Origin of the sequence: Moraxella sp. ZY210820 (genome assembly GCF_030674635.1) — a bacterium.
Classification (GTDB): domain Bacteria; phylum Pseudomonadota; class Gammaproteobacteria; order Pseudomonadales; family Moraxellaceae; genus Acinetobacter.
Genome location: NZ_CP089978.1, coordinates 1,499,461 through 1,614,803, shown reverse-complemented (window position 1 = coordinate 1,614,803; position 115,343 = coordinate 1,499,461). Strand labels below are relative to the sequence as shown.

The 115,343-nt window shown below is 35.4% G+C and carries 102 protein-coding genes, 4 tRNA genes and 1 pseudogene (2 of these 107 only partly in view); 79 read left to right on the top strand and 28 right to left on the bottom strand.

Features of this window, described 5'->3' with window-relative positions; all coding sequences use genetic code 11:
* Window positions 1-180 carry the start of a tRNA preQ1(34) S-adenosylmethionine ribosyltransferase-isomerase QueA gene (gene queA / locus LU301_RS08010; protein ID WP_305269573.1) on the bottom strand. It extends 861 nt beyond the left edge of the window, so 180 of the gene's 1,041 nt are visible here — the first part of the coding sequence; its start codon is at window positions 178-180; the stop codon falls past the left edge of the window.
* A 101-nt stretch (window positions 181-281) separates the two neighbouring features.
* Between queA and LU301_RS08005 the strand changes: the two genes are divergently transcribed.
* From LU301_RS08005 to LU301_RS07915, 19 genes are all read left to right on the top strand, one after another.
* Window positions 282-1,838: an ATP-binding protein gene (locus LU301_RS08005; protein ID WP_305269571.1), complete on the top strand. Its 1,557-nt coding sequence runs from the start codon at window positions 282-284 to the stop codon at window positions 1,836-1,838.
* A 125-nt stretch (window positions 1,839-1,963) separates the two neighbouring features.
* Window positions 1,964-2,050 (top strand) — tRNA-Leu (locus tag LU301_RS08000).
* Between the two features lie 177 nt (window positions 2,051-2,227).
* Window positions 2,228-3,760, top strand: coding sequence for a fumarate hydratase (locus tag LU301_RS07995; RefSeq protein ID WP_305269569.1), 1,533 nt, complete (start codon window positions 2,228-2,230; stop codon window positions 3,758-3,760).
* Window positions 3,761-4,042: 282 nt separating this feature from the next.
* Window positions 4,043-4,759: a response regulator gene (locus tag LU301_RS07990; RefSeq protein ID WP_305269565.1), complete on the top strand. Its 717-nt coding sequence runs from the start codon at window positions 4,043-4,045 to the stop codon at window positions 4,757-4,759.
* Between the two features lie 134 nt (window positions 4,760-4,893).
* Window positions 4,894-6,534, top strand: coding sequence for an ATP-binding protein (locus tag LU301_RS07985; RefSeq protein ID WP_305269562.1), 1,641 nt, complete (start codon window positions 4,894-4,896; stop codon window positions 6,532-6,534).
* 577 nt (window positions 6,535-7,111) lie between these two features.
* Complete coding sequence (locus LU301_RS07980) at window positions 7,112-7,642, top strand: NADH-quinone oxidoreductase subunit A (RefSeq protein WP_305269559.1); 531 nt, start codon at window positions 7,112-7,114, stop codon at window positions 7,640-7,642.
* Window positions 7,643-7,660: 18 nt separating this feature from the next.
* A complete protein-coding gene (locus LU301_RS07975) occupies window positions 7,661-8,338 on the top strand; it encodes a NuoB/complex I 20 kDa subunit family protein (RefSeq protein WP_305269556.1) in 678 nt (225 codons plus the stop codon).
* A gap of 72 nt (window positions 8,339-8,410) precedes the next feature.
* Window positions 8,411-10,198, top strand: a complete 1,788-nt coding sequence (gene nuoC, locus LU301_RS07970) for an NADH-quinone oxidoreductase subunit C/D (protein ID WP_305269554.1) — start codon at window positions 8,411-8,413, stop codon at window positions 10,196-10,198.
* Between the two features lie 12 nt (window positions 10,199-10,210).
* On the top strand, window positions 10,211-10,720 hold the full coding sequence (nuoE, locus tag LU301_RS07965; RefSeq protein ID WP_305269551.1) for an NADH-quinone oxidoreductase subunit NuoE: 510 nt from the start codon (window positions 10,211-10,213) through the stop codon (window positions 10,718-10,720).
* Window positions 10,717-12,045: an NADH-quinone oxidoreductase subunit NuoF gene (gene nuoF, locus LU301_RS07960; protein ID WP_305269546.1), complete on the top strand. Its 1,329-nt coding sequence runs from the start codon at window positions 10,717-10,719 to the stop codon at window positions 12,043-12,045. Before nuoE ends, nuoF begins: the two co-directional genes overlap by 4 nt.
* Before the next feature lie 12 nt (window positions 12,046-12,057).
* Entirely contained in the window at window positions 12,058-14,766 is a 2,709-nt protein-coding gene (gene nuoG, locus LU301_RS07955; protein ID WP_305269543.1) for an NADH-quinone oxidoreductase subunit NuoG, read from the top strand.
* The gene (nuoH, locus tag LU301_RS07950; protein WP_305269540.1) at window positions 14,763-15,764 is read left to right on the top strand and encodes an NADH-quinone oxidoreductase subunit NuoH; all 1,002 of its coding nucleotides are present in this window, start codon (window positions 14,763-14,765) and stop codon (window positions 15,762-15,764) included. The genes nuoG and nuoH overlap by 4 nt, the downstream gene beginning before the upstream one ends.
* Window positions 15,765-15,783: 19 nt before the next feature.
* Window positions 15,784-16,326, top strand: a complete 543-nt coding sequence (gene nuoI / locus LU301_RS07945; RefSeq protein WP_305269537.1) for an NADH-quinone oxidoreductase subunit NuoI — start codon at window positions 15,784-15,786, stop codon at window positions 16,324-16,326.
* Complete coding sequence (gene nuoJ, locus LU301_RS07940) at window positions 16,326-16,841, top strand: NADH-quinone oxidoreductase subunit J (protein WP_305274027.1); 516 nt, start codon at window positions 16,326-16,328, stop codon at window positions 16,839-16,841. The genes nuoI and nuoJ overlap by 1 nt, the downstream gene beginning before the upstream one ends.
* Window positions 16,841-17,149 (top strand): NADH-quinone oxidoreductase subunit NuoK, encoded by a 309-nt coding sequence (gene nuoK / locus LU301_RS07935; RefSeq protein WP_305269535.1) that lies wholly within the window; start codon window positions 16,841-16,843, stop codon window positions 17,147-17,149. The genes nuoJ and nuoK overlap by 1 nt, the downstream gene beginning before the upstream one ends.
* Window positions 17,146-19,044 (top strand): NADH-quinone oxidoreductase subunit L, encoded by a 1,899-nt coding sequence (gene nuoL, locus LU301_RS07930; RefSeq protein ID WP_305269531.1) that lies wholly within the window; start codon window positions 17,146-17,148, stop codon window positions 19,042-19,044. Before nuoK ends, nuoL begins: the two co-directional genes overlap by 4 nt.
* A complete protein-coding gene (gene nuoM, locus LU301_RS07925; RefSeq protein ID WP_305274025.1) occupies window positions 19,040-20,656 on the top strand; it encodes an NADH-quinone oxidoreductase subunit M in 1,617 nt (538 codons plus the stop codon). Before nuoL ends, nuoM begins: the two co-directional genes overlap by 5 nt.
* A 2-nt stretch (window positions 20,657-20,658) precedes the next feature.
* Window positions 20,659-22,230 (top strand): NADH-quinone oxidoreductase subunit N, encoded by a 1,572-nt coding sequence (locus LU301_RS07920; protein ID WP_305269528.1) that lies wholly within the window; start codon window positions 20,659-20,661, stop codon window positions 22,228-22,230.
* A gap of 155 nt (window positions 22,231-22,385) precedes the next feature.
* Window positions 22,386-23,045, top strand: coding sequence for an RluA family pseudouridine synthase (locus tag LU301_RS07915; RefSeq protein WP_370692189.1), 660 nt, complete (start codon window positions 22,386-22,388; stop codon window positions 23,043-23,045).
* On the opposite strand, the gene ybgC is transcribed toward LU301_RS07915, so the two are convergent.
* The 8 genes from ybgC to LU301_RS07875 all read right to left on the bottom strand — a co-directional run bounded on the left by ybgC (window position 23,029) and on the right by LU301_RS07875 (window position 28,650).
* The gene (gene ybgC, locus LU301_RS07910; protein WP_305269524.1) at window positions 23,029-23,436 is read right to left on the bottom strand and encodes a tol-pal system-associated acyl-CoA thioesterase; all 408 of its coding nucleotides are present in this window, start codon (window positions 23,434-23,436) and stop codon (window positions 23,029-23,031) included. The genes LU301_RS07915 and ybgC overlap by 17 nt on opposite strands.
* A 93-nt stretch (window positions 23,437-23,529) precedes the next feature.
* Window positions 23,530-23,823, bottom strand: a complete 294-nt coding sequence (locus LU301_RS07905) for a Bor/Iss family lipoprotein (protein WP_305269522.1) — start codon at window positions 23,821-23,823, stop codon at window positions 23,530-23,532.
* A 12-nt stretch (window positions 23,824-23,835) separates the two neighbouring features.
* A complete protein-coding gene (locus tag LU301_RS07900) occupies window positions 23,836-24,123 on the bottom strand; it encodes a Bor/Iss family lipoprotein (protein WP_305269520.1) in 288 nt (95 codons plus the stop codon).
* 199 nt (window positions 24,124-24,322) lie between these two features.
* Complete coding sequence (locus LU301_RS07895; RefSeq protein ID WP_305269518.1) at window positions 24,323-24,709, bottom strand: hypothetical protein; 387 nt, start codon at window positions 24,707-24,709, stop codon at window positions 24,323-24,325.
* 283 nt (window positions 24,710-24,992) lie between these two features.
* Entirely contained in the window at window positions 24,993-26,003 is a 1,011-nt protein-coding gene (gene ruvB / locus LU301_RS07890; RefSeq protein ID WP_305269515.1) for a Holliday junction branch migration DNA helicase RuvB, read from the bottom strand.
* 14 nt (window positions 26,004-26,017) lie between these two features.
* Window positions 26,018-27,181, bottom strand: coding sequence for a YbfB/YjiJ family MFS transporter (locus LU301_RS07885; RefSeq protein WP_305269512.1), 1,164 nt, complete (start codon window positions 27,179-27,181; stop codon window positions 26,018-26,020).
* Between the two features lie 21 nt (window positions 27,182-27,202).
* Window positions 27,203-27,817 (bottom strand): Holliday junction branch migration protein RuvA, encoded by a 615-nt coding sequence (ruvA, locus tag LU301_RS07880; protein ID WP_305269509.1) that lies wholly within the window; start codon window positions 27,815-27,817, stop codon window positions 27,203-27,205.
* A 182-nt stretch (window positions 27,818-27,999) separates the two neighbouring features.
* Window positions 28,000-28,650, bottom strand: a complete 651-nt coding sequence (locus tag LU301_RS07875; RefSeq protein WP_305269506.1) for a hypothetical protein — start codon at window positions 28,648-28,650, stop codon at window positions 28,000-28,002.
* A gap of 277 nt (window positions 28,651-28,927) precedes the next feature.
* Between LU301_RS07875 and LU301_RS07870 the strand changes: the two genes are divergently transcribed.
* Both LU301_RS07870 and iscX read left to right on the top strand, forming a co-directional pair.
* Window positions 28,928-31,105, top strand: a complete 2,178-nt coding sequence (locus LU301_RS07870; RefSeq protein WP_305269503.1) for a carboxy terminal-processing peptidase — start codon at window positions 28,928-28,930, stop codon at window positions 31,103-31,105.
* A gap of 17 nt (window positions 31,106-31,122) precedes the next feature.
* Window positions 31,123-31,323: a Fe-S cluster assembly protein IscX gene (iscX, locus tag LU301_RS07865; RefSeq protein ID WP_305269500.1), complete on the top strand. Its 201-nt coding sequence runs from the start codon at window positions 31,123-31,125 to the stop codon at window positions 31,321-31,323.
* A gap of 95 nt (window positions 31,324-31,418) precedes the next feature.
* Here iscX and LU301_RS07860 read toward each other — a convergent pair whose 3' ends face one another.
* Together LU301_RS07860 and LU301_RS07855 are read right to left on the bottom strand one after the other, a co-directional pair.
* Window positions 31,419-32,504: an autotransporter outer membrane beta-barrel domain-containing protein gene (locus LU301_RS07860; RefSeq protein WP_305269497.1), complete on the bottom strand. Its 1,086-nt coding sequence runs from the start codon at window positions 32,502-32,504 to the stop codon at window positions 31,419-31,421.
* 255 nt (window positions 32,505-32,759) lie between these two features.
* Window positions 32,760-34,694, bottom strand: a complete 1,935-nt coding sequence (locus tag LU301_RS07855; protein ID WP_305269495.1) for an ESPR domain-containing protein — start codon at window positions 34,692-34,694, stop codon at window positions 32,760-32,762.
* Between the two features lie 343 nt (window positions 34,695-35,037).
* Here LU301_RS07855 and ndk point away from each other — a divergent pair, with 343 nt between their 5' ends.
* The 21 genes and pseudogenes from ndk (at window position 35,038) to tmk (ending at window position 57,653) form a co-directional block, all read left to right on the top strand.
* A complete protein-coding gene (gene ndk / locus LU301_RS07850) occupies window positions 35,038-35,469 on the top strand; it encodes a nucleoside-diphosphate kinase (RefSeq protein ID WP_305269492.1) in 432 nt (143 codons plus the stop codon).
* Between the two features lie 196 nt (window positions 35,470-35,665).
* A pseudogene (rlmN, locus tag LU301_RS07845) lies at window positions 35,666-36,820 on the top strand (dual-specificity RNA methyltransferase RlmN); the annotation flags it as partial.
* Between the two features lie 18 nt (window positions 36,821-36,838).
* The gene (gene pilW, locus LU301_RS07840; protein WP_305274023.1) at window positions 36,839-37,663 is read left to right on the top strand and encodes a type IV pilus biogenesis/stability protein PilW; all 825 of its coding nucleotides are present in this window, start codon (window positions 36,839-36,841) and stop codon (window positions 37,661-37,663) included.
* Window positions 37,654-38,451: a helix-turn-helix domain-containing protein gene (locus LU301_RS07835; RefSeq protein ID WP_305269490.1), complete on the top strand. Its 798-nt coding sequence runs from the start codon at window positions 37,654-37,656 to the stop codon at window positions 38,449-38,451. The genes pilW and LU301_RS07835 overlap by 10 nt, the downstream gene beginning before the upstream one ends.
* Before the next feature lie 147 nt (window positions 38,452-38,598).
* On the top strand, window positions 38,599-39,714 hold the full coding sequence (gene ispG, locus LU301_RS07830; protein WP_305269486.1) for a flavodoxin-dependent (E)-4-hydroxy-3-methylbut-2-enyl-diphosphate synthase: 1,116 nt from the start codon (window positions 38,599-38,601) through the stop codon (window positions 39,712-39,714).
* Between the two features lie 34 nt (window positions 39,715-39,748).
* Complete coding sequence (locus LU301_RS07825; protein ID WP_305269483.1) at window positions 39,749-40,639, top strand: cation efflux transmembrane domain-containing protein; 891 nt, start codon at window positions 39,749-39,751, stop codon at window positions 40,637-40,639.
* A gap of 59 nt (window positions 40,640-40,698) precedes the next feature.
* Window positions 40,699-41,589, top strand: a complete 891-nt coding sequence (locus LU301_RS07820) for a hypothetical protein (RefSeq protein ID WP_305269482.1) — start codon at window positions 40,699-40,701, stop codon at window positions 41,587-41,589.
* A 24-nt stretch (window positions 41,590-41,613) separates the two neighbouring features.
* On the top strand, window positions 41,614-42,903 hold the full coding sequence (gene hisS, locus LU301_RS07815) for a histidine--tRNA ligase (RefSeq protein WP_305269479.1): 1,290 nt from the start codon (window positions 41,614-41,616) through the stop codon (window positions 42,901-42,903).
* Window positions 42,904-43,035: 132 nt separating this feature from the next.
* Window positions 43,036-43,770 (top strand): YfgM family protein, encoded by a 735-nt coding sequence (locus LU301_RS07810; protein WP_305269475.1) that lies wholly within the window; start codon window positions 43,036-43,038, stop codon window positions 43,768-43,770.
* 11 nt (window positions 43,771-43,781) lie between these two features.
* A complete protein-coding gene (gene bamB / locus LU301_RS07805) occupies window positions 43,782-44,927 on the top strand; it encodes an outer membrane protein assembly factor BamB (RefSeq protein WP_305274021.1) in 1,146 nt (381 codons plus the stop codon).
* A gap of 3 nt (window positions 44,928-44,930) precedes the next feature.
* A complete protein-coding gene (gene der / locus LU301_RS07800; protein ID WP_305269472.1) occupies window positions 44,931-46,343 on the top strand; it encodes a ribosome biogenesis GTPase Der in 1,413 nt (470 codons plus the stop codon).
* Between the two features lie 380 nt (window positions 46,344-46,723).
* The gene (locus LU301_RS07795; protein ID WP_305269466.1) at window positions 46,724-47,545 is read left to right on the top strand and encodes a hypothetical protein; all 822 of its coding nucleotides are present in this window, start codon (window positions 46,724-46,726) and stop codon (window positions 47,543-47,545) included.
* 18 nt (window positions 47,546-47,563) lie between these two features.
* A complete protein-coding gene (locus LU301_RS07790; protein WP_305269462.1) occupies window positions 47,564-48,382 on the top strand; it encodes a TatD family hydrolase in 819 nt (272 codons plus the stop codon).
* A gap of 105 nt (window positions 48,383-48,487) precedes the next feature.
* A complete protein-coding gene (gene lon / locus LU301_RS07785; RefSeq protein WP_305269459.1) occupies window positions 48,488-50,932 on the top strand; it encodes an endopeptidase La in 2,445 nt (814 codons plus the stop codon).
* Between the two features lie 180 nt (window positions 50,933-51,112).
* On the top strand, window positions 51,113-52,933 hold the full coding sequence (gene lepA / locus LU301_RS07780; RefSeq protein WP_305269456.1) for a translation elongation factor 4: 1,821 nt from the start codon (window positions 51,113-51,115) through the stop codon (window positions 52,931-52,933).
* 11 nt (window positions 52,934-52,944) lie between these two features.
* Window positions 52,945-53,853, top strand: a complete 909-nt coding sequence (gene lepB, locus LU301_RS07775) for a signal peptidase I (RefSeq protein ID WP_305269452.1) — start codon at window positions 52,945-52,947, stop codon at window positions 53,851-53,853.
* A 30-nt stretch (window positions 53,854-53,883) separates the two neighbouring features.
* The gene (locus tag LU301_RS07770) at window positions 53,884-54,252 is read left to right on the top strand and encodes a DUF4845 domain-containing protein (protein WP_305269449.1); all 369 of its coding nucleotides are present in this window, start codon (window positions 53,884-53,886) and stop codon (window positions 54,250-54,252) included.
* 19 nt (window positions 54,253-54,271) lie between these two features.
* Window positions 54,272-54,937: a ribonuclease III gene (gene rnc / locus LU301_RS07765; protein ID WP_305274019.1), complete on the top strand. Its 666-nt coding sequence runs from the start codon at window positions 54,272-54,274 to the stop codon at window positions 54,935-54,937.
* Between the two features lie 27 nt (window positions 54,938-54,964).
* Window positions 54,965-55,960, top strand: a complete 996-nt coding sequence (era, locus tag LU301_RS07760) for a GTPase Era (protein WP_305269445.1) — start codon at window positions 54,965-54,967, stop codon at window positions 55,958-55,960.
* A gap of 34 nt (window positions 55,961-55,994) precedes the next feature.
* Window positions 55,995-57,056, top strand: a complete 1,062-nt coding sequence (gene mltG / locus LU301_RS07755) for an endolytic transglycosylase MltG (RefSeq protein WP_305269442.1) — start codon at window positions 55,995-55,997, stop codon at window positions 57,054-57,056.
* Window positions 57,057-57,059: 3 nt separating this feature from the next.
* Window positions 57,060-57,653, top strand: a complete 594-nt coding sequence (gene tmk / locus LU301_RS07750; RefSeq protein WP_305269438.1) for a dTMP kinase — start codon at window positions 57,060-57,062, stop codon at window positions 57,651-57,653.
* Window positions 57,654-57,716: 63 nt separating this feature from the next.
* Here the strand turns inward: tmk and LU301_RS07745 are convergent, their stop codons facing one another.
* Entirely contained in the window at window positions 57,717-57,944 is a 228-nt protein-coding gene (locus LU301_RS07745) for a hypothetical protein (protein ID WP_305269435.1), read from the bottom strand.
* 404 nt (window positions 57,945-58,348) lie between these two features.
* Here LU301_RS07745 and LU301_RS07740 point away from each other — a divergent pair, with 404 nt between their 5' ends.
* The 8 genes from LU301_RS07740 to LU301_RS07705 all read left to right on the top strand — a co-directional run bounded on the left by LU301_RS07740 (window position 58,349) and on the right by LU301_RS07705 (window position 65,177).
* Complete coding sequence (locus LU301_RS07740; protein ID WP_305269432.1) at window positions 58,349-58,642, top strand: YbeD family protein; 294 nt, start codon at window positions 58,349-58,351, stop codon at window positions 58,640-58,642.
* Between the two features lie 27 nt (window positions 58,643-58,669).
* Complete coding sequence (locus LU301_RS07735) at window positions 58,670-59,278, top strand: RcnB family protein (RefSeq protein ID WP_305269430.1); 609 nt, start codon at window positions 58,670-58,672, stop codon at window positions 59,276-59,278.
* A 42-nt stretch (window positions 59,279-59,320) separates the two neighbouring features.
* Window positions 59,321-61,042: a DNA polymerase III subunit epsilon gene (dnaQ, locus tag LU301_RS07730; RefSeq protein WP_305269428.1), complete on the top strand. Its 1,722-nt coding sequence runs from the start codon at window positions 59,321-59,323 to the stop codon at window positions 61,040-61,042.
* A gap of 2 nt (window positions 61,043-61,044) precedes the next feature.
* Window positions 61,045-62,241 (top strand): lipid-A-disaccharide synthase, encoded by a 1,197-nt coding sequence (gene lpxB, locus LU301_RS07725; RefSeq protein ID WP_305269424.1) that lies wholly within the window; start codon window positions 61,045-61,047, stop codon window positions 62,239-62,241.
* Window positions 62,242-62,437: 196 nt separating this feature from the next.
* Window positions 62,438-63,754 carry a DUF445 domain-containing protein gene (locus LU301_RS07720; RefSeq protein ID WP_305269422.1) on the top strand — a complete coding sequence of 439 codons (1,317 nt, stop codon included), beginning with the start codon at window positions 62,438-62,440 and terminating at the stop codon, window positions 63,752-63,754.
* A gap of 62 nt (window positions 63,755-63,816) precedes the next feature.
* Window positions 63,817-64,185: a hypothetical protein gene (locus LU301_RS07715; protein ID WP_305269418.1), complete on the top strand. Its 369-nt coding sequence runs from the start codon at window positions 63,817-63,819 to the stop codon at window positions 64,183-64,185.
* 90 nt (window positions 64,186-64,275) lie between these two features.
* Entirely contained in the window at window positions 64,276-65,043 is a 768-nt protein-coding gene (locus LU301_RS07710; protein WP_305269414.1) for a hydroxymethylpyrimidine/phosphomethylpyrimidine kinase, read from the top strand.
* A 57-nt stretch (window positions 65,044-65,100) separates the two neighbouring features.
* A tRNA-Ile gene (locus LU301_RS07705) sits at window positions 65,101-65,177 on the top strand.
* Window positions 65,178-65,497: 320 nt separating this feature from the next.
* Here the strand turns inward: LU301_RS07705 and LU301_RS07700 are convergent.
* A tRNA-Leu gene (locus LU301_RS07700) sits at window positions 65,498-65,584 on the bottom strand.
* An 11-nt stretch (window positions 65,585-65,595) separates the two neighbouring features.
* A tRNA-Cys gene (locus tag LU301_RS07695) sits at window positions 65,596-65,669 on the bottom strand.
* A 179-nt stretch (window positions 65,670-65,848) separates the two neighbouring features.
* Here LU301_RS07695 and folD point away from each other — a divergent pair.
* From folD to LU301_RS07660, 7 genes are all read left to right on the top strand, one after another.
* Window positions 65,849-66,697, top strand: coding sequence for a bifunctional methylenetetrahydrofolate dehydrogenase/methenyltetrahydrofolate cyclohydrolase FolD (gene folD / locus LU301_RS07690; RefSeq protein ID WP_305269411.1), 849 nt, complete (start codon window positions 65,849-65,851; stop codon window positions 66,695-66,697).
* Between the two features lie 17 nt (window positions 66,698-66,714).
* Window positions 66,715-67,386: a class I SAM-dependent methyltransferase gene (locus tag LU301_RS07685; RefSeq protein WP_305269408.1), complete on the top strand. Its 672-nt coding sequence runs from the start codon at window positions 66,715-66,717 to the stop codon at window positions 67,384-67,386.
* A gap of 27 nt (window positions 67,387-67,413) precedes the next feature.
* On the top strand, window positions 67,414-67,770 hold the full coding sequence (locus tag LU301_RS07680) for a hypothetical protein (protein ID WP_305269404.1): 357 nt from the start codon (window positions 67,414-67,416) through the stop codon (window positions 67,768-67,770).
* A gap of 17 nt (window positions 67,771-67,787) precedes the next feature.
* Complete coding sequence (locus LU301_RS07675) at window positions 67,788-68,081, top strand: hypothetical protein (protein WP_305269400.1); 294 nt, start codon at window positions 67,788-67,790, stop codon at window positions 68,079-68,081.
* A 12-nt stretch (window positions 68,082-68,093) separates the two neighbouring features.
* Window positions 68,094-68,942, top strand: coding sequence for a class II glutamine amidotransferase (locus LU301_RS07670; protein WP_305269396.1), 849 nt, complete (start codon window positions 68,094-68,096; stop codon window positions 68,940-68,942).
* A 29-nt stretch (window positions 68,943-68,971) separates the two neighbouring features.
* Window positions 68,972-69,793, top strand: a complete 822-nt coding sequence (locus LU301_RS07665; RefSeq protein WP_305269393.1) for an SIR2 family NAD-dependent protein deacylase — start codon at window positions 68,972-68,974, stop codon at window positions 69,791-69,793.
* A gap of 160 nt (window positions 69,794-69,953) precedes the next feature.
* Window positions 69,954-71,405, top strand: coding sequence for a glyceraldehyde-3-phosphate dehydrogenase (locus tag LU301_RS07660; protein ID WP_305269391.1), 1,452 nt, complete (start codon window positions 69,954-69,956; stop codon window positions 71,403-71,405).
* Between the two features lie 164 nt (window positions 71,406-71,569).
* Here the strand turns inward: LU301_RS07660 and LU301_RS07655 are convergent, their stop codons facing one another.
* Complete coding sequence (locus LU301_RS07655) at window positions 71,570-72,034, bottom strand: hypothetical protein (RefSeq protein WP_305269388.1); 465 nt, start codon at window positions 72,032-72,034, stop codon at window positions 71,570-71,572.
* 259 nt (window positions 72,035-72,293) lie between these two features.
* On the opposite strand from LU301_RS07655, the gene LU301_RS07650 reads away from it, so the two are divergent.
* Entirely contained in the window at window positions 72,294-74,567 is a 2,274-nt protein-coding gene (locus LU301_RS07650) for a hypothetical protein (RefSeq protein ID WP_305269386.1), read from the top strand.
* Between the two features lie 208 nt (window positions 74,568-74,775).
* A complete protein-coding gene (locus tag LU301_RS07645) occupies window positions 74,776-75,114 on the top strand; it encodes a hypothetical protein (RefSeq protein WP_305269383.1) in 339 nt (112 codons plus the stop codon).
* A gap of 73 nt (window positions 75,115-75,187) precedes the next feature.
* Here the strand turns inward: LU301_RS07645 and rsfS are convergent, their stop codons facing one another.
* Window positions 75,188-75,562, bottom strand: coding sequence for a ribosome silencing factor (rsfS, locus tag LU301_RS07640; protein ID WP_305269380.1), 375 nt, complete (start codon window positions 75,560-75,562; stop codon window positions 75,188-75,190).
* Between the two features lie 111 nt (window positions 75,563-75,673).
* On the opposite strand from rsfS, the gene LU301_RS07635 reads away from it, so the two are divergent.
* Window positions 75,674-76,492 (top strand): Rossmann-like and DUF2520 domain-containing protein, encoded by an 819-nt coding sequence (locus tag LU301_RS07635; RefSeq protein WP_305269378.1) that lies wholly within the window; start codon window positions 75,674-75,676, stop codon window positions 76,490-76,492.
* Between the two features lie 96 nt (window positions 76,493-76,588).
* Here the strand turns inward: LU301_RS07635 and LU301_RS07630 are convergent, their stop codons facing one another.
* The 5 genes from LU301_RS07630 to LU301_RS07610 form a co-directional block, all read right to left on the bottom strand.
* Window positions 76,589-77,527, bottom strand: coding sequence for a hypothetical protein (locus LU301_RS07630; protein ID WP_305269374.1), 939 nt, complete (start codon window positions 77,525-77,527; stop codon window positions 76,589-76,591).
* A gap of 142 nt (window positions 77,528-77,669) precedes the next feature.
* On the bottom strand, window positions 77,670-78,755 hold the full coding sequence (locus LU301_RS07625; RefSeq protein ID WP_305269372.1) for a 3-deoxy-7-phosphoheptulonate synthase: 1,086 nt from the start codon (window positions 78,753-78,755) through the stop codon (window positions 77,670-77,672).
* Between the two features lie 127 nt (window positions 78,756-78,882).
* Window positions 78,883-79,179, bottom strand: a complete 297-nt coding sequence (locus LU301_RS07620) for a DUF1634 domain-containing protein (RefSeq protein WP_305269369.1) — start codon at window positions 79,177-79,179, stop codon at window positions 78,883-78,885.
* Window positions 79,179-80,756 (bottom strand): PepSY-associated TM helix domain-containing protein, encoded by a 1,578-nt coding sequence (locus tag LU301_RS07615; protein WP_305269365.1) that lies wholly within the window; start codon window positions 80,754-80,756, stop codon window positions 79,179-79,181. Before LU301_RS07615 ends, LU301_RS07620 begins: the two co-directional genes overlap by 1 nt.
* Window positions 80,757-80,770: 14 nt before the next feature.
* Entirely contained in the window at window positions 80,771-81,121 is a 351-nt protein-coding gene (locus LU301_RS07610; protein ID WP_305269361.1) for a hypothetical protein, read from the bottom strand.
* An 835-nt stretch (window positions 81,122-81,956) separates the two neighbouring features.
* Between LU301_RS07610 and LU301_RS07605 the strand changes: the two genes are divergently transcribed.
* On the top strand, window positions 81,957-82,163 hold the full coding sequence (locus LU301_RS07605) for a PIN domain-containing protein (protein ID WP_305269359.1): 207 nt from the start codon (window positions 81,957-81,959) through the stop codon (window positions 82,161-82,163).
* Window position 82,164: 1 nt separating this feature from the next.
* On the opposite strand, the gene paeA is transcribed toward LU301_RS07605, so the two are convergent.
* Window positions 82,165-83,463 carry a polyamine export protein PaeA gene (gene paeA, locus LU301_RS07600; RefSeq protein WP_305269355.1) on the bottom strand — a complete coding sequence of 433 codons (1,299 nt, stop codon included), beginning with the start codon at window positions 83,461-83,463 and terminating at the stop codon, window positions 82,165-82,167.
* Between the two features lie 191 nt (window positions 83,464-83,654).
* Window positions 83,655-84,644, bottom strand: a complete 990-nt coding sequence (locus LU301_RS07595; protein WP_305269352.1) for a LysR family transcriptional regulator — start codon at window positions 84,642-84,644, stop codon at window positions 83,655-83,657.
* 285 nt (window positions 84,645-84,929) lie between these two features.
* Here LU301_RS07595 and LU301_RS07590 point away from each other — a divergent pair, with 285 nt between their 5' ends.
* On the top strand, window positions 84,930-85,136 hold the full coding sequence (locus LU301_RS07590; RefSeq protein WP_305269349.1) for a hypothetical protein: 207 nt from the start codon (window positions 84,930-84,932) through the stop codon (window positions 85,134-85,136).
* 309 nt (window positions 85,137-85,445) lie between these two features.
* Here LU301_RS07590 and mrcB read toward each other — a convergent pair whose 3' ends face one another.
* Window positions 85,446-87,848 (bottom strand): penicillin-binding protein 1B, encoded by a 2,403-nt coding sequence (gene mrcB / locus LU301_RS07585; RefSeq protein WP_305269346.1) that lies wholly within the window; start codon window positions 87,846-87,848, stop codon window positions 85,446-85,448.
* A 295-nt stretch (window positions 87,849-88,143) separates the two neighbouring features.
* On the opposite strand from mrcB, the gene LU301_RS07580 reads away from it, so the two are divergent.
* Window positions 88,144-89,040: an NAD(+) kinase gene (locus LU301_RS07580; protein WP_305269344.1), complete on the top strand. Its 897-nt coding sequence runs from the start codon at window positions 88,144-88,146 to the stop codon at window positions 89,038-89,040.
* Window positions 89,041-89,198: 158 nt separating this feature from the next.
* Complete coding sequence (locus tag LU301_RS07575) at window positions 89,199-89,471, top strand: YeaC family protein (protein WP_305269342.1); 273 nt, start codon at window positions 89,199-89,201, stop codon at window positions 89,469-89,471.
* A 94-nt stretch (window positions 89,472-89,565) separates the two neighbouring features.
* Here LU301_RS07575 and upp read toward each other — a convergent pair whose 3' ends face one another.
* The 4 genes from upp to efp form a co-directional block, all read right to left on the bottom strand.
* Window positions 89,566-90,204 carry a uracil phosphoribosyltransferase gene (gene upp / locus LU301_RS07570; protein WP_305269340.1) on the bottom strand — a complete coding sequence of 213 codons (639 nt, stop codon included), beginning with the start codon at window positions 90,202-90,204 and terminating at the stop codon, window positions 89,566-89,568.
* Window positions 90,205-90,368: 164 nt separating this feature from the next.
* A complete protein-coding gene (gene ahcY, locus LU301_RS07565) occupies window positions 90,369-91,733 on the bottom strand; it encodes an adenosylhomocysteinase (protein WP_305269337.1) in 1,365 nt (454 codons plus the stop codon).
* 197 nt (window positions 91,734-91,930) lie between these two features.
* Window positions 91,931-92,680 (bottom strand): DUF4184 family protein, encoded by a 750-nt coding sequence (locus LU301_RS07560; RefSeq protein ID WP_305269334.1) that lies wholly within the window; start codon window positions 92,678-92,680, stop codon window positions 91,931-91,933.
* Window positions 92,681-92,899: 219 nt separating this feature from the next.
* Window positions 92,900-93,469 (bottom strand): elongation factor P, encoded by a 570-nt coding sequence (gene efp, locus LU301_RS07555; RefSeq protein WP_305269331.1) that lies wholly within the window; start codon window positions 93,467-93,469, stop codon window positions 92,900-92,902.
* Window positions 93,470-93,550: 81 nt separating this feature from the next.
* Between efp and epmB the strand changes: the two genes are divergently transcribed.
* From epmB to rapA, 15 genes are all read left to right on the top strand, one after another.
* Window positions 93,551-94,576, top strand: coding sequence for an EF-P beta-lysylation protein EpmB (gene epmB, locus LU301_RS07550; RefSeq protein WP_305269328.1), 1,026 nt, complete (start codon window positions 93,551-93,553; stop codon window positions 94,574-94,576).
* A complete protein-coding gene (locus LU301_RS07545; RefSeq protein ID WP_305269326.1) occupies window positions 94,573-96,177 on the top strand; it encodes a hypothetical protein in 1,605 nt (534 codons plus the stop codon). Before epmB ends, LU301_RS07545 begins: the two co-directional genes overlap by 4 nt.
* 46 nt (window positions 96,178-96,223) lie before the next feature.
* Entirely contained in the window at window positions 96,224-98,869 is a 2,646-nt protein-coding gene (locus LU301_RS07540) for an EAL domain-containing protein (RefSeq protein WP_305269324.1), read from the top strand.
* A gap of 181 nt (window positions 98,870-99,050) precedes the next feature.
* Window positions 99,051-99,524, top strand: a complete 474-nt coding sequence (locus LU301_RS07535) for a chorismate--pyruvate lyase family protein (protein ID WP_305269321.1) — start codon at window positions 99,051-99,053, stop codon at window positions 99,522-99,524.
* Between the two features lie 461 nt (window positions 99,525-99,985).
* Entirely contained in the window at window positions 99,986-103,180 is a 3,195-nt protein-coding gene (locus LU301_RS07530; RefSeq protein ID WP_305269319.1) for a TonB-dependent receptor domain-containing protein, read from the top strand.
* 207 nt (window positions 103,181-103,387) lie between these two features.
* A complete protein-coding gene (locus LU301_RS07525) occupies window positions 103,388-104,302 on the top strand; it encodes a Slam-dependent surface lipoprotein (protein ID WP_305269316.1) in 915 nt (304 codons plus the stop codon).
* Window positions 104,303-104,462: 160 nt separating this feature from the next.
* A complete protein-coding gene (locus LU301_RS07520; protein WP_305269313.1) occupies window positions 104,463-105,914 on the top strand; it encodes a surface lipoprotein assembly modifier in 1,452 nt (483 codons plus the stop codon).
* A gap of 228 nt (window positions 105,915-106,142) precedes the next feature.
* Window positions 106,143-107,108, top strand: a complete 966-nt coding sequence (locus LU301_RS07515; RefSeq protein ID WP_370692188.1) for a KpsF/GutQ family sugar-phosphate isomerase — start codon at window positions 106,143-106,145, stop codon at window positions 107,106-107,108.
* Window positions 107,108-107,641 (top strand): KdsC family phosphatase, encoded by a 534-nt coding sequence (locus tag LU301_RS07510; RefSeq protein ID WP_305269306.1) that lies wholly within the window; start codon window positions 107,108-107,110, stop codon window positions 107,639-107,641. Before LU301_RS07515 ends, LU301_RS07510 begins: the two co-directional genes overlap by 1 nt.
* Before the next feature lie 28 nt (window positions 107,642-107,669).
* The gene (gene lptC / locus LU301_RS07505; RefSeq protein WP_305269303.1) at window positions 107,670-108,215 is read left to right on the top strand and encodes an LPS export ABC transporter periplasmic protein LptC; all 546 of its coding nucleotides are present in this window, start codon (window positions 107,670-107,672) and stop codon (window positions 108,213-108,215) included.
* Between the two features lie 22 nt (window positions 108,216-108,237).
* A complete protein-coding gene (gene lptA, locus LU301_RS07500) occupies window positions 108,238-108,729 on the top strand; it encodes a lipopolysaccharide transport periplasmic protein LptA (RefSeq protein WP_370692252.1) in 492 nt (163 codons plus the stop codon).
* Window positions 108,729-109,469 (top strand): LPS export ABC transporter ATP-binding protein, encoded by a 741-nt coding sequence (lptB, locus tag LU301_RS07495; protein WP_305269297.1) that lies wholly within the window; start codon window positions 108,729-108,731, stop codon window positions 109,467-109,469. Before lptA ends, lptB begins: the two co-directional genes overlap by 1 nt.
* Before the next feature lie 185 nt (window positions 109,470-109,654).
* Entirely contained in the window at window positions 109,655-112,051 is a 2,397-nt protein-coding gene (locus LU301_RS07490; protein WP_370692251.1) for an LPS-assembly protein LptD, read from the top strand.
* The gene (locus LU301_RS07485) at window positions 112,051-113,337 is read left to right on the top strand and encodes a peptidylprolyl isomerase (protein WP_305269291.1); all 1,287 of its coding nucleotides are present in this window, start codon (window positions 112,051-112,053) and stop codon (window positions 113,335-113,337) included. Before LU301_RS07490 ends, LU301_RS07485 begins: the two co-directional genes overlap by 1 nt.
* A 253-nt stretch (window positions 113,338-113,590) precedes the next feature.
* On the top strand, window positions 113,591-115,343 hold the 5' portion of the coding sequence (gene rapA / locus LU301_RS07480) for an RNA polymerase-associated protein RapA (protein WP_305269288.1). 1,091 nt of this gene lie beyond the right edge of the window; only the first 1,753 of its 2,844 coding nucleotides appear in the window; it begins with the start codon at window positions 113,591-113,593; the stop codon falls past the right edge of the window.

The window sequence follows — 115,343 nt, the reverse complement described above, 5'->3', positions numbered from 1 at the left end:
ATCGTTTAAAATGAGTACATCGCCTGCTTGTAAATAATCAATAATATCAATAAATTGTTTATCTTGATAATGTCCATTGGCGTCAATATGTAATAAACGTGAAGCACTACGTTGTTGCAATGGGTAGCGTGCGATTAATTCATCAGGTAAATCGAAACTAAAGTCAGAAAGTTGTAACATAACAATAAATAGTATAAAAAAATAATATGTCATATTAGCATATTTCGCTGTAAAATGTTAAAATTCAACCTATAACATTGTACAAATATTGAGTGATTTTAATGAAGATGGTCAAAAAGAAACTTCCGATTGGAATTCAAACATTTTCTACGATTCGAGAAAATAATGCTTATTATTATGTTGATAAAACGCAAAAAATTATCGAGATGATTAATCAAAGCAATTATATTTTTTTATCACGTCCGAGACGTTTTGGTAAAAGTTTGACTTTGGATACCATTGCGGAATTATTTCTTGCCAATAAATCATTATTTACAGGATTATATGCAGAACAGAATTGGGATTGGGATAGGCAATATCCCGTGATTCGTATCAGTTTTGGTTTTGGTATGGCGGATGAAAATGCAGATTTTCCTACTTTAATGTCGGATTTGTTTAATTTATTGGAACAACAATGGAAACTAGAACATCAACAACAAACCATTACGGGGCGTTTTAAGTCATTGATAGAGCATTGTTATCATACCACAGGGCAAAAAGTGGTGATTTTGATTGATGAATATGATAAACCGATTTTAGATAATTTATCCAATCCTGAAAAAGCGATTTTGGTGCGTAACCAAATGCGAGATTTTTATAGCGTGATTAAAGATAGTGATAAATATATCCGTTTTGCGATGCTGACTGGTGTGTCAAAATTTAGCAAAATTAATTTATTTTCTGGTTTAAATAATTTATTGGATATTACGCTTGAAGAAAATTATTCAGATTTATGTGGTTATACACAAGCTGAATTGGAAAATACCTTTGCGAATGAGTTAGAAGGTGTTGATTTAAAAGAATTAAAATATTGGTACAATGGTTATAATTGGACAGGTGAAAGTGTTTATAATCCATTTGATATTTTATTGTTTTTAAATAGCAATAAAAAATCATTCAAACCTTATTGGATTGAAACAGGCAATGCGACTTTCTTAATTGATAAGTTGATTAATGAACAAGTGGATATTACGCAAATTCGTCATGGTATTACTGACAGTCAAGTGTTGTCGAGTTTTGAAGTGGGTGATATTAGTGCAATAGCACTCTTATTCCAAACAGGATATTTAACTATTGATAAAGTGATTACCAAACCAAGTGTACGTTATACTTTAAAATTTCCTAATCTTGAAGTACAACAAAGTTTAACTCAATCTTTATTACTTCAATATTTATCAAATCAAAATGATACACTCACTTATCAAAGTTCATTATATGATGCCGTGATAGCACATGATTTAGTGCGTGTTCAACAGGTCATTAAAGCCTTTTTTGCTAGTATTCCGCATGATTGGCATCGTAATAATAAAATTGCTCATTATGAAGGTTATTGGGCGAGTGTGTTTTATGCTTTATTTGCGAGTTTAGGATTTACCACAATTACTGAAGATAGTACCAGTCGTGGCAATGTTGATATGACTTTAATGATTGACAATCATGTCTATATTTTTGAATTTAAGGTCATTCGTAGTGAACATAATGAAGCAAGTGGAGTTGCATTAAATCAAATTCAAGCCAAAAACTATGCTGATAAATATCGTGTGGATGGTCATATTATTCATCAAATTGGTGTGGAATTTTACGAACATAGCCGTGAAGTGATGTTTGATATTGTCTAATGATGCGTATTTTTGTATGTAAAATGTGCAATATAGGCTGATGTGTTTAAAAATAAAGCAACTGAATGATTTTATTTAAAATAATACTTGCTAAAAGAAAAAAATAAGTTTAATATATATCACATGCCCGGGTGGTGAAATAGGTAGACACAGGGGATTTAAAATCCCCCGCCCCCAAAGGCGTGCCAGTTCGAGTCTGGCTCCGGGCACCATATTTTTAAAGCTGAACAATAAGTTCAGCTTTTTTGTTTTGAACTTGTGATTAAAATATTAAAAATCCATCAAAATAAATCCGCACAAATACAATATTTTCTATTATAATGGGCAAAATGTGTAGCCAGCCAAATTAATATCATTACGATATTAAATTTAGTCAGTGAGAAAATGTTATGACCGTTATTAAGCAAGAAGATTTTATTCAAAGCATCGCAGATGCTTTTCAATTTATTAGCTATTATCATCCGACCGATTATATTGAAGCATTGGTTGAAGCCTTAGAAAAGGAAGAAAACCCAGCAGCTAAAGATGCGATGACACAAATTTTAGTGAATAGTCGTATGTGTGCTGAAGGAAAGCGTCCTATTTGTCAGGATACTGGTATTGCCACTGTGTTCTTAAAAGTGGGTATGAACGTACAATGGGAAAGTACCATGACTGTGGCTGATATGGTTAATGAAGGTGTACGCCGTGCTTATAATCACCCTGATAATACCTTGCGTGCCTCAGTTTTAGCTGACCCAGCGGGTAAACGTATCAATACTAAAGATAATACGCCAGCAGTTATTCATATGGAAATTGTCGCAGGAGATAAGGTTGAAGTAACTTGTGCTGCAAAAGGTGGCGGCTCTGAAAATAAATCAAAATTGGCTTTATTAAATCCATCAGATAGTATTGTGGATTGGGTGCTTAAAACTATTCCTGAAATGGGTGCAGGTTGGTGTCCACCGGGAATTTTGGGTATTGGTATTGGCGGTACACCAGAGAAAGCAACTTTATTGGCTAAAGAAAGTCTAATGAGTCATATCGATATTCATGAGTTACAAGAAAAAGCAAAATCAGGTGCGGAGTTAAGCACAACTGAAAGCTTACGTTTAGAATTATATGAAAAAGTAAATGCTTTAGGTGTGGGGGCACAAGGTTTAGGTGGTTTAACGACTGTACTTGATGTGAAAATCTTAGACTATCCTACTCATGCAGCTTCTAAACCTGTAGCAATGATTCCAAACTGTGCAGCAACCCGCCATGTGGAATTTGTGCTTGATGGTTCTGGTCCTGTTCATTTAGAACCACCAAGTTTAGATGTATATCCAGACATCACTTATAGTCCAGACAATGGTATTCGTGTGAATGTTGATGAAATTACCAAAGAAGACGTTGCTCAATGGAAAACAGGCGATGTATTATTATTAAGCGGTAAGATTTATACAGGTCGTGATGCAGCACATAAACGTATGGTTGATATGCTAAACCGTGGAGAAAAATTACCTGTTGATTTTACCAATAAGATGATTTATTACGTTGGACCTGTTGATCCTGTGCGTGATGAAGTGGTTGGACCTGCTGGACCGACAACAGCAACACGTATGGATAAATTTACTCGTCAAATGCTTGAATCTACAGGCTTATTAGGTATGATTGGTAAATCTGAACGTGGTAAGGCTGCGTGTGAAGCGATTGCAGATAATAAAGCTGTTTATTTGATGGCGGTTGGTGGTTCTGCGTACCTTGTAGCAAAAGCAATTAAACAAGCAAAAGTTGTTGCTTTTGAGGATTTGGGTATGGAAGCAATTTATGAATTTGAAGTGAAAGATATGCCAGTAACGGTTGCTGTAGATAGTAATGGTGAATCTGTTCATGCAACAGCTCCAAAAATTTGGCAGGCAAAAATTGGTAAAATTCCTGTTGTTGATGCCATGAAGTAAATCATTTTAGATTGATGAAGGATTGTGTTATCATTGATGGCACAATCTTTTTATTTGGAAGTAAATATAATGAAACTGTTAAAAATATTCAGATTTTATTCATGATAAAGCGGATTGCTACATGAAAATGGCATATTGCAATAAAAAATAAACAAAATTCTATTTTTAGCTATTGGTATTCTGTGAGGTCTTGTTTACAATGTAAATAAGTGTAAGATAAAATATAATTTAGATGGATTATATTTTGTCATTAATTGCTATTTGCACCATAGAGGTATTGCAATGAATCAAGAAGAAAAGTTGCCAAAGATTTTAATCGTTGAAGATGATGAACGTTTGGCATTATTAACACAGGATTATTTACGCCGTAATGGTTTAGATGTTGCGATTGAAGTTGATGGGCAACGTGCTATTCGCCGTATTATTAGTGAGCAACCTGATTTGGTGGTGTTAGATGTAATGTTACCAGGTGCTGATGGTTTAACCGTTTGCCGTGAAGTGCGTCCACAATATCATCAACCGATTTTAATGCTTACTGCTCGTACTGAAGATATGGATCAGGTACTTGGTTTGGAAATGGGGGCTGATGATTATGTCGCAAAACCTGTACAACCACGAGTATTATTAGCTCGTATTCGTGCATTACTTCGCCGTACAGATAAAACTGTTGAAGATGAAGTTGCACAGCGTATTGAGTTTGATAATTTAGTGATTGATAATGGTAGTCGTTCTGTAACCTTAGATGGTAATTTAGTTGATTTTACTAGTGCAGAATATGACTTATTATGGTTATTAGCATCAAATGCAGGACGTATTTTATCACGTGAAGATATTTTTGAGCGTTTGCGTGGTATTGAGTACGATGGTCAAGACCGTTCAATCGATGTGCGTATTTCTCGTATTCGTCCAAAAATTGGCGATGACCCAGAAAATCCAAAACGTATTAAAACAGTACGCAGTAAAGGTTATTTATTTGTGCGAGAAGCCAGTAGCTTTTAATTGATTGATTTTGAATGAAAGGTATTTTATGGATTTATTCATTGAATACCTTTTTTGCTATTTTATAGCATGGAAAAATGAAAAAATAAACTTTATAATATGGCGAGATGAAATGATAATGAAGTTGAGTAAACATGATTAAAAATAATATATTTATTCGAATTTACGCAGGATTATTGGTTTTGGTCGTGCTGATTGCATTGGTTTGTTATTTTTTAGTACAAATTATTAATTATTATCGTGTACAAGCCTACCGTGAAGCATTGACAGATGGTATTTCCTATGTTGTTAGTGAGCGTTTATCACATTTAAATAATGAACAAAAGGAGGGTTGGTTATCTGATGCTTCTTATGTAATTGGTTTTCCTTTATATTTTATTCGTCATGAAGAAGCTAATTTATCATATGGAGAAAAAAAACGTATTGAAAATGATAAAGCAGTTGTACGTTATGATGCCCAAGATGGTGCACAAATTATCTTAAGTGTGAAAGACAAGCCCTATCATTATTTAAGTGTGCCGATTAAAGAAATTGGTGAACGTCAGCTGAAGGCTTTAGCAATTTTTATTGTAGATTATCTATCAGAATATCCAAATCAAGAACAACAAAAAGTAGAAGAAATTCGTCCACATTTTTCTTATGATTTGCAAGTGCGAGAAGTAAATGAATTAAATTTAGATGCAGAGCAATTAGGGCGTTTAAAGCGTGATAAAAGTTTATTATTGTATCGTGATAATACGACTGCACATCGTGGCACGATTTCAGTCATTTCTTGGTTGCCTAATCAACCATCAAAAGTGATGATTTTAGGTGAAATCCCAATTTATAGTGCAATGCCATTACAACTTGCGGGTTTTATTACTTTATTAGCAATGGTATTATTAAGTCTTGGTGTGTATGGTTTGATTGTGCCATTAGAACGTCGTGTACATCAGGTAACGGGTGCATTGGATAAAATGCAAAAAGGTGATTTATCTATACGTTTAAATGTAACTGGTGAAGATGAAATGGCGACATTGGCACATAGTTATGACCGTATGGTGGAGCATATTCAACGTTTGATACAAGCTCAACAGGAGCTTATGCGTGCAGTATCGCATGAATTACGTACACCTGTGGCTCGAATTCGTTTTGCGGTACAAATGCTAGAAGACGAAGACGATTTAGAAGCACGTTTATTGCAGGGCGAATTGATTGATAAGGATATTGAAGAGTTAAATAAACTCATTGATGAAATTATGACCTATGCTAAGTTAGAGCAGGGTACGCCTTCATTTGAATTTGAGCAAGTTGTTTTGCATGATTTATTGGAGCAAGTGGGGAATGAAACGCAAGCTTTAAAAACTGGTAAGATTTTAGAGTTGGATTTACCATCTCCTGAATTGTTGGTTCAAGCGGAGTATCGTTATTTGCATCGAGTGGTACAAAATTTGGTTGGAAATGCGGTACGTTATGCGGAATCTAAAGTGCGTATTTCAGGTGGGATTTTAGCTGATGGTCAGGCTTATGTTTGTGTAGAAGATGATGGTGCTGGGATTCCAGAAGAACAACGTCAGCGTATTTTTGAAGCTTTTGCTCGTTTAGATGATAGCCGTACTCGTGCATCAGGTGGTTATGGTTTGGGGTTGTCGATTGTGGCTCGTATTGCGTATTGGTTTGGTGGTTCGGTTACAGTTGATGAAAGTCCAATTTTAGGTGGGGCGAGATTTATCATGAAATGGTCGATTGAACAAGCTAAAAAAGTGCAAGGAAATTCAAATGAAAAAAATGGATAAGCAAAAAGTTGCTACAAGACTTGAATATATTCAGGGGAATTTTTGTGGGAAGTTTATGCTTATTCTGATGATTTAACCCTCAAATTTTTAGATGCTTTTGTTAAAAGTCATCACTGGTAGATTGTTTGCTTTAATTAAACCATTTTTATCCGCTCATGTTTGTAAATGACTTAAATTTACATTGGGAATAATTAAAGTGTGGTTTTGAATTAAAGTAGTTATTCCCATTCTTTGTTCTTAATATATTTATCATCATATTCACTATCTAAACATTTTAAATTTGTCAATTATTCTAAGCATAAATGATGCTCTATGTTTATGCTTGAATTATGAAGTCAAACATATAAAAACAGATTTTATCTACGACTAAAGTCTATAGTGAAAAATAAAAATCACACATTAGATTAAAAAATAATCTTTGAAATGTGAAAAGCGTGAGTCAAGGTGCTAGCAGAAAATAGGTAAAATAGGTTAAAATATAAAGAGTTTTTTTATGTGTTTTGGTTAAGTATTATTTTAGGCGAACCCGAAACCAAACATATTCTTTTTATAATGGGCTGCCAGGAGCTATCCCCGCATGAATGCCATTACTTCTTATGATTGGGCAATCATTGTTTTTGTATGTATTGTTGCTTTTCTATGTGTCTTTATGCTGACTGTACCTTTGTTATTGGGTGGTAAGTCATGGGGGCGTGCTAAGCAAGAACAATTTGAATCAGGTGTTGTGAGTGCTGGTGGCGCTCGCATTCGTTTGTCTGCAAAATTCTATCTTGTCGCAATTTTCTTTGTTGTATTTGACCTTGAGGCTTTATATTTATATGCTTGGGCAACTTCTGTACGTGAAGTGGGGTGGATTGGCTTCACGGCAGCGACCATTTTTATTTTAATTTTATTTGTTGGTTTGCTTTATGAATTATCAACAGGTGCATTGAATTGGTCTCCAAGTGATAAGCGTAAAGCACAAGGTATTAAACCAAAAATTGGTTCTCCAAAAATGGATATTGCTGAAATTACTCGTTTTAATTCCATCGAAGAATTAGTAACCGACCCTACAGGGCAAATCCCTGCACAATGTTCTGGTCGTGTTAAAGATAAAACGCAAGATTAAGTTTAAGGAAATTGTCAGATGAAATACACTTTAACACGAGCAAATCCCAATGCTGAACAGTATCCAATGCAAGACCGTCTGATTGTAACAGACCCATTGGAAGAAGAAGTCAATCGCAATGTCTTTATGACTCGCCTAGAAGATTTGGCTCATACTGCGGTAAACTGGGGACGTAAAAATTCATTGTGGCCATTTAACTTTGGTACATCGTGCTGTTATGTAGAATATGCAACCACTTTAACAGGTGTACACGATTTATCTCGTTTTGGTGGTGAGGTAATTCGTGCATCGCCACGTCAAGCAGATGTGATGATTGTTGCAGGTACTTGCTTTATTAAAATGGCACCTGTTATTCAACGTCTCTACGAACAAATGTTAGAACCAAAATGGGTAATCTCAATGGGTGCTTGTGCTAACTCGGGTGGTATGTACGATATTTACTCAGTGGTGCAAGGTGTGGATAAAATTATCCCTGTTGATGTTTATATCCCGGGTTGCCCGCCACGTCCAGAAGCACTTATTCAGGCGATTTTAGTATTACAAAAACAAATTCAACTTGAACGCCGTCCATTATCAGCCGTGATTGGTGAAGATATGAAACCAATCTATAAGCCAAAGATGATGCCTGAACGAGACCGTAAAAATGCAGAACGTATGGCAGTGAAAAACTTACGTTCGATGGACGAAATTAAATAAGCTGATGATAATTCGCCCTTTGCCGTTATCATTGTGTTAAACCGAATTTATTTTTGAAATAGGAAGCCAACAATGGCTGAAACAGAAACAGCTATGCCAGAATCGCCAGAAGTCGATTCCCGCCCAGCATTTGCCATTATAGAAGAGCTGAAAGCCAAATTTGGCGACACCTTCTATGTGCAAACCACTTGCGAAAACTTCCCAACCATTTGGGTAGAGCGTCAAAGTGTGCAAGACGTGTTGATGTTTTTGCGTACCGTTGCACGCCCTTATGTGATGTTGTTTGACTTATCTGCGATGGACGAGCGTTTACGTGTGCATCGTGATGGTTTACCACCATCTGACTTTACCGTATTTTATCATTTGCTTTCTATTGAGCGTAATAGTGATATTCGTGTCAAAGTTGCATTAAATGAGTCAGACTTAAATATCCCAACTGCAACCAATATTTGGCCAAACGCGAACTGGTATGAGCGTGAAGCCTATGATATGTTTGGTATCAATTTTGAAGGACATCCAATGCTCCGCCGAATTTTGTTACCAACCTATTGGGAAGGTCATCCATTGCGTAAAGAATATTCTGCTCGTGCAACAGAATATACGCCATATATGCAAAACCAAGCGAAGCAAGACTTTGAACAAGAGCATTTACGTTTTGTGCCTGAAGATTGGGGCTTAAAACGTGGCAATGACGATGAAGACTTCATGTTCTTGAACTTGGGTCCGAACCACCCATCGGCTCACGGTGCGTTCCGTGTGGTATTACAGCTTGATGGTGAAGAGGTTAAGGATTGTGTGCCTGATATTGGTTATCACCATCGTGGTGTAGAGAAGATGGCGGAGCGTCAAACATGGCATTCGTTCATTCCTTATACTGACCGTGTGGATTATTTGGGTGGTTCTGCACAAAACATGCCATATGTGATGGCAGTTGAGCAGTTAGCAGGGATTCAAGTTCCGCCACGTGCTCAAGTGATTCGTATCATGTTGGCAGAATTATTCCGTATGAGTAACCATTTGGTGTTCATCGGTACAGCAATTCAAGATGCTGGTGGTATGACGCCAATTTTCTATATGTTTGCCGACCGTCAAAAAATCTTTGATATTGTTGAAGCAATTACAGGTTATCGTTTACACCCATCTTGGTTCCGTATTGGTGGTACTGCTCATGATTTACCAAATGGCTGGCATAAATTAGTCAAAGAATTATTAGACTGGATGCCAAAACGTTTAGATGAATATCATACCGCTGCATTGAAAAACTCAGTATTTATTGGACGTACCCGCAATGTTGCTCAATATGATGCAAAATCAGCATTGGCATGGGGGGTAACAGGTACAGGTTTGCGTGCGACAGGTATTCCATTTGATGTGCGTAAATCTCGTCCGTATGGTGGTTATGAAAACTTTGATTTTGAAGTGCCTGTCGAATATGAAGGCGATGCATATGCCCGAGTAATGGTGCATTTCCATGAAATCAAAGAATCATTAAAAATTATCAAACAATGTTTAGATCATATGCCATCAGGTGCATATAAGGCCGACCACCCACTTGCAGTTCCACCACCTAAAGATAAGACTCTACAAGATATTGAAACTTTGATTACACACTTCTTAAGTGTATCATGGGGACCTGTGATGCCTGCTGGTGAATCTGCATTTATGGCAGAAGTGGTGAAAGGGGCGAGTACTTATTACGTAACGTCTGATAAATCAACGATGAGTTATCGTACGCGTATTCGTACACCAACATTCACACATTTACAGCAAATTCCGTCAGTGATTAATGGTAGTTTGGTATCAGACTTGATTATTTATTTGGCAACCATTGACGTGGTTATGGCTGACGTGGACCGCTAGGGGTATTTTATTATGATGATTTTGACTGATAAAAAGCCACGAGTGAATGTCGAAGGTATTTTAACGGCTGATGAATTGCATGAAATTGACCATTACATTCATCACTATCCTTATCCTCGTGCTGCCTGTTTAGATGCGTTAAAGATTGTACAACGCCGTAACGGTTGGATTGATGATGCTCAACTCAATGCAATTGCTCAAGTTTTAGGTATGAGTGTTGCTGATTTGGAAGGTGTCGCTACGTTTTATAATCGTATTTATCGCCGTCCTGTGGGTCGCCATGTGATTTTATTGTGCGATTCGATTGCGTGTTTCTTAATGGGTGCTGAAACTTTAGCAGAAGCCTTCCAACGTGAGCTTGGTATTCAATTTGGACAAACCACTGCTGATGGACGTTTTACCTTATTGCCGATTTGCTGTTTGGGCAATTGCGATAAAGGTCCAACACTCATGATTGATGAAGATACGCATGGTCTGGTTGAAGTCAGTTCAATCAAGCAGTTATTGGAGAAGTATGTATGAACCAACAACCAATTCCAATTTATGGTGATGGTAATCCAGAAACTCACCCATTAACATGGCGATTAAGTAAGCATGATTATGTGCATGCCATTGAAGATTATGAAGCACTTGATGGCTATGCAGGCTTTAAAAAGGCTGTATCAATGTCGCCGAAAGATGTGCTTGAAGTCGTCAAAGGTGCAACGGTTAAAGGTCGTGGAGGTGCAGGTTTCCCTGCAGGTATCAAGTGGTCATTAATGGCACCCAATGATAACAGTGGGCCTCGTTATCTCATTTGTAATGCTGATGAGATGGAACCAGGGACATTCAAAGACCGTCTATTGATGGAGCGTTTGCCACATCAACTGATTGAAGGTATGTTGATTGCAGGTTATACGTTAGAGGCAACTCAAGGTTACATTTTTATTCGTGGTGAATACATTGAGGCAGCTAAATATCTTAATGAAGCTTTAGAGCAATGTCGTGCTAAAGGCTATTTGGGTGAAAATATTCTAGGTACAGGTTGGAATTTTGAACTCCATGTACATACAGGAGCGGGACGTTATATTTGCGGTGAAGAAACTGCATTGATTAACTCACTGGAAGGTCGCCGTGCTAATCCACGTACTAAACCACCATTTCCACAAGTGGCTGGTGCTTGGGGACGTCCAACTATCGTCAATAATGTAGAAACCTACAATAATTTACCTGCTATTTTATTACGTGGTGCAGAGTGGTATATCAATTTATCTGCACATAAATCTAAAGACCCGGGTACAAAAATTTATGGTGCATCTGGTAAGGTGCGTTTTCCGGGTTTATGGGAATTGCCTTTTGGTACAACAGCTCGTGAAGTGATTGAAGAACATGCTGGCGGTATGCGTGATGGTTTAAAGCTCAAAGCGTGGTTGCCGGGTGGTGCATCAACAGACTTCTTAACCGAAGAGCATATTGATTTACCAATGGATGCAGAAAGTATTATGAAAGCAGGTTCTCGTTTAGGAACATGTTTGTTGATGGTGGTTGATGAAACACAATGTATGGTGTCTTTAACTCGCAATTTAGAAGAGTTCTTCGCACGTGAATCATGTGGTTGGTGCACACCATGCCGTGATGGTTTACCGTGGAGTGTCAAAGCACTTAAAGCGATTGAAGATGGTGAAGGCAAGATGGAAGATATTCAACATTTGCAAGAACTGACTAAAAAATTGTGGATTGGTAAGACGTTCTGTGCTCATGCTCCGGGTGCAATGGAGCCTTTACAGAGTGCATTAAAATATTTCCGTCATGAGTTTGAAGCAAAGGTTACGGATAAACCAACTCAAACATCAGCGGAACAAGTGTAAGGAATTCGTCGAATGGCTACTATTCATGTCGATGGAAAACAGTACGAAGTAAACGGCTCTGATAATTTATTACAAGCCTGTTTATCTTTAGGTATTGATATTCCGTATTTCTGCTGGCATCCATCTTTAGGGTCTGTCGGCTCTTGTCGTCAATGTGCAGTGAAACAATATACAGATGAAAATGATACACGCGGTCGTTTAGTGATGTCGTGTATGACACCTGCATCTGCACCAAATGGTGATGTCTATATTTCTGTTGAAGACCAAGAAGCAGTAGATTTCCGTGCTTCTGTGGTTGAGTTTTTGATGACCAATCACCCACATGACTGTCCAGTCTGTGAAGAAGGTGGACATTGTCATTTACAAGATATGACGGTGATGACAGGTCATGACCGCAGACGTTATCGTTTCACTAAACGTACCCATTATAATCAAGAATTAGGCTCGTTTATTGCTCATGAAATGAACCGTTGTATCGCGTGTTATCGTTGTGTGCGTTATTACCGTGATTATGCAGGTGGTACAGATTTTGGTGTGTATGCGAGTGCATCTCGTGTGTATTTTGGTCGTCCTGAATCAGGTGCTTTAGAAAGTGAATTTTCAGGCAATTTGACTGAAATCTGTCCAACAGGTGTATTTACTGATAAAACGCATTCTGAGCGTTATAACCGTAAGTGGGATATGCAGTATGCACCAAGTGTGTGTCAAGGTTGTTCATCAGGGTGTAATATTTCACCAGGGGAACGTTATGGCGAATTACGTCGTATTGAAAACCGTTTTAATGGTGATGTAAACCAATATTTCCTTTGTGATAAAGGACGTTTTGGTGCAGGCTATGTCAATAATGCTGACCGTCCACGTCAGCCACAATTCCGTGATGGACAAGACGTAACGACAGTAAGTGTTGATCAAGCACTTGACCGTGTGATTGCGAAATTTGATGATAAGAAAATTTTAGGTATTGGTTCGCCAAGAGCAAGTTTGGAAAGTAATTTTGCTTTACGTAAATTGGTGGGCAATGATAACTTTTCTACTGGTATGAATGCAAAAGAGCAATCATTGGTTGAATTGGCAATCTCGATTATGCAAAGTGAAGGCATTTATAACCCAACAATGCGTGAAATCGAAAGCTATGATGCGGTGCTTATTTTAGGTGAAGATTTAACTCAAACAGCACCACGCATGGCATTGTCAGTGCGTCAATCTGCGAAAAATAAAGCCAAAGAAATGGCGGCAGCTCGCCGTACAGATAGCTGGTTGGCTGAACCTGTACAACGTATCGCACAGAATGAAAAATCGCCGATTTATATTTTAGCAACAACGCAAACTCGTTTATCTGATGTGGCTGAAGCTGAAGTGGTTGCTTCGCCAAATGATATTGCACGTTTAGGTTTTGCGATTGCTAGTGCAGTTAAAAATGAAGTGATTATGGGCTTATATGAGCCAACAAAAGCGTTTGCACAAACGGTTGCTCAAACGTTAAAGTCAGCGAAAAAGCCATTAATTATTTCGGGTACTAGCTTACAAGATGCGAGTATTATGGAAGCAGCGGCTGAATTAACGCAAAATTTACGTCAATTAGGATATGATGCAGGTTTAACACTGACTGTTCCCGAAGTGAATTCGATTGGTGTGGCGTTAATGGGAGGTTTGAGTTTGGAACAAGCTTTTGCCCAAGATTATGATGCTATTGTTGTGCTTGAAAATGATTTATTCCGTCGTTTACCAAGTAGTCAAGTTGAACAAGCATTGGCGAAAGCTCAAACTGTTGTAGTGGTTGATCATAGTAATACGCAAACTGTACAGCGTGCAGATATTGTTCTTTCAGCGTCTAGTTTCGCTGAAGGTGATGGTACTGTTGTTAGTCAAGAAGGTCGTGCTCAACGTTTTTATCAGGTGTATGATCCAAGTTATTATAAGCCTGAATATGCGATTAAAGAGTCTTGGCGTTGGTTACATGCAATTGAAACTGGTTTAAATCATCAGCCTATTCAATGGACAGTGCTTGATGATGTGATTGAGCAAATCGTGGCACAAATTCCAGTATTGTCAGCAATTGAAGATGTTGCACCAGATGCAGGTTATCGTGTTCATGGCTTAAAAATTGCTCGTGAACCACGTCGTTATTCTGGACGTACATCAATTCGTGCACCATTGTCAATTCACGAACCAAAACAACCTAGTGATGTAGATACTGCATTAACCTTCTCAATGGAAGGTTATGTAGGGAATAAAACACCATCATCATTAGTCCCATTCGCATGGTCGGCAGGTTGGAACTCGCCACAAGCGTGGAATAAATATCAAGATGAAGTAGGTGGACATCTAAAAGGTGGTGATAGTGGTGTGCGTTTATTTGATCGTTTAGCAAAACGTCCAGCACGTAGTTATATTGCACCAAATCCATTGCTAAGTAATGAACAGAGCTTCCGTCTAGTGCCAATGCACCATATTTTTGCATCAGGCGAATTTACGGTAAAAACACCAGCAATGCAATCTCGTATTCCAGATCCTGCATTTAGTTTAGGGGAGCAAGATGCACAACGTCTTAATATTAAAGATGGCGAAGTGATTACAATCGTTGCGGGCGATACACAGATTAGTTTAGCAGTAAATGTTATTCCATATTTACCAGAAGGTTATATTGGTTATCCGATTGGACAAGCACCAACGATTTCATTAGCTGAACCTGTATCACTTAAAGTAGGAGTATCAGCATGAACCATGTCATTATGATACCTGAATGGGCAAAAGGTTGGGAAACGGCTTATTTAATAGGGCAGGCTGTTGTTATCTTATTGGTGGTCGTGTTGGCCGCTGCCTTGATGTCATTTATCGAACGTCGTTTATTAGCATGGTGGCAAGACCGTTATGGTCCAAATCGTGTTGGTCCAAATGGTGCATTCCAAATCGTAGCGGACATGTTAAAAATCATGTTCAAAGAAGACTGGACACCAAACTTTTCTGATAAATTAACCTTCCGTATGGCACCTGCTGTAGCAATGGCAACAGCGATTATGTCCTATATGGTAATTCCAGTTAGTCCATCTATGGGTGTGGCAGATTTAAGTATCGGTCTATTATTCTTTATGGCAATGGCTGGTCTTGCGGTATATGCAGTATTATTTGGTGGTTGGTCATCAAATAACAAATACTCATTGCTTGGTGGTTTACGTTCAGCTGCACAAACCATTTCTTATGAAGTCTTTTTAGGGATTTCATTAATGGGTGTGGTGGCTATTGCAGGTTCATTTAACTTGCGTGATATTGTTGAAGCACAACGTGATGTTTGGTTTATCGTGCCACAATTTTTAGGCTTTATGATTTTTGTGGTTGCTGGTGTTGCGGTTACACACCGTCATCCATTTGACCAACCTGAAGCAGAACAAGAACTTGCTGAAGGTTATCATGTGGAGTATGGTGGTATGAAATGGGGTATGTTCTTTGTTGCAGAATATGTCAATATTGTAGTCATTTCATCACTCATTGTAACCTTATTCTTTGGCGGTTGGTTAGCACCATTTAATATCAACATTCCATTTATTCCAGATGTATTTTGGTTTGTGATTAAAACAGCATTTTTTGTGATGATGTTTATTTTGGCTCGTGGTTCTTTAATGCGTCCACGTTATGACCAAGTCATGAACTTTGGTTGGAAAATTTGTTTGCCATTGTCGTTAGTCAATTTATTGGTTACGGCAGCGGTTATCTTGTGGTAAGGCAAGGAGATATAAGAAAATGTATAAACTTCTAGCTGGTGTAGGGTCGATTGTACGTTCATTGTACATGGTATTTACGCATGGTTTCCGTCCACGAGATACAATTTTGTACCCTGAAGTGCCTGCAGAGCAATTGACTGCACCACGTTTCCGTGGACGTATTGTTTTAACACGAGACCCAGATGGTGAAGAGCGTTGTGTAGCGTGTAACTTGTGTGCGGTGGCGTGTCCTGTAGGTTGTATTTCTTTACAAAAAGCTGAACGTGAAGATGGGCGTTGGTATCCAGAATTTTTCCGTATCAATTTTTCACGTTGTATTTTCTGTGGTATGTGCGAAGAAGCGTGTCCGACTACAGCAATTCAGATGACACCTGATTTTGAATTATCAGAATATGTACGTCAAGATTTGGTGTATGAAAAAGAAAACTTATTAATTTCAGGGCCAGGTAAATATCCTGATTATAACTTCTATCGTGTAACAGGTATGGCGATACAGGGTAAAGATAAAGGTGAGGCACAAAAAGAGTCTGCACCGATTGATGTACGGAGTTTATTACCATGATGTGGCCGTTTTATTTGATGGCATTGGTGGCGATTATTTCAACTATTCGTGTCGTTACCAATACTAATCCTGTACATGCTTTATTAAGTCTTATTGTATCTTTACTTGCAGTTGCTGGCATATTTCTCATTGTTGGTGCACCTTTTGCGGGGGCATTAGAAGTGATTGTGTATGCAGGTGCGATTATGGTGTTATTCGTATTTGTGGTGATGATGTTGAATTTAGGTCAAGCGACTATTGAACAAGAACGCAAATGGCTTACATCATCAGCATGGGCATGGCCTGCAAGTTTGAGTTTTATTTTAGGTGCAACATTGGTTTGGGTGCTTTTACCTGAATTTACGCATTCTGAAAAATTATTAGGTACAAAAATTATTGAGCCTAAACAAGTGGGTATTTCATTATTTACTCAATATTTACTGTTGGTTGAAGTGGCAGCCTTATTATTATTGGCATCATTAGTTGCTGCATATCATCTCGGTAAACGTGAACCAAGTGAAGAGGAGGAAAAATAATGGGTCATATTCCTTTAGAACATGGTTTGATTTTAGCAACCATTTTATTCTCACTTGGTTTATATGGTGTGATGGTACGTCGTAACTTATTATTTATGTTAATGAGTTTAGAAGTGATGATGAATGCTGCTGCGTTAGCATTCGTATTAGCAGGAAGTGCATGGGGACAACCCGATGGTCAAATCATGTTTATCTTGATTTTAACCTTAGCTGCGGCTGAAGCCTGTATTGGTCTTGCTATTGTTCTTCAATTTTATCATCGTTTCCATCATTTGGATATTGATGCTGCAAGTGAGATGCGTGGATGAGTACTTTATATTTAACCGTATTATTCCCGCTGATTGGCTTTGTATTATTAGCAGTGGGACGAGATAAATTACCTGAAACTGTAGCAGCGATTATAGGTGTCGGTGCGGTTGGTTTATCAGCATTATTCGCTTTCATTTCAGGTGTAAGTTTTTTAAATAGTGGCGAAAGTTACTATGTACAACATTTATGGACATGGTTTAATGTTGGTGGTTTTGCACCAGCATTTAGCTTACATTTAGATGGCTTATCATTATTGATGATGGGCATGATTACGGGTGTTGGCTTTTTAATTCATATTTTTGCATCATGGTATATGCGTGGTGATGAATTTGGTTTTGCTCGTTTCTTCTCTTATTTCAACCTATTTGTTGCCAGTATGTTGTTATTGGTGTTGGGTGATAACTTAGCATTATTATTCTTAGGTTGGGAAGGTGTTGGTCTGTGTTCGTATTTGTTGATTGGTTTTTATTATAATAATCCAAACAATGGTTGGGCAGCAATTAAAGCCTTTACTGTAACACGTGTGGGTGATGTATTCTTATTGATTGGTTTATTCTTAGTTTATCAACAATTTGGTACTTTACATATTGCAACAATCGTTGAGCAAGCACCAACGGTGATGACACAAAGTTCATCATTATCAATTTGGACAGCATTGATGTTGTTCTTAGGGGCTGCAGGTAAATCAGCACAAATTCCATTACAAACATGGTTGGCTGATGCGATGGCGGGTCCTACGCCTGTATCTGCATTAATCCACGCTGCAACAATGGTAACAGCAGGTGTTTATTTAACCAGTCGTTTATTCTCAGTGATGGAAATGGCACCAGAAGTGATGCAATTTATTGCGATTACAGGTGCGATTACTTTATTAGTTGCTGGTTTTGCTGCTTTAGTACAAACTGACATCAAACGTATTTTAGCTTATTCAACCATGAGCCAACTTGGTTATATGTTTATGGCGGTAGGTGCGGAAGCATATCAAGCAGGTTTATTCCATATGCTGACACACGCATTCTTTAAGGCATTATTATTCTTGTCTTCTGGTGCGGTGATTATAGCATATCATCATGAACAAAACGTGATGAAAATGGGTGGTTTATATAAGCATAATAAATTCTTATTTGCGTGTTTTGCGATTGGTGGTGGTGCATTGGCAGCCATTCCATTCATTACCATCGGTTTCTTCTCAAAAGATGCGATTTTATGGCAAGTATGGGCACATGGTGCAACAACAGGCATTGAAACTTATGGTCAATTATATTGGGTGGGTGTGATTGGTGCATTTTTAACGTCAATTTATACGTTCCGTTTAATTTGGTTAGTGTTCTTTGGCGAAGAGAAAACACCTTATCATGAAATTAAAGGTATTACTTACTGGTTGCCGCTAGGTGTATTGTTAGTTTTATCTACTGGGTTAGCGAAAGTTTTACAAGCACCTGTAATGAATATTTTAAGTCAAGCTAAAATTCCAGCATTTGAAGTGAGTACAGAAATTGCTAAGCAACAACATAGTGTGGAATATACAGCAATTAGTATTGCTTTAACAGGTTTAATCATTGGTGTTTTACTATTTAGTATGTCATATGATGGTGTGAAAAAAATTGCCAATACTCGTTTTGGTGCAGGCATTGCACATATTTGGCGTAATGCTTTTGGTTTTGATGCCTTATATGATTTAATTTTTGTGAAGCCTTATTTGTTCTTTGCAAAATTGTTTGGTAAAGACCCAATTGATAAAGTATGGTTAATTTTACCAGCAGTCATTAAAGGTGGTAGTCATTTGGCAAGTACAAGACAAACAGGTTCATTGCGTGAATATGCAAGCAGTATTGTATTAGCGATGATTGTCTTATTAATGGTACTTGTGGTTATTCAGGTTGTGGGGCATTAAAATGGACAATAATCTACTTTTACCCGCATTGGTTTTTATTCCGTTTATTGCAGGCTTGATCTGTTGGTTAGCTGAAAAAATCAGTGATGTATTTCCACGTTGGGTTGCATTAATCGGTATGTTGCTCACCTTTGTTTTAACGATTGTATTGTATAAACAAGGTCAATATAGTTATGAGCTTGGACAACCAATTCCATCTTGGGCAGCTGAATTTAATGTACAATGGATTAGCCGTTTAGGTATTAACTTTCATTTAGCGGTTGATGGATTATCACTGTTAATGGTTGGCTTAACTGCTTTATTAGGTATTTTAGCAGTGGGCTGTTCGTGGGGTGAAATTAATCGCCGTGTTGGTTTTTTCCATCTTAACTTGCTGTGGAGTTTAGGTGCTGTTATTGGTGTATTCTTAGCCATTGATATGTTCCTATTCTTCTTCTTTTGGGAATTAATGCTTGTTCCAATTTATTTCCTTATTGCATTATGGGGACATCGTGGAGCAACAGGCGTTTCTCGTACTACAGCCGCAACAAAGTTTTTTATTTATACGCAAGTGGCAGGTCTTATCATGTTACTTGGTATTTTAACTTTAGTTGCTGTTGGTTATAGCATGACACAACAAATCAGCTTTAACTACAACTACTTATTACAAGTTGCAAACATGATTGATATGCAAGCACCTGTTTTAGCTTATATTGTTATGGTGTGCTTGTTTATTGGTTTTGCTGTTAAATTACCTGTATTCCCATTGCATGGCTGGTTGCCAGATGCACACGCACAAGCACCAACAGCGGGTTCTGTAGATTTAGCCGGTATTTTGATTAAAACTGCAGCGTATGGTTTATTACGTTTTGTGATCCCATTCTTCCCAGTAGCTTCAGCACAATTTGCTGATATTGCAATTATACTTGGTTTAATTGGTGTATTCTACGGTGCATGGTGTGCGTATCAACAGACTGATATTAAACGTTTGTTAGCTTATACTTCTATTTCGCACATGGGCTTTGTATTACTAGCGATTTATGCAGGTAATATCTTGACTTATCAAGGCTTAATGATAATGATGTTGGCTCACGGTTTAGCATCAGCAGCATTATTTATTATTTGTGGTCAGTTATATGAACGCTTAGGCACACGTGATATGACTTTGATGGGTGGAGTTTGGGGACAATTCCGTTATTTCCCATTCTTTATCATTTTCTTCTCAGCAGCGTTGATGGGTATTCCAGGATTAGGTAACTTTGTAGGCGAATTTATGATTTTAATGGGTTCGTATGCAAAATATCCAGTTTATACCATTATTGCTGCTGTAAGCTTGGTTTTTGCAGGATTATATACCTTAATCATGATTCACCGTACGATGTTTGGTACGCCGAATATGGACAATGATAAACGCCAAAATCCATTAAAAGACTTAACCTGTCGTGAAATCGGTTTGTTAATGGTGTGTGTGTTGGGTTTATTATGGTTAGGTCTTGCACCACAAGCATTCTTAGATATTTCACATTCAAGTATGCAATGGTTGGTAAACAGTTATTTGCCAATGCCAGTTGAACCATCTCAAATGGCACAACCGCTTGTAAGCTTAGAACAACCACTTGTGGAGAAACCATAATCATGAACTTCACAGTAACTTTACATGACTTTTTACCGTTAATGCCAGTAATAATTGTGGCATTGACGGCGATTATAGTGATGATTTTAACATCACTCAAACGTAGCCATAATTTAATTGCAACAGCTTCTGTCATTGGCTTAAATATTGCTTTATTTTATATGTTGTTCAAATGGGCAACGGCAATTGATGCACACCAATCTATCGCTGTGGCTTCCGTGATGGGTATGTTTATGGTAGATAGCTTTACGCAATTCTACCAAATCATGATTTTAATTGCGGCTTTAGCATGTTGTACTTTATCTCATGCTTATATTGATAACTATCAGAATAATAAAGAAGAATTATATGTACTTATGCTATTCTCCGTGGTAGGAGCAATGCTGTTAGTGGCAAGTTCACATTATGCTTCTTTCTTTATTAGTTTAGAGTTGATGTCAATTCCTGTGTATGGCTTGTTAGCTTATACACATCAACGTGGTAAGTCATTAGAATCAGGCATTAAATATTTGGTGCTATCAGCAACTGCATCTGCGATGTTGTTAATGGGTATGGCTTATGTTTATGCTTATACAGGGAATTTATCATTCTATGTACAAGCTGATGGTGTGATGCCTGCAACTGAAAATTTAATACATCAAATGGAGCATAATCCATTTGTAGTGTTGGGTTTGGGCTTAATGCTATTTGCGGTGGCGTTTAAATTATCATTAGCACCATTTCATAAATGGACACCCGATGTTTATCAAGGTGCACCTACGCCAATCGCAACTTTCCTAGCGACTGCCGCTAAAGTAGCGACTTTAGGTTTCTTTATTCGTTATTTATTGGCTTCAGGTATTATTGGTTTACCATCAATTCAAGTGATTTTAACTGTATTTGCAGTTGCTTCAATTGTGTTGGGGAACTTGTTAGCTTTACGTCAAACTAACTTAAAACGTATTTTAGCGTATTCATCAATTGCACATTTTGGTTATATTTTACTAGCACCAATTAGCATGATGTTCTATAGTATTCCAAGTGTAACGATGTATATTTTAACTTATACATTGACGACAATTGGTGCTTTTGGTGTGATTACTTTAATGTCTAGTCCATACCGTAATCAGGGCGATGATATCGACCAATTATCTGCGTATAATGGTTTATTCTGGCGTCATCCAATTTTAAGTGCAACTTTAACAGTGATGATGTTATCATTTGCAGGTGTACCAGCAACAGCAGGTTTTATCGCTAAGTTCTTAATTGTAAAAGACTTAATTGATGGACAAAGCTGGTGGTTAGCATTATTATTAATCGCAGGTAGTGGTATTGGTTTATATTATTACTTACGTGTGATTGTAACTTTATATAAAAAGCCTATAGAATCTGCTCAACAAGTTTCTCCACAAGCAAATTGGGGGAAACAAGTGGGTGGCGTGATGGTATTGCTAGTATCTGCCTTGGTATTGATTTTAGGTTTATATCCTGATGCAATTCTCGCAGTCTTAGATCAAGTTGATATTGTTTCTCCATTGCATGATTATTTAAATTATTTAAATAATGGCGGTAGTCATGCAGGGCATAATCATTAATTAGTAAATGCGATAAAAAACCAAGTCTTCGGGCTTGGTTTTTTGTTTGTTATATTATGATAAAAATGTTTGATAAATAGAGAAATAGTAAAAAAACAATTTAAAAATCATTGAAAAAACAGTAAAATACAATCTTTATTTATCAATATTGAATGATGTCAGATTTTATTTATACACCACCACAAGAGCCTTTAATTACACTCTATGAAGATGATGATTTGATAGCAATTGACAAGCCTGCAGGATTATTGTCGGTTATGGGTCGTCAGCCAGAACATTATGATAGTGCCTATTGGAGAATCTTACAGCAATTTCCACAAGCAAAAGTCATTCATCGTTTGGATATGGCAACATCGGGTATTTTATTATTTGCAAAACATCGTGATATGGAAGTGGCGATGAGTAAATTATTTCAAGCTCGGCAGGTGGATAAGCAATATCATGCGATTGTGAGTGGAAATTTACAAGGTAATGGACAAATTGATGTACCATTAATTGCGGATTGGGAACGGCGTCCACGTCAAAAGGTTGATTTTGAACTAGGTAAACCAGCATTAACATTATATCAAGCGGTTAATTATTTAAATCAATACGATGAAACTTTAGTACAATTAATCCCAATTACAGGGCGTTCACATCAATTACGCTTACATTTAGCTTATATTGGATATGCAATTATTGGTGATAAATTATATCATGCTTATCCTGAACAAGGGCGATTAGGGCGTTTGGCATTACATGCAACACATTTATCTTTTCGGCATCCATTGCGAACTCATATTGTGCAGATTAATAGTGTTATGCCATTTGTATAAGTTGTTGTTCAATTAATGTTTTAATTTCTTGGGGGATTTTTAAAGGTTTCATTTCTTTGCTTAGACAAGCTAATTCTACTTGTCCAGAGACTAAAAGAGTATCATCACGATAAATATTTTGTTCTAATACAAAAGAGGCTGATTTACAACTTAATACTTTTGCTGTTACCGTGATTAAATCGTCCATTAAAATAGGGCGTAAATATTTGATTTCAAGTTTATGTACGACAAAATTATAGTCTTTTTGATGCCAATAATGAGCTATCCCTGATGAACGTAGCCATTCTGTGCGAGTGCGTTCCATAAAACGGATGTGATTGGCGTGATAAACGATACCGCCTGCATCAGTATCTTCAATATAAACACGGATAGGGAATGAAAAACCACGCATATATTTGCTCACATATTTATCATTAAACTTATAACGTGTTAGACATTGGTTTTTTATAGAAAACCAATGCTATGCACGACTGATGTTAAATCATTATGGTGTATTGCAGAAAACTTTTGCAGTGCGTGGTGTATAGATACCTAAAGTTACGACACTTAGTACAACATCGCTTGCTTCTTGTTTAGATTCAACTTTCACAACATTTTGTGTACCTTGACATACTTTTGCAGCATCAAGCGTTTTTTCTTGTGCGATACCGCCTAAAAAGAAGGCTTGTGTTTCACTATGAGATGCTGAAATTTGATTTGAACGTAAATGAGCCGTTTGAGATGCACAACCTGTTGCAGTAAGTGTGATTAAAGCAGCTAAAGTTACTAATTTTTTCATGGCTATATCCTATTATTTACAATAAACCATAATTTGACGTGGTGTGTAAATACCTTGTGTTAAATGTCCAAGTACACCGTTTTTGAAAGTCAATTTAGTTTTAATTGTTGTTACATTATCTGCACCATTACATACAGCAGCAGCATTTACTGCTTGTTGTTGAGCAATACCTGAAACATAAAAAGTTTGTGCTTTGCTATAAGTAGGTTGCTCTTGAGTTTGTTCTGCAAGAACATAAGTTTGAGTTGCACAGCCTGTTGCTAAAACAGAACATAATCCAAGTAGTGCAATTTTTTTCATGATGGAATATCCTCATAAGATGACACTATTTTATTATAATCGTGTTATGTAAAGTAAAGCAACTATTAATCACAAATTGTTATAAAAATTGCTGAAAATAAGTGGATAATTGGATTATGAATGAAATTTACTCGCATTAAAGAATCATCACTCAACATGAAGGTTTGAGTGATGATTGAATCAAATATAGTAGACAGAATTATTCAGTAGGTAATAATTCTTCTGCTTTTTGAATTTTAGCTTGAGCTTTTTTAGCTTTTGCCTCGGCACGTTTAGCACGTTTCTCAGCTTTTTGGGCACGTTTTTCAGCTTTCTTTTGAGCTTTCTCGGCTTTCTTTTGAGCTTTATCAGCTTTACGCTGAGCTTTTTCTGCTTGTTTATCTGCTTTGGCAGATTGCAAAGTTGCTTTTTCTGCGGCATTAACAATATTAGCTTCAGTTGTAGCGGTTGCTAAATTTTCTTGAGTCATCGCTTTAGCTTGCTCTAAACCTGTTGTATCTTGGCGAGCATCTTTGAGTGTAGCTGTTGTACAAGCTGTTAATGTTAAACTTAAGCTAACAAATGTAGCAATAATAGATTTTTTCATTGGTATATTCCTCATTTAAAAATATCATCTTAACAGTTTATTCAAAAAAATCAATCATTAAATTTATTCTTGTTCTCATATTGAAGATAAAATAGATAATTAGAATAGAGATTAAAATAGTGGTTGTGGTCTAGAAAGTATGCTGACTGTTATTTATGATTAATAATCATATTGTAAGTTAATATATTACGCAAATATTTAATGTTGTAGGGGCGAATAATTATTCGCCTCTACATACAATCAATCATTGATGAGTTGAGAATGATGTTATATCTATGAAGTATCATAGATTTACTGAATGTTCAGGCGGAGTTAAACCCAATTGAGCATATGCTAAATGGGTGGCAATACGTCCACGAGCGGTTCGCATTACATAACCTTGTTGAATTAAATAAGGCTCAATCACATCTTCTAATGTTCCACTATCTTCTGCCATTGCGGCGGCAAGAGCTTCTACACCTGTCGGACGACCTTCAAAACGTTCCAACAGCATCGATAAATAACGGCGGTCGAGTGTATCTAAACCTGATTTATCCACATTGAGCATATCAAGGGCTTTTTGAGCCATTTCTTGTGTAACTTCACCATTACCTTTGACTTGGGCATAATCACGCACACGGCGAAGCAAGCGATTGGCAATACGAGGTGTACCACGAGCACGCCTTGCAATTTCAGTTGCCCCATCATCGGTCATATCAATACCCATCAAACGAGCTGAACGTCCCACAATATAGCTTAAATCCGCCACAGAATAAAATTCTAAACGCTGTACAATGCCAAAACGGTCTCGCAATGGTGAAGTTAAAAGTCCCGTACGGGTTGTGGCAGCGACTAGGGTAAATGGTGGTAAATCCAGCTTAATAGAGCGAGCAGCTGGACCTTCTCCAATCATAATATCGAGTTGATAATCTTCCATTGCAGGGTAGAGGATTTCTTCAATGACTGGGGAAAGACGGTGAATTTCATCAATAAATAACACATCACCTTCTTCCAAGTTGGTGAGTAGAGCGGCTAAATCGCCAGCACGTTCCAGTACAGGTCCAGAAGTCGATTTGAGATTTCCGCCCATTTCTCGAGCGATAATATTGGCAAGTGTGGTTTTTCCTAAACCCGGAGGTCCAAAAATTAATGTATGGTCTAAGGCTTCGCCACGTCCACGTGCTGCACCAATAAAAATCTCCATTTGTTCACGCACAATCGGCTGACCAATATAGTCATCGAGTGATGTAGGGCGAATGGCTCTATCAATTTGGTCTTCTTTTTTTTCAGTACCACTAATTAAACGGTCTTGCATGGAAAGTCTCAATATTAACGTGATGAGTGTGGAATACGCCACATACAGAATAAACTAAAAATAAAAGCAATTAAACCTAAACTAAAACTTAAATATAAACTGCCACCAGCCAATAGCCAATATTTGGTCAGTATTGGAGCAATCAGCTGTGCAATGGAATAAATGGAAATTAAACAAGCTGAAAGTTTAATGCCTTGTAATGGTTGTAGATATCGTGCATAACGTTGAGTACACATCACAGAGCCTAAAAAACATCCACCAATCAGGATTGCACATAGCATGATACCAAGCATATTTTGAAATATCAATAAGGATAATATGCCTATCGTTTGTAAAATATAAGTGATATTTAGTGTGGTATAATCACTTAAACGGTGTCCAAGTATATTCCATAGCGGTGTAGAAATAAAACAGCATAATGAAACTACTGTCCAAATATAAGGGTTAAACGTATGTTGTGGATTGAGTTGATAGGCTAAGGTAGGTAAAAAGGTCATGGGTAAAATATAGCCTAAACCTGCCCCTAAATAGGCAAAAAATAAGGGTGTTGTTGATGAATTGAATAATGGTGGAGCATCAGTTTTATTTTTAATTTCAGGTAATTTGACTTGTAATGATAATAAACGAATAAAACTCAATACACCTAAAATAGTAGCGATAATGGCAATCGGTTGCCAACGTTGAATACCATAAAAATCATCTGCGGTAAAGCCGACCAATAAACCTGTTACGAGTAAACCAAGTGATACCCCAAAATACATATAACCACTTAAATGGCTTTTATTGTGTTGATGTAGCCACTCTAAAACCAAGGCAGGAGCAAGCACAAATACTGTACCATTAGCAATACCATTGATTAATCTTAATGCCAATAAATGATAAAAATCAGCTGTAAAACATTGTAAAATAGTACTAAGCATACTGATAATTAAATTGGATAAGACTAAAAACTTGGTATATTTAGGCGATGATAAAATAATGGCAATAAACGCACCAATAAAATAACCTAAATAATTAATACTGGCTAAATCGGTACTTTGTGTTAAAGTTAAAATACCATCATCAATCAAATAGGGCATCAGTGGTGTAAAAACAAAACGCCCAAAACAATGCACCACCATTAAAGCAATAATGACTGCACCGATATTGAGCCATGTATCAAAACGTGAAATTACCATATTCTACTCAACTTGTAGTACTTATTTTTTCATCATTGATTTTAAGGCAGCACGGATTAAATCAGCACTATTATCAAAATCATTTTTGACCAATGCCACGGCTTTTTGTGCCTCTGCAGGTTTGTAACCTAATGACATTAAAGCTAATTCCGCTTCAGCAATTGGATTATCAGGCAGTAACTGTAAACGTTCTAATTGCGGTAAGGTTTGTGTTGTTGTTGTACTATTTTTTGCTAAATTCTTAAATTTATCACGCAGTTCAATAATTAAGCGTTCAGCCGTTTTTTTTCCAACCCCCGGTACTTTAATTAAGGTGTTAATATCTTCATGTTCAATGGTTTGAATCAACATATCCACACTTAAGGTTGATAAAATCCCCAACGCCATTTTTGCACCAATACCATTCACTTTGAGCAAGGTTTTAAAAATGATTTTATCTTGAATATCTAAAAAGCCGTAGAGTTGTTGAGCATCTTCACGTACCACAAAATGCGTCCATAAGGTTACATTTTGTCCTTTGCTGAGTTGGCAAAAGGTAGTGAGTGGGGTGTCGATTTCATAGCCTACGCCGTGTACATTTAAAATCACGGTGGGTGCTTCTAAATATTGAATTTCGCCTGTTAATGAACCAATCATAAAATACCTATCAATATTAAAATTATTAAAAAAACTTTATTCTCAACTTAAAATCATAGCTTATTGATATGATTTACATCGTTTAATTTCGTAAGGGCGGAAAATTTTCCGCCCCTACATAGAATCAATAACTTATATTGAGTTGAGAATGGCGTATCATCATTAAAATCATCAAAAAATCGTTAATTTAAAATCATCTGTTTTAAACGTGCGATGGCTTTTAAAATCTCTTTACGATGTCGTGCGGATTTTATCCAAGCAGGTAAACGTGAAAAATAACTGCTATTGCGATAATATATGTCTGTATGACGTTCTCTTAAATCCGCTTGAATAAATTGTTTTAATTCAGCCAAATGTTGTGGGTTATAGACAAAAATCTTACCATGTCGTGTAGGTGTTTGTAAAAATAATTCAAAACCATAATCAGCTTGGGTTAATCGTTCATATTCAGTAATCCATTGAGCAGTAATATATTTATCAATCACTTTAAAATGAGATATTTGCTGATATTTTGGACAAGTGGCTGAAATTTTTTTAGGAAATTGTGTTTGATGAGCAGGATAAGTTTTTTTAATATCAATTTTAACTTGATAGCAATGATGGCAACGTTCAGAAAATGAAAGAATTTTTGGTCTAGGATTTGGGTAATTATCTTTGTGGCTATCAAAACAATAACCACAACAACATTGCACAATCTTTTTTTGTTCTTGGCAATGATGACAAGTAATAGGTTTTAAAATCGCTTTTTGTTGGCATTTAGGGCATTTTATCCATTGTTCACCACGTTTAAAATCATAATCATGTAAACCTGTATCAAGATGGCGTTGGTGCATAATAATTACTCAAATTTATATTGCTTTATTATAGCAAAATTAATCGTAGTGAATGAATAGAAAATTGAGATATTGCTATTGATAATGATTGATATAGAAAATAATCGTCATCAATCAGATGAATTGTGCATTTGAGTGAACATTTTTTTTAATAATTCATCATTATGCGTATATCATGAATTTTAATTAGCAAAAAAACTACACGTTAGGCTTTATTTTTTGTTAAACTAAGGAAAATTTTATCATCAATTTAAATAGACTGGGAATGATGAAACATATGAAATTACAAGTATTAGCTGGTGCGGTTGCTCTTTCGGTTGGCGCATGGTTGTTTTCGTCTTCAACTGAACAAGCGATTGCTGCAGACCAACAAATAAAAGCATTAACTTTACAACCAAGTAAAGAACAAACTTTAGTTTCACAACAAGTGGCAAATTTAGTTGATAAACAACACTATTTGGATATGCGTTTAGATGAAAAAACCTCTAAACGTGTGTTAGATATGTATATTGATAGTTTAGATGGCGACCATTCTTTATTTTTAGCTAGCGAAGTGAGCCAATATCAAAAACAATATGGGGCGAATTTTGGTAATTATTTAAAACAAGGCAATTTAATTCCTGCCTTTACTATTCATGAAACCTATCGCAAGCGTTTACAGCAATATTATGAATTTATGTTGGCAGAGTTAAAAAAGCCACAAAACTTAGCTCGCAAAGATGAAACTTTAAATACTGACCGTGAAAAAGCACCATTTTTTAATACTGAACAAGAATTAAAACAATATTGGCATAAGGTATTGATTTCTCAATTAATTAATTTAACGATTTCTAAAGAAGAAGAGCAAGCAAAACAAAAAGCTTTAGCGGAAAATCCAGAACTGGCTAATGGTCAAGATTTAAGTACTGCTGATAATTTAACCGCAGTGCAAACGTTGCAAAAACGTTATCAACGTAATTTAGACCGCTTATTGAAACGTAGTAAAAGTGATGATGTCTTAGATAAAACGTTAAATGCGGTATTGGCAACCTATGACCCTCATAGTAGCTATTTTCCACCGATTGATGCAATTGAGATGAACCGCCAAAGTTCATTGCAACTGGAAGGTATTGGTGTATCGATTCGTCAAGAGCGTGGTAGTGAAGATTTTATCCGTATTGAAACCATTGTTGATGGCGGACCTGCAAGTAAATCAGGTCAGGTCTATGCAGGCGACCGTATTTTAGGGGTTGCACAAGATGGTCAGCCAATGGAAGATGTGGTGGGCTGGACAACATCAGAATTAGTTGGCGTGATTCGTGGTAAACGTGGTACGAAAGTAACCTTAAAATTACAAAGTAAAGGTTCAAATCAGGCACGTTTGGTTACTTTAGAACGTGATGTGATTAAAGAAGAAGATTCGGGATTACGCTATCGCACCATTAATATGGAGCGTGATGGTAAACAATATACTATGGGTGTCATCGAAATTCCATCATTCTATCTCAATTATCGTGCAAGACGTGAAGGTAATGAATATCGTTCTGTTTCAGAAGATACGGCAAAAGCACTTAAAGCCTTAGCAAGCCAAAATGTTGATGGTATTGTGGTGGATTTGCGTAATAACCCTGGTGGTTCACTAGAAGAAGTGAATAAAATGATTGGTCAAATCATTAAATCTGGACCTGTGGTACAAATCCGTGATGGTAATGGTCGTATCAGCGTATTTGAAGATAATGATGGCGGTAAACAGTTGTATGATGGACCATTAGCGGTGCTAATTAATCTTGGTTCTGCTTCTGCGAGTGAAATTTATTCAGCTGCGGTGCAAGATTATGGGCGTGGTATTGTCATTGGTAGTACAACGACAGGTAAAGGTACAGCTCAAGTTCAGCTTGATAGTCTAGCACATGGACAAGCAACCTTAACACAACGTAAATTCTACCGTGTAACAGGGGGAAGTACACAAAATAAAGGTGTGATTCCAGATATTAAATTGGTCGATATTTATAATGGAGAATGGGGAGAAAGCAAACAAAAAAATGCTTTACAATGGGATACCATTCCAACTGCACCATTTAAGCGAGAGGGAAGTGTACAGCCTTATGTTACGGCATTAACGACGATGTCGCAACAACGTGTAAAACTTAATCCACAATTTAAGTTGTTACAAACTCGCCATGATTTAGCTGAAATTGATAAAGATAAGAAAATTGTTTCTTTAGATATTCATCAACGTAAAGCTGAATTATTAGACAAAGAACAAAAGATTTTAGCGGCAGAAAATACACGCCGTGAAGAAACGGGTCTAAAACCTTATGCAAATTGGGAAAGTTATCAGGCTGCGATTGATGCACAGGCGGAAGAACGTGCTAAAATGAAAGCATCGCAACGTCCTGCTTTACCTGAAGAAGAGGCATTTGTGATTGAAGCATCTAATATTTTATTAGATTATATGCAACTACAATCAAAGTAATAGAGTGAGAATTGATTATGGCATTACGTTGGACAGACAGCATTGAAATTGCGATTGAGTTGAGTGAGTTATACCCAGATACTGATCCGCAATGGATTCGTTTTACCGATTTACACGCTTGGGTATGTGCTTTACCTGATTTTAAAGATGACCCAGAAAAATCAACTGAAGGTATTTTAGAAGCGATTCAAATGGCGTGGATTGATGAAGTACGTTAAATTGTAATTTTACATAAATAAGGGCGAATAGCATATTATCTATTCGCCCTTATGTATTAGGTATCATGGAAAATATATCCACGATACCTTAGCTTTTAGAATTTATACTTAAACAACAACGACCCACCGTGATGTTCAGCATTTTTACTAAATTCACCTTGATATTGACCTGAAATTTCTGTGTTAATCGTTGGTTGTACACGGATACCTAAACCAACAGAACCAGAATATTTATCTTTTTCTTGGGCTGTTTCAGTAAATTGTACGCTTGGTGCACCATTAAATGACGCAGTAATGGTTGAATGATTGCCTTGTTCAGCATGACCTGCAATATTACCAATTAACTGTACATTATTTGCTAATGGTTGAGCAAAATGTACACCAACAGTAGCACGTAATGTTTCAGAGCTATTTTCAGCAACAGTATTTGCAAATGCATTTACAGCAACATCATTTGATTTTTCGCTATAACCATCATTCGCTACACGCGTATAACGTAACTGAGTATAAGGCGAAATATGCTGATTTGCTGAGCCAATACGATAATCTACGCCAATACCTGCTTGCGTAATAGTTGCATCATAGTCAGCGGTAATTTGACCTGTAACCATATCAACTAAATTAATATCACGTTTGGTATCAATATTAGCTTGACCGTAACCAACAAAAGCATTTAAATGCGTACTATCATTGACTGCATAATCACCATAAACAAAGCCTTGTACCAATTTTGATTGTAAGTTTTGTTTGTTTGCTGTGCCTTTGCTATCGATATCGCTATCAGAATAACCTAATGCTACACCTAAACGTAAATTATCGCTCACAAGACCATCTGCACCGACAACGAGACCATAAGAATGACCATCATAACCTGCAAAGCTATCTTTTTGTTCGCCTTTATGTTGCTTACCAATACCTTGTAACCATACTTGATTGCTTAAATCTTGGCTACGTTTAAATGGAGAATAGCTATCGCCACTATCAGAACCTTGCGTAATGTCGCTACGGTTTTGGAAAATACGGTCAGTTACAGCTAAAACAGGTAATTCTTGAATATCAAAAATAAGTTGTTGAGCTTGGGCATTGATAGTTGGTTGTAACTGTTGAGCGACATTAGCACGTTGTTGATCAGTCGTTGTTACAGCTGAAATTGCATGAACTGCACCAGTTAATGGTGTCATATCATTTGCAATTTTATCTAATGCATTGGCGATATTATGTGCATTTGTTACATGTAGGTTATTGACAGCATTGGTAAATGTGTCAAGGCTACTTGGTAAACTCGGAGTAGGCGTTACTGGAGTAGGCGTTACTGGAGTAGGCGTTACTGGAGTAGGCGTTACTGGAGTAGGCGTTACTGGAGTAGGCGTTACTGGAGTAGGCGTTACTGGAGTAGGCGTTAGGAGTTACTGGAGTAGGCGTTACTGGAGTAGGCGTTACTGGAGTAGTACTGGAGTAGGCGTTACTGGAGTAGGCGTTACTGGAGTAGGCGTTACTGGAGTAGGCGTTACTGGAGTAGGCGTTACTGGAGTAGGCGTTACTGGAGTAGGCGTTACTGGAGTAGGCGTTACTGGAGTAGGCGTTACTGGAGTAGGCGTTACTGGAGTAGGCGTTACTGGAGTAGGCGTTACTGGAGTAGGCGTTACTGGAGTAGGCGTTACTGGAGTAGGTGTTACTGGAGTAGGTGGAATACTATTCGCTTTCACAACTAAATGTAATGAATTATTATCATAAAGCTCTTCAATACGAGAAGAATTAATTTCATTACCTTTATTATCGAGCACAACAAAGTCGTTAAACTCACCTATTAAAGTTCCTGCTTTTACCACATCTTTCCATTCAGCAGTTGTACTTTGGCTAGTAATGAGCTGTTTGATTAAATCAGATGCAGAAACAGCGAGTTTACCTTGAGTAATATCTAATTTACCAGTTACGAGTAATTTGGCATAGTCAGCTTCATTTTTTATACCCATGTAAAGAGTTTGATTATCATTTATTGCATAATCACCATCAATTTTAAGTGTGCCAGCATTAACAGCTAAATCTGCTCGTAAATCTTTGATACTATTGCTATTAATTGTTAAAGTACCAACTCCTTCTTTGATTAAACCGCCGTGACGACCCCGAACAGAATGCTTATTGAAAGAATTATTATAGGTTTGTAAAACAGCGGTTGGAGCAATACTTACATTAAAACCATTGGTATCAAAGGTAGCACCATTACTATTATCAATACCAGTACCTAAAAAAATGTAGTCACTATTGCTAAATTTGTCAAATAGAACCATATCTTGCGTTGAAATGATTTTACCATTGATTAAATCTATACGAGATTTACCTAGATTATTACCATTACCACGACTTAAAGAGCCTGTTTGAACTATAGAGTTGGTTATGGTTAATTGAGCATTGACTTTAGAACTATCAGTTTTTACATTTTCATGTCCGTTGCCACCAACAAAAATATTGTCGGCTTCTAAACGAGAATCTTCCTGTAAAGAGATTTCTCCTCTCCCCTCTCCGCCAATAAAGACTTGATTCGCTTGGATTTTAGAAGACAAAGTTGATAAAAGCCCATCACCAAAGATAGTTTTTTGTTTACCTTGCCCATCATTAGCTAACTTTTCATCTTCACCTAATTTTAAAGTATTGGTTGTTAGGCTAGAATTATCAAGGTAGATGCGAGCTTTGCCTGTTTCGCCGATAATAATACGTTCAGTCGCATTAACTGAGCTTTGAGAATGAGCATTTATTATTCCTGTAATGTCATTTTGAGCTACGCCATAATGATCTGGTGAGCTTAAGATAATTTCATTCGCTTGAATCTTGCCTCCAGAATAAACATCGATTTGCCCTTCGCCGTTATGACCGACTTCGAGCAGATTACCAACAGTTAATTCGCTTGCAGCTACAAGATGGATTTCACCACGACTATTACGTGTATCCGAATTTGATGACTCTCCTAAAACGAGCGTATCAGCAATATCAATTTTTGAAGCATTTGCATTGATAGTTGCTTGTCCACGAGAGCCGACAATAATACCTTTAGGCTCTTGTTGTGTACCTACTGCGGTATGTTGTAATGTTTGAGCATTAAGTGATACAGTGACTGTATTTGATTTTTCAGGGGCAATTACCACACCATCAACATCATTGCCATAAGTTTGGTTTTGATTACGAAAACTGGTGTCTTGGTTAATTTCAACTAAATTCGGGTTCGCCACCGCTACACTAGAACTTGCTACTGCAACTGCCATTACCACTGCTTTAATTGCTTTACTTGAAGATTTGCCACGAGCTTTAGCTTTTTCAGAAACGGATTGCCATACACCGAGTGCATGGTTAAAAATTACACGATAGATATGGTTCATCATTGAATACCTGTTGCATAAAATAGAGAAAAAACATACAACTTTGTTAAGCTGTTAAGCTGTTAAGCTGTTAAGCTGTTAAGCTGTTAAGCTGTATCTATTTGTATTTTTATTTTAGCATAATTTTGTATAAAATCTATGGCTTTTATCAAAAAAATCATAAGTTTTTTATGTGTTTTAATTTATATAGTTTTATAGATGATATTTTATAATTAACTTATTGAAAATATTTAATATTTTAATAAGAATATAAAAAATAATTAAAAACTACTGAAAAAAATAAAAAATATCGCTATAATAATGTACCATTTTTATTTTTAAAGTTAATATTGCGGAGTTTATCATGGCAATTGAACGTACATTATCTATTATTAAGCCAGATGCAGTTGGTAAAAACCACATTGGCGACATCGTTGCTCGTTTTGAAAAAGCAGGTTTAAAACCAGTTGCAATGAAATATAAACACTTAACTCAACAGGAAGCTGAAGGTTTCTATGCTGAACATAAAGAACGTGGTTTCTTTGCTGACTTAGTTTCTTTTATGACTTCTGGTCCAGTGGTTGTGTCTGTGTTAGAAGGTGAAAATGCTGTTTTAGCTCACCGTGATATTTTAGGTGCGACTAACCCAGCTCAAGCTGAAAAAGGTACAATCCGTGCTGATTTCGCAGTAAGTATTGATGAAAATGCTGCTCACGGTTCTGATTCTGTTGCATCTGCAGAGCGTGAAATTGCTTATTTCTTTACTGCTGAAGAAATTTTCCCACGCACTCGTTAATTTATCAACGAGTTTTGATGAGATAAAAATCAATCAAACATAAAAACCAGATAAGTATTTACATTTATCTGGTTTTTTATTTGTATGATTTTGTGGTATAGTAGAGTGTATTTATTTTTTAATTTATATCTTATTCTTTTATTGGGTATTTTTTATGCTTAACACCGAATTGATGACATTAAACTCGACACAACAAGTGGCAAAAGTCAATTTGTTAGGCATGTCTCGTGTTGAAATGGAGCAATTTTTTGAAAGTATTGGCGAGAAAAAATTCCGTGCAACGCAAGTAATGAAATGGATTCATCAGTTTTTTGTTACTGATTTTGAACAAATGACTAATATTTCAGCAAAATTGCGTACTCGTTTGGCTGAGTTATGTGAAATTAAAGCACCTGAAATTGTGCATAAAAATTATTCTAAAGATGGTACACGTAAATGGGTTTTTCGTGTAGGTGAAGGCGAGGGTTCATTAGTTGAAACAGTGCTGATTCCTGCTGAAGATAAAACGGGTAGTCGTAAAACTTTATGTATTTCATCGCAAGTAGGTTGTGCGTTGGATTGTTCATTTTGCTCAACAGGAAAACAGGGTTTTCAACGTGATTTGACCACAGCAGAAATTATTGGACAGTTGTGGCAGGCGAATTTATCTTATATGGAAGATGTACCTGTTAATGAACGTGAGCGTTCTGTAACCAATGTGGTGATGATGGGTATGGGAGAGCCTTTGTTGAATTTTAAGCCTGTGGTTTCGGCAATGAGTTTAATGCTTGATGATTATGCTTATGGTATGTCGAAACGCCGTGTAACTTTATCGACATCTGGTATAGTGCCAATGATTGATAAATTGGCTGAAGAGTTAGATGTGGCTTTGGCGATTTCTTTGCACGCACCCAATGATGAGTTGCGTAATGAACTTGTGCCGATTAATAAAAAATATCCGTTAAGACAGCTCATTGATTCTGCAAAACGCTATATTTCAAAAGATGGTAACGAAAGCTCTCGTAAACACGTTACTATTGAATATGTGATGTTGAGTGGTGTCAATGACTCTTTAGAACATGCTCAACAAATGATTGATTTGTTGAAAGATTTACCGAGTAAAATCAATCTTATTCCATTTAATCCATTTCCACATGCACCATATGAACGCTCAAGTCGTAATCGGATTTTAGCATTTCAACAAAAGTTGTCAGATGCAGGTTTTGTATGTACTATTCGTCAAACACGAGGCGATGATATTGATGCAGCTTGTGGGCAATTGGTAGGACAAGTAGCAGATCGTACACGCCGTGCAGAGCAATGGAAAAAGAAGGTTGCAGCACAATATGAAATTTTACGAGTATCAAGTTAAAAGAGGACGGTAAAAATGATGCAACAAAAGTGGTTGAGTTTTATGCTTATTGCTACAATAAGTTCAATTGGACTGGTTGGCTGTGAAACAACAACAGTAATAGGTGCACCTGTACAAAAGGAAGTGAAGAAAGACCCTGAACGTGCAATCCAAACACGCACACAATTGGCTGCTGAATATATCCGTTCTGGTGATTTAGATGCGGCAAAACGCTCACTTGATCAGGCATTACAAATTAACTCACGCAGTGCTGAAGCAAATATGATGATGGGGGTATTGTTGCAAACAGAGGGTAGTCCAACAAATATCGCCAAAGCTGAACAATATTATCGTACTGCGGTAAGTGCTGACCCTAAAAATGCACGCATTCGTCTTAATTATGGTACATATTTATTTATGATTAAAAAATATGCCGCTGCGATTGAAAATTTAAAAATTGCGGGAACAACATTGGGTTATGAACAACGTGCGGTAGCTTTAGAAAATTTAGGTATGGTATATTTGGCATTAAATGATTTAAATAATGCCGAGCAAGCATTTAAGCAATCGATACAAGCAGACCGTTCGGGTTCTCCTGCTGCATATTTTGAGTTGGCTGAAATTTTTTATTTAAAGAAAGATTTTAACAGTGCGGCAGCTGCTTATGAGCAATTTTCACGCCGTGTAGGTAAGGAACAATTAAATTCTCGTGCATTGTGGATTGAGTTGCGTATTGCACGTGCTTTTAATGATAAAACCAAAGTACAAATTTTAGCAAATCAAATGCGTGCATTATATCCTGATAGTGTCGAATATCAACGTTATTTAAAACTTAAAGATAGTTCAGAGGTCGTATGGAAGTAACTCCAAATTCAGCTCCAATGCCTGATTCAACAGAACCGAAAATCCAACAACCTGGTGAATATTTGGCGAAAATTCGTAAAAGTAAAAAGTTAGATTTGGCTCAAGTTGCAAAAGATTTGACCATTCCTGTGAAAACTTTAACAGCTTTAGAGCAAGGTGATTATCAACATTTGCCAGAAGCAACTTTTATTAAGGGGTTTTATCGTGCTTATGCCACTTATTTGCAAGTCGATGCAGATGAGGTGGTTTCAAGTTTTGACCGTGTTTATACTGCTCATACTGGGCGTGCTACGGTACAAAAACTAACAGATTCTCCTGTGCAAATGAAAGGTAAGTTGGCAAGCCCTAAAAATCCAATTGCAATGGATTGGAAGAAATGGTTGGGCTATGCGATTGCTTTATTAATTGTATTAGGTATTATGACAGTAATTGTTAAATCAGTGTCATCTAAAAAACAAAATGCCAATACAGATAATGCACAAATTGAAGTGATTGATTTAAATACAGGTACAACAACACGTGGTACTACTCAAGTAAATGCGGTAGAGATGAGTGGAGAAAAGTTGTATTTATCATTTACACGTCCAACTTCAGTGCATATTGAAGATGCAAAAGGTAAAGTATTAGCAACTGGTCGTCAAAGTAATAGTTTAGAATTGACTGGTCAAGCTCCATTCCGTGTTCGTATTGATGATGCGACTGTGGCGACTTTACGTTTGAATGATGAAAATATTGATTTATCAAAACGTATGGTCAATGGTAAAGTTGATTTCCGTTTAGCACGCTAATGGCTGATAACGTATTTTAAATATGCTGATGTAATTCTTGATGTATGGTAACTTATTGATTTTATAGAGTTATTGTAGATTTGTGCATCAAGATGTTAATCATATTTATTTTATTTTACACTTTGAACAAAAATAGGTCTTATTGTTATGATTCATAATCCAATCGTTCGCCGTAAAACACGAAAAATTCGTGTCGGTTCAGTCTATGTCGGTGGCGATGCCCCTATTTCTGTGCAAAGTATGACCAATACTGAAACCTGTGATGTTGATGCAACAGTGGCTCAAATTGAGCGTTGTGTCAATGCAGGTGCAGATATGATGCGTGTTTCCGTACCAAGTATGGAAGCTGCTCAAGCCTTTGGTGAAATTCGTAAACGTGTAAATGTCCCATTAATTGCAGATATTCATTTTGACTATAAAATTGCCTTAGCAGTGGCAGATTATGGTGCAGATTGTTTGCGGATTAACCCTGGTAATATTGGTTCTGATGAAAAAGTACGAGAAGTGGTCGCAGCGGCACGTCATCATGGAATTTCTATGCGTATTGGCGTGAATGCTGGTTCATTGGAAAAAGATTTACAAAAAAAATATGGTGAGCCAACTGGCGAAGCCTTGTTAGAATCTGCCTTACGTCATATTGATATTTTAGATAAGTTAAATTTCCATGAATATAAAATCAGCGTTAAAGCATCAAATGTATTTTTAACGTTAGATGCTTATCGCTTGCTTTCCGCCCAAGTGGATTGTCCGTTGCATTTGGGGGTAACTGAAGCGGGGATTTATCGTACAGGAACGGTAAAATCAGCAATTGCATTGGGTGGTTTATTACTCGATGGCATTGGCGATACCATGCGAATTTCATTGGCTGCCGAACCTGAAGAAGAAATTAAAATTGGTTTTGATATTTTAAAATCGTTGAGCCTACGTTCTAATGGTATTAACTTTATCGCCTGTCCAAGCTGTAGCCGTCAAGAATTTAACGTGATTAAAGTCATGCAAATGTTGGAAGAGCGTCTTGAAGATGTGCGTACGCCAATGGACGTGTCGGTGATTGGTTGTAAAGTGAATGGACCGGGAGAAGCCAAAGAAGCGGATATTGGTGTGGTGGGGGCAATGCCACGTTCGCTAGTGTATCGTAATGGTGAAAAAAGTCATTTGATTGATACCAATCGTTTGGTTGATGAAATTGAAGCGATGGTACGTCAGCGTGTTAAAGATACGGAAGAGGCGAAAGCCAAAGAAATTATTCGTGTTGGTGGGTGATTGATTTGATGATTTTTGTTGAAGGTAATATTAAATGAGTTGTCAAAAAAATTCATCTTGTTGTGGGTGTAGTTCAGAAACTGTTCAAGCAACAGAAGAAATAAATAAATCAACTTTGCTTGGACAAGAATTATATAAAACTGTGTATCATTTGGCAAAAATGGATTGTTCTGCTGAAGAACACATGGTAAGAATGGTTTTGGCTGATTTAATATATATTCAAGATGTACAATTCAATTTAGCACAACGACAAGTAACAGTCTGGCATAAACTAAATAATATTGATGAAATATCATTAAAATTAGATAGTTTACAATATAATATGACCTTATTGGACAGTTCTCTACAGGTTTATCAAGCTGATACAAAAAATGATGAGCAATCACAAAAGAAGATTTTAAAAATCCTGTTGATGATTAACTTTACGTTATTTTTATTGGAATTGATGACAGGGTTATGGGCAAAATCTACGGGTTTATTAGGTGATGCCTTAGATATGTTAGCTGATGCTTTGGTTTATGGTATTGCTTTATATGCGGTAGGAAAATCTTTAGCCTTACAAAAACAAGCAAGTAAAATTGCTGGATTTACGCAATTAACTTTAGCAATATTACTGTTGATTGATATTATTCGCCGTTATTGGTTTGGTTCAGAGCCAATATCATTTTTGATGATTACGATGAGTTGTATTGCTTTGATTGGTAATGTGATTTGTTTGTATTTAGTTGCTCAACGCCAAAATGATGGTGTACACATGAAAGCAAGTTATATTTTTTCTGCAAATGATGTGTTGATTAACTGTGGAGTGATTGTTGCTGGTTTAGCTGTATGGTATTTTAAATCACCATTACCTGATTTATTGATTGGTATGGCTATAGTCACCATTATTATAAATGGTTCAAGAAAAATCTTAAGTTTAAAGTAAAAATTAAACTTAGGGCTAAAATATGTTGTGCAGATAGATGGTTATTAGAGAGTGTTGTAATGATGATGAATATTAAAAAAATCTCGTTAATTTTAGGTATTACAATGGCTTTCTATGGCTGTTCATCAAACACGCAAAATAGTCCATCAGCCCAAGATGTACCTAAAGATGATGTGAATACACAAGCCATTATTAAACAGCTAAGCCCTTATTTTTCTTGGGATTTAAAAGCTGGTGGAGAAGAAGATGCCCCTGCCTTTTTAGGGCGTGTGGTGATGGAAAATCGTTGTTTATTGATTAAACATGATGATGGTCGATATTCAATTCCTGTATTTCCTGATAGCATTACCAGTTGGAATGAGCAAAAGCAAATTTTAACAGTATATAATGATGAATATCGTTTAGGTGATTATATTTTTAGCAATTATCTGCGTCATGAACCTTATTCAGTGAAAAAACAACATCAATTTATCAAACAAGCTCAATCACAATGTTTACAAGAAGGGCGAAATATTGTCTATTTGGGTACGATGTTTAGTAAAAAACTCGCCGTGCCACAAGGTCAATATTTTGCTTATCCTTTTGAAGATAAAGGCGAACCAGAAATTCAACCTGCAGGTTGGACAAAACTGGAAAATAAAAATGGTTGTTTAGGTTTAAGTGATACGGATTTAACGGTTTTCCCAAGTGGTGTAACACATTGGAATGCAGAAAAACAAGTCTTGGTGATTCGTGAACAGGAATTTAAAGTTGGCGATTGGATTTTTTCCAATGGTTTTGATGAGGTCACTTATGATGAAAAAAATCCATTTGAATTTGCACAAATTGCCGAGCCACATTGTTTAAAAGATGGTATGACCTTGCGTGTATTAAGAACGCAAATTAGTAAACCAAGTCCTAAAGAAATGAAAGAGTTAGATAAACACTATCAAGAACAGTTATCTAAATAAATGAGTATTGAAGAGAGATAAAAGATGAGTACCATTACATCAATCAAAGGTTTTAACGATATTTTACCAAGTCAAACAATGGCTTGGCGAAAGTTAGAACAAGTGTTAGCTGAACTAATGGATAGTTATGGCTATCAACAAATCCGTTTACCGATTGTGGAGCAAACAGGTTTATTTGCTCGTGCGATTGGCGATGCGACTGACATTGTCGAAAAAGAAATGTACACTTTTTTGGATAAAAGTACCCCGCCAGATAGTTTGACCTTACGTCCAGAAGGGACGGCAGGTTGTGTGCGTGCGATGCTGGAGCATAATTTATTGCGTGGGGCAACGCCACGAGTGTGGTATGTGGGACCTATGTTCCGCTATGAAAAACCGCAAAAAGGACGTTATCGTCAATTTCATCAATTTGGTGTGGAAACTTTTGGCGTGGCAACGCCTGATATTGATGCAGAAGTGATTTTAATGACGGCTCGTTTGTGGAAACGTATGGGCGTGGCGGATAAAGTGCAATTAGAGTTGAATACGCTTGGTGAAATCCATGAGCGTAAGGCTTATCGTGATGCTTTGGTGAATTATCTCACTGAATTTAAAGCAGATTTAGATGAAGATAGCCAACGTCGTTTAACCACCAATCCATTACGTATTTTAGATAGTAAAATCGAAAAAACGCAACAGATTTTGCAAAATGCACCAAAATTACATGACTTTTTACAAGAAGAAAGTCTTAATCATTTCAATCAGTTGCAAGAGTATTTACGTCAAGCAGGTGTTGAGTTTATCATCAATCAAAAATTGGTGCGTGGTTTAGATTATTATAATAAAACCGTGTTTGAATGGACAACAACGCATCTCGGTTCACAAGGTACAGTATGTGCAGGTGGACGTTATGATGGTTTAGTCGGACAATTAAAAGGTAAAGCTGACCAATCTGTGCCAGCCTTTGGTTTTGCAATGGGTATGGAACGTTTATTATTGTTACTTGAGCAACAATTAAACGATGAACAGCAAAGTGAATGCGATGTGTTTTTAGTAGCAGAACCTGCTTATCAAGCTCAAGCCTTGGTTTTGGCGGAGCAGTTGCGTGATGATTTTGATACGCAAGGACAAAAAATCCGTCTGAAAACAGGTTCGCAAGGCAGTTTAAAAAGCCAAATGAAAAAAGCCGACCAGTCAGGCGCAAAATTTGCCTTGATTTTAGGTGAACGTGAATGGCAATCTCAACAGATTTTGGTGAAAAATTTGCAAAATGGTGAGCAAACTTTGATAGATATTGTACAATTAGCAGATTCTTTATACCATCATCTAAATTAAAGTGGATTTTTTGAAACTTTGTACAGAGAAATAACCAAAACTACATATTGTTGTTGTTATTTCTCTTTTATAATAATGGCGATGATTGAATGATATTTTGATCAAAAAGTGATAATAAAATTTGAGGTTGCGATGAGTAGTGAAGCACAACAAATTGAAACAATTCGTAATTTTATGAAAAGTTATGGTGTGTTAATTGTAGGTGGTATTTTTGCCACAGTAGTCGGTGTGGGGGGCTGGAGCTATTGGCAACAACAGAAAAGTGCAGAGTATGAACGTAGTACAGCAACTGTTCAGCAATTAATGAATGATACGCAACAAGCGGATGTAACAACTGCATTATCGGGTTTTGCAGGTACAGCAGATAAAATTACACAAGAAGCGCCTGATTCTGCACAGGCGATTCTGGCACAACTTGTGATTGCTGATCAAGCTTATCAACGTGAAGATTATGCATCAGCAGAAAAAGCATTGTTACAAGTTGATTCATCAAAAGTAGATGATGAAGGTTTGGTGGCAATTGTACATTTACGTTTAGCAAATGTGCAAGTGGCTCAAGATAAGTTAGATGATGCTTTAGCAACATTGGCTAAAGTCAAAACAGAAGCATTTACATCAACGGTTGAAGAGCGTAAAGGCGATATTTATGTGGCAAAAAAAGACACTGAATCTGCTCAAAAAGCATATCAAACTGCTTGGGATAGTTTGTTGAAACGTGAAGAAGATAGTGCTATTTTGCGTATGAAATTGGAAAGTGTAGGGGTACAAGTTGATGAACCGAATTTCCCACAGCCAATTTTAACTGCAACAATGGAAACTCCTGTTAGTGTAAATGCTGAAACTCAATTAACAGCAGAGAAGGAATAATGATGAAATATATGGTTAAAAAACGCACTTTATTGGCGATGGTCTTAGCGAGTTTAACCCTCACAGCTTGCGGTAAAAATGATACAGTTAAGGTTGATAATAAACCTGCAAAATTGGTTAAATTAGAACAGCAACAAAAGCAATTATCATTAATTGCTGATTATAATGTATCGGCAGTACATAAAGCTCAAGCCTTGCGTTTACGTATTGAATCTGAGCAAGGGATTGATTTTGTGATTAATCCTAAGGGTATTGTAACCGCTTATAAAGGTAAATCACGTTTATGGGAAACTAAAGTGAGTAAACGTGGTTTATCAGCAGGTGTTGAAGTTGCTGAAGGTGTGGTTGCGGTTGCCAATTTAAAAGGTGAATTATTTGCGTTAGATGCAAGCAATGGTCAAATCCTATGGCGTGCTGAATTGGGGTCATCAGTTTTAGCACCATCACTCATTCAAATGGGACGTGTCATTACTATTACCAATGATGGTACTGTTTATGCACATGATGTGAAGTCAGGACAACAATTATGGGCATATAAATTACCACATAATCAATTTGGCTTGCGTGGACAAGCTGCACCAATTTCGGCTGATGGGCGTAGTGTTGTAGTAACAGGCAGTAATGGTCATATTGTGGTCATTGATGGTGTAAGTGGTATGGCAATGATTCAACGCCGTGTTGCTGTAAGTGATGGACGTTCAGAAATTAACCGTGTCATTGATATTGATGGCGAACCACTTTTAATTGGTTCATTATTAATAACAACAAGTTATCAAGGGCAATTAACAGTAACTGATTTAAATCAGCAACGTACTTTATGGTCAGAAGACGTAAGTAGTAATCAATCTCCAGCAAGTGATAATGAAAAAGTTTATGTTAGTCGTAGCAATGGTTATTTAACGGCGTATGATTTGGTATCTGGTCGTGTGATTTGGTCAAATGAACAATTGGCAAATCGTAAATTAAGTAATCCTGTTTTGCTTGATGGATATATTATTGTAGGCGATTTAGAAGGGGTGTTACATATAGTAAATCCTGAAAGTGGCGATATTATAGGACGTGCTAAGACTAAGGGTGGGGTCAGCTATTTATATGTTGATGATAATCGACTTTATGCTTCAACTCATAAAGGCGAATTTAGTGTTTGGAAATTTTAATATATGAAACCTGTAATTGCTTTGATTGGACGACCAAATGTCGGAAAATCAACCTTATTTAACCAAATTACTAAAAGCCGTGATGCGTTGGTTGCTGATTTTGCAGGCTTAACCCGAGACCGTAAATATGGCGATGCGACTTATGAAAATAAGTCATTTATTGTTGTGGATACGGGTGGTATTGGCGAAAGTGAAAACGGCATTGATGCATATATGGCGGAGCAGTCAAAAACAGCGATTCATGAAGCAGATATTGTGATTTTTGTGGTCGATGCTCGTGCGGGCTTATTGGCATCGGATGAACAAATTGCTCGAGAATTGCGTACATTAGGCAAAAAAGTGTTTTTGGTTGCCAATAAAGTCGATGGTGTACACGCTGAAGCGGCAACAGTTGAGTTTTTTAAACTCGGTTTTGGCGAACCAATTCATGTCGCAGCCAGTCATGGGCGTGGCGTTGCACAAATGTTGGAAGAAGTGCTGGCGGATATTCCTGAAGATGAAAATCTTGATGAATTAGAACAAGATACAGGCTTACGCTTAGCAATTATTGGTCGTCCAAATGTGGGTAAATCGACTTTAGTCAATCGCTTATTGGGTGAAGAGCGTGTAGTCGTGTTTGATATGGCAGGTACAACACGAGATTCAATTTATATTCCTTATGAACGCAATGAGCGTAAATATACCTTGATTGATACCGCAGGTGTTCGCCGTAAAGGTAAGGTTGATGATACGATTGAGAAATTTTCGATTGTCAAAACTTTACAAGCAATTAAAGATGCTCATGTCGTTGTTGTCGTTGTTGATGCTCGTGAGGGTATTGTTGAGCAAGATTTACACTTAATCGGTTATGCTTTGGAAGCAGGACGTGCAATTGTGATTGCCATCAACAAGTGGGACGGTATGGACGAATATGCTCGCCGTTTAGTGAAAGAAGCAGTTGAAACACGTTTTGACTTTATTCCATGGGCGAAAATTCACTTAATTTCCGCTTTACATGGCACGGGTGTGGGCGATTTATATCCATCAATTCATCGTGCATATGCGTCTGCGACTTTAAAAGTAACACCAGCAAAATTAACGCAAATTCTTAAAGATGCAACAGATAATCACCCGCCACCAAAAGTGGCAGGACGTATGATTAAAATGCGTTATGCACACATGGGCGGACAAAATCCACCAACCATTGTGATTCATGGTAATAAAGTGGATAAAACGCCTGCTGATTATCGCCGTTACTTGGAAAATGTGTTCCGTAAAGTGTATAAACTGGAAGGTACACCCGTAAAAATCGACTTTAAAACTTCGGAAAATCCATTTGAAGGGCGTAAATCGCAAGTGGATGAAAAAGTTGCGGCTCGCCGTAGAAGATATATTCAGAAGTTTAAAAAGGCGGAAAAGAAATTTAAGCGTGGCTAAATTAAAAATGTGGATAATTGAGTAAATTATCCACATTTTAGTTGTATATTTAGTTTTTTATGATAAAAGAGCATTAATAAAAACATCGATATGATATTGCATATGTTGATTGGTAGGAATAATTATTTTTTCTGTTTAGTGAATATGATTTATCCCTGCATTATTAAGATAATCGGCTTAACTAAGAGAATGTTACTTGAGTTTTTTATTGTATCAAACTTACTAAGTATAGGTTAAATAAAATAATAAAGCTAATACGAATAATTTATCTTTTGCTTTATAAAAAAGCAAATTCATCTCATAATTTTAAATTAAACACTTGATAAATTTATAGGTTTACATTAATATGCTCGTTAAGCAAAGTTAAAGTTATATAGAAAATGATGAACAATTATTTGTCATATTGGTTAAAAGTAGTGCCAATGTGTGTATTGTTGGCTCATTTAACAGCTTGCCAAGATGATTCAAAGCTGAGCGTGGAACAGCAAGCCGAATTAGAGCGTACTTTAGCACCGTTGAATATCAAAATTCAAGCGGCAGATTATGCTATGCCTTTTTGTGAAAAAAAAGACTGTTTGAATATGAGTATTCAAAGTGTGAGTACACAAAATGATGATGTCAATCAATGGATTGCTCGTAGTCAAGGTTATGTCATTCAGCAACAAATTGGTTTAAATCAAAATTTGACTTTGCAAGAATCAGTTGATGCTTATGTGAAGAAATCTGATGCGTGGCGTGCAGAAGATAAGAAAAATAAAGCGTTTAATTTGCAAATGGCAACACGTATTGCTTTACAAAGACAAAATTATGTCTTGATTCAACTCATGGTGCATAGCCAACAAGGTTCACAAGTGGTTGATAATCAAGTCTATTATTTTGTGTTTGATCGAAAGCAAAATAAAGGTTTAAAGTTGTTGGATATTTTAAAAGATGACCATCAACATCGTTTACATGAAATTATTCAAACTTATTATAAAGAGTGGCGTGAAAAACAAAGTGCTAAAATAAAAGCTCAATTACCCGATGTTCTATATTGGGGGCAAGCGGATTGGTTTTTTGATCAAGGTGGTATAGGTTTACATTATCGTAAAGGGCAAATTAGTGCTGATGCACCGATATTTGATATTTATTTAACACCAGAGCAAGGTAAGGCAATGGTGAAAGAAGATATTTACAAAATTTTATTTCCACATTTATCCTAAAAAATCAATGGATAGATGATGATGTTACCATTATTTGATACGCATACACATTTTGATGTAGAAGATTTTGCGAATGATCGTTTGCAATTATCTCAACAGGCAAAAGTAAATGGGGTGGAAAAACTGATTTTAATCGGTCTAATGCAAAGTCGATTTGCTGATTTATTGCATACACATCAACAAATGCAACACTGGCATGATGTACCCCAAAGTTATCTTGCACCGGGTTTACACCCGATTTATATTGAGCAACATCAAACACAACATCTTAATGATTTAGAGCAATTTTTAATACAGTATGATTGTATTGCGATAGGTGAAATTGGTTTAGATCGTTTTTTAGATGAGCATAAAACCACTGAAATGCAGCATCGACAACGAATGTTTTTTCAGGCACAAATTGAGTTAGCACAGCAGTTTGATTTACCTATCTTGTTACATATTCGTAAAGCACATGCGGATGTTTTACAAATATTGAAACAGCATAAATTTCAAGCTGGCGGTATTGCCCATGCGTTTAGTGGTGGTGTAGAAGAAGCAAAAGCCTTTATTAAAATGGGTTTTAAGCTCGGCATTACAGGGCAAATCACTAATCCTAATGCGAAAAAGCTACTTCAAGTCGTGAAAGCTGTAGGTGTTGAACATTTAGTGATAGAAACAGATTGTCCCGATATGACGCCCTTATGTTGTCAAATTGTAGGGCAACGTACACGTAATACACCAGCAAATTTGCCTTATGTATTACAAGGCTTAGCACAGGTGCTGAATCGTTCGGTTGATGATATTGCACCACAAATTTGGCAAAATAGTTTGCAGTCCTTACATTTAGATAGTTAAATTATGTAATTTTTTCATTTTAGCCCTTGTAATTTTGAGATTATCCATCATTATATGTATATTAAGTTGATTACAACCTGCTAAAACCAACAGAGAGATAATATTATGTCTGATCTTACACATGAAGAGAGTCAAAATTCCCCAGAGTTACCAGAAGTGTTGCCACTTTTGGCATTGCGTGATGTTGTGGTTTATCCGCATATGCAAATTGCTCTATTTGTTGGTCGTGAAAAGTCTATTAACGCCGTAGAAAAAGCACGTAGTCAGGATAATTTAGTGCTTGTAGTAAGTCAAAAAGATTCATTAAATGAAACAATTGATGTTCATAATTTTTACCAATATGGAACGATTGCTCGTATTATCCAAGTGGTGAATCATGAGCAGGAAGATGGCTGTATTAAGGTTTTAATTGAAGGTTTACATCGTGTTAAATTAGAAAAAGTGAATGAAGATGAAAGCCATTTCAATGCAACTTATACGCTTGCACCAATGACGGTAGATTTGAGTGCAAAACAAGAAAAAATGCACATTGATAGTTTGCGTAAATCATTTGCTCGTTATGCAGAAAGTAAACTTAAAAATAGTCGTGAATTAATTAATGCTTTATCACGTTTTAGCCATATTTTGCAATCCGTTTATTTTGTGGCGACACGTGTACCATTATCGGTGGAAACTAAACAAGAATTTTTAGAGCAAGATAATATTGTTGCACATATTGATACTTTAAGTAATTTCTTAATGGAACAATTTGTAGAGCAACAACTTGAAGATGAAATTCAAGATAAAGCCAAAAAGCAAATTGATAAAAATCAACGTGAATACTTCTTAAATGAAAAATTAAAAGTGATTCAACGTGAATTGTCTGGTTTGGAAGATGGTGAAGAGGATGATATCGATTTAACACGACGTTTAGAAGAAGCTGATTTACCGCAAGAAGTGCGTAAAAAAGCGGAAAGTGAGTTGCGTAAATTGAAAATGATGCCTTCATCATCTAGTGAAGCATCAGTGGTGCGTACTTATTTGGAAACTATTTTAGAAACGCCGTGGAATAAAGCGAGTAAAGTGAGTATTCAACTTGCTAAAGCAGAAGATATTTTAAATCAAGACCATTATGGTTTAGATGAAGTTAAACAACGTATTTTGGAATATTTAGCTGTTCAATCACGTGTGAAAAAAATCAAAGGTCCAGTTTTATGTTTGGTTGGACCACCTGGAGTAGGTAAAACGAGTTTGGGTGAATCAATTGCTAAAGCAACAGGGCGTGAATTTGTGCGTATGGCTTTAGGTGGCGTACGTGATGAAGCGGAAATTCGTGGACATCGCCGTACTTATATTGGGGCAATGCCGGGTAAGATTGTACAATCATTAAGTAAAGTTGGCGTGAAAAATCCATTATTTTTACTTGATGAGATTGATAAAATGGCACAAGATTATCGTGGTGATCCAGCATCGGCATTATTGGAAGTGCTTGATCCATCACAAAATCATAAGTTTAATGACCATTATTTAGACTTAGATTTAGATTTATCTGAAGTAATGTTTGTGTGTACGGCAAATAGTATGAATATTCCTGAAGCCTTACTTGACCGTATGGAAGTGATTCGTTTGTCAGGTTATACTGAAGATGAAAAAGTGAATATTGCTGAGCGTTATTTAGTTCCTCGTGCTATCAAAGATAATGGTTTGCGTGAGCGAGAATTAAATATTGAAAGTGAAGCGTTACGAGATATTGTTCGCCGTTATACACGTGAAGCGGGTGTGCGTAATTTACAACGTGAAATTTCTAAGATTTCTCGTAAAGTAGTGAAAGAAGCAGTATTGAAAAAATCAAAAAATCTTGAGGTCGTTATTAATAAAGAAAATTTAGATGATTATTTAGGAGTTTACAAATTTGATTATGGTCAGGCTGAACAAAAAGCACAAGTGGGTCGTGTGAATGGTTTAGCTTGGACATCAGTGGGTGGTGAATTATTAACCATTGAATCAGCGATTATGTCTGGTAAGGGTAATTTTGTAACCACTGGTTCGTTGGGCGATGTGATGCAAGAATCAATTAAAGCTGCAATGACTGTAGTTCGTACTCGTGCAAAAGAATTAGGTATTGAAGCTAGCCGTTTTGCAGAGACAGATGTTCATGTGCATTTACCTGAAGGAGCAACACCGAAAGATGGTCCATCAGCAGGTTTAGCTTTAACAGTTGCTTTAGTGTCAGCATTTACCAATATTCCAATTCGTGCAGATATTGCTATGACAGGTGAAACGACATTGGCAGGTCGTGCATTGCGTATTGGTGGTTTAAAAGAGAAATTATTGGCAGCACATCGTGGTGGTATTAAATTAGTATTTATCCCTGAAGAAAATGTACGTGATTTAGATGACATTCCACAAAATGTGAAAGATGGTTTGGATATTAAAGCGGTGCATAGTATCGATGATATTTTACCATTGGCACTAACTAAAAAGCCAAAACCTTTAGCAGAAACAAGCACTAAAGTTAAAGTGAAAAAAACTTTAACAGGCGAGAAAAAGCAAGAAAATCGTGTAAGCTAAATTGGTATTTGGTATAAAGAAAAAAGCTAGGACATTGTTCTAGCTTTTTTTGTTGATGATATGAAAATGTACATACTCGTTATATGAAAAATGTGTTAGAATAAGAATTTATTCACCTTCAGTGTAAAGTTTTAAGTATTCTTTTATGTGTATGATGACACATATGGTTTGGGTTTATCTATGGCAATCGCTAAAAAATCAGTAAATATCAATAATATACGCAACTTTTCGATTATTGCTCATATTGACCATGGCAAATCAACACTTGCCGACCGTTTTATTCAAACGTGTGGTGGTTTGCAAGACCGTGAAATGCAAGAGCAAGTGCTTGATTCAATGGATTTAGAGCGTGAGCGTGGTATTACCATTAAAGCGGCATCAGTAACGCTGTATTATACGCACCCAAATGGACAAGAATATCAACTGAATTTTATTGATACACCGGGGCATGTGGATTTTTCTTATGAAGTATCTCGTTCGTTAGCGGCTTGTGAAGGAGCGTTATTGGTCGTTGATGCCGCTCAAGGGGTAGAGGCTCAATCGGTTGCTAACTGCTATACTGCGATTGAACAAAATTTAGAAGTTTTACCTGTTTTAAATAAAATTGATTTACCACAAGCCGAACCTGAACGTGTCATTCAAGAAATTGAAGATATTATCGGTATTGAAGCGACTGATGCACCAACCTGTTCGGCAAAAACAGGGTTGGGTATTGAAGGCGTTTTAGAACGTCTTGTTGATGTTATTCCCGCACCACAAGGCGACCGTGATGCACCATTACAAGCCTTAATTATCGATTCTTGGTTTGATAACTATTTGGGCGTGGTGTCGTTAGTGCGTATCAAACATGGTCGTATTCGTAAAGGTGATAAAATGTTGGTAAAATCGACAGGGCAAACCCATCCTGTAACATCAGTTGGGGTCTTTAATCCTAAACATACTGAAACTGATATGCTTGAAGCAGGTGAAGTTGGTTTTGTGATTGCGGGCATTAAAGATATTTTTGGAGCCCCAGTGGGTGATACTATTACCTTAGCAAGCACACCTGAAGTAGAAGCACTTGAAGGTTTTAAAAAGGTTAAACCACAAGTTTATGCAGGTTTATTCCCAATTGATGCGAGTGATTTTGAGCCATTCCGTGAAGCACTACAAAAATTACAAATCAATGATTCAGCATTATTTTTTGAACCTGAAAGTTCTGACGCTTTAGGTTTTGGTTTCCGTTGTGGTTTCTTAGGTATGCTCCACATGGAAATCGTGCAGGAACGTCTTGAACGTGAATACGATTTAGATTTAATCACCTCTGCTCCAACGGTAGTGTATGAAGCAGTAACTAAAAAAGGTGATACCATTTATATCGATAGTCCATCAAAAATGCCTGAAGGTGGTACAGTAGAAGATTTGCGTGAACCAATTGCTGAATGTCATATTCTTGTGCCACAAGATTATTTAGGTAATGTGATGACGCTGTGTATCGAAAGACGTGGAGTGCAAAAAGACATGAAATTTTTGAGTAATCAAGTTTCATTGACTTTTGAAATACCAATGGCTGAAGTGGTGATGGATTTTTTTGACCGTTTAAAATCATGCTCTCGTGGTTTTGCATCGCTTGATTATAGTTTTGCACGTTTTGAAAGCTCAAGTCTAGTTAAAGTAGATGTATTAATTAATGGTGAAAAAGTAGATGCTTTAGCCATGATTTGCCATCGTAATGATGCTCGTCATCGTGGTATTGCTCTAGTAGAAAAAATGAAAGATTTGATTCCACGTCAAATGTTTGATGTAGCAATTCAAGCAGCGATTGGCTCACAAATTATCGCACGTTCAACGGTAAAAGCCATGCGTAAAAATGTATTGGCAAAATGTTATGGTGGTGATGTGAGCCGTAAGAAAAAATTATTGGCTAAACAGAAAGAAGGTAAAAAACGCATGAAACAAGTGGGTAGCGTAGAAATTCCACAAGAAGCGTTTTTAGCTGTACTTCAAGTTGATAAGAAATAGGGCGGTTGATGATGGATTTTGATTTTAATTTAATACTTGTGCCTGCTACACTGGTTTTCTTTTTATTGTGGTTACTCGATAAACTGGTACTAAAACAACGTGAAAAGAAAGGACGTGGCAATGAGAATTTTATCATTGCTTGGGCATATGATTTTTGGCCTGTATTGGCGGTGGTATTATTTGTACGTTCATTTTTATATGAGCCGTTCAATATTCCATCAGAATCGATGATGCCGAATTTAGAAGTGGGTGATTTTATTCTTGTCAATAAATTTGATTATGGTATACGTTTACCATTGGTGCATACAAAAGTTATTCCAGTTGGTGAGCCTAAAGCAGGTGATGTGGCAGTATTTCGTTATCCTGAAAATCCAAAACAAAGCTATATTAAACGTGTTATTGCTGTGTCTGGTGATACAGTAAAAATTGAAAATGGTGTGATTTCAGTTAATGGTCAAACCTATAGTCAAACACAAGTAGAACAAAAAAATATTGTTTTTACAGAACAAGATAAAAATAATCAGGTATTGGATATTGCAATGGCTGGTGGGTTATATCATGAGCAAATTGGTGATAAGCAACACATCATTCAACAAGTTTCTACTGAACAAACTGATGAACAAGCAAAGGCCTATTTGCAATTTAGAGATGAAGTTTCTCAACAAGTTATGCAACAACGTCAAGCTTTTCAACGTTCAGCAATTGTTGCAGGTTTTCCAAGTTTAGTGCAAACAGTTGAATTTACTGTACCTGAAGGGCATTATTTTGTTATGGGTGATAATCGTGATCAAAGTGCCGACAGTCGTTTTTGGGGATTTGTTCCTGAACAAAATTTAATAGGTCGTGCTTTTTATGTGTGGATGCATAAAGATGCAGGATTTAAATTGCCTACACTTGAACGTAATGGTAAAATTAATTAACTTTTATTCTTTCAACAGGAATTTTATATAATGCGTAAATTTCAACAAGGTTCAGCATCAGGTATCATGGCGATGGTCATTTTATTCTGTTTAGCTTTAAAAATTGGTGCTGCCTTATTTCCAGCATTTCTTGATGATCGTATGATTAATCAACAAATTCAGGAATTGGTGACTGCAAGTAACCAACAAACTATTCCACAAAAGTTTATATCAGACTTAGATAATCGTCTATCAATGAATAATATCCGTGATTTGAAAGCTAGTGACATTATGAAAGTTACTCAAACAGGTCAAGGAATTCAAGTACATAAAAACTATGAAATTCGTGCACCTTTTGTTATGAATGTTGATTTTGCTGTAAAGTTTGAGAAAAAATTTGACAAAAGTACAGCACAATAAGTTACATATCCAGCGTCTGATGGGACGTTTAGGATATGAATTTAAAGACCTAGCTTTATTACAGCGTGCTTTGACTCATCGTTCAGTCAATAGTCGTAATTATGAACGTCTGGAGTTTTTAGGTGATTCATTGTTAAGTGTTATTATTGCACAACAACTATATGAACAATATCCTAATGAAAATGAAGGACGTTTAACACGTATGCGTGCAACTTTAGTACGTCAAGAGACTTTAGGTAAAATTGCTAAAGATTTACAGTTAAGTCAATATTTAATTTTAAGTGTGGGAGAGCTTAAATCAGGCGGTCATAATCGAGAATCAATTTTGGCAGATGTGGTAGAGGCCATTATTGCAGCGATTTATTTAGATAGTCAAGATTTCATATTAGTTCAAAATATTGTATTAAAATGGTATCAAGCTTATCTAAAAGATTTAGCTGAACCTGAGCAACTTAAAGATCCTAAAACACGTTTACAAGAGTATTTACAGGGTCAGCGTAAAGCATTACCTGTTTATGAAGTGTTACATATTGAAGGTGATGCACCCAAACAAGTATTTACTGTACAATGTTATGTTACTGATTTGCCAATATGTACAGCAACAGGTAGCAGTCGTCGTTTTGCTGAACAAAATGCAGCAAGTGAAATATTACAAATATTAGGTTTAATGCCTAAATTATCCTAAATGAGCAAGATAAAGTTGAGTTAAGTCATGGAACAATCTACACATCAATCATCAATCATTGATGATTTTTTTAAATCTGAAACAGAACAAATTCCACAAAACTTTCGTAGCGGTTTTGTTGCTATTGTAGGTCGTCCTAATGTGGGGAAATCGACCTTAATGAATCATTTATTGGGTCAAAAACTTTCTATTACATCACGTAAACCGCAAACAACACGTCATAAAATTGTAGGGATTGATAGCCGTGAAACTATGCAAGCGGTTTATGTTGATACTCCGGGTATGCATAAAAAAGAAGTGCGTGCGATTAATAAAATGATGAATAAAGCAGCAACTTCTGCATTGCGTGATGTTAATCTTGTATTATTTGTGATTGATGGGCAAAAATGGACACAGAATGATGATTTAGTTTTAGAAAAATTAAAATATGCGGATATGCCTGTAATTTTGGTAATTAATAAAATTGATACTTTAGGAGATAAAAAATCATTATTGCCTTTAATTCAAGAGCGTATCAAATTGATGAATTTTGCAGAAGTGATTCCTGTTTCAGCATTACGCCATCATAATTTAGAACATTTGCGTGATACCATTGAGCAATATTTGCCATTTTCTCCACCATTGTATTCAACTGAACAAATTACCGACCGTTCAGAGCGTTTTTTAGCTAGTGAAATGATTCGTGAAAAAATTATGCGTCAATTAGGTGAAGAATTACCGTATGATTTGACGGTACAAATTGAAACCTTTAAAACTGAAGAAGCAGAGGTTAATGAAAAAACTGGCAAAATCAAACCACCGTGTACTTATATTGATGCAACTATTTATGTTGAACGTATTGGGCAAAAAGCGATTGTGATTGGCGAAAAAGGCAAAAAACTTAAACAGATTGGTATCGAAGCACGTGCGGATATGGAAAAAATGTTTGAACAAAAAGTTATGCTTTCTCTTTGGGTAAAAGTTAAAGATGGTTGGTCTGATGACGAGCGTGCTTTAAAAAGTTTGGGTTATAGTGATATTTAATCGTAGTTGAATGATGATATAGATTTTTAAGATAATGGCAAAACAGAAACAAAACAAATCTAAACAAACTGAAGCTAAATCATCTAAAAAAGGTGGTTTTGGTTTATTGTTATTGGTACTGTTAATGGGAGTGGTTGTTACTATCTTTGTTGGCTATCAAACGTTGATGCAACCTTTTCAATTAAAAGAAAATCAACAGTCGATTAGTATCAAAACTGGTGATACTTATAGTCGATTAATTGACCGTATTGCAGTAGAGCAAAATGTCAAATTTCCTATTGTATTGAAACTCTATCAAAAAATGATGCTTAAAACTTCATTAAAAGCAGGTATTTATGAAGTTAAGCCCAATATGAATATTAAACAAGTATTAGATTTAGTATCTAATGCAAAAAATGTGCAATTAAATCGTATTACAGTGGTAGAAGGAACGAATTTTAAGCAATTAGTACAAATGCTGAAAAAAGATCCTTTAGTCAATAATACGATTTTAGATTTACCAACAGAACAAATTTTGCAAAAATTGAATATTCCTTATAGTCATCCTGAGGGTTTATTTGCACCTAATACCTATTTTTATCAAAAAGGTGAAACAGATGTACGCATTTTGACGGATTTATATCAACGTCAGCAACAGATTTTACAACAGGAATGGGCAAAACGTGATACGGATTTACCTTATAAAACGCCTTATGAAGCTTTAATTATGGCATCAATTATTGATAAAGAAAGTAATATTGATGCAGAGTTAGCTGAGGTTTCTGGAGTGTTCTATCGCCGTTTAAAAATTGGTATGAAATTACAAACCGATCCTACTGTTATCTATGGTATGGGCGATCGATATCAAGGGAATATTACTAAACAAGATTTACGTACACCAACAGCTTATAATACCTATACTATTTATGGTTTACCGCCAACTCCAATTGCTTTACCAAGTCAAAAAGCGATTCATGCTGCTTTACATCCAAATAAAAATAGTAAGACTTTGTATTTTGTGGCAACAGGTAAAGGTGGACATAAATTTAGTGAGACTTTAGAACAGCACAATCAAGCGGTTGCCGAATATTTAGCGGTGATTCGTGGTAAGGAGTAAATCATGTTTATTAGCTTAGAAGGTACAGAAGGGGTAGGGAAAAGCACCTTAATTCAAGGCTTACAGGATTATTTTAGCCAGAATGGTAAAGAAGTAATCATTACACGTGAGCCCGGTGGTACACCGTTAGCCGAAGATATTCGTAAGTTATTGGTACATACTCATCAAGAAAAAATGGATAATCATTGTGAATTATTATTGATTTATGCAGCTCGTAGTCAGCATATTGCACAAGTCATTTTACCAGCATTACAACACGGTAAGGTTGTTCTTAGTGATCGTTTTGTTGATGCAAGTTTTGCTTATCAATGTGCGGGACGTGGTGTTGATTTAGAGAAAATTAGTGCATTAAATGAGCAATTTGTTTCAATTTTGCCTGATTTAACTTTTTGGCTCGATGCTCCGATTGAGTTAGGTTTGCAACGTGCATTACAACGTGGGCAATTAGACCGTTTTGAACAAGAAAAATATGATTTTTTTGCAAAAGTTCATGCAGGTTATCAAGAATTATATGAAAATTATCCTGAGCGTATTAAACGTTTAGATGCAACCCAACAAGCTGAACAAGTATTGCAACAAGCCTTGACGTATTTGTAATTAAATTTAGGTTGTGTAAATATAAAAGGTAGATATATCAATCATATATCTACCTTTTATCAATTATGATACTAATGGTTGGCGTAGTAATTCTAATTCTTTTTTGCTATAACCTCGTGAATTAAGTACTTTTTTAATACCATGAATAACATCTTCATCATCACTTGTTTTGAGCATTTCAATTAACTGTTCATCAGTACGACAACAGCAGTCATTTTCAACACAAGCAATGTGATTTTTGTGTTCATTGTCATGTTCATCTTTGTTAAACAATTTTTGCCATAAACTCATAAAATAGTCTTTTGTAGCCTAAGATGTGCATACTATAACCGATTTAATTTTAAAAGCAAGTGATAAACTGTGAATTGGTTACCATCTTTAGTATAAGTTTTAATGGTAAAGAACGATAGATTTTATTATATTTATTTGATAAATAAATTATAAAATGTATTTTAATCTTGTTGCTGGAAATCTTGCAGGTGTAATATGTCTATGATTTATTTTAATTATTTATGATTTTTTAGGTGTTATGCAACATTTATCAACTTGATTTTTTAAATAATATATTCATAATATGAATATTCAGTACAATCTATTGATAAATTACTAAAATATACATTTTTGCATATTTTAGATTTAGTCTATTATCTAGGTTGTTGATGATAATTTTTGATATAAAGAAAAGAGTTTCTAATATGACTACTTTAGATCGTACACCATCTCGTGAGTTACAAGAGCATTTATGGGTATTTCCAATGGATTATCCAATTAAATTGATTGGTTTGGCTGGTGCTGAATTACGTCAAGCTGTGGTAGAAATTTTACATAAACATTTTCCAGATTTTGATGAAAGTAGCTTAGTAACCACAGCATCACGCACAGGGAAATATGATTCTATTACAGCAAAACTCTATTTTACTGAATTAGAACAAGTTCACGCTTTATATGCAGATTTAGCTGCTTGTCCATTAATTAAAACAGCATTATGATGTGTTTGTGTGTGTTTGAGTGAAATCATGAAACAACAGATTCTATGTGTAGGCTTGATGATATTGTCGCCTATGGTTATGGCAAAAACATCATGGGGGATTTCTATTGAGGTGCCGATAGTACAACAATCAACCACCACTTATAGTGTACAACATTTGCCTGCTTCAGTGCCTGCACAACAGCATATGCAAACTACTATACGTCATTTACCAACCAGTACTGTATTACAAGATCGTCAAAATGTGGTGGTGCATCCATTTAAGCCGATGTCCGCACAGGAATATCAACAATATCGTACTCAACAAGCTCCAGTTGTGATTTATCAAGCACCTGTGGTATATTATTCATCAGCTAATGTACAGCCGATTACACAAGTCATCACACAAACACATGGTAATGCTTTGTATGCCCCACAAACAACAACCATTGTGCAACAAACACATCTCCCATCATCATTACGACTCAATGTTGGCGATGTGATTCCAATGAACTATCGTCAAATGAATTATTGGGTTAATGATTGGCAGAATTATCAATTATCAGCACCACCCAAAGGGTATTTATGGTTGAATTTAGGTGGACAGTTTGCTTTGGTTAGTCAGCCTAATTATGTGATTGTCAATTTACAACGTTAATGTGAAATAATATACAAATTTAAGTGAAAATAGGTGGTATCAATGTCTAAAATTACGTTGTATGTCGATGGGGCGTGTCGTGGTAATCCCGGGGCTGGCGGTTGGGGTGTATATATGCAACAATCTAATACCACACAACAATTCTGTGGTGGTGAGCTTAAGACGACAAATAATCGCATGGAACTTACAGCGGCGATAGAAGGCATTTTGTTGTGTCCTAAAGATGTACCGATTCAAATTTGGACAGATTCAAATTATGTCTATCAAGGCATTACTCAATGGATTCATGGTTGGAAAAAGAAAAATTGGAAAGATGTTAAAAATCCTGATTTATGGCAAATTTTAGATGATGTGTGTCAAGGACGAATTATAGATTGGCAATGGATTAAAGGTCATGCAGGACATCATGGTAATGAAATGGCTGATCAGTTAGCGAATCGTGGTGTGGATGCTGTATTACAACAGGCGAATTTACAATATAAAGTGCTTGATGTTAATCATGATTTAAAGGTTATTGCATCTGTACAGAAATCTGAACCTATCACATTAACTGAAAGTAAAATACAACAAGCATCAAGCATAGAAAATGATTGGTTAAATACTGATCCCTTCGGTTTAGATTGGAACCAAGAAGCTGACGAATTAGAACAAGAGCAGAATTTATCAGATGAATATCAGGTAGAGCAACCTGAAATTGATGAGCATGAAATTAATCATCAAGCTGAAATAGACGTATCATCAATGCTAGATGATGGGCAAAATGATGAGTCTGTTCAAATAACTGAGAAAAAATCACGCAAAAAGAAAAAATCTCAACGTATTGCGATGTCGCCTGAACAAGTGGCAGAACATATTGTGATTACTTCGGCAAATAAAACTTATCATGGTCAGCGACAATTAATTTTGGATACAGAAACTACAGGTTTTTTCCATGCCAATGGCGACCGTATTATTGAAGTCGGTGCGATTGAAATGATTAATCGCAAATTGACAGGAAGTTCGATTCATATTTATATTCAACCAGAAAAGGAAGTGGGCGAATCGGTAACCGTGCATGGTATTACAGATGAATTTTTATTAGATAAGCCGATTTTTAATGAAGTTGCTCAAATTCTATATGATTACTTGCGTGGTGCGGAAATTATTGCCCATAATGCTAGCTTCGATATGAACTTCTTAGATATGGAGTTTGAACAAGTTGGTTTAGGTAAATTGTCTGATGTATGTAGTGTTACCGATACTTTGGCGATGGCAAAAGCTAAACATGGTGGTCAGCGTAATTCTTTAGATGCATTGGTTAAACGCTATGAAATTCCTGAACGAGACCGTACATTCCATGGTGCGTTGCTCGATGCAGAAATCTTAGCTGATGTTTATTTGGCGATGACGGGTGGGCAGGTAGCATTAGATATTGTGGATAGTTTTTCCATGACAGGGCAAAATTTAGCCGAATATTATGCACCAATTCAAGCCAATTTAACAGTCATTTTACCAACAGATGAAGAATTACAAGCCCATCAACAATGGCAACAAAAAGCGGATAAAAAATATCCTGACACCTTGCCAAGTGTATTTTACCGACTACAAAATGAAGATTGGCAAGTCGCTTATGATGAACGTCAAGCAGAATTAAAAGCTGAACAAGAAGCAAAACGTTTGCAAGAAGAACAAGCAAAAGCTGAACAAGATATTCAACTACAACCAAGTGAACCAGAGACTGTACAAGAAAATACGTCAATAGCGACAGAAAATGTGGCAGAGTAATGATGAATGAAATAAAAAAGGCACTACGTATTGGTATAGTGGTTGGTGAGGTATCAGGCGATACTTTAGGCGTTAAGTTGATACAAGCCTTTAAACAATATGCGATGAACTATAATATAGAAATAGAGTTTGAAGGTATTGGTGGTTCACAGATGATTACCGAAGGCTTTCAGAGTTTTTATGCGATGGAAACTTTATCAGTAATGGGAATTGTTGAAGTTTTAAAGGATATTAAACAACTTTTTGCTGTGAGAGATGGTTTGGTTGAGCGTTGGGTACAAAATCCTGTAGATATTTTTATTGGGATTGATGCACCTGATTTTAATTTAAGATTATCTAAAAAAATTAAAGATTTAAATTTACCGATTAAAACGGTGCAATATGTCAGTCCATCGGTGTGGGCATGGCGACAAAAGCGAGTATTTGCTATTAAAAAAGCAGTTGATTTGGTGTTGTGCTTATTTCCATTTGAAGTTGATTTTTATCAAAAATATCAAGTACCTGCGGTATTTGTGGGGCATCCACTTGCTGAACAATTGCCTTTACAAGAAAATAGCGTACAAGCACGTCAGCAGTTAAAGTTGCAACAACAGCAGAGATATATTGCTTTATTACCAGGAAGTCGTAATGGCGAAGTTGAACGATTATTACCTGTTTTATTATCATCAGCCCAATTATTATTAGCAAAATATCCTGATATAAAATTTGTGATTCCTGCCATTAATCAGCTGAGATACCAACAAATTCAACAACATTTAAATACTTATCCATTGAACATTCAACAGGTGGTGCAAATTCTAGCCAATGATGGGCAAGAATCCAATATTGGGCGTTTAGTCATGGAAGCTTGTGATGTGGTGGCATTGGCATCAGGAACAGCGACATTAGAAGCGATGTTATTACATCGACCAATGGTGGTATTGTATAAATTACATTGGCTGACCTATTTTATTGTTAAACGTTTGATAAAAATTTCATCATATTCTTTGCCCAATATTATTGCTCGACAACCATATGTTGTTGAACTGATTCAAGATGATGCTAATGCACAACGTTTATCGCAAGAAATTGAATTATTACTCACACAAGGGCAACAGCAACAACAGCAACATCGTCAATTACATCAACAACTACAACAAAATCAGCAAATGAATATTGTAGAAGTATTATTGGCACTTTTATCAAAAGGTAGGTGTTGATAGGTATGATGTAATGATATACTTTTAGAGATGAAATATTTTTTCCCATATTATTCTCCTATTTTGTGATGATTTATACATTGCTCTGCTATGTTTTGTTAAAGCATTATACATCAAAAATAAAATATGCTATGCTTAACACTTTAAGTTATTACCATCAAACTTATTGATTTAAATACAATAGTTTATTTAATCTATGCTAGAAACGACGATTGCTCATATCCAAAATTTTATTAACCGCCCTGATTTTTTGGCGGCGATGAGTATCGTCCCTGTAACAGCTTTTGTAACGTGGTTACATGTGTGGATGGCATTAAAGATGGTGTTTTACCCAATTAAGTTTTGGGGATTTCGCATAGGTTCGATTCCAATAGGTTGGCAGGGCATTGTACCACGCAAAGCAGGGCGAATTTCAGGCATTATTACTGATAACACTTTATCTAAAATCGGTTCACTTAAAGAATTTATCGATGCGATGGATCCGCAAGCGATGGCTGATTTTGTCGAACAACAAGTTAAAGATGATTTAGATAATTTGATTGATGAAGTGATGAGTGAACGCCAAAATAGCACTTGGCAACATCTCCCTTATGCCGTAAAACGCCGTATTTATGCCTATGCACATCAAGAATTACCACATATTATCAATGAGTTAATGACAGATTTAACCAGTCAAGTTGAAGATTTAGTGAATATGCGTGAAATGGTGGTGCATACTATGGAAAATGACCGCCGTTTAATGGTTAAAATGTTTATGGAAGTGGGTAAAAAGGAAATTAATTTTATTTGGCATGTGAGTGCGATTATTGGCATTTATTTTGGTATTTTACAAATGATTTTGTGGTTTATTATTCCACATCATTGGACTGTGCCAATTCTAGCTAGTATTTGGGGATTTTTAACCAACTGGATTGCGATTTATATGGTGTTTAATCCGCTTGAGCCTAAGCCCGTTAAATATTTAAAAGCATTTAAATTGACTAAAAATCGTAAATTTCCATGGGTTTATCCATTACCGCCACATATTAGCACCTACAATATTCAAGGTGCATTTATGAAACGTCAAGATGAAGTTTCTTCGGTGTTTGCTCGCGTGGTTACAGAAGAATTGATTACGCTAAAAACCATTATGACTGAAATGATGTATGGTGCAAAAAAAGACCAAACTCGCCGTGTAATTAAACAGCACGTTTATCAAATTATGGATAATCCGTGGGTGAGTGGTATTTTGGTGGCATCATTGGGCTTTAAAGAATATGGTGAATTGAAAAAATCATTGGTGGAGCATTCAATTGAGCTGACTATGAAACCAATGAGCGACCCAGAATTTAATGCCAGTCGTGCTCAAAAAATTTACACGATGTTTAGGGATAGAATTAGAGAATTGACACCGCAAGAATTTCAAAATTTATTACGTCCAGCGTTCCAAGAAGATGAATGGATTTTGATTGTACTGGGTGGTATTACAGGATTTTTAGCAGGTCTGGCACATTTATTTATTGCATTTTTATAATGGATTGTGTATTTTAAGCGTATAAAATTAAACTGTTTAATTTTTGATAAAAGGGAATAAATATGGCAAAACGTCATCATTCATTTGTAGTGATTGCTATCATTTTAACTGTGATGATTGGTTATGTGATGTATTGGAGAAGTCATACCGTAGAAAAATTTGAATTGACAGAACAATATTTGATTTTAAACTATGTGTCGGGTAAAACCAAATTAATTAAGTATGATGAAATTGAAGATATTAAATTTTTTAAAACATCTCGTCATGATAGAGTATGTGGTTTGCATTTTTATCTTACAAGTAATCAATCAATAAAAACACGAGAAAATATTGCTTGTTCAGAAATTAATCATCTGCGTAATGAAGTTTTAACCAAAGCCAATCGACCAACTTATGATATTTGGAAGAAAATTTTATCAGCTTCTCAATGATGAAAAAAATTGTATTTCATTTCAATTTGCATTATCCTGTTTCTGATGGGATAATGAGACGTATCATCATTTTAATAGGGTAGAGAAATTATGCGTGCAACAGTTTTATGTTTTTCGGGTTTAGATCCTTCTGGTGGGGCGGGTTTACAAGCAGATATTGAAGCGATTGGGCAAAGTGGTGCTCATGCAGCGATTGCTTGTACGGCTTTAACTATACAAAATACCCAACAAGTTTTTGGATTTGAAGCAACTTCTAAACAGCTATTATTAGCTCAAGCTAATGCTGTAGTGGGCGATTTACCGATTAAATGTGTAAAATCAGGTATGTTGGGTACAACGGATAATATTGCAGGATTGGCTGAATTTTTATCGCAACACCCTGATTATCAATATGTTTTAGATCCTGTTTTAGTAGCAAATAGTGGTGGGAGTTTAGGTGACCAAGCAACATTGGTAACAGCATTTACTGCATTAATTCCTTTAGCAACCATAATTACACCAAATACGGTTGAATTGCGAGCTTTAACAGGTGAAAATAATTTAAAGTTAGCAGTACAAAAACTGTTTGATATGGGGGCTAAAGCGATTTTAGTTAAGGGTGGGCATGAAGATACAGGCGACTATATATATAATCAATTGTACGTTCAAGGTCAATTGATTAATGAAACAAAAATTAACCGTTTAGAAGGACAATATCATGGTTCTGGTTGCTCATTAGCAAGTTTTATTGCAGGTCGTTTAGCTCAAGGTGATGATGTTAAACAAGCTGTAATTCATGCTGAACAATGGTTGTATGATGTATTGAAAAATGCAGAAACACCACAAATTGGCGGGCAAAAATTACCAAAACGCTTTTAAGTCTTGATTTTTATTTTAAATTCATTATAATATCTAAACACTAATTTTTAGTATATCGGGCCTATAGCTCAGTTGGTTAGAGCAGCGGACTCATAATCCGTTGGTCCACAGTTCAAGTCTGTGTGGGCCCACCATATATTAAAATCCTATCTAGTTGATTTAGATGGGATTTTTTGTTTTTGCAAAAGAATTAAGCACAATTGATAAAAAATAGGGGTGTTTATTTTATAGTCGATTTATATCAAAACAATACAACAAATGTAGAGGTTTATTGCATAAACCCTTTATAAAATCAATAAGTTGGACAAATATAATTTGTCCCTACTGTTTAATTATGAATTGAATTTACTATATTATAAGTAGATAATAAACTATTCTATATTTTATTGATAAATTCCAGACATAAAAAAATCAGCTTAATGCTGATCTTAATTTTATACTATACACTATCAAATGGTGCCCGGAGCCAGACTCGAACTGGCACGCCTTTGGGGGCGGGGGATTTTAAATCCCCTGTGTCTACCTATTTCACCACCCGGGCAATATCAAATATGGAGGCGGAGGTCGGAATCGAACCGGCGTCCACGGAGTTGCAGTCCGCTGCATGACCACTCTGCCACCCCGCCATAACTTGATGATGCGTATGATACCATGAATAAAAATTAAAACAAGACCTATTGATAACAATAGGCGATATTTTCATCAAACAATTTGTTTTTACTATAATTATTCTATTTTTAACGCAAATTTTAGACATAAATCCTGTATCATTAGCATAATTTTAATAAACTTTTGGAGTATCTTCATGGCATTATTGTTAGATGGTCGTGCATTAGCACAAAAAATTGAAGCTGATTTATTGCAACGTGTTGAAGCATTAAAAGCAAAATCTGGTCGCACCCCGATTTTAGCGACCATTTTAGTTGGTGATGATGGTGCATCTGCCACTTATGTACGTATGAAAGGTAATGCGTGTCGCCGTGTAGGTATGGATTCTTTAAAAATTGAATTACCACAAGAAACCACAACCAAGCAATTATTAGCCGAAATTGAGAAACTTAATGCCAATCCTGATGTACATGGTATTTTATTGCAACACCCAGTTCCTGCTCAAATTGATGAGCGTGCGTGCTTTGATGCCATTGCTCTCGAAAAAGATGTTGATGGTGTAACTTGTCTTGGTTATGGTCGTATGGCGATGGGCGAACCTGCTTATGGTTCAGCAACACCGCAAGGGATTATGACCATATTGCAAGAATATGGCATTGAAATTGCAGGAAAACACGCTGTTGTGGTGGGTCGTTCAGCGATTTTAGGTAAGCCTATGGCAGCCATGTTATTACAAGCCAATGCAACGGTTACGATTTGCCATTCTCGTACACAAAATTTGGCAGAGTTTGTAAAACAGGCTGATATTATTGTCGGTGCGGTAGGTAAAGCAGAACTCATTCAAAAAGAATGGATTAAACAAGGTGCGGTTGTGGTTGATGCTGGTTTCCATCCACGAGATGGTGGCGGTGTGGGCGATATTGAATTACAAGGTATTGAGCAAATTGCGTCTGCTTATACACCTGTACCAGGTGGCGTTGGTCCAATGACCATTACCACATTGATTCGTCAAACCGTTGAAGCTGCCGAGAAAAAATTAGGCTAAATCATAGGCAAAATGGTATGACATCATCAACTTTACAACGTGAATGCCCACAGGCGTTATTATCCGCCTTACAGCAAGTCATTCCACAATGTGAATTACAGGCACAACGGTTACCCCATACATCGATTGATTTATGGTTAATACCGCCTGTGTTTCCCAATGAACGTTTAGATGATGATGTCATTCGTCAAATTTGGCAAAATACACCGTATTGGATTTTTTGCTGGGCATCAGGTTTAGCAATGGCTCAATGGCTACTCGCTGAACCACATCATGTGCGTGGTAAAACGGTACTTGATTTTGGTGCCGGCTCTGGCGTGGTCGGTATTGCAGCAAAATTAGCAGGTGCAAAACGGGTCATTTGTTGCGACATAGACTCTGTAAGTTTGATGGCGTGTCGTGAAAATGCACAACTGAATGGCGTAGAATTAGAATATTTAGCTGATTTATATCAAGCGGAACGTGTTGATGTTTTACTGGCGGGCGATGTATTATATGACCAGTCCAATCGTTTCTTTTTAGATGATTTTTTAAATTTTGCTGATGATATTTGGGTCGCTGATAGCCGAGTAAAAAATTTTACCCACCCTAAATATATCAAACTTGATGAACGTACTGCCAGTACATTCCCTGATTTAGATGAAAGTGCGGAATTTAGAAATGTTAATTTTTATCGGAATGTTTATTGAAAATATTATTGACATAGGAGAAAAACGATGAATTTACCGTCTGCAAAATTATATTTTAACAATGAACATTTAGCTGATATTGATATTGTTAGCTATCAAACACCGTTCTTTTTAGGTCGTCATTCATTTTTTGATAATGATTTAGAGTTTTTATTGGTTAGAATTTCAGAATTTGATTTAAGTGATATTTGGCTAGACGATGAGTTAAATGATGATGAACAAGAAAAGAAATTAGATGATTTGCAAAAATCGTTAAATATTTCTGATGAAGAGTTAAATAAATATTATTATCGACATCGTGATAATTGGTTTATTGTTATGGAAGATGGTAAAAAATACTTTGGCTTTCCACATTTAGACCAAATTTATATCCAATGGCGATAAGTGATGGGAGCGTTAAAATGCAAATCACCGCAATTACACAAAATAATGGTATTTTTATTCAATTACCAGAACATATTATGGCAAATGTGGATCATATCATTTCTAATTTTGATGATATGACTTATGAAGTCCGTATTTTATTTTATCCAAAACAAGATACTGATATTTGCCCACAAGTTCAAGCACTTTCAGGAAGTTTAAAATCATATATTGGTACAGATAATGATGACATTGATGATGAAAAGGCTTTATTACAAGCTTTATTAGATGATGATAATCGTATTATAATCAACAAATTTTTAAATAAATAAGTAGATTGAATTATGTGCCAACTTCTCGGCATGAATTGTGCCACACCGACTGATATTACTTTTTCTTTTCGTGGATTTTCGCAACGTGCGGGAATTACTTCTGACCATTGTGATGGTTTTGGCATTGCCTTTTTTGAAGATAAAGCCTGCCGTTTATTTGTTGATAATCAATCTGCGGTACACTCCCCGATTGCGGAGTTAATCCGTCATTATCCGATTAAATCTCGTAATGTGATTGCCCATATTCGTAAAGCCACACAAGGCGTGATTAACCTTGAAAATTCTCACCCTTTTATGCGTGAATTATGGGGACGACATTGGATTTTTGCCCATAATGGCGATTTATTAGACTTTAAACCGAGCTTACACGGACATTTTCAACCTGTGGGCGATACTGATAGCGAATTGGCGTTTTGTTATTTATTGGACTGTATGATACAGCGTTTTGGCTCAAATGAACCAAGCCTTGATGAATTATTTCAATTATTAAGCGAAATATCGCCACAAATTGCCGAGCATGGTACGTTTAATTTTATTTTATCCAATGGTCAAGCAATGTTCACTTATGCAACAACCAAATTACATTGGTTAGTGCGTGAATATCCATTTCAACCTGCTCAACTGATTGATTTAGATGTCGAAGTGGATTTTAGCCAAGTAACCACGCCTGAAGACCGTGTTGCGGTAATTACCACTGAGCCATTGACCAAAAATGAAACATGGACAGCCTATCAAGCGGGTGAAATGATTTTATTTCAACAAGGTAAAATCGTAAAACAAGCCCAAACTCGTGTGGAGCGTCTCATTCGTGAAGCGGAAAATCCAGCTTTAAAACGAGTTACATTGGCGGATATATATTAAAATAAGCATTAAAATCAAGGATATAACAAATGTCTCAATCAATGCAACAGCGTATCAAACAACTTATACACTCTGCTGATGGCTTACTAATTACCGCAGGGGCAGGCATGGGTGTAGATTCTGGCTTACCTGATTTTCGTGGTAATCAAGGTATGTGGCAAGCCTACCCTGCATTAGGGCGTAAAAAAATGGATTTTACGCAAATTGCTAATCCACAAGCGTTTCGCCAACAACCACGATTAGCATGGGGATTTTACGGACATCGTTTAGATTTATATCGCAAAACACAACCGCATGATGGTTTTTATTTACTACAAAAATTAATCAAACAACAGCAATTGGATTATTTCATTTTTACATCGAATGTTGATGGACAATTTCAAAAAGCAGGTTTTGATGATGATTTAATTTATGAGTGTCATGGTTCAATTCATCATGTGCAATGTAGCCAGCCTTGTCAAAATGAAATTTGGCAAGCTGATGATTTATTAATAAATATTGATAAGGAAAATTGTCAATGGCTTGATGATTTACCTTTATGCCCACATTGTCAAAATGCTATTATTCGCCCTAATATTTTAATGTTTAATGATGATTATTGGTTAGAGCAACGTAGTCATCAACAAGCTGAATGTTTATCAATATGGTTGAAAAAACATCATAATCCTGTCGTAATTGAAATGGGTGCTGGTACAGCTATTCCAACAGTACGTTTATTTAGTGAACAATTTTCGCCAAATCTTATTCGTATCAATCCACGAGAAGCTCAATTACCAAAGCAAGGCGGTGTTGCTCTGAATGTGGGAGCAAAAGCAGGTATTGACATTATCGTGCAAGCATTATCATTGTAAGTGATATATTACATTCTTATTTTGTGATGATGTTTGACTATTTTTTTAATTTATAGTTGGTATAGCTTATATTTTGAGCATAAAAATTGAAATTTAATTTATTCTCCATGCATTTTACATTATACTAAGATAATTTTAATTGTTAATCGAGGATTAGCCCGTGAGCAACAAAGAAACACTTTTAGCACTACAAGCTGACCATCAAGCACGTTGGACAAATCGTGAAGAAATCGCAGAGCAAATGATTGCGATGATTGGTCGTTTATATCGTGAAAAAAATATTATTGTATCTGTTTATGGACATTCTTTAGTTCATCTTTCTGTGGTGCAATTGTTAAAGGCACATCGTTTCACTCGCATGATGGACGTTGAGCTTTCTGTTGTTCACACTTTCCCTATTTTACAAGCATTGGTAAAAATCGATAATATCGGTACTGCTGAAATTGATTTAGGTAAGTTAGCAGTTGAAGTGAAAGAGCAAAATATCACTGATATTGATGGTTTTGTAAAAAATGCGGTAAAAGGTATAGAAGGTAATACGACTGAAAAACCTGCTCGTGATGTGGTACTTTACGGTTTTGGACGTATCGGTCGTATTTTAGCACGTTTAATTATCGGTAAATCAGGTATTGGTCGTGGCTTAAATTTAAAAGCGATTGTCGTGCGTAAAACTGCTGATGGTGATTTAGCAAAACGTGCTTCTTTATTACGCCGTGACTCTATTCATGGTCATTTTGATGGTACCATTTCAATTGATGAAGAAAATGAAGCAATTATCGCAAATGGTAAATATATCAAAGTAATTTATGCCGCTAGCCCAAGTGATGTAGATTATACTCAATATGGTATTGAAGATGCTTTATTAATCGACAATACAGGTAAATGGCGTGATGTTGATGGCTTAAATCAGCATTTACAATGTGCAGGTATTTCTCGTGTGATTTTAACTGCACCAGGTAAAGGTGATATGAAAAATATCGTTTACGGTGTAAACCACGCTGATATTTTAGATAGCGATACCATTATTTCTGCAGCAAGCTGTACGACAAATGCGATTACGCCTGTATTAAAAGTACTTGATGATGAATACAAAGTAATTAATGGTCATGTGGAAACCGTTCACTCATTCACAAATGACCAAAACTTAATTGATAATTATCATAAAGCTGACCGCCGTGGTCGTGCAGCAACTTTAAATATGGTGATCACTGAAACGGGTGCAGCAAAAGCGGTTGCAAAAGCATTACCACATTTAAAAGGTAAATTGACTGGTAACTCAGTGCGTGTACCAACACCAAACGTATCATTAGCAATTTTAAACTTAACTTTAGAGAAAGAAGTTGAGCGTGATGCGGTAAATGAATTTATCCGTCAAATTTCTTTAAGTTCTGATTTACAAGGTCAAATTGGTTATACAAATTCAACTGAAGTTGTATCATCAGACTTTATTGGTTCACATACTGCAGGTGTATTTGATGCTCAAGCGACAATTACTTCTGGCAATCGTTTAACTGCTTATGTTTGGTATGACAACGAAGTGGGTTATAGCTGTCAAGTATTACGCATTGTAGAGCAAATGTGCAATGTAAAATATACTAAAGTACCTAACTAAGGTATAACATATAAAAATCCCTATATTGTGTATGCAGTATAGGGATTTGTGTTATTTATAGTAAAATAGTAGGGGGTATCATATACACCCAAGTGATTGGTTTAGAAAGGGTTTATATAATAAACCCCTACATTTATTGTACTGTTCTGATATAAATCGTTAATTTAAGGCTGTACACGTTCAAGGGTCATAAAACATTTTTCTGATAATACATCGCATAATTGCATTTGATTAACACCATTCCATTTGACATTAAACAAACTCATATTGCCTGATTGATCGACTTTTTGTCCATGACAATCGACTTCATTATTATCGTATTTGATTTCCCACATGAGCATAGGCGGTTTATTTTCATGAAATGTTGGGAAGCTATATAGATATTGACCAATTACCCATTCTTTGCCACTTTGAACGACCAACTTATTATTTTTTGCTGTGAAATTATAATATTCTGTACAATGTTGTGGACTATCTGTTAATTTCCATAATCCGAGTACAGCAGGTTGAATGATTAAATCTACTTTTGAATTGTAATGATCTGCATTTGAGTTGGATTGGGCATAAATAAAACTAGAATTTAACATTAGTATGCTACTTAATGCGAGAATTTTAGAAAATTTCATCATATTTAAAACTCAAGTTAGATTAAAATTTACATCATGATATGATGGTTCATCTCTGATTATAACTGAATTACAAGTGAATATAAATTGTTAATCAACATAAAGATAACAATATATGTCATATATTTAAAAATAAAATTGCTTTATGAAAAGGCAAATATTACAATAGCAGGATTAGTAACATATTAAAAAATGAGTTTACTCAAAATGGTTAAAATTTGATTTAACGATTTTGATGGCTTACTGATTCGAGAATATTGTCATGGCGACTGATTTTATTAATAGCAACTCTCCAACGTCCTATACTGTACGAGCTTTATGGTATCTTAATAATTTCTTTTCACAACAAGCTTGGACCAATGGTTTATCTTATGAGTATGAACTGCGTGCATTAAATTTAGATTATTCATTAGGTAGTTTAAAGCGTATTGATGATTTATTATCAGAAATTCGTTTACGTGGTAATTTACAAGAACAAATATTTTTTGAAGCAGATCGTAATCAGAAATTTGTATTTTTATTGACTTTCTATTGTGGTGAATTGGTTGGACGTATTCGTGGACAAGCACCCGTTTGGTATGATTTTAATGAGTTTGTCGCAAAATATCCACAAATGGCGGATAAAATATCCCCAAGTTTTGCACACTATATTTTAGTACAACATCCTAAAAATGAAACGTATGCTAAAGACAAAGTCTGGTTTCCGTTGGTTGCGATTTATGATAGATTGTTCCATAAAGATGAAAATAAGAGTGTTTATCAAAGTATTCGTACTTTATTAGACCAACATCAATATATTCCTGATGAGCAGTGTTTTAGTACGCCTTGTGTTCAATCCTTAGATATTGATATTCAACAGGAAATTGAAAAATTACCTGCGACAGCATTGGGCTATTTGCAACAAGTACCATCAGAATTATTGTTGAATCAGCACCCAGTCTATCAAAATGTTGAGCAGTTACATCAACTTTATCAACATGGTAAATGTGTATGGGGGGTAAGTGTTCGCCCAATAGACTTTTATCAAAATGAACGTATGCCAATAGTGGATATGGTTTACGACCCAACTGGGCGTACTGATATTGAGGCATTGCGAGAAATTGCTCAAAAAATATATACATTGTATCGTGAAGAAAACGTTGAGCCCGAAAATCAGTCATTTGCACAATATTTATTACAAGCAATGGGACGTTTACAAGCAGTTGATATTCCTGTTACCATTTCGGTGATTCCATTAAAAATCAGCAGTATTTATGTGTGGCGACCACATTTACCAAGTTCAGATTTAAGTTTAGATGCTTTACCTATTTTAATTGATAGTCAAACTGATGCAAAATATGCAATGATTTTGCCAGCGTATTTTTGGCGAGGTACAGAATATTATCAGCAGTATGTTGAGCATAGTGTATTAAATATTAATTATGGTTTAGCTACATTTAAGACATTATTAGAGCAACCTGAATTGTGGCAGAACCAGTTTGGGGCATTATTACGTCCAACTCGAGAACAAATGCTGAATATTGGCAAACAATATACACAACTGGTATTGGCTTTTCCAAATGATCGTGAGCAAGCCCAAGTAAATCAAATTTTACAACAGTTTTATCAATACTTAGTACAACATAAACCCAAGACTATACCGAAAGTAACATCGGTAGAAGTTGTACCAACATTAAGTGCGGTTGAGAAAATTGTATCTACAGATCAGCCTTTGAGTGATATGGAACGAGTACAACAGTACGATTTTTCATCTGTATTAGCAGAATTAATCGACCCTCAATTATGTCAGGCAGTGGGCGTACAAGCATTACCACAAATTGATAAAGCTGTACAACATACAGGCTTGGCAGTAGAACAGGTCAATAAACTATTAGATGTATTACTTAAAGGTACACAACAGGGTAATAGTGCGTGTATGCTCTATTTAGCCTATTTATATCTGAAAGGGCAGTATGTTGAGCCATCATTGGAACAAGCCAATGATTTGATTTTAGGGGCAATTAACGCTAATGACTGGCGTGGATATAGTTTTAAAACAGAAGTGTTAAAAGCATTGAATGCTGAGCCTGAAGTGATTATTGCTCAATATGAGCAAGCCGTTGAAGCAGGGCATCCAACGATTCATCAGAAAATTTCACAATTTGCTATTCAGTTGGCAAAGAAAGGTTCGGAAATGCCAGTGATGATGGATACATCGTCAGATTCTATGGCTCATCAACAGGTTCAACAACAGATGGTTCAATCACAACCATCACAAACTCCTGTGCCTACGGTGCAACAATTTTCTGCTAATGCACAATTTGCGACTTTATCAGCACCAGCTCCACAAGAGCCTGAACCGATTGTGAAAGTTGTAACCAATCCTGATGAGATGACTGAAGAACAGCGTATGCAACTTTATGAAATGATGCGTGAGCAGAAAGCACAATGGCAAAATAGCATTCCAAAATCAAAAATTGATTTTTCTAGTCCTATTGTGAAAGGTGTTGCGATTGCGATTGCGATTATTTTATTGTTGATAGTGTTGTTTTTATAATCAATAATTTATTGATTTGATTTAAATATTAAATGATATATCCATCAATCATCAGATTTATGGATATATTTTATGGATAAAATGTAATGTTATACTATAAAATAAATCTAATAAAAACAATGATTTATTTTAATATTATCTATTGACAGTTTAAAAATAATACACTATGATAAAAACATCAACATACACTAATTAACGGGTGAATATCATGACAGAATGCAAAACACATCAACATCATGACCATATACACGGTGAAGGCTGTGGACATACTGCAATTAAACATGGCGACCATATTGATTATTTACATGATGGGCATTTACATCATGCACACAATGGGCATTATGATGAACATAGTTTAGATGTGAATGAACAAAATCCAGTAGAATGTAATCAACAACATCAATGTGGCAGTCATGTACATGGCGAAGGTTGTGGACATGAGGCTGTACCACACGGCGACCATATTGATTATATCGTTGATGGACGTTTACATCATCAGCATGGTGACCATTGTGATGATCACGGTCCAGTAGAAATCGTAAAATAATTGATTTCTGATATGGCGATAAATAATAAAAAAGCAACTTATTTAAATGAAGTTGCTTTTTTATTTGGTTCGTTTAAGCCTCAACTTTTGGTATCTGCCAGAGGCTTTCTAAATCATAAAATTTGCGTGCAGTTGGTAACATCACATGAACAATCACATGACCTAAATCAACTAAAATCCATTCTGCATCACGTTCACCTTCCATACCTAATGGACGCATACCTGCTTTACGGCATTCATCAGCAACATTGTCAGCCAATGCTTTTACATGACGAGTAGATGTACCATTAGCAATAATAATTGCATCGGTAACATTGCTAATATGGCTTACATCTAAAGCCAAAACTTCCTTTGCTTTTAAATCTATAAGGGCATTATAAGCAACGTTTAAACAGGCTTGAACTTCTGGTTTAACGTCTAAAATGGGGGTATTTAAATCAGCGGACATAGTGCTAAATGATAACCTGTAATATTTTAAAAATAATGTTTAACTATACTTGATTTTGAGAGAAAATTCAAATATTGTGATGATTATTTTATTCAATAATGATAGGTTTTTATGCAAATTACTGTTTTATCGTCTTATAAGCTAAGTATTATTGGCACGGGGCAAGTTGCTCATCATTTGGCATGGCGTTTACATCAAGTAGGAATTAATATTGCCTATATTTATGGTCGTCAATTAGATAAAGCTCAACAATTAGCCATGCAAGTACAAGCTCAAGCAATTAATGATTTATCAGTATTATCGTGTGAAGATGTATCTACATCACAACATATAATCATTATTGCTGTATCGGATAGTGTGATTGAAACCGTCATCAAACAATTAGCACCCCATTTAAGTCATGCTTTGGTGGTACATACATCAGGAAGTACACATATTGATGTGTTAAAACAATATTATGCCCGAGTAGGTGTTTTTTATCCATTACAAACATTTAGTTTTGGTCGAGAAATTGATTGGTACAATACACCTTTGTTGTTAGAAACTGCAACTGATGATGATAAAATATTATTACATGAAATTGCTCATAAAATAAGCAATGTGATTTATGATTATGATTCAGAGCAACGTTTTGTCTTGCATTTATCAGCAGTGATTGCGTGTAATTTTAGCAATTTATGTTATGATTTATCGAAACAACTATTGGATAGCCAAGCGGTAGATTATCAACTTTTATTACCATTAATTTTAGAAACGGCTCAAAAAGCCAGTCAATTTGAGCCACAACAAGTGCAAACTGGTCCTGCAAAACGTGGTGATATTACAATTTTACAACGCCATCAAGCGATGTTACAACAATTACAACGTGATGATATTGCACAACTTTATCGTATGATGAGTGAGATGATTATGCAACGTCATAGTAAATGATAAATATTAAAATGTGATTATCAATTCATGATAAGTGATTGATTTTTAAGTATGGGTAAATGTGTATGGGCAAATGCTGATTTACCCATACTCAACTTAGTTACAAACATCATAAATATTAACTTGTAACCAAATATCACCACGAATAAATTGCCCAATATTAAAATGTGCATAATCAGGATTTTTAGTGGCTAAACGTAATAAGATTTTTTCGCTATTTTGTTCATCAATGAAGACGACATCATATAAAGTATAAGTTTCATTCATAAATTGGCTGTGCATTTTACCTACGATTTTGCCTTGTAACCATGCTTCATCTTCTTGACCAACGTGGTCGCCATAAAGATAAGCGGTGGTTTTAGAAATATCAATTTGAATAGGTTGTTTATCATCTTCACTTTTAGGTTGCCAATCTTGTAATAAATCTTGTAAATTGTCAGGTGTTTGCCCTTGATGTTCGGCTAAAATATCATTTAATGCACGATGATGACGAATAGCTTCAGGGTCATCAATGGTAATTGTTTCATGTTCTGGTACTAATTCTAATTGATATGCCCAAGCAGAAAAATGTGCTTTATATTTTTGATTTTGTTGGTAAAAATCTTGGTTAATACTATAATAATTATCAAATGCATAAACCACACAATCATCATCTAAAGCAAGACATAAAATTGCTTGGCTCTGACCTTCGCTCGTAGTAATTTGTTTGATAGTTACAGGAAAGGCATAAGGGCTATTTAGGCTTGGAAATGCGTGTTTAAGTTGATAAGGTTTATTATCTTTTACGCATAAAATTTGACTGCATTGAATATCTTGAGCATTTTTTGGTCCTTGAATAAACCAAAAATTTTTGTTCATACCTTGTTCATTTGGACAAAGTCCCATCGGGGAGATAGGTGCATCTAAAGCAAGATGAAACCATTGCATGAGTTGTTGGTGGTCTTGAGTTAAAAGATGCCAATGTTCAGCATGATTTTGGCTGAATGATTGTTCATCAATAATTAATATGTGTGGGGCATTTGGTTGTTTGCTCATAACAATCAATTTTATGTGAAAATAACTTATATTTTATATGGGGATTCATCAGTGATATTGCAAGATATATGGATTAAAAATAATATTATAAAAATAGATAGTATAAAAAATGCTATCGTTTAGGATAGCATTTTTATGGTAATTAGCGATTTGGTAAAATATTCTTGAGTGCTTCATGCATTTCAAGTAATACTTTTTCTGTGGTATCCCAATCGATGCAACCATCAGTAACTGATTTACCATATTCTAAATCAGCTAAATTAGATGGAATATCTTGACGACCGCCTTTTAAATGGCTTTCTACCATTAAACCAACGATTGATTTATTACCATCTAAAATTTGTTGCGTAATATTTTTTAACACTAATGGTTGTAAATAAGGATCTTTATTAGAGTTAGCATGGCTAGCATCAATCATAATTTTAGTGCTAACTTTGGCTTTGACTAAAGCTTCTTCAGCTTCTGCAACTGAGCTTGCATCATAATTTGGTTTACCATTACCACCACGCAATACAACATGTGCATAAGGGTTACCATTAGTACGAATAATAGACACTTGCCCATCATTATTTAAACCTAAGAAACTATGACCATGTTTTACTGCTTGCATAGCATTAGTTGCAACAGTTAAGCTACCATCAGTACCATTTTTAAAGCCAACAGGTGAAGATAAACCTGAAGACATTTCACGGTGTGTTTGGCTTTCAGTGGTTCTAGCACCAATCGCTGACCATGCAATTAAATCTTGTAAATATTGTGGTGAATTTGGATCTAGGGCTTCAGTTGCACAAGGTAAGCCTTTTTCATTTAATTCAAGTAATAATTTTCGCCCTAAACGCAAACCTTTTTCAATATCAAAAGAATCATCCATATTTGGGTCATTGATTAAACCTTTCCAGCCCACCGTTGTACGTGGCTTTTCAAAATATACACGCATAACAATATAAAGTGTATCTTTGACTTTTTCGCTTAGTACTTTTAAGCGGTCAGCATATTCATGAGCAGCTTTAGGGTCATGGATAGAGCAAGGTCCAATCACCACAAATAAACGTTTATCAACACCATCTAAAATATTACGCACAACTTGGCGACCATTTAAAACTGTTTGATAAGCAGGTTCAGTTAAAGGTAGTTCGGTCTTTAACTGTGCAGGAGTAAGAAGAGGTTGGATACTTTGTAAATTCACATCATCAATGTCTGGTCTGGATACTGGATTAGACGTATTCATAAAGATAGTCCATAAACATAAAATCAAATATGGATTACTATATCATGAAACACAAAAAAAAACTGAAAAAATTTAATAGAAATAATCAATATTCAAGTACTAAATTGACTATCGTATGTAAAATATACTATTTTTCAGTTCGCTTTAAATTATTAACACTTAAAATAATCAGGAGTAATAATGGGCTAGCAAAAACCCACCATGCGACAAAGCCAATTGAACTGTTATAGCACCACATGAGTAAGCTACTTGCAATGATACAAAGTACAATACAAGCTAATTTATACATTTTAACATTATTTAATAACCAAGCAAAACGGCTTTGTTGTGTTTTTTTGCGTTGTTTTTCACTTAGCAAATAAAAACCAAAAAATGCGATAAGCATTAAACTAAAACTTATCGTAAGTAAGATAAAATTGAGCATTATTTATCCTCCTGTGTTGTGGATTGTGCTTCTAATTTTTGTGAGATTTTTTGCTTAATGCGTTGTTGCATGGGTTGGATATTTTTTAATAACCAAATACCTGCCATTGCAATGAATAAAAAGAAAAGATCAATGCGTAAAAATAACCATAATTGTGCTATATTTTTAACATGACCTTGGAGTAATAGATAAATAATATCCAACACTGGTAATAAAGCACATAAGGTAATTATCATAATGAGTTGCATCGTCCATGATTTTGTATGTGGCATAAGAATCGCAAGGGTAAAACTCACAATCCAAAAGCAAAAGAAACACGCAATATAAGAAATATTGAGAATATTGGTGTCTATAATACTATGTAAACGTACACCATAAAAACTAGCAATAATGGCTAATGGTAAGCCGAGTAAAAATAAAATATTGAATTTGTCGACTAAAAATTGCCCAATACTTTCTTCACCTTTATGCTGAATTTGACGTTTGATACTCCACATCAGCAAACCAGACGCAATCATAACGCAACCTAATAAACCTGAAAAAAAGAATGCTATGCGTAATAAAGGTTGTGCAAAATAAGCCAAATGCAAACCATAAACGCCTGCATTAGCAAGTGCAATCGCATTATTTTTTCTATTATTTTCAATTGGTTGTGCTGTATAAGCATTAAATAATAATCGTGCTGGGCGAATGGTAATACTATTATCTTGCTTTTGTTCAAAAATGATGGTTGCATTATCTTGATTTATATTTTTGACAGTAATACGTTTAATTTCAGCATTCCCCCATTGTTGTTCTACTTGAGCAACAATTTCTGATAATTTCATTTCTACAGGTGGAGTTACTGTATTGTTACGAGTTGAAGATGGTGGTTGGATTTGAATCTCTCGAATTTCGCTATAATATTCAATTTGATTATTGTTATACAGTTGTTTTAATCCTTGTGGTAGGGAGAAATTAAATAATAAAATAAAACCTGTGATAGTAATTACAAAGAAAAAAGGCAGGGCAATAACTGCACTTATATTATGTACATCAAGCCATGAACGCTGACCTTTATAAGCTCTTAGGGTAAAGAAATCACTCAATATTTTTTTATGAGTAATGATACCTGAAATTATCACTAAAAGCATCATAAAAGCGGTTAAGCTAATAATCGCACGTGCCGTTGTAATATCTATGTTATGAAATTGGTAATGAAAGCGATATAAAAAATCTCCCAATCCAAGTTCATTATCTAGTAAAATTTCTTCGCTTTGATTTGGGTCTAAAATTGCATTATGAAAACCATCTGGATCTGACCAATATACTTGATTAATCGGTTTTTCTTTGGTTGCTAGAATAATATACCATTCATTGGCGTTATTGGCATATTGTTGTAAATAATCATACGCTGTGTGAATTGCGGTCGATTGTTGATATTCAATATTGACTAATTGTGGTTCAGCCCATAAATTAATGTGGTCTTTATAATATGCAGTTGTTCCTGTTACAAAGATAATAAACATTAACCAGCCAAATAATAAACCTAACCAGCCATGTAACCACGCCATTGATTGTCGAATTGATTTAAACATAATGCTATCCTATATTATGACGTGAGTGGATTAGGTAGGATATAAAAACGGCAAACTGCAAATAGCGTAATGATTGGTAGAGTTGTCATCGATAATATCTTTAAAGATTGAATACAAAAAATCATCAGCACCCAAATGCAAGCAAATATTAAAGTGAAGATTAATGCTAAAAATACACTTTCAGCTCGTTCTATGCCAAGTGTATAAAATCCATAAGCCAATGTTGCATTGCACCAAGCACAAACAAAATAGCCCACAATAAACGCTAAACAAAAACGTGTACTGACAATTAATTTATAATCTTCATGTTGTGGAGAATTATAAGCATATTGTTGTGCTGGTTGCGATGTTGTAGGTTTAGTCATTTTGTGGCTCTGTACATATTGTGTTGTGTAGAATAAGATTAGTTTTATTATTTTATCATAATTGAGAATATTATAAATATGAAAAAGAAAATCATTTAAAGCTGAAACAATAAATAAAACAGAATAAAAGATTATAAAATAAACAATTTATATAGCTAATCTATATAAAAATATTTACAATAAATCATAATTGCAAATTTAATAGAGAACATTTATGATTATTTCCACACAAAAAGCCATACAAGATTTTAGACAAGTACAATTATTAAGCCATACAAGATTTTAGACAAGTACAATTATTAAGCCATACTGCTCCTGTTTATATTACAGAACAAGGAGAGTTGAGTTATGTTTTAATGAGATATGAAGATTTTCAAAAAATCAATCATCAACAAAATTCATGGGCTAAGTTAGCAATGAGTGATGAGGAGTTAGAAAGCGTTGGGGATTTTGACATTCAACGAGACACGAGTCTGCAAAATAGAGAAGTGGACTTATAATGTATAGTCGATTTATATCAGAATAATACAATACATGTAGGGGGTTATTACATAAAACATTTTTAAAATCAATTGCTTGGTCGAACATAATTCGCCACCTACTGTTTAATTTTGAATTGAATTGACTATATTTACTTGATACTAATGTGGTAAGTGAACTACGAAAAATTCAATCTAAACATTCAGCGTTCAATAATTGGTATGAAACCATTGAGCCACAAATGTGCTATTTATCATCACTTACCATTTTTGAGTTAAAGAAAGGCATTCTACTTAAAGCACTTAAAGATAAACAATAGGCTAATATTTTACAATGTTGGTTTGATGAACGTTTAATGCCAATGTTTCACGGACGTATTCTCGATTTTAATACAAAAATGACTGAAATTATGGCACAACTTCATGTGCCTAATCCTGCTTCTTTTTCAGACTCAATTATTGCATCGACTGCTTTGTATTATAATTTAACGGTCATTACACGTAATACTCAAGACTTTCAACATTTTGGTGTTAAATTAATTAATCCATTTGACTATTGTTAAATTATTGATTTTCATTTAATTTAATCACTAATAACTGGTCGATTTTAAAATGATCAACATCAACTACTTCAAATTTATAGCCTGCAAATTCAACATAATCAGCAGGTTTAGGGATTTTTCGTAGTTGATACATCATAAAACCTGCAATGGTTTCGTAATTTTCCCAATCAGGAAAATCTTCAATATTTAATGCGTGCTTAATATCTTCAATCGGTGTACTGCCATCAATCAGCCATGAATGATTATCACGTTGAATAATTTGCTTTTCTTCTTCTACTAATGAACCCCAATCGCCCATAACCGTCAGCATAATATCACTTAAAGTAATAACACCAACGACAAGAGCATATTCATTAATCACCACAGCAAATTTTTCTTTACTGGCACGAAAACGGTCAAGCAATTCGGATAATGTTAGTGTATCAGGAATGGTTAGAACATTACGAATAGTGCTTTCATTCAGTTGATTAAATGATTGATTATTTAAGATACGCACTAAAATATCTTTAGCATCGATATAACCAATCACTTGGTCAATATTTTCGTTACAGACCAAAAATTTTGAATAAGGATATTCTGCTAATTTTTGACGAATACTTTCTTCAGGCTCATTTAAAGTAAAATACACCACATTTTCACGTACGGTCATGCTAGATGGCACATTACGTTCTTCTAATTCAAATACATTTTCAATAAAATGTTGCTCTTGCTTTTGCAACACGCCTGCTTCAGCACCAGCATCCATAATCGCTGAAATATCATCAAACGTAACATTATCTTCACGAGTGGTATTAACTTTAAATAATTTAAATAGAGCATTGGCGATGGTATTGATAATCCATGCCAAAGGTTTACAAACTAAGATAAAAATTTGAATGGGTTTAATAACACTTACAGCAATTTTTTCAGGTGCAATCATTGCTAAGCGTTTAGGAATTAAATCTGCAAATAAAATAAATGCAGTGGTTACAAAGGTAAAAGAAAAGACAAAAGCCAAACTTTCGACGACTTCGCCTTGATAAAAATATTGAATCAGTTGAGCAAAATAAGGACGAAATGCCCCTTCACCCAAAATACCACCTAAAATTGCCACTGCATTAAGACCAATTTGTGAGGCAGCAAAAAAGTCAGCCGATTGTTGTTGAATATCTAATACTTTTTGGGCACGTGTATCGCCAGATTCAACCATAATTTGTAATTTTACTTTGCGGGAAGCGGCAAAAGCAATTTCAGTTAATGATAAAAAACCTGCTGAAATAATCAGCAAAGTAGTAATAATAATGTTTTGTAATAAATCCATTGTGTATCCTAAAATAAAAGTTTCTTTTCTATGTAATGATGCTACTCTCAAATGGCTGTAAATGATTGATTTTATGTTAGGGTAAAGGTTATTTACCCTTGTATTGGTTCAATGATTAAATGAAACTCAATCACATATCAAATGAAATATGTCATCACTATTTTAAATGATAACTAATATCAAATTCAATATTAATAATGATTATGTTGTGATGTTGATGAAGCATATAAACGATTTTCTTCTTCAACCATTTGTCGTGCAACAAATAAAATTAATTGACGTAGCCAACGATGAGCAGGGTGATGATGCAGTAATGGACACCATGCCATTTTTAATTCAAATTCGGGAATATAGAAAGGTGGGTCTTTAATCACTAATTTAGGATTACTTTGATGTACACGAGCAATACGTGTTGGTACAGTTGCAATTAAATCAACATTTTGAGCTAATAATGCAGGTGTTTGGTAATGACGAGTAAAAATAGAAATATCACGTTTTTGTCCAATGCGTTCTAAGGCTTGATCAACCCAACCTAAACCTGACTGTTTTTCAGGATTAACACCAACACCAATGCCCATACCTGTTTTAGATACCCAAATATGTTGTGCTTCTAAATAATTTTTTAAATTAAGATGGTGTACAGCAGGGTGATTATGGTTCATCAAACAGCTAAAACTATCTCGCCATACCAGCACTTGATGGAAACTTTGTGGAATTTCATTAAAACGGTTGATGGCTAAATCAACTTTACCTTGTTCCATATCACGATAGGAAACATCGGAAGGTGTTAAAAAATCTAAAATAATATTAGGCGCTTCAGAACGTAATGCTTTAACTAAACGTGGCATTAAAGTTGCTTCAGCATAGTCAGATGCCATAATACGGAAGATACGATTACTACTATAAGGACGAAATTCGGTACGTGGTTCTAAAATGAGGGATAAATCAGCTAAAGCATCACGGATGCGAGGTTGTAATTCTAATGCACGCTCGGTAGGTGTCATACCTTCAGATGAACGAATCAGTAGAGGGTCATTAAATAAAGAACGTAAACGGCGTAAAATATTACTCATCGCAGGTTGGGTAACACCTAATTGCTCAGCAGCACGTGTTACATTTTTTTCACGCAGTAATACATCAAGATAGATTAATAGGTTTAAATCAACACGCTCTAAATTCATCTACAAAATACCGATAATCATATTATTAAATTATCTATATTATGCCATAAATTAGGTTGATGATGTCAAATTTTTTCATCATTTAAATAAATTATTGATACAATCAAATGACCTAATATCTTGTTTAATGATTAGGATAAAATTCACAATTTATTTCATCTTGAATGTAAAGTAAATATAGTTAAATAAATGTAAAAAAATATTAAATTGACTTTAAAAACGATGTATTACACCTTATTGTATAGTCCATCAAATCACATATTTTGTATTTTGAGGAGTGATTTTATGAAAAAGACTGTTGTAAAAGCAAAAAATTTATTGGCATTTCGCATTTGGTTAGAAAAATTGGGTTATACTGTAAAGAGTCTGGCAGATGGTCAGGGTTTTAGTTTTCGTTTTGAGAAAGAATATGGTTTAGTTACAGATGATTTATCTGGTAACGGTTTAGCGATGCAGTTAGGCGAAGAATTTGAATATTATTTAAAAGCCTAATTTTATCATCAATGAATTATAAGTTATTGTATTTATACAGGGCGAATAGTTATTTACCTATATAAACTTAAACTGATTTAAATTCATATATTAACATGAATTTGGGTTAAATTTCATGCTATATCTTATTGAAATATAAAGATTAATTAGGGTTGAGTGGCGATTAAAGCTACGCAAGAAGTACTATTTTGATAAAAACTGCAAAAGGTGCGTGGTATGCACCCTGCTTGCTAAAATAAAAATTACTTATTCATTTAAAATCAAAAAGTTATTTAAATAAATACTCCGAGCTCATGTTGATAATAGTAATTATTCTGAAGGAATCACAATCGCAGTGCCTTTTGAGTCATCATCATTTGATGAATTTCTCTTAATAGATTGATTATTGAATAAAGGGCTATCTGAGTGAGATGTTTGCTCTTGCTCTAGTTGCACTGCATAATCTTCTGGAATATCATCTAAATCTGTTGGATTACTATTTGTTTCATTACGTCCACATTCGCCCATATGTTGTGGAATGGTGTGGGGTAACATAGGAATATACATAGCATTCGCACAATTTTCTGCAGATAAACTTCCTGAATGACTATCTACCCAATTCCATACGATATTGCTATTACTTGGGAATTGTACAGGTTGTTGGCGGAATTGTTTCATCACACTTAACCATACAGGTAATGCGCCTGTACCACCAGTTAGACCTGTAACACGGTTGTTATCATAACCAACCCACACAACAGCAACATGGTTGCCTGAATAGCCTGCAAACCACGCATCACGCCCATCATTGGTTGTACCTGTTTTGCCTGCAAGATTTAAATTGGCTCCTAAATTTTGAGCAGCACGAGCTGTACCTGAGCGTACTACCTGTTGTAAGCCATAATTGAGTAAATAAGCATGGTCTGGATTAATCACTTGTGTTGGTTTTGCCTGATAATTTTCAATGATACGACCCGATTGATCTACAACACGTTGAATAGCAGTGAGTGTACGTTTTCCACCACCATTGGCAAGGGTTTGATACACGGCGAGCATATCCATTGGGGTTAAATCAACTGCACCTAAATAGGCTGATGGGTAAGGTGAAATATTTGCACTTGATGGTACACCTAAGGAATAGAGTTTGTTAATAAAATGATTAACACCAAACATTTGCCCTATGCGTACGGCTGATAAATTGTACGAATTAGCTAAAGCTTTTACCATTGTAACTTCGCCATATTCTCTACCACCATAGTTTTTAGGTTTCCATTCTCGTGATGTACCAGCATCAATAATGATTTCACTATCATCAACCAAACTTCCCCAATTATAACGCTCTGATTCTAAAGCAGTTAAATAGATAACAGGTTTGAGTAATGAACCTACTTGACGTTTAGCGTCAATTGCACGGTTAAATCCTGCAAATTCAGTTTCTTGTGCTGAACCCACTGCAACAATAATTTCACCTGTTTTAGGATTAGCAACCAAAGTTGCACCTTGTAAATTTGCTCCTAAACGTTTGACTGAGTTTCTAAAACTTTGTTCAACACGCATTTGAGCAACAGGATTAAGCGTAGTAAATACATTTAAGCCCTGATTATCGAGATTTTGAATCATATATTGACTGCGTAATTGACGACGGACAATATCCATAAAATCAGGGAACCGTGCGGAAGTTAAAATAGGTTTAGTTAATACACCTAATGGGCGTTTAATTTCTTGTTCATATTGTGTTTGACTGATTTTCCCTGTTAGTAACATATTTTTAAGTACAATATTGCGACGTTTTTTTGCTCCTTCAGGATTTTTCCAAGGATTATATAGAGTAGGACCTTGTACTAAACCAGCAAGAAAAGCGTGTTGAGCAATATTTAATTCATTGAGTGGGCGACCAAAATAGAATATTGATGCTAGACCATAGCCATTGATAGAAACGTTTCCATTTTGACCTAAGTTCACTTCATTTAAATAGGTTTCTAAAATTTCATTTTTATCATAATGTAATTCAAGTAACATTGCCATGAATGCTTCATTCACTTTACGTTTATAGGTTTTTTCTGATGATAAATAGAAATTTTTAACCAATTGTTGAGTTAATGTTGAACCGCCTTGACGTTTTCCACCACGAATATTACTCCAAATTGCACGGGCGGTACCACGTATGGATACACCATGATGGTTATAAAAATTACGGTCTTCAGTTGAAATTAAGGCATCAATTAAGGTTTGTGGTGTATTTTCTAATTTGAGTAATACACGGTCTTCATTATGCTGTGGGTAAATACCGCCAATTAACATCGGCTCTAAATAAGTACGTCCTGTTGGGTTTGGTTTGGAGGTTAGAATTTCACTAATTTGACCACCATTAAATTTTAAAGATAAAATTTGCTCTGCGATTTGACGGTCGCCAAAGTCAAAACCTCGTGTATGAATAAATAATTGACCATCTTTATGATAGTAAATACCCGATGAGCGAGAATCTGCATTACCTTGTTTATAATTTAACAGTTTCAGCTCGGCTAATATATCTTGTTCTGAAACATAGGCCTCTTTCTTTAATTCTAAGGGGCGAGCATAGATTTTAGCTGGAATATCCCAACGCTGACCTTCAAACTTTTCACGGATGATGTGGTCTAAACGCATTAAATACATCCCTAAAAAAATCATACCAATTAGGCAGATGATTACAAAGAGTACAAGAATAATACTTAGACCGCGTTGTGATTTCATAATAGTCCAACAAGCTTAAACAAACATAATTTACAGCGTGATATCATGCGAATATTTTAGCGTTTTTGCAATCATTTTTACTGTATTTAAGTTATATATTTACAAAAAATAACCATATGTTGTGAAGGTGTTTGAATAAAATAGATAAGATCAGTATTTTTAGCGTAAAAATTTAAATAATAGACTTGATAAAATTAGAAAAAAGTATAAAAATCAGGTGTAACACATATCAGATAATGTTATGATAGTTACATACACTTAAAACAGTTTAGTAATTTCATTTGAGACCTTTTTTGTGAAAATATCACATAAAAATTTCCGTAATATTGGTTTAATTGGGCGACCCGGTAAAGATTCTGTTTTAGAAACCTTAGGGCATATTTATGATTATTTGCTCAATCGTGGATTGCATCCTATTTTTGACCATGAAACTGCAGAATTAACCAATTATACTGATGTGCAAACTGTCAGTCGTACTTTATTGGGTGAAGTGGTTGATTTACTGATTGTGGTGGGTGGTGATGGTTCATTATTACACGCTGCTCGTTCGGTGGTGCGTTATGGCACGCCTGTGTTAGGTGTCAATCGGGGGCGTTTAGGTTTTTTAACAGATATATCGCCGTGCGAAGTGTTAGACAAATTAGATGAAGTCCTGCGTGGCGATTTTGTGGTGGATAAACGCTTTTTATTGGAAATGGAAGTCAGAGTGAATGGTAAAAGTGTGTACGATGAAATTGCTCTAAATGATATTGTGCTACATTCAGGTAAGTCGATTAATATGATTGAATTTGATTTAATCATTGATGGGCAATTTGTATATCATCAGCATAGTGATGGATTAATTGTTGCAACGCCAACAGGTTCAACAGCTTATGCATTAGCGGGTGGAGGTTCTATTCTGCATCCAAGTATTGATGCCATTGCTTTAGTGCCAATGCACCCACATACTTTATCTTCACGTCCGATTATTGTTGGCGGAGCGAGTGAAATTCGCATTAATATTCCGAAAAACCGTGTTGTACCTATGGTGAGTGCTGATGGTTTGGAAGGTGTTGCATTGAGTGAGGGGGATAGTGTACATATTCGTAAACACCCATTTAAATTAAACTTACTCCATCCACGTGGTTATGATTTTTATATGTCTTGTCGTACAAAATTAGGTTGGTATCAATCATCTTTAGATGCGGGTTAAATCGTTATTATATTATTCTCAAGTTATTATAAGTCATTGATTTTGTTTGTAATGAATGATTGTTTATTTGTACAAAATTCAATATTTCCAATCACATTAATAGATGATGATTTTAAGTTGAGAATAGTGTTATATTGTTGTTATAGTAGAGAAATGTTATGAATATTGAACAAATGTTAGCAGTATTAGATGAAAATATTGTTAATAAATTACGCACAGCTGTTGAGATTGGTAAGTGGGAAAATGGTGTAGTCTTAACGCCAGAACAACGTGAAATTTCAATGCAAGCGGTTTTAGTATGGGAATCTAAAAATTTACCTGAAGAGCAACGCACGGGTTATATTGACCGTGGTACTAAAGAAGAAGATGAGCATTGTGAGAGTCATGAGCCAGCACATGATGCTGAGTTTCAACCTATTCGTTTTACTTAAATATTGGTATATAAGATATATAAATAGTAGGAGTAGATTCTTACTCCTACATAAATTTAGTATTTTATAATAAGTTAAGTGTGGATTGTTCAGATTAATCTTTTAGCACACTACCAAAAATCTTATCACCTGCATCGCCTAAACCCGGCATAATATAACCATCTTCATTTAAGCCGTTATCAATTGAAGCGGTATAAATTTTGACATCTGGATGGGCTTCGCTGACATTTTTAATGCCTTCTGGAGCGGCGACTAACACCATTGCACGAATATCTTTACAGCCATTTGCTTTTAATACATCAATGGTTGCAATTAGAGAACCGCCTGTTGCTAACATAGGGTCAATAATCATTGAAATACGTTGTGCAATATCAGGCACTAATTTTTTATAATAAGTGCGAGCTTGTAATGTTTCTTCATCACGCTCTAAACCTAATACACTGACTTTAGCACTTGGTATCATATTGAGTACACCATCTAACATACCGATACCAGCACGCAAAATAGGAACTAAAGTAATTTTTTTACCTGCGATTGCTTCTACTTCAACATTACCTGCCCAGCCTTGAATTGTGCGTTGTTCAAGTTGTAAATCCTTAGTTGCTTCATAGGTTAGTAGCATAGTAACTTCTTGAGCGAGTTCACGGAAATTTTTAGTGCTAATATCAGCACGGCGTAGTAAGCCTAATTTATGACGAATTAAAGGGTGGCGAATTTCATATACTTGCGACATGATATAAACCTATTATCAATATGGTAAACTGACGTATTATAAGTTGAATTTTATCATTTAGGGAAATTTTTTGTATTGATTGCCTAATAATAATACGGTAAACGTTATCATTTACCGTATTATTATTTAAGAGCTTTGCAATTATTATAAGAAAATAAAATCGATTAATATTTATAAGCATCCGCTTTAAATGGACCTTCTACAGGTACACCTAAATAATCTGCTTGCTCTTTGGTTAATTGTGTTAAAACACCACCAAAACCTGCAACCATTGCTGCAGCAACTTCTTCATCAAGTTTTTTCGGTAATACTTTCACATAGACATTTTCCGCTTTTTTATCAGCAGGTAAGTCTGCAAATTTTTCAGCGAATAAGTGCATTTGGGCTAAAACTTGGTTGGCAAATGAACCGTCCATAATACGAGAAGGGTGTCCAGTTGCGTTACCTAAATTCACTAAACGACCTTCTGATAATAAAATCAAATAATCGCCTTCATTGTCTGAACGGTAAACTTGGTGAACTTGTGGTTTAACTTCTTCCCAACGATATTTACGTAAATAATTGGTGTCAATTTCCGTGTCGAAATGTCCGATATTACATACCACTGCACCTGCTTTCACGTTATCTAACATCAATGCATCGCAGACATGATAGTTACCTGTTGTGGTTACGATTAAATCAGTATTGTGTAATAAATCTAAGTTTAAATCTTCTACTTTACCTGTTTGTACGCCATTTTTGTAGGCAGAAACCACTTCATAACCGTCCATACACGCTTGCATTGCACAGATTGGGTCAATTTCAGTAACACGTACAATCATACCTTCTTGGCGTAAACTTTGAGCTGAACCTTTGCCCACATCGCCATAACCAATCACTAAAGCACGGCGACCAGAAAGTAACATATCTGTACCACGTTTAATGGCATCATTTAAACTATGACGACAACCGTATTTATTATCATTTTTTGATTTAGTAACGGAGTCATTCACATTAATTGCTGGTACTTTTAAAGTACCTGCTGCTAACATTTCTAATAAACGTGCCACGCCTGTGGTGGTTTCTTCAGAAATACCGTGAATACGCTCTAATAAGGTTGGATATTTTTCATGGATTAATGCCGTTAAATCGCCACCATCGTCCAAAATCATGTTAGCGTCCCACACTTGCCCATCTTTGTGGATTTGCTGTTCTAAACACCATACATATTCTTCTTCAGTTTCACCTTTCCATGCAAAAACAGGAATGCCTGCTTTAGCAATCGCTGCAGCAGCGTGGTCTTGTGTTGAAAAAATATTACATGATGTCCAACGTACTTCTGCACCTAATTCAACTAAGGTTTCAATTAATACCGCAGTTTGAATGGTCATGTGGATACAGCCTAAAATTTTTGCACCAGCGAGTGGCTTTTGAGCAGAATAACGTTTACGTAAGCCCATTAAAGCAGGCATTTCGGCTTCAGCTAGGGTAATTTCTTTACGTCCAAAATCGGCAAGGTTAATGTCAGCGACTTTATAATCAACAGTCATTTTTTAAATCCAAAAATAAAAATCTAAGAAATATCAAGAGACTATATCATCAAAATATCATAAAATATAGTTCTTGATGTGATGATATAGATGTCGTTATTATTTTACTCCGAGCCTGACAAAAGGTGTTGCAACATCTCTCGGAAATGATGTCTTATTATAATCAAAAAACAAGCAAATAGGAATGATTTTATATTTTATTCACGCAGTTTTTGTATCAATAAAAATAGCATACATAGTAAACTTACTACAATAATAGCAGATGTACTAAATAAATTAATGCTATAACCAATCAATTGGTAAGTACTTATTTTTAAATGATAATCTAAAAAATATTGATAAAACGCTAAAAAGCCAAATACATTGGGTAAAAGAATAAATAGGGCAACATAAATATAATCACTTAGCCTATAGTGATAATTAATTTTATATTGGCGATAATATGCCCAGCAAAAATAAGCTAAAAAGGGTAATGCGACAATTGAACAACCGATTTGTAAAATAAAATGTAAAGGATATTTCCAATGTCCAATTTCAACCACTTGAGCGAGTTGTTGATGGAATGCAATGGTACGAAAATCTAAATGTGTTAAACCATCCCAGATGATATGTGTAGCTATGCCAATAATTAACGCAATCATTGATAAGAGCATAAACTTTACACCTTGTTGCCAAGTATTGAGATTTAAATCATGATTCAGTTTTAAAAAATGATAACTGACAGGTCGGTATAAACAATACCAAGCCAAGCAAAATAAAATACCTGTTGGAATGGTTGGGTAAAGTAAACCTTGCCATGTGTGTGCAATATTGACTAGCTTTGAATTATCCGTCAGCATACGCACAAGGTCAGGACTCATACAGCCAATGACTAAAGGTGCTAAAGGTAAGCGTAATAAGTGTGCTAATGGGGGTGCAACAACTGCATGGGAAAGAGTAAAAGGCATAGTTTATTTTATTAAGTCATTCTCAATTTATAGTAAACTATTGATTTTATGTAGGGGCGAATGATTATTCGCCCGTACAAAATTAAATATTTTAAATTATATCAATATATTACGATTTTAAGTTGAGATTGAAGTTTAAATTTGTATAATTTTATTTAAAATAAAAGAGAGCAAAACACTCTCTTTTATTTATTGAATTGTCAAATATTTAAGCAATGATTAAGCACGCTCTAAATATTCGCCAGTACGTGTATCAACACGCACGCTTTCTTCTTGCTGTACAAATAATGGTACACGCACCACCGCACCAGTTTCTAATTTTGCTGGTTTACCACCTGTACCTGCTGTATCACCTTTTACACCCGGGTCAGTTTCAACGATTTTTAAAATTACAAAATTTGGTGGAGTTACGTTTAATGGAACACCATTAAATAACATTACTGTACATTTTTCGTTTGAGTCATCTTTTAACCATTTTTCAGCACCACCCATTGCTGTTTTATCAGCAGAAAGTTGTTCAAAACTTTCAGGGTTCATAAAGTGCCAAAATTCGCCATCGTTATATAAATAGTCCATTTCTACTTCAACGATGTCTGCTGCTTCTAAAGTGTCGCCAGATTTAAAGGTTTTTTCTAATACTTTACCTGTTTTAAGGTTACGCAATTTTACACGGTTAAAGGCTTGCCCTTTACCTGGTTTAACGTATTCATTTTCCATGATTGAACATGGATTACCATCAAGCATTACTTTTAAGCCTGGTTTAAATTCATTGGTAGAAAAACTTGCCATGATCGGCATACTCCGCTATTAAGAACATAAAATTAATGATACACTAATGGGTCTAGTATAATATCATTTTTAAACCGATATATGATAAACGATTTTAGCCCAAACTGGCAAACACAATTCAATGATTTAATCACAAATCCTGCTGAATTACTCGATATTTTACAATTATCTCCTGAACAATTATTATCTGGGGCGATTTTAGCTTCACAACAATTTAAATTACGTGTGCCGAGAGCTTTTGTAGCAAAAATGCAAAAAGGGAATATATTTGACCCATTATTGTTACAAATATTGCCACATCATTTAGAATTGGAAATGCATGATGATTTTGTACTTGACCCATTAGCAGAATTAAATACTAATCAGAAAAAAGGGGTATTGCATAAATATCGTACACGTTTTTTACTGACTTTAACAGGAGCTTGTGCGGTACATTGTCGTTATTGTTTTCGCCGTCATTTCCCTTACAATGAAAATTTACCTAAAAATAAAGATTGGCAAGAGATTAAGCAGTATTTACAGCAACACACTGAAATTAATGAAATTATTTTAAGTGGTGGAGACCCATTAAGTTTAAATAATCGTCAGTTGTTTTTATGGTTAGAATGCTTGGAGTCTATGCCTCAAATTAAAACTTTACGCATTCATAGTCGTGTGCCCATCGTTATTCCTGAGCGTTTAGATGATGAGTTATTACAACGTTTACAAGCGAGTCGTTTACATATAGTAATGGTGGTGCATTGTAATCATGCTAATGAAATTGATGAGCTAACAGGACAATATTTACAAAAATTACGTCAGTATCATATTTATGCCTTAAATCAAGCAGTTTTACTTAAAGGTGTGAATGATAATGTATCAACATTGATTGATTTAAGTTATCGTTTGTTTGATAATGGTGTGTTGCCTTATTATTTACATACTTTAGATAAAGTACAAGGTGCAAGCCATTTTGCAATTGATGAGCAAGTGATGTATGATTTATATCAACAATTATTGGCAAATTTATCGGGATATTTGGTGCCAAAATTGGTCAGAGAAATTGCAGGTGAACCTAATAAAACACCGTTAATTCCCATAAATCAAATTGCAACGGAAAGTTTATGAATCCAACTGATATTTTAGAACATCATATCAAACAACGCCGTGGAGAATTGAGTTTTTCGGCGAGTAAGCCTAAGGCAGTGAAACAATGGACAAAAAAAATATCAAAATTACCATTGGGTGATACTTGTTTACAACTTTGGCAAGCATTAACAGAAATTCATGAATTGGAATGCGATGAGAGTTTGCGTTTTGAATTGTTACATAGTATCGCTCCTAGTGTGCAATGTGTGTGTAGGGATTTGTATGCGATTATATCTAAGTCTCGTCAGGTACAATATAATGAACATCATGAGCAAGTTTTGCAACTATTATTAGGTATGCACGCTTTTATGTTATTGAATTATTATGATATTGTACAAAGGGTTGATGAACAATGGCAAAATAATATTGCATCATGGCAGGTATTTTCACGTTTTAAAATTAAAACCACGTTGATTAAAGCGTGTTTTTATGGCTTAAAGATAGCATCTCAATTATTATATTATCAAGCATTATTTAATGCATCATTATTGAGTCGTCAATGGTTTTTAATTCATCAAATTTATGATTTATCTAGGAAAAATAAACAACATTTAGTACAACTTAGTGTATTTGTTGATAATTTAGAATATGAAGTGAAAAATATTGAGCAACAATATAAACAAATTTTACTATTTGAATTATTATCTGCACCTCATTTAAGTGAAACGGATTTGAGCAATATTTTAAGTTATAGCCACGAATGGGCAAATTATTTGAAGTTTGTACACATTGATGATGCGAATGCCTATTATCGTATAGCGATTCAGCAGGATGCACCGATTTACTTCCAATATCATAGTAAGTATCGCTATTTACAAGCAGATATTGCAGTGAATAATACGGATTTAATTCATTTTTTTGATAATGAAATGATTTTAAATCAAAAATTTAAGGGAAGTTCAACTTTGCAATTATATATCCATCATATTTTAACGCATGGTTATAAACGTCAAGAAGAGCGTTTTGCTTATGTGGCACAATTAGATGCTTATTTAGGGCTTGCTGATATGATGAATGTACTCAGTCAGAGAGAGCGTTCACAAGAATTTGTGGCACGACATAAATTAAATAACTATATGTTACAAGTCTTAGACAAAAGTAAAAGTGGTTATAAAATTCGCTGGCAAGATGATATTCCATTGTTATTACAAAAAGGTAATTTATTGTTAATTAAGGAAAAAAATGATGATGGGCGAATGAATGTTTGGCAAATTGCTGTAGTACGTTGGATACAAAGAGTGGAAAAGACAACTGTTGAGATAGGTGTAGAGATTGTTTCACGTCAGCAATTTGTAGTAAAATTACACAGTAAAAATCAAGCTGTGGAAACTGCGATTTTAACCTATACACGTCATAAAACCCATGGTGAGCAATATGCGTTGATACTAGATAAAAAATCACAGTTACATAAAGAGAAATCATTAAATATGACTTTATTGCAAGTTACTTTACCCATTCAATTAGCTCGAAATAATGCTCTTCCTGAGTCGCATTATGTGCAAAAATATGACGTAAAGTTGCAAAAAGTGGAAGAAACTGATATTCTTTACAGAATTTTAACTCAATCAATTTTATCGTAAGTCTTATATAATATGAGATTTAACCTAACTACAGGACAGTTGTTGTATGCGTAATGCTTTATTTACACAAAAATTAAAATTGTCAGAAATTCGGTTGTTAATTGTTGATGATAACCAAGTTCGTTACAATAAGATTGTAGAAATTTTACAAGAACAATCATTGCAGGTTAATGCTTTATTATTAGATGATATTCGTAGTTTTGAAAAACAATTAGCAACATCATGGGATTTAATTATTTTTGGTCGTGCTTATGATTTAAAATTAGAACAAGCATTCCCAATTATTCAAAATAGTATACAACCTGATATTCCTGTATTGATGTTGCGTGATGAAGATTATCACCCAGACCAATATTCTCAATATTTAAACAAAGGTGTGTTTGATATTTTGAATTTGGATTTTACAGCATCAACTTACATGATGTTGGTGCGTGCATTGTCATATAGCCGTTCAATTCAAGCGACTAAACGTTTGAATGAAGAGCTTGAAACTATGCAACAACATGCACAGCATTTAGCTCATGAAAGTAGCAAAGCGATTGCTTTATTGGAAGAGGGGATTCATGCTCAAGCAAATGAAGAATATGTAAAATTGTTTGGCTTTAAATCGGAAGATGATTTGATTGGCTTGCCAGTCATGGACGTATTGCAACCAAAAAATATTCAGCAATTTAAACAAAATTTTAAGAAAATTTCGCAAGGTCAATTTGAGCAAACTGGTTTAGAAATTAGTACCAGTAATCCTAATGCAACACATAGCTATTTGAAATTAGAATATTTTCCTGCGGAAGATGGTGCAGTTCAACTGATTGTTGATACCATTGAAGGCAAAGGTAGTGCGTTGGGCGGTGAAAAAATCCATCCATTATCATCAGCGATGTTGTCAATGATGCGTCATATCAAAAACAACCCAGCAAATTTTAATACTTTAGTGGTGATGGGATTAAAACAATGCCCTGAGGCAATTTTAGAAGCTCATTGGGAAGAAAAGCTAAATTATTTCCGTGAGGTAACTAAATATTTACAAGACTATAATGATGCTACGGTATATCGTATTGATCCATTGACTTATATTACTTTGGTGCAAACTGAATCTCAAGCGGTATTAGATGCACGTTTAAGTAGTTTAAAATCATTACAAAAACCGCAATTATTGACTATAGCTGATAAAACTTTACCATTAAATTTACGTTTAGGTTATCAAGTTTTAACTGAACAACAATACGATGATGAGAGTTTCTTAGCGGTAGTTGGTCAAGCGTACGATACATCATTACCAGAAGCAAAAGTACAAGCCAATGATGATTTCTTAAGCTTAATTGAAGAAACGCCTGCACCTGTGGCTACCCCAGTGCCATCTGTTGCGTTAGAAATGGATATAGAGCCTGTTGTAGCACAAGTGAATACACCAGTATCAACGATTGGTGATTTAGATTTAGACCTTGATTTAGGTTTAGAGACAGATATTGCAACTTCTGCTCCAGTGATTGAACCAGTAACAGCGAATCCATTAAATGATTCATTGGACTTAGACTTATCATTGGATATTGCACCATTAGATACACCAGTCGTTCCATCGGCTCCTGTAGGTAGTGATTTGGGCTTAAGTCTTGAGTTAGAGCCGATGACAACATCGGTGGCTGAACCTAGTTTGTCTTTAGAAATTGAACAACCTGAAATACAGTTAGATGGTTTATCATTACAACTTGATGAACCTGAAACAACTGCACCTACAATATCTGGTTTGTCATTAGAGATTGAGCAGCCAAGCATTGAATTAGCATTGGATAAAGTAGAACCAGTAGTCGAACCTGTTGCAGTACAAACTGTTGAAATAGAGCCTATTGCTCCAACAGCTCCTATTGTTGAGCCTATTGCACCTGCTACAGTGGGAACACCTGTACCAATGATTAAACCTACTACATCATCAAGTGCAGATTGGTCGCCGATGTTGAAGAGTTTACAACAAAATTTACAGCATGGTTTAGTTTCATTGCGTTTCCAACAATATTATGATAAAGATGATAGTATGATGTTTACTTATGAAGTATCATCATCATTTATTTATGATAATGCGTGGAAAGATTTAGTTGATATGCCAGACTTGAATGAAGCTCCAGAGTTGTCAATTGAATTAGACCGCTGGATGGTAATTGAAGCAAGTAAGCAATTACATAATTTTGTAACACAATATCCAAATTCACGTATTGTGGTAAATTTAAATCAGCACATTTTAACCAATCCACAATTTCCAGAATTAGTAGGGAAATTGGCGAAAATGATTGGCGGTCAGCAACAACGTCCATTAGTGTTGCAATTCTCTGAAAAAGCGTTAAGTGAAAATGTAGGTATTTCGCAACACTATATTGCAGAGTTGAAGAAACAAGGTGTTGATATTGCGGTGCGTGGTTTCGGTACATTATTGTTAAGTAAGACGATTTTAGAGCGTATTCCAATGGATATTATTGGTTTACATACAGATTTCAATAAACAAGTACATGACACGAATGGTGCGGCAGAGTTACAAGAGAAGATGAATGAATTTAAGGAAATTTGTCCAAATGCAAATTTTGTATTACATGATTTAGATGATATGAATTCATTTGCAAATGCTTGGAATGTTGAAGCACGCTTTATTAAATCTGCATATTTCCAAAAGAAAATGGATAATTTAGTGATGCAAACTCAATAATATTTAGATTAATTTAAAAACCTATTTATTTACAATGTTTTAGCAGGGTAATAAATAGGTTTTTTGCTTATGATTTATTTATATTTTTATTTTAGATGATTATGAATAATTTAACAATTTGGGTAGATGCTGATTACTTACAACAAACTATTCAAAAGCAATTAACAATGGTTGCTATATTATGAATAAATTAGCTATTCCTAAGCATTTACAGTCGTGGCTATACGCACAAGGCTCATTAACTAAACAATTAACACAATTAGCACAAGGGCAATTTGCTGTACAATTACAAGCGGAATATTATCAGCGTTTAACTTTACAGGATAGTTTATGGTTAGATATGCCATATCATCATGTTGCATGGGTGCGTGAAAGCTATTTGTTAGGAGTAAATCGGCAAGCTTGGGTGCAAGCTAAAAGTATTTTTCCCATTTTAAGTATGCAGACTCATGCTCGCCGATTTAAAACTTTGAAACATCGTCCAATGGGACATTTGTTGTTTTCTCGCTATGTGCCGAGTGATTGTCAGCGTCGTATTATTCAATTAGAGCAAGGATGGACAAGACAAAATCGTTATATTTGGCGAAATAGTTGTTTTATTGTACAAGAAACATTTTTACCTGAATTTGAACAGTTTATTTTAAAGTCAGTTTAGGTTTAACTTATCATCACTTATTGAAAATAAAAATATATTTTAGTAGCTTCAATAACAACTTAACAAGTTGGAATTTATTTCTTTATGAAATTTAATTTTAATAACGCTATTCTTAACTTAAAATCATAATATATTGATATGATTTAAAATATTCAAATTTGTATAGGTGGATAATCATTATACCATCAGAAAAAAATCAATAACTTAATATGAGTTGATAATGACTTTTTATAGTCGATTTATATCAGAACAATAACAGCAAATGTAGGGGTTTATTACATAAACCCTTTGTAAAATCAATTACTTGGACGAATATAATTCGCCCCTACTGTCCAGTTATAAATTGAATTTACTATAATTAAAAAAATAACAAATGGTAAAAAAAATATTGCAAAACTTAATATTTTTATTATAATACTAATAATATTAATTATCATTTATCCTATTTTTAAAGGTGTCTTATGCTGAAAAAACGTGTGAAGAACAGCAAAGTTGTAGCTGTATTATGGAAAATGTCCGCATTAGCGTTAGCGATTGCGATGAGTCATTCTGCATTTGCTAATACAGAAAATAGCACCGCAGTACAGGCTGAAGAGTTACCAACCATCGAAGTTACTGCGGAACAAGAAACTCGTTATGAACAGGGTAAAAAAGAACAATTCAAAGAGAATATTGTTAGTATTTACAAAGAAAAAGAAGAAGTCGAACGTTATAAAGGGGTAAATCCAGCTGATTTATTGAGCGGTGTGGCAGGCGTACATAGTAGTGATTCACGCAATAATGGGGCGATTTCTCCCAATATTCGTGGTCTACAAGGCGAAGGGCGTATTCCTGTTGTAGTTGATGGTACACGTTCTGAATATACCGTGTATCGTGGTTATTCAGGGGTCAATAACCGTACTTATGTAGATCCAAACTTAATCAGCGAAGTGCGTGCCTATAAAGGAGCAACTGAGCTGAATCATGGTATGCCATTAGCGGTTGGCGGTGCGGTAATGCTCAATACTATTGATGCTAAAGATGTGCTTATTGATGGTAAAAATTGGGGGGTAAGTGTCAAATACGAAACCAATAATAACTCGGTAAAACCACGCTATCCAAAAATTAACTATGGCGAACGCTTTGATGAAGGTGAAAATTTTTGGACATTATTTGGTGATGCTAATCCACAACTTTATACACCATTGAAAAATAGTGGTAAAAATAAATTTTTTGATGATTATGCCTTGCGTTTTGCTGTTGCAGGAAAAAATGATTTAACCGATGTGATGGTCGCTTATAGCAAACGTGAACAAGGGAACTACTTTTCAGGCTCACGCAATGCGAGCGATTATTATACTAAATTCGGTAAAACGGATAACAGAGATGATGATGATGTGATTAATTTTGCAGAAATTATGCCACCAAGCTATGAAGTGCCAAATACAGGCAGTAAAAATGAAACTTGGCTACTTAAAAATAATTGGCATTTACCAAAAGGTCAAGAAATTAACCTAAGCTGGCGTAAAAGCGATATACAATATGGCGAAGTAATGAATACACGCTCTGTCTATTCAGAAATCATGAAAAATGTGTTCGATTATGGACCAAATACAACCATTGGTGTGCAATGGACACCTGCTATCGTTGAGCAAAATGCAGGGCGTATTGACTATAAAATCAATCCAGAGCAAAACCGTTGGCTGAATTTAAAAACCAGTGCATGGTATAGTAAAACTACGAGCCATAATAATAGTAGTGGTGCACCGATTGCATTACCAAGAGGGGCTGATGCTATATATGAGCAGGATTTTGCAAAAATGTTACTTGCTTCAGGCTGTTTAAAAAGTGATGGTTATGTTTTGCAAACAACATCTTTTGATTTATCTTGTAAAATTAGTCAAGCTCAGTTAGATGAGATACGCCAAAAATATAAAGAAAAAATGGGGCATGATTTAAATCCTAGCGTAACAGAAATTGTTAATTCTGCTTTACATTTGGTGCGTAATAAACAATATGGTTTTGATTTAAGTAATAATTTCCAGTTAAAAGATAATTTAAATTTAACGCTAGGCTATAATTTACATCGTCAGAAACAAACTGCTTCTATGTCTCCGATACCGCAATTCTGCTATACTGGGTTTAATGCTGATGGTCAATGTGAATGGGGTGATAATATTTCTTCCTATATTTTTCCACCGAAAGCAGGCGAACGAGATGAGCATAGTTTTTGGACGCATTTAAACTGGCAAGCGACGGATAAACTCAATATTCAACTGGGTGGGCGTTGGGGTAAAGCCAGCTTAGAGGATACTTTTTTACAAGAAAAAGTAGCTAAAGGCGAATGGAAACACCCTGAAATGAATGAGTTTAAATGGTATTCAGTACAGTATAATCCAACTGAAGAAGAAAAAGAGACACTATTTGATTGGTTTGCTTTATCTAGGAAATGGGGCATTTGGGATATTGAGGATGATGATGAGAGAGAAGCAAAATTTGATGAATTAAATGCTTTTATTGCCAAAAATCTTGAAGATTATAAAACAAAACATGGCTATGATGGTTATAGTGTACGTACAAATAATAGAGATGATTTCTTTTATAGAGGTAATTATAAATGGTATGCCGATAAAAATGGGCGTTTTTCAGCAGAAACCGCTCCCTATAATCAAACACATTTAATTAAACGAGAAGGTGAGTTTTTTTCGGGGGGTGTAGGTGATGGGTTATGGGGCGAGGGCTTTAGACTTGCGGATTTGGGTAAACGCAAATATAAAGGTGAGTTTGACCCTTCTATTTCGATTAGTTATGCGTTTACACCGTATAACCGTATTTATGCACGTTATAATCAAGTTACACGCTTCCCTTCGATGTATGAAGGTTTAGCAGGTTTTTCACAAAATCCGTATAAAATTGATCCAAATAGTTGGGGTAAATTGCTCATTGATTATTTAGAGCCTGAAGTGGCTAAAAATTTAGAAGTAGGCTATGTACAAGATTTAACCCGTTGGCTACCAAATTGGAAAAATGCGGATATTAAATTGAACTATTACCGCAATCGTTTAACCAATGTGATTGACCGTAACGAAAGTGCTTTATCGAACTTTTTTACGCAATATGAACGCTTAGATACACAAGGCATCGAGTTACAAGGGCGTATGGATACAGGTAAAGTATTTGCTGATATAAGTTATAGTTACTTAATGAAGAGTGAAATGTGTGATGCACGAGCTCAGATAAAATTAGGTAAGTTGTACAAATATGACCCAAATACGAGAACTTGTTTTACAGGTGGTTTTCCTAATGGCTATTTGCGTGGAGCGATTCCGCCAAAGCATTCTGTTAGCTTAAGTGTAGGTTCACGCTTTTTAGATGACCGTTTGGTGCTTGGTAGCCGTGTCAGCTATCAAAGTAGTGCAAATTTCAAAAAATTGAAAGCTGAATGTCAAGGTGTGATTGCATGCTGGGGAGATACTCTCAATAGAGGAACTGGTAGTGATGTATGGAAATCTTACTATACAGTTGATGCCTATATGGACTATAAACCTATGCCGAATTTAAAATTATCGTTGATTGGTACAAACTTAACTAATGTATATCACCCAGATGCATTAACACGTACGGTTTTCCCAGCACCGGGGCGTACTTTTAAATTAGGTATTGATTATAAGTTTTAATTTGCTCGCTTAGTGTAGAGAATGGTAAGACTGTAACAGGGCTTGCCATTCTTTTATCATAAAAAAATACCAAATAGTAAAAAAATTGAAAAAAGTGCTTGCAATCAATTTTAAAACGCTGTATGATTTAAGTATAAACTTAATGATAATTAAAATCATTAAGTTTATATTTAAATTTAAGATTAATCTTTCAATGGAGTAAACTCTATGAAAATTCAACAATTAGCGGTGGCAGTTGCCATCTCAGGTTTCGCGGTTGGTGTAGCTCATGCTGGTGTAGTAGGTCATTCAAGTAATGAAGCTAAAGTACGTGTGGGTGCAGTTGGAGATGCTATTATTGTAAACGGTGAAAAATTTGAGCCATCACATAAAGCAGACCAAATTGGTAATTCAGGTATTGCCGTTATTAATACCACTAATGGCTCTCAGGTTAATAACAAATTTGTAGATATTGCAAATTTACGTGCAACAGCAGAACGAACTACAACTCGTGTTGTGATGAATGTCGGTGGTCAAGATTCTGCTGGCGTGGTTCAGTTGGATATGAATAAATGGGTTAAATTACCACGAGTACCAGACCATTCAACTTTAGGTAAATTCTCTTATAAAGAATTACCAAACAATGTTTACTTTGGCGAGTGGCACCAAGCAAGTACCACATCAGCAAGCGATAAAGACCGTACCGTATATTATGTGGGTAAAACTGATGGTTTAAGTGTGCCAACAACAGGTACAGCAACCTATAATGTCGTGGGTATTAACCAATATAATGGTCAAGTCGGTAATGTGTGGAATGGTTGGACTGGTAACTCTACAACTGCAGCAGCAAACAATTTATTGACAGGTACGTTAAAAGCTGATTTTAAAGCTAAAACTATTGCAGGTAATTTAAACCGTGCAGTGAATGGCGGAGCGAATGTTACCAATACTTTAAGTATTGATGGTTCATTTAAAACTAGAAATTTAGGTGAAATTACTGGTAAAGCGGTTGCGAATGGTAAGGTTGAAGGAGACATTAAAGGTCAATTCTTTGGTACAAATGCAGCTTCTGTGGCAGGTGTAGCGACTTTTGGTGGTGCAAACAGCAAATTTGATACAGCCTTTGGCGGTAGCAAACAATGAGTTGTTATAGGGCATTAAATAGTAAAAACTCCTAAATTTAATTTCAATTTTATGTTAATAAAATTTAATTTAGGAGTTTATTGTGCAAAATTTAACATCATGAGATTGTTAGGAATAACCGCTTAACAATCTTATTTATATTTTAAAAGATGAGTGGAATATGAACAAAATAGCTGTGTGTGTATTGAGTTGTTTGATGACAGTTAATGTTTGGGCAACTGATGAGCAAAATCGCCATCAATTAGAACAACAATATAAACTCACGCAACAGCAACAACAAGAACAATTATTATCAGGCACAGAAGTTTTAGATAAAATCACAGCAATAAAAAATCAAAATCATGTGGAAGACAATGAGGCAAGTTTAACACAGGCGATATTTATAGCCATTAATCAACAAGATTGGCAAGATTTAAATCATTATTTACAGCGTTATCAGCAATTAGAATATTATAGCCCTGTGATTGTTTATTTTTCTAAAGGAATTTTAGCGAAATCAAAACGTGATTATAAACAAGCTGAACACTATTTTAAAACCATGCTTGAATATGATGTTGATTTTACACGAGGGCGTTTAGAATTAGCTCGCATTTTATTTGAAAATCATAAAAATGAAGAGGCGAAACAGCATTTTCAAGCGATTTATCCGCAGTTACCTGAACAAATTCAAGAAGTTATTGATATTTATTTACAAGCGATTGCACAACGTTTTCAATGGCAAGGATCTATTGCAGTCGGTATGAGTTATAATAATAATGTTAATCAAAAATCAGGTGGTTCACAATGTTATACACAATTTATCATCAATGGGCAACAAATTTGTACACAATTACGTACTGCAGAATCCGCTGTGAGTGATGGATTATGGACATATAATGCGACAATCGCTAAACATATTCCATTGCATGAGCAACATTCATTGTATTTTAAAACCTTAGCGTATGGTTCAATTTATGATACTGAATCAAGCCAAAGTCAGCAAACGGTCAATACTGCATTGGGCTATAAATTCCAAAATGCAAAACAGAGTTTGAATCTTTATCCCTTTTATGAACATTATCGTCATTCAGCACAATCAATGTATGATGCTTATGGGTTAGGAGTCGATTATAATAATCAACTTAATGAAAAAATAGGATTAAATTTACAAAGTGAATATCAAAAGAATAATTTTAAAAACAGTCTTAATAAAGAGTATTATAATGGCAATATTTTTACAACTTATTTAACATTCAGTTATCAACTTTCGCCTAAAACATTAGCTTTTATGGGGGCAAATTATGCTGATAAAAATATCAATGATGATACTAATTCATTTAAACAATATACTGCTCGTTTAGGGGCTTATCATGTGTTTGATAACCAATCTAATTTAACAGCTTTGGCGATGTTTAAACAAACAAATTATCAAATGGAAAATGTATTGATTGACCCAAAACCTGCTCGAAATAAGGAGCAAAATTATATTTTATCTTATGCCATGCCAAATATGAATTTTAAAGGATTTTATCCTGTATTAGGCTATAAATATAGCAAAATGAAAAGTAATATTTCATGGTTTTATGATTATGATGCACATGAAGTGAATATTAAACTACAAAAAACATTTTAATAATATAGTCGATTTATATCAGAATAATACAATAAATGTAGGGGTTTATTACATAAACCCTTTGTAAAATCAATTACTTGGGCGAATATAATTCGCCCCTACTGTTCCATTTTGAATTGAATTTACTATAATTATGTTAAATTCACATCATTACTACAGATTTTAACCAATCATAGTGTAAGATATGCTAAAATAAACAATATTTTAGTCTGAATGATGATGAATCCGATGAATTATCAAACCATTGCTCGCCAAACTTTGGCAATAGAACAAAAAGCGTTGCAAATTTTAGCTCAACAAATTGATGAGCGTTTTTACCGTGCTTGTGAGATTTTATTTAACTGTCAAGGGCGTGTTGTGGTAACAGGAATGGGTAAATCAGGACATATTGGACGTAAAATGGCAGCCACTTTTGCATCTACAGGAACACCATCATTTTTTATGCACCCGGGAGAGGCTGGGCATGGTGATTTAGGAATGTTAGTAAAAGGTGATGTATTGATTGCGATTTCTAATTCAGGCAAAAGTGATGAAATTATGATGTTAATGCCACTTATTAAACGTTTGGGTGTGCCATTAATTACCATTAGCCGTGATGATAAAGGACCTATGCCACAAAATGCTGATGTGGCTTTAACATTAGGTGAGTCAGAAGAAGCCTGTCCATTGGGTTTAGCACCAACATCAAGCACAACTGCAACATTGGCTTTGGGTGATGCTTTAGCTGTAGCTTTATTGGATGCACGAGGTTTTACTGCTGATGATTTTGCTCGTTCTCATCCTGCTGGTGCATTGGGTAAGCGTTTATTATTACATGTAGAAAATTTAATGCATACAGGTGAGAGTTTGCCTAAAGTTAAACCATCAACGCCACTGAATGAAGTATTATATGAAATGAGTGCTAAGCGATTAGGTTTAACCACAGTGGTTGATGACAATGATGTGTTATTAGGTATTTTTACCGATGGTGATTTACGTCGTTTAATTGAACGTCAGCATGGTTTAAGTGTTGATATGCCTGTTCAAGATGTGATGACACAAAATCCTTATACCATTGGTCAGCAATTGCGTGCAGTGGAAGCTTTGGAGCAATTACGTGATAAAAAAATTAATCAATTTATTGTGGTTGATGAACAGCGTAAAGTAATTGGTGTGATTAGTATGCACGATTTAATTCAAGCAGGAGTAAGTTAATGATTTCTTTTCCATTATTAGAGCGTGCAAAACATATTCAAGCCTTAGTTTTAGATGTTGATGGGATTTTAAGTGATGGCTTTGTAACTTTGACGAATACAGGTGATGAAATTAAATCATTTGATATTCGTGATGGTTTAGGCATGAAATTGGTACAAAAAGCAGGCATAAAAGTAATTATTATTACAGGGCGTAAGAGTTATATTGTTGAAAAACGTATGAGTGATTTGGGGGTTGATTTAGTCTTTCAAGGGCGTGAAGATAAAGGCGTAGCACTGAAAGAGGCGTGTACAAACTTAGGTCTACAACCGAGTGATTGTTTATATATGGGTGATGATTGGCCAGATTTATCTGCTTTTGCGATTGCTGGTATGAAAGTAACAGTACCGAATGGTCATAGTGAATTGCGTTATCGTGCAGATTTTGTTACCCAAGCCTATGGCGGACGTGGGGCAGTGCGTGAAGTATGTGATATTTTATTGACAGCTAAAGGTGAATATCAACGTTTACTGAATGAATTTTTAAAAGTGTAGAGCGTAGCGTTAGGTCATGATATTGAATATGGAACATAAATTGCTATATATTGTTGCCATCGTGGTGGCAATATTAAGCGGTAGTTACTATTATTTTGCGGGTAAACGTGCAAAATTAGAGGTAAAACAGCCTAGTAACTTCATGTATTCTGCTCAAAATGTACAGGTCATGAAAAGTGATGAACAAGGACAGTTACAAATGCGAGCTATTATTGATAATTTACAACAAGATTTAAAAACAGAGCAATCGCAAATGACAAATATTACTGCTACAATGTTTAAGCAGGGTCAAGAAGATACAAAATTTTTTGCTAAAACCGTCAATGGTTATGACAATAACCAAAAAGTGATTTTATCTGATGGGGTGGTTGTAACTAAAATTACACCACAAGGCGATATGCAACTCACAACTGCTGAATTAACTGTTTATCCTAAACAAAAACGTATTGAAACGACACATCAAGTCTTAGTACAATCCAATCATGCCATGTTTAGTAGTCAGGGGCTATCTGCTGACTTAAATACAGGTTTATATGAATTTTCTAGTATAAGAGGTCAATATGCACCAGAATAAATCTTTGGTAAAAATTTCGGTTATGGGGCTATTATTGGCTACCACAAGTACAGTTTTTGCAATTCCATCTGACCGTAATCAGCAAATTACTTTGTCTGCTGACCGTGCGACTTATAATGACAAAACAGGGGTAACGACTTATTCAGGTAATGTTGTCATTCAACAAGGGACATTAAAAGTACAAGCGGATTCTATCGTCGCTCATTTAAATGCTAAACGTGAAATTAGTAGTATAACAGCAACGGGTCGTCCTGCAAAATTCCAACAGCAAATCCATGTTGAAAAAGGAATTGCTCAAGGTCAAGCACAAAAGATTGTTTATAATGCATCAACAGGTATTATTACTTTATCTGGTGGTGCATATCTTAATCAAGATGGTGCAATTATGCGTGCAGAAACCTTACGTTATAGCATGAATAAGGGAGATGTTGAAGCAACAGGCTCTAAATCAGGTCGTGTACAACTTGTTATTCCGCCATCAAGTCAAAAATCCTTTCCAGGAGCAAGAGACTAATGCGTGAAAGTCGAGTACAGACTTTAACCATTCGTCATTTGGCAAAAAACTATAATAAGCGTTGGGTGGTTAAGGACGTTTCATTTGAAATGCAAAGTGGACAAATTGTCGGTCTACTTGGTCCAAATGGTGCAGGTAAAACCACAAGCTTTTATATGGTTGTGGGTTTGGTGCGTATGGATAAAGGTTCAATTTTCTTGGATAATCAAGATATTTCAGCTTTAGCTATGCATGAACGTGCCCAACAGGGGATTGGTTATTTACCACAAGAGGCATCGATTTTCCGCAAATTAACCATTGCGGAAAATATTATGGCAATTTTAGAAATGCGTAAAGATTTAAATAAAGTCCAACGCCAACAGCAATTAGAGCAGTTATTGGCAGATTTTCGTATTACGCATATTAAAAATTCGCTAGGTATGAGTGTATCTGGCGGTGAACGTCGTCGTGCTGAAATTGCTCGTGCATTAGCAGCGAATCCTAAATTTATGCTCCTTGATGAACCTTTTGCAGGTGTAGACCCAATTTCTGTAGGTGATATTATGGATATTGTCAAAACACTGAAACAACGTGGTATTGGTGTGTTGATTACTGACCATAATGTGCGTGAGACTTTAGCAATTTGTGAGCGTGCTTATATTGTGAGTGAGGGTGCTGTGATTGCGGAAGGTTTGCCAGAGGAAATTCTTGCCAATGAAACTGTTCGCCGTGTATATTTGGGTGAAGATTTTAAAGTTTAGGGTTTATGGGGTAGAGTAAGATGATAAAATTTCAAATGAATCGTCTAGCAGTGACAATAATGACACTTTGCTCAAGTTATTCATTGGCTTATGCACAAGAGAATGCAAGTGTAGAAATTGAATCAGTTGGTAAAGTAGGATTGGTATCGGTTAATCAGGTTGATGAACCTAAACCATTAGAACAAATGGTAAAAACATCAGCTGAGCAAGACAAACTACAACTAGACACCGAGACTCAACAACAAATTGAGACTAAAGCTCCACAGGTCAAACCAATTGCACCGCAAAATGAACAATATGCAGGACAATCATTTTTTGAACGTTATTATCAGCCTAATAGTGAATTACAACAATATGTTGATAATAAAAAATTAAAGCATTTTAATCGTTTTTGTCAGGGAACTTGGGTTACGCCTGTCTCAGCAAAAACACCGACTGCTGATTTAGAAGATAGCGAAACGATTATTCATGCAGATTATGGTTATTATAACCCTATTGGCGATTCTGAATTAATTGGCGATGTACAAATTGAGCAGATGGGTCGTAAAATTCGTGCTGATAAAGTTACCATTGATCCAACACAAACTTATGCTACTGTACAAGGTCGTGTAGAAATGGCTCAAAATGGTATTGTAGCACAAAGTGATAGTATTCGTTATAACTTAAAACAACAAATTGGCGACTTGGAAAGTAGCTATTATATTAGTGAGCAAACACACGCACATGGTTACGCAAAAAAGATTTCTCGTCCAAATACGCATGAAGTAATTTTACAAGAAGCAAGTTATTCAGCCTGTGCACCAAGTAAATCGCCAACATGGAAAATTAAAGCCAAAGAAATTAAATTAAATCAGGAAACAGGACGTGGTGTTACTAAAGGTACTAAACTGTATATTAAAAATACACCTGTGATATCAGTTCCATATTTTAATTTTCCGATAGATGATAGACGTACGACAGGTCTTTTAACACCTAATTTTGGTTATACGAATAATGGTGGTGTACAAATTGCTACGCCTGTGTATTTAAATTTAGCACCAAATTATGATGCAACATTAACACCACGTATTATGACGGATAGAGGGGTTATGCTTGATGGAGAATTTCGCTATTTGACAGAGAATTTTGGTGGCGGAAAGTTATGGGGAGGTTATTTACCATCTGACCGTAAATATGGTGAAAAACGTGCAGATTTTCATGCTTTACATTATTGGAAAATTAATCCACAATTTGACTTATCAGGCGAGTATAATTATGCGTCAGATAAAGACTTTTTCTCTGACTTAAGCCAAAATACCAGTACACATACTGACTTAAATTTACGCCGTGCATTACGTTTAAATTATGCTAATGGTATTCAAGGTCTAAATGCCCAGCTTAAAGTAGAAAGTTTCCAGACTTTAGATAAAGATGTGAGTGATGATAAACGTCCTTATGCTCGTTTACCACAATTTTTACTGAATTATGTGAAAGGGAGTGATATTAAAGGTTGGCAATTTGAATATGATAATGACACCGCTTATTTTAAGAAAAATGTGCGAGATATGTCAGCCATTGAAACCAGTGGTACACGTTTTTATAATAGTTTAGCATTACGTTATAATTATCGCCAGCCTTATGGTTTTATTGTGCCAAGTATTGGTGTAAAAAGCATTAATACATGGTATGATCGTGATAGTTTGAATAGTCGTAATCTTGCTAAAAATGATAATAATTCGGTAGTTGTACCACAATTTACGCTAGATATGGGCTTAAACTTTGAAAAGCAAGGTAAGTTTTTACAGCAAATTTCGCCACGTGCTTTTTATGCTTATTCAGGCTATAAAAATCAAACAAATAACCCAAATTTTGATACTACAACAGCATCTATTAATTATGACCAGTTATTTAGCTCTACACGATTTTATGGACATGACCGTTTAGATGATAATAATTTCTTAAGTTTGGGCGTGAATTATCGTGTGTTTGATGAATTAGGCTTAGAACGTTTGCGTGCTGGTATCGGTCAAAGTTTCTTTTTTGAAGATCGCCGTGTTACCTTGCGTGATGTAGAAACGGAACGTCGCACAGGTCCAATTGTAAGTGTAGGTAGCCAGTTTACAGAAAATCTGTCTATGAGTGCCAATGCCGCATGGACTTCTTCTGGTACAAATGCACAACGTGATATACAAATTTATTACACAGGCGATAAAGGTAATTTATATAATTTAGGTTATTTTAATCGTCAAGAAATACAAGGTCGTCAAACTGCTTATGACCAAGCCATGTTTTCATTTATTCAGCCTGTAAAAGATAACTGGCGAATAGTTGGTCATGTACAATATGATATTGATAACAATGTATGGCGAGATATGCTTGCAGGGGTTAATTATGAATCATGTTGTTGGGGCGTATCTGTTTATGGACGGTCTTATTATAATGATTTAGATGATCCAAACTCGCCAGATATCAAAGCAAATCGTGCAATCATGGCAGAGTTTACCTTAAAAGGTTTAGGTGGCTTTAATAATAAATTTAACAGTTTATTAGAAAGTCGAGTATTAGGTTTTAACAAAACGAATCAGATGTGGACACAACGCTAATGAAAAAATTAATGCAGAATACATTTAAAGCAACTGTACTGGTTGCTATGATGGGGTTGAGTACGACTAACTTTGCTCAAATAAATGATAGTATTGTTGCCGTAGTTGATGATGGGGTTATCTTACAAAGCGATTTAAAAAAAGGCGTTGAACTCTATAGTAAGCAACTACAAGCACAGGGTGAAACAGTAGCTAATCAACTGATGTTACAACAGCGTGTATTAGACCAACTGATTTTACGTCAAGCACAAAAAAATTTACTGAAACGTTATGGCGTGAAAGTGAGTGAGCAAGAGCTCAATACAGCAATGCTAAATATTGCTAAACAAGCAGGTGCAAATAGTTTAGAAGAGTTTCAACAACAAGTTGATGCTAAACAAGCTAATACTTATGCAAGTTTGCGTGCAGGTTTAGCAGAAGATTTAGCTATTCAGCGTTTAAGTCAGCAAATGGTGATGTCTCGTATCAAGATTAGCGACCAAGATATTGATAATTTTTTAAAGTCTCCAGCAGGTCAAGCATCGACTGGTAGTCAATATCATGTGGTACATTTACGTATAGCAGGAGATAATGCTCGTACAACAGCAGAGCAAGTGCAACAACAATTGCAACAAGGGCAATCGGTACAAAATATTCGTCAGGCATATAGCCATATAGCCAATCAAGTTATTGCTCAAGATTTAGGTTGGAAAGAGTTATCAGAAATTCCAGCAGAGCTTGCGGTGCGTGTGAGTTCTTTACAAGCTGGTGGAGTGTCGGAGCTGATTCAAGGACAAGATGGTAGTGTGCATTTGGTAAAAGTTTTGGATCGCCGTGCTGGAGCTGAAAAGCAAATTGTACCACAATATCAAACACGTCATATTTTAATTCAACCAACAACAATTGTAAGTCAGCAAGATGCTAAACATATGATTGATGTCTTGTATCAGCGTGCGGTAAACGGTGAAGATTTTGCTACATTAGCATCAACTTTTTCTACCGATACAGGTTCTGCCCGTGATGGTGGTAGTTTGGGGTGGGTCAATTTAGGTACAATGGTACCTGAGTTTGAAGTGGTGATGAAAAGTACACCAGTGGGTCATGTTAGTCAGCCTTTTCAAACCCAATTTGGTTGGCATATTTTACAAGTAACAGATACTCGCCAATATGACATGACAGAAGAAAATCAACGTAATATGGCACGTCAAATTTTAGGGGATAGTCAATATCAAACTGAAATGGAAAATTGGTTGCGTGAAGTACGCTCAGGTGCTTATGTTGAAATTAAAGATGAGCGTTTTAAATAATCATCATTAATGAAAAGAAAGGAGATGTATATCATCTCCTTTTTTACTGCAAATAAGTAAAGTTATCACATTGAATTAATTAAGCATTTAATTTAAAAAAGATAATATAAAAAATGATGTAATATGATGGATTGTGTTATAATAAAATAATAAAGATACTCACTTGGTGATAAGTCATAAAACCATAAATAATGATTGTGTACTGTATATGTGGATTTTATGATATTATTATGTTTTCCATACTATAAATAAGGTGAAAAAATTGCAACAATTTGCTATTGGTCAGCGTTGGTTGTCTGATACTGAGACAGAATTAGGATTAGGTGTAGTGATTGATACAGATGAGCGTTCTGTGAGCATTCTATTTCCCAAAAGTGAGGGAACACGAGTTTATGCTCGCAATAATGCACCTTTATCGCGTATTATTTTCCATATTGGCGATGAAATTACAGACCAAGAGCAAAATGTATGGCTAATTGAAGATACTGAAAATGTTGCAGGCGTAATGCGTTATCATGTGATTCGGTACGATGAACAACAACGTGCCGAACGTAAAATATTAAATGAAACCCGTCTAGGTGCTCATATTCAGTTATCAAAACCGTTAGACCGTTTATTAGCTAGCCAAATTGATTTTAAAGATTGGTATGATTTACGCCTAGAAGTGATGGCAATGCAAGGACGAATGCATCACAGCCCGCTAAAAGGTCTAGTTGGAGCAAGGGTTGGACTAATTCCACATCAATTATATATTGCACATGAAGTTGGTAAACGTTTTGCACCACGTGTGTTATTGGCTGATGAAGTAGGATTGGGTAAAACTATTGAAGCGGGATTGATTATTCATCAACAATTAAAAACCGGACGTGCTGAACGGATTTTAATTTTAGTACCAGACTCATTACAATATCAATGGATGATAGAGATGCGTCGCCGTTTTAATTTGAATTTTTCAATTTTTGACTTAACACGTACAGCAAGTATTCGTGAGCACGATGAAGAAACCAATCCATTTTTGACTGAACAATGTATTATTGCGAGTATTGATTTATTATTAGACCATGAAGATTTAAGAGAACAAGCCTTACAAGCAGGTTTTGATTTGTTGGTGATTGATGAAGCCCATCATTTAATGTGGAATAGTGAAGATGGAGGCAATGACCGTTATCAATTGGTTGAACAATTTGCCCAACAAACTGCAGGTGTACTATTATTGACTGCAACACCTGAACAATTAGGGATTGAAAGTCATTTTGCACGTTTACGTTTGCTTGACCCACAGCGTTTTAATGATTTAGAACAATTTTTAGATGAAGAGGCACAGTATCAACATACCGCTAAAATTGCAGAATATTTAATCACAGATTTGCCATTAGAAGAGCATCATTTTGAAGCATTAGAACAATTATTAGGTTATCGTTTGGCTGAAGATACACCAGAACATCGTTTGCGTGCTATTCATGAAATTTTAGACCGACATGGTACTGGGCGTGTATTATTCCGCAATACTCGTGAAGCAATTCAAGGTTTTGCAGGGCGAGATTGTCAGCCAGTAGCATTGACCATGCCTGAAGGTTGGAATACCACAGGTAAGTTGCGTGAACAAATGTGGCCAGAAGAATTACAACTTGATGGTGCATGGTTGGAAACTGACCCTCGTGTCAATTGGCTATTAACAGAGCTTAAAAAATCACCATTAAAACATAAAAAAGTATTATTGATTGCACGCAGTGGACCTGTGGTTGAAGCCTTAGAAAGCGTATTACGTTTACATGGTAATATTCGTACAGCCATGTTCCACGAAGGGATGAGTTTATTAGAACGAGACCAAGCATCTGCCTATTTTGCTGAAGAAAGCTATGGAGCACAAATTTTACTCTGTTCAGAAATTGGCTCAGAAGGTCGTAACTTCCAATTTGCCAGTGATTTAGTGTTATTCGATTTACCTGCGAATCCTGATATTTTAGAGCAACGTATTGGGCGTTTAGACCGTATTGGACAAAAAC

What these genes read in the sequence shown, in the direction of transcription:
- LU301_RS08005 (WP_305269571.1), top strand. Translation starts at nt 282, where the DNA reads ATGAAGATGGTCAAAAAGAAACTTCCGATTGGAATTCAAACATTTTCT.
- LU301_RS07995 (WP_305269569.1), top strand. Translation starts at nt 2,228, where the DNA reads ATGACCGTTATTAAGCAAGAAGATTTTATTCAAAGCATCGCAGATGCT.
- LU301_RS07990 (WP_305269565.1), top strand. Translation starts at nt 4,043, where the DNA reads ATGAATCAAGAAGAAAAGTTGCCAAAGATTTTAATCGTTGAAGATGAT.
- LU301_RS07985 (WP_305269562.1), top strand. Translation starts at nt 4,894, where the DNA reads ATGATTAAAAATAATATATTTATTCGAATTTACGCAGGATTATTGGTT.
- LU301_RS07980 (WP_305269559.1), top strand. Translation starts at nt 7,112, where the DNA reads ATGAATGCCATTACTTCTTATGATTGGGCAATCATTGTTTTTGTATGT.
- LU301_RS07975 (WP_305269556.1), top strand. Translation starts at nt 7,661, where the DNA reads ATGAAATACACTTTAACACGAGCAAATCCCAATGCTGAACAGTATCCA.
- nuoC (WP_305269554.1), top strand. Translation starts at nt 8,411, where the DNA reads ATGGCTGAAACAGAAACAGCTATGCCAGAATCGCCAGAAGTCGATTCC.
- nuoE (WP_305269551.1), top strand. Translation starts at nt 10,211, where the DNA reads ATGATGATTTTGACTGATAAAAAGCCACGAGTGAATGTCGAAGGTATT.
- nuoF (WP_305269546.1), top strand. Translation starts at nt 10,717, where the DNA reads ATGAACCAACAACCAATTCCAATTTATGGTGATGGTAATCCAGAAACT.
- nuoG (WP_305269543.1), top strand. Translation starts at nt 12,058, where the DNA reads ATGGCTACTATTCATGTCGATGGAAAACAGTACGAAGTAAACGGCTCT.
- nuoH (WP_305269540.1), top strand. Translation starts at nt 14,763, where the DNA reads ATGAACCATGTCATTATGATACCTGAATGGGCAAAAGGTTGGGAAACG.
- nuoI (WP_305269537.1), top strand. Translation starts at nt 15,784, where the DNA reads ATGTATAAACTTCTAGCTGGTGTAGGGTCGATTGTACGTTCATTGTAC.
- nuoJ (WP_305274027.1), top strand. Translation starts at nt 16,326, where the DNA reads ATGTGGCCGTTTTATTTGATGGCATTGGTGGCGATTATTTCAACTATT.
- nuoK (WP_305269535.1), top strand. Translation starts at nt 16,841, where the DNA reads ATGGGTCATATTCCTTTAGAACATGGTTTGATTTTAGCAACCATTTTA.
- nuoL (WP_305269531.1), top strand. Translation starts at nt 17,146, where the DNA reads ATGAGTACTTTATATTTAACCGTATTATTCCCGCTGATTGGCTTTGTA.
- LU301_RS07920 (WP_305269528.1), top strand. Translation starts at nt 20,659, where the DNA reads ATGAACTTCACAGTAACTTTACATGACTTTTTACCGTTAATGCCAGTA.
- LU301_RS07915 (WP_370692189.1), top strand. Translation starts at nt 22,386, where the DNA reads ATGTCAGATTTTATTTATACACCACCACAAGAGCCTTTAATTACACTC.
- ybgC (WP_305269524.1), bottom strand. Translation starts at nt 23,436, where the DNA reads ATGCGTGGTTTTTCATTCCCTATCCGTGTTTATATTGAAGATACTGAT.
- LU301_RS07905 (WP_305269522.1), bottom strand. Translation starts at nt 23,823, where the DNA reads ATGAAAAAATTAGTAACTTTAGCTGCTTTAATCACACTTACTGCAACA.
- LU301_RS07900 (WP_305269520.1), bottom strand. Translation starts at nt 24,123, where the DNA reads ATGAAAAAAATTGCACTACTTGGATTATGTTCTGTTTTAGCAACAGGC.
- LU301_RS07895 (WP_305269518.1), bottom strand. Translation starts at nt 24,709, where the DNA reads ATGAAAAAATCTATTATTGCTACATTTGTTAGCTTAAGTTTAACATTA.
- ruvB (WP_305269515.1), bottom strand. Translation starts at nt 26,003, where the DNA reads ATGCAAGACCGTTTAATTAGTGGTACTGAAAAAAAAGAAGACCAAATT.
- LU301_RS07885 (WP_305269512.1), bottom strand. Translation starts at nt 27,181, where the DNA reads ATGGTAATTTCACGTTTTGATACATGGCTCAATATCGGTGCAGTCATT.
- ruvA (WP_305269509.1), bottom strand. Translation starts at nt 27,817, where the DNA reads ATGATTGGTTCATTAACAGGCGAAATTCAATATTTAGAAGCACCCACC.
- LU301_RS07875 (WP_305269506.1), bottom strand. Translation starts at nt 28,650, where the DNA reads ATGCACCAACGCCATCTTGATACAGGTTTACATGATTATGATTTTAAA.
- LU301_RS07870 (WP_305269503.1), top strand. Translation starts at nt 28,928, where the DNA reads ATGAAATTACAAGTATTAGCTGGTGCGGTTGCTCTTTCGGTTGGCGCA.
- iscX (WP_305269500.1), top strand. Translation starts at nt 31,123, where the DNA reads ATGGCATTACGTTGGACAGACAGCATTGAAATTGCGATTGAGTTGAGT.
- LU301_RS07860 (WP_305269497.1), bottom strand. Translation starts at nt 32,504, where the DNA reads ATGACACCATTAACTGGTGCAGTTCATGCAATTTCAGCTGTAACAACG.
- LU301_RS07855 (WP_305269495.1), bottom strand. Translation starts at nt 34,694, where the DNA reads ATGAACCATATCTATCGTGTAATTTTTAACCATGCACTCGGTGTATGG.
- ndk (WP_305269492.1), top strand. Translation starts at nt 35,038, where the DNA reads ATGGCAATTGAACGTACATTATCTATTATTAAGCCAGATGCAGTTGGT.
- pilW (WP_305274023.1), top strand. Translation starts at nt 36,839, where the DNA reads ATGCAACAAAAGTGGTTGAGTTTTATGCTTATTGCTACAATAAGTTCA.
- LU301_RS07835 (WP_305269490.1), top strand. Translation starts at nt 37,654, where the DNA reads ATGGAAGTAACTCCAAATTCAGCTCCAATGCCTGATTCAACAGAACCG.
- ispG (WP_305269486.1), top strand. Translation starts at nt 38,599, where the DNA reads ATGATTCATAATCCAATCGTTCGCCGTAAAACACGAAAAATTCGTGTC.
- LU301_RS07825 (WP_305269483.1), top strand. Translation starts at nt 39,749, where the DNA reads ATGAGTTGTCAAAAAAATTCATCTTGTTGTGGGTGTAGTTCAGAAACT.
- LU301_RS07820 (WP_305269482.1), top strand. Translation starts at nt 40,699, where the DNA reads ATGATGATGAATATTAAAAAAATCTCGTTAATTTTAGGTATTACAATG.
- hisS (WP_305269479.1), top strand. Translation starts at nt 41,614, where the DNA reads ATGAGTACCATTACATCAATCAAAGGTTTTAACGATATTTTACCAAGT.
- LU301_RS07810 (WP_305269475.1), top strand. Translation starts at nt 43,036, where the DNA reads ATGAGTAGTGAAGCACAACAAATTGAAACAATTCGTAATTTTATGAAA.
- bamB (WP_305274021.1), top strand. Translation starts at nt 43,782, where the DNA reads ATGGTTAAAAAACGCACTTTATTGGCGATGGTCTTAGCGAGTTTAACC.
- der (WP_305269472.1), top strand. Translation starts at nt 44,931, where the DNA reads ATGAAACCTGTAATTGCTTTGATTGGACGACCAAATGTCGGAAAATCA.
- LU301_RS07795 (WP_305269466.1), top strand. Translation starts at nt 46,724, where the DNA reads ATGATGAACAATTATTTGTCATATTGGTTAAAAGTAGTGCCAATGTGT.
- LU301_RS07790 (WP_305269462.1), top strand. Translation starts at nt 47,564, where the DNA reads ATGATGTTACCATTATTTGATACGCATACACATTTTGATGTAGAAGAT.
- lon (WP_305269459.1), top strand. Translation starts at nt 48,488, where the DNA reads ATGTCTGATCTTACACATGAAGAGAGTCAAAATTCCCCAGAGTTACCA.
- lepA (WP_305269456.1), top strand. Translation starts at nt 51,113, where the DNA reads ATGGCAATCGCTAAAAAATCAGTAAATATCAATAATATACGCAACTTT.
- lepB (WP_305269452.1), top strand. Translation starts at nt 52,945, where the DNA reads ATGGATTTTGATTTTAATTTAATACTTGTGCCTGCTACACTGGTTTTC.
- LU301_RS07770 (WP_305269449.1), top strand. Translation starts at nt 53,884, where the DNA reads ATGCGTAAATTTCAACAAGGTTCAGCATCAGGTATCATGGCGATGGTC.
- rnc (WP_305274019.1), top strand. Translation starts at nt 54,272, where the DNA reads ATGGGACGTTTAGGATATGAATTTAAAGACCTAGCTTTATTACAGCGT.
- era (WP_305269445.1), top strand. Translation starts at nt 54,965, where the DNA reads ATGGAACAATCTACACATCAATCATCAATCATTGATGATTTTTTTAAA.
- mltG (WP_305269442.1), top strand. Translation starts at nt 55,995, where the DNA reads ATGGCAAAACAGAAACAAAACAAATCTAAACAAACTGAAGCTAAATCA.
- tmk (WP_305269438.1), top strand. Translation starts at nt 57,060, where the DNA reads ATGTTTATTAGCTTAGAAGGTACAGAAGGGGTAGGGAAAAGCACCTTA.
- LU301_RS07745 (WP_305269435.1), bottom strand. Translation starts at nt 57,944, where the DNA reads ATGAGTTTATGGCAAAAATTGTTTAACAAAGATGAACATGACAATGAA.
- LU301_RS07740 (WP_305269432.1), top strand. Translation starts at nt 58,349, where the DNA reads ATGACTACTTTAGATCGTACACCATCTCGTGAGTTACAAGAGCATTTA.
- LU301_RS07735 (WP_305269430.1), top strand. Translation starts at nt 58,670, where the DNA reads ATGAAACAACAGATTCTATGTGTAGGCTTGATGATATTGTCGCCTATG.
- dnaQ (WP_305269428.1), top strand. Translation starts at nt 59,321, where the DNA reads ATGTCTAAAATTACGTTGTATGTCGATGGGGCGTGTCGTGGTAATCCC.
- lpxB (WP_305269424.1), top strand. Translation starts at nt 61,045, where the DNA reads ATGAATGAAATAAAAAAGGCACTACGTATTGGTATAGTGGTTGGTGAG.
- LU301_RS07720 (WP_305269422.1), top strand. Translation starts at nt 62,438, where the DNA reads ATGCTAGAAACGACGATTGCTCATATCCAAAATTTTATTAACCGCCCT.
- LU301_RS07715 (WP_305269418.1), top strand. Translation starts at nt 63,817, where the DNA reads ATGGCAAAACGTCATCATTCATTTGTAGTGATTGCTATCATTTTAACT.
- LU301_RS07710 (WP_305269414.1), top strand. Translation starts at nt 64,276, where the DNA reads ATGCGTGCAACAGTTTTATGTTTTTCGGGTTTAGATCCTTCTGGTGGG.
- folD (WP_305269411.1), top strand. Translation starts at nt 65,849, where the DNA reads ATGGCATTATTGTTAGATGGTCGTGCATTAGCACAAAAAATTGAAGCT.
- LU301_RS07685 (WP_305269408.1), top strand. Translation starts at nt 66,715, where the DNA reads ATGACATCATCAACTTTACAACGTGAATGCCCACAGGCGTTATTATCC.
- LU301_RS07680 (WP_305269404.1), top strand. Translation starts at nt 67,414, where the DNA reads ATGAATTTACCGTCTGCAAAATTATATTTTAACAATGAACATTTAGCT.
- LU301_RS07675 (WP_305269400.1), top strand. Translation starts at nt 67,788, where the DNA reads ATGCAAATCACCGCAATTACACAAAATAATGGTATTTTTATTCAATTA.
- LU301_RS07670 (WP_305269396.1), top strand. Translation starts at nt 68,094, where the DNA reads ATGTGCCAACTTCTCGGCATGAATTGTGCCACACCGACTGATATTACT.
- LU301_RS07665 (WP_305269393.1), top strand. Translation starts at nt 68,972, where the DNA reads ATGTCTCAATCAATGCAACAGCGTATCAAACAACTTATACACTCTGCT.
- LU301_RS07655 (WP_305269388.1), bottom strand. Translation starts at nt 72,034, where the DNA reads ATGATGAAATTTTCTAAAATTCTCGCATTAAGTAGCATACTAATGTTA.
- LU301_RS07650 (WP_305269386.1), top strand. Translation starts at nt 72,294, where the DNA reads ATGGCGACTGATTTTATTAATAGCAACTCTCCAACGTCCTATACTGTA.
- LU301_RS07645 (WP_305269383.1), top strand. Translation starts at nt 74,776, where the DNA reads ATGACAGAATGCAAAACACATCAACATCATGACCATATACACGGTGAA.
- rsfS (WP_305269380.1), bottom strand. Translation starts at nt 75,562, where the DNA reads ATGTCCGCTGATTTAAATACCCCCATTTTAGACGTTAAACCAGAAGTT.
- LU301_RS07635 (WP_305269378.1), top strand. Translation starts at nt 75,674, where the DNA reads ATGCAAATTACTGTTTTATCGTCTTATAAGCTAAGTATTATTGGCACG.
- LU301_RS07630 (WP_305269374.1), bottom strand. Translation starts at nt 77,527, where the DNA reads ATGAGCAAACAACCAAATGCCCCACACATATTAATTATTGATGAACAA.
- LU301_RS07625 (WP_305269372.1), bottom strand. Translation starts at nt 78,755, where the DNA reads ATGAATACGTCTAATCCAGTATCCAGACCAGACATTGATGATGTGAAT.
- LU301_RS07620 (WP_305269369.1), bottom strand. Translation starts at nt 79,179, where the DNA reads ATGCTCAATTTTATCTTACTTACGATAAGTTTTAGTTTAATGCTTATC.
- LU301_RS07615 (WP_305269365.1), bottom strand. Translation starts at nt 80,756, where the DNA reads ATGTTTAAATCAATTCGACAATCAATGGCGTGGTTACATGGCTGGTTA.
- LU301_RS07610 (WP_305269361.1), bottom strand. Translation starts at nt 81,121, where the DNA reads ATGACTAAACCTACAACATCGCAACCAGCACAACAATATGCTTATAAT.
- LU301_RS07605 (WP_305269359.1), top strand. Translation starts at nt 81,957, where the DNA reads ATGCCAATGTTTCACGGACGTATTCTCGATTTTAATACAAAAATGACT.
- paeA (WP_305269355.1), bottom strand. Translation starts at nt 83,463, where the DNA reads ATGGATTTATTACAAAACATTATTATTACTACTTTGCTGATTATTTCA.
- LU301_RS07595 (WP_305269352.1), bottom strand. Translation starts at nt 84,644, where the DNA reads ATGAATTTAGAGCGTGTTGATTTAAACCTATTAATCTATCTTGATGTA.
- LU301_RS07590 (WP_305269349.1), top strand. Translation starts at nt 84,930, where the DNA reads ATGAAAAAGACTGTTGTAAAAGCAAAAAATTTATTGGCATTTCGCATT.
- mrcB (WP_305269346.1), bottom strand. Translation starts at nt 87,848, where the DNA reads ATGAAATCACAACGCGGTCTAAGTATTATTCTTGTACTCTTTGTAATC.
- LU301_RS07575 (WP_305269342.1), top strand. Translation starts at nt 89,199, where the DNA reads ATGAATATTGAACAAATGTTAGCAGTATTAGATGAAAATATTGTTAAT.
- upp (WP_305269340.1), bottom strand. Translation starts at nt 90,204, where the DNA reads ATGTCGCAAGTATATGAAATTCGCCACCCTTTAATTCGTCATAAATTA.
- ahcY (WP_305269337.1), bottom strand. Translation starts at nt 91,733, where the DNA reads ATGACTGTTGATTATAAAGTCGCTGACATTAACCTTGCCGATTTTGGA.
- LU301_RS07560 (WP_305269334.1), bottom strand. Translation starts at nt 92,680, where the DNA reads ATGCCTTTTACTCTTTCCCATGCAGTTGTTGCACCCCCATTAGCACAC.
- efp (WP_305269331.1), bottom strand. Translation starts at nt 93,469, where the DNA reads ATGGCAAGTTTTTCTACCAATGAATTTAAACCAGGCTTAAAAGTAATG.
- epmB (WP_305269328.1), top strand. Translation starts at nt 93,551, where the DNA reads ATGATAAACGATTTTAGCCCAAACTGGCAAACACAATTCAATGATTTA.
- LU301_RS07545 (WP_305269326.1), top strand. Translation starts at nt 94,573, where the DNA reads ATGAATCCAACTGATATTTTAGAACATCATATCAAACAACGCCGTGGA.
- LU301_RS07540 (WP_305269324.1), top strand. Translation starts at nt 96,224, where the DNA reads ATGCGTAATGCTTTATTTACACAAAAATTAAAATTGTCAGAAATTCGG.
- LU301_RS07535 (WP_305269321.1), top strand. Translation starts at nt 99,051, where the DNA reads ATGAATAAATTAGCTATTCCTAAGCATTTACAGTCGTGGCTATACGCA.
- LU301_RS07530 (WP_305269319.1), top strand. Translation starts at nt 99,986, where the DNA reads ATGCTGAAAAAACGTGTGAAGAACAGCAAAGTTGTAGCTGTATTATGG.
- LU301_RS07525 (WP_305269316.1), top strand. Translation starts at nt 103,388, where the DNA reads ATGAAAATTCAACAATTAGCGGTGGCAGTTGCCATCTCAGGTTTCGCG.
- LU301_RS07520 (WP_305269313.1), top strand. Translation starts at nt 104,463, where the DNA reads ATGAACAAAATAGCTGTGTGTGTATTGAGTTGTTTGATGACAGTTAAT.
- LU301_RS07515 (WP_370692188.1), top strand. Translation starts at nt 106,143, where the DNA reads ATGAATTATCAAACCATTGCTCGCCAAACTTTGGCAATAGAACAAAAA.
- LU301_RS07510 (WP_305269306.1), top strand. Translation starts at nt 107,108, where the DNA reads ATGATTTCTTTTCCATTATTAGAGCGTGCAAAACATATTCAAGCCTTA.
- lptC (WP_305269303.1), top strand. Translation starts at nt 107,670, where the DNA reads ATGGAACATAAATTGCTATATATTGTTGCCATCGTGGTGGCAATATTA.
- lptA (WP_370692252.1), top strand. Translation starts at nt 108,238, where the DNA reads ATGGGGCTATTATTGGCTACCACAAGTACAGTTTTTGCAATTCCATCT.
- lptB (WP_305269297.1), top strand. Translation starts at nt 108,729, where the DNA reads ATGCGTGAAAGTCGAGTACAGACTTTAACCATTCGTCATTTGGCAAAA.
- LU301_RS07490 (WP_370692251.1), top strand. Translation starts at nt 109,655, where the DNA reads ATGGTAAAAACATCAGCTGAGCAAGACAAACTACAACTAGACACCGAG.
- LU301_RS07485 (WP_305269291.1), top strand. Translation starts at nt 112,051, where the DNA reads ATGAAAAAATTAATGCAGAATACATTTAAAGCAACTGTACTGGTTGCT.